Annotated in this window: 89 protein-coding genes, 1 pseudogene and 1 riboswitch (1 of these 91 running past the window's edge); of the genes and pseudogenes, 10 read left to right on the forward strand and 80 right to left on the reverse strand. The window is 28.8% G+C overall.

Going from position 1 to position 115,343, the window contains the following annotated elements; all coding sequences use genetic code 11:
- Nucleotides 1-367: 367 nt before the first annotated feature.
- Complete coding sequence (pdaA, locus tag IC214_RS03595; protein ID WP_227866232.1) at nucleotides 368-1,309, forward strand: delta-lactam-biosynthetic de-N-acetylase; 942 nt, start codon at nucleotides 368-370, stop codon at nucleotides 1,307-1,309.
- Nucleotides 1,310-1,542: 233 nt separating this feature from the next.
- On the opposite strand, the gene IC214_RS03600 is transcribed toward pdaA, so the two are convergent.
- The 7 genes from IC214_RS03600 to glyA all read right to left on the reverse strand — a co-directional run bounded on the left by IC214_RS03600 (nucleotide 1,543) and on the right by glyA (nucleotide 9,573).
- Nucleotides 1,543-2,916 (reverse strand): hypothetical protein, encoded by a 1,374-nt coding sequence (locus IC214_RS03600; RefSeq protein WP_227434519.1) that lies wholly within the window; start codon nucleotides 2,914-2,916, stop codon nucleotides 1,543-1,545.
- Nucleotides 2,917-3,028: 112 nt separating this feature from the next.
- Nucleotides 3,029-4,351, reverse strand: coding sequence for a sensor histidine kinase (locus IC214_RS03605; protein ID WP_227830813.1), 1,323 nt, complete (start codon nucleotides 4,349-4,351; stop codon nucleotides 3,029-3,031).
- Nucleotides 4,344-5,048, reverse strand: coding sequence for a response regulator transcription factor (locus IC214_RS03610; protein WP_227434517.1), 705 nt, complete (start codon nucleotides 5,046-5,048; stop codon nucleotides 4,344-4,346). Before IC214_RS03610 ends, IC214_RS03605 begins: the two co-directional genes overlap by 8 nt.
- A gap of 179 nt (nucleotides 5,049-5,227) precedes the next feature.
- Nucleotides 5,228-6,292 (reverse strand): lysylphosphatidylglycerol synthase transmembrane domain-containing protein, encoded by a 1,065-nt coding sequence (locus IC214_RS03615; protein ID WP_227434516.1) that lies wholly within the window; start codon nucleotides 6,290-6,292, stop codon nucleotides 5,228-5,230.
- Between the two features lie 2 nt (nucleotides 6,293-6,294).
- Entirely contained in the window at nucleotides 6,295-6,993 is a 699-nt protein-coding gene (locus tag IC214_RS03620) for a polysaccharide deacetylase family protein (RefSeq protein WP_227434515.1), read from the reverse strand.
- Nucleotides 6,984-8,081, reverse strand: a complete 1,098-nt coding sequence (locus IC214_RS03625) for an MGDG synthase family glycosyltransferase (protein ID WP_227434514.1) — start codon at nucleotides 8,079-8,081, stop codon at nucleotides 6,984-6,986. The genes IC214_RS03620 and IC214_RS03625 overlap by 10 nt, the downstream gene beginning before the upstream one ends.
- Before the next feature lie 247 nt (nucleotides 8,082-8,328).
- Nucleotides 8,329-9,573, reverse strand: a complete 1,245-nt coding sequence (gene glyA, locus IC214_RS03630; RefSeq protein WP_227434513.1) for a serine hydroxymethyltransferase — start codon at nucleotides 9,571-9,573, stop codon at nucleotides 8,329-8,331.
- A 317-nt stretch (nucleotides 9,574-9,890) separates the two neighbouring features.
- Between glyA and IC214_RS03635 the strand changes: the two genes are divergently transcribed.
- Both IC214_RS03635 and IC214_RS03640 read left to right on the forward strand, forming a co-directional pair.
- A complete protein-coding gene (locus IC214_RS03635; protein ID WP_227434512.1) occupies nucleotides 9,891-10,679 on the forward strand; it encodes a threonine/serine exporter family protein in 789 nt (262 codons plus the stop codon).
- The gene (locus tag IC214_RS03640; protein WP_227434511.1) at nucleotides 10,679-11,152 is read left to right on the forward strand and encodes a threonine/serine exporter family protein; all 474 of its coding nucleotides are present in this window, start codon (nucleotides 10,679-10,681) and stop codon (nucleotides 11,150-11,152) included. The genes IC214_RS03635 and IC214_RS03640 overlap by 1 nt, the downstream gene beginning before the upstream one ends.
- 88 nt (nucleotides 11,153-11,240) lie before the next feature.
- On the opposite strand, the gene IC214_RS03645 is transcribed toward IC214_RS03640, so the two are convergent.
- The 6 genes from IC214_RS03645 to IC214_RS03670 form a co-directional block, all read right to left on the reverse strand.
- Complete coding sequence (locus IC214_RS03645; protein ID WP_227434510.1) at nucleotides 11,241-11,681, reverse strand: SoxR reducing system RseC family protein; 441 nt, start codon at nucleotides 11,679-11,681, stop codon at nucleotides 11,241-11,243.
- Nucleotides 11,682-11,695: 14 nt separating this feature from the next.
- Nucleotides 11,696-11,989, reverse strand: a complete 294-nt coding sequence (locus tag IC214_RS03650) for a metal-sensitive transcriptional regulator (RefSeq protein ID WP_227434509.1) — start codon at nucleotides 11,987-11,989, stop codon at nucleotides 11,696-11,698.
- Nucleotides 11,990-12,031: 42 nt separating this feature from the next.
- The gene (locus IC214_RS03655; protein ID WP_227434508.1) at nucleotides 12,032-12,433 is read right to left on the reverse strand and encodes a hypothetical protein; all 402 of its coding nucleotides are present in this window, start codon (nucleotides 12,431-12,433) and stop codon (nucleotides 12,032-12,034) included.
- 373 nt (nucleotides 12,434-12,806) lie between these two features.
- A complete protein-coding gene (locus IC214_RS03660; RefSeq protein WP_227846077.1) occupies nucleotides 12,807-14,234 on the reverse strand; it encodes a cell wall-binding repeat-containing protein in 1,428 nt (475 codons plus the stop codon).
- A 109-nt stretch (nucleotides 14,235-14,343) separates the two neighbouring features.
- Nucleotides 14,344-15,279, reverse strand: coding sequence for a DUF1177 domain-containing protein (locus IC214_RS03665; RefSeq protein ID WP_227434506.1), 936 nt, complete (start codon nucleotides 15,277-15,279; stop codon nucleotides 14,344-14,346).
- 263 nt (nucleotides 15,280-15,542) lie between these two features.
- Nucleotides 15,543-16,604, reverse strand: a complete 1,062-nt coding sequence (locus IC214_RS03670) for a DUF917 family protein (protein WP_227855246.1) — start codon at nucleotides 16,602-16,604, stop codon at nucleotides 15,543-15,545.
- Nucleotides 16,605-16,775: 171 nt separating this feature from the next.
- Between IC214_RS03670 and IC214_RS03675 the strand changes: the two genes are divergently transcribed.
- Nucleotides 16,776-17,645, forward strand: coding sequence for a LysR family transcriptional regulator (locus tag IC214_RS03675; RefSeq protein ID WP_227482138.1), 870 nt, complete (start codon nucleotides 16,776-16,778; stop codon nucleotides 17,643-17,645).
- A gap of 121 nt (nucleotides 17,646-17,766) precedes the next feature.
- Here the strand turns inward: IC214_RS03675 and IC214_RS03680 are convergent, their stop codons facing one another.
- Nucleotides 17,767-18,573 (reverse strand): nitrilase-related carbon-nitrogen hydrolase, encoded by an 807-nt coding sequence (locus IC214_RS03680; RefSeq protein ID WP_227830818.1) that lies wholly within the window; start codon nucleotides 18,571-18,573, stop codon nucleotides 17,767-17,769.
- 13 nt (nucleotides 18,574-18,586) lie between these two features.
- Nucleotides 18,587-19,819: a cytosine permease gene (locus IC214_RS03685; protein ID WP_227434502.1), complete on the reverse strand. Its 1,233-nt coding sequence runs from the start codon at nucleotides 19,817-19,819 to the stop codon at nucleotides 18,587-18,589.
- 505 nt (nucleotides 19,820-20,324) lie between these two features.
- On the opposite strand from IC214_RS03685, the gene IC214_RS03690 reads away from it, so the two are divergent.
- The gene (locus IC214_RS03690; RefSeq protein ID WP_227482136.1) at nucleotides 20,325-20,522 is read left to right on the forward strand and encodes a hypothetical protein; all 198 of its coding nucleotides are present in this window, start codon (nucleotides 20,325-20,327) and stop codon (nucleotides 20,520-20,522) included.
- 6 nt (nucleotides 20,523-20,528) lie between these two features.
- Here the strand turns inward: IC214_RS03690 and IC214_RS03695 are convergent, their stop codons facing one another.
- The 20 genes from IC214_RS03695 to IC214_RS03790 form a co-directional block, all read right to left on the reverse strand.
- Entirely contained in the window at nucleotides 20,529-21,371 is an 843-nt protein-coding gene (locus tag IC214_RS03695; RefSeq protein WP_227434500.1) for a PTS system mannose/fructose/sorbose family transporter subunit IID, read from the reverse strand.
- A complete protein-coding gene (locus IC214_RS03700) occupies nucleotides 21,355-22,113 on the reverse strand; it encodes a PTS mannose/fructose/sorbose/N-acetylgalactosamine transporter subunit IIC (RefSeq protein ID WP_227434499.1) in 759 nt (252 codons plus the stop codon). The genes IC214_RS03695 and IC214_RS03700 overlap by 17 nt, the downstream gene beginning before the upstream one ends.
- Before the next feature lie 16 nt (nucleotides 22,114-22,129).
- Nucleotides 22,130-22,600: a PTS sugar transporter subunit IIB gene (locus IC214_RS03705; RefSeq protein WP_227434498.1), complete on the reverse strand. Its 471-nt coding sequence runs from the start codon at nucleotides 22,598-22,600 to the stop codon at nucleotides 22,130-22,132.
- On the reverse strand, nucleotides 22,600-23,343 hold the full coding sequence (locus IC214_RS03710) for a BtpA/SgcQ family protein (RefSeq protein WP_227434497.1): 744 nt from the start codon (nucleotides 23,341-23,343) through the stop codon (nucleotides 22,600-22,602). Before IC214_RS03710 ends, IC214_RS03705 begins: the two co-directional genes overlap by 1 nt.
- A gap of 3 nt (nucleotides 23,344-23,346) precedes the next feature.
- On the reverse strand, nucleotides 23,347-23,760 hold the full coding sequence (locus IC214_RS03715; RefSeq protein ID WP_227434496.1) for a PTS sugar transporter subunit IIA: 414 nt from the start codon (nucleotides 23,758-23,760) through the stop codon (nucleotides 23,347-23,349).
- Nucleotides 23,761-23,784: 24 nt separating this feature from the next.
- Nucleotides 23,785-24,537: a GntR family transcriptional regulator gene (locus IC214_RS03720; protein WP_227434495.1), complete on the reverse strand. Its 753-nt coding sequence runs from the start codon at nucleotides 24,535-24,537 to the stop codon at nucleotides 23,785-23,787.
- A 333-nt stretch (nucleotides 24,538-24,870) separates the two neighbouring features.
- The gene (aspS, locus tag IC214_RS03725) at nucleotides 24,871-26,658 is read right to left on the reverse strand and encodes an aspartate--tRNA ligase (RefSeq protein WP_227434494.1); all 1,788 of its coding nucleotides are present in this window, start codon (nucleotides 26,656-26,658) and stop codon (nucleotides 24,871-24,873) included.
- 73 nt (nucleotides 26,659-26,731) lie between these two features.
- Nucleotides 26,732-27,994: a histidine--tRNA ligase gene (gene hisS / locus IC214_RS03730; RefSeq protein WP_227434493.1), complete on the reverse strand. Its 1,263-nt coding sequence runs from the start codon at nucleotides 27,992-27,994 to the stop codon at nucleotides 26,732-26,734.
- A complete protein-coding gene (locus IC214_RS03735; RefSeq protein WP_227434492.1) occupies nucleotides 27,984-29,543 on the reverse strand; it encodes a coproporphyrinogen III oxidase in 1,560 nt (519 codons plus the stop codon). Before IC214_RS03735 ends, hisS begins: the two co-directional genes overlap by 11 nt.
- A 92-nt stretch (nucleotides 29,544-29,635) precedes the next feature.
- Nucleotides 29,636-30,250, reverse strand: a complete 615-nt coding sequence (locus IC214_RS03740; RefSeq protein ID WP_227434491.1) for an MBL fold metallo-hydrolase — start codon at nucleotides 30,248-30,250, stop codon at nucleotides 29,636-29,638.
- 14 nt (nucleotides 30,251-30,264) lie between these two features.
- Nucleotides 30,265-30,714 carry a D-aminoacyl-tRNA deacylase gene (dtd, locus tag IC214_RS03745; protein WP_227434490.1) on the reverse strand — a complete coding sequence of 150 codons (450 nt, stop codon included), beginning with the start codon at nucleotides 30,712-30,714 and terminating at the stop codon, nucleotides 30,265-30,267.
- 24 nt (nucleotides 30,715-30,738) lie between these two features.
- A complete protein-coding gene (locus tag IC214_RS03750) occupies nucleotides 30,739-32,946 on the reverse strand; it encodes a RelA/SpoT family protein (RefSeq protein ID WP_227866233.1) in 2,208 nt (735 codons plus the stop codon).
- A gap of 73 nt (nucleotides 32,947-33,019) precedes the next feature.
- On the reverse strand, nucleotides 33,020-33,532 hold the full coding sequence (locus IC214_RS03755) for an adenine phosphoribosyltransferase (protein ID WP_227434488.1): 513 nt from the start codon (nucleotides 33,530-33,532) through the stop codon (nucleotides 33,020-33,022).
- A 12-nt stretch (nucleotides 33,533-33,544) separates the two neighbouring features.
- A complete protein-coding gene (gene recJ, locus IC214_RS03760; RefSeq protein ID WP_227835272.1) occupies nucleotides 33,545-35,995 on the reverse strand; it encodes a single-stranded-DNA-specific exonuclease RecJ in 2,451 nt (816 codons plus the stop codon).
- Between the two features lie 12 nt (nucleotides 35,996-36,007).
- Nucleotides 36,008-37,672, reverse strand: a complete 1,665-nt coding sequence (locus tag IC214_RS03765; protein ID WP_227824276.1) for an ABC1 kinase family protein — start codon at nucleotides 37,670-37,672, stop codon at nucleotides 36,008-36,010.
- A gap of 301 nt (nucleotides 37,673-37,973) precedes the next feature.
- Nucleotides 37,974-38,468, reverse strand: coding sequence for a gamma carbonic anhydrase family protein (locus IC214_RS03770; RefSeq protein ID WP_227434485.1), 495 nt, complete (start codon nucleotides 38,466-38,468; stop codon nucleotides 37,974-37,976).
- Nucleotides 38,469-38,496: 28 nt separating this feature from the next.
- Nucleotides 38,497-39,876 carry a thioether cross-link-forming SCIFF peptide maturase gene (scfB, locus tag IC214_RS03775; RefSeq protein WP_227434484.1) on the reverse strand — a complete coding sequence of 460 codons (1,380 nt, stop codon included), beginning with the start codon at nucleotides 39,874-39,876 and terminating at the stop codon, nucleotides 38,497-38,499.
- Between the two features lie 356 nt (nucleotides 39,877-40,232).
- The gene (locus tag IC214_RS03780; protein ID WP_227434483.1) at nucleotides 40,233-40,379 is read right to left on the reverse strand and encodes a cyclic lactone autoinducer peptide; all 147 of its coding nucleotides are present in this window, start codon (nucleotides 40,377-40,379) and stop codon (nucleotides 40,233-40,235) included.
- A 3-nt stretch (nucleotides 40,380-40,382) separates the two neighbouring features.
- Nucleotides 40,383-40,991 (reverse strand): accessory gene regulator ArgB-like protein, encoded by a 609-nt coding sequence (locus tag IC214_RS03785; protein WP_227434482.1) that lies wholly within the window; start codon nucleotides 40,989-40,991, stop codon nucleotides 40,383-40,385.
- Nucleotides 40,992-41,296: 305 nt separating this feature from the next.
- Nucleotides 41,297-42,727: a DUF4116 domain-containing protein gene (locus IC214_RS03790; protein ID WP_227866234.1), complete on the reverse strand. Its 1,431-nt coding sequence runs from the start codon at nucleotides 42,725-42,727 to the stop codon at nucleotides 41,297-41,299.
- 343 nt (nucleotides 42,728-43,070) lie between these two features.
- Here IC214_RS03790 and IC214_RS03795 point away from each other — a divergent pair, with 343 nt between their 5' ends.
- A complete protein-coding gene (locus IC214_RS03795) occupies nucleotides 43,071-43,736 on the forward strand; it encodes a hypothetical protein (protein WP_227866235.1) in 666 nt (221 codons plus the stop codon).
- A 441-nt stretch (nucleotides 43,737-44,177) separates the two neighbouring features.
- Here the strand turns inward: IC214_RS03795 and IC214_RS03800 are convergent, their stop codons facing one another.
- From IC214_RS03800 to IC214_RS03850, 11 genes and pseudogenes are all read right to left on the reverse strand, one after another.
- A complete protein-coding gene (locus tag IC214_RS03800; RefSeq protein WP_227434479.1) occupies nucleotides 44,178-44,390 on the reverse strand; it encodes a hypothetical protein in 213 nt (70 codons plus the stop codon).
- Nucleotides 44,391-44,529: 139 nt separating this feature from the next.
- Nucleotides 44,530-45,610, reverse strand: a pseudogene (gene tnpB / locus IC214_RS03805) (IS200/IS605 family element RNA-guided endonuclease TnpB).
- Between the two features lie 7 nt (nucleotides 45,611-45,617).
- Complete coding sequence (gene tnpA / locus IC214_RS03810) at nucleotides 45,618-45,980, reverse strand: IS200/IS605 family transposase (RefSeq protein WP_227835271.1); 363 nt, start codon at nucleotides 45,978-45,980, stop codon at nucleotides 45,618-45,620.
- Nucleotides 45,981-46,451: 471 nt separating this feature from the next.
- Nucleotides 46,452-48,164: a phosphoenolpyruvate--protein phosphotransferase gene (ptsP, locus tag IC214_RS03815; protein ID WP_227866236.1), complete on the reverse strand. Its 1,713-nt coding sequence runs from the start codon at nucleotides 48,162-48,164 to the stop codon at nucleotides 46,452-46,454.
- A 261-nt stretch (nucleotides 48,165-48,425) separates the two neighbouring features.
- Nucleotides 48,426-48,686 (reverse strand): HPr family phosphocarrier protein, encoded by a 261-nt coding sequence (locus IC214_RS03820; RefSeq protein WP_003422895.1) that lies wholly within the window; start codon nucleotides 48,684-48,686, stop codon nucleotides 48,426-48,428.
- Between the two features lie 191 nt (nucleotides 48,687-48,877).
- Nucleotides 48,878-50,089 carry a patatin-like phospholipase family protein gene (locus tag IC214_RS03825; RefSeq protein ID WP_227434476.1) on the reverse strand — a complete coding sequence of 404 codons (1,212 nt, stop codon included), beginning with the start codon at nucleotides 50,087-50,089 and terminating at the stop codon, nucleotides 48,878-48,880.
- A 230-nt stretch (nucleotides 50,090-50,319) separates the two neighbouring features.
- On the reverse strand, nucleotides 50,320-52,053 hold the full coding sequence (locus IC214_RS03830; RefSeq protein WP_227434475.1) for an Eco57I restriction-modification methylase domain-containing protein: 1,734 nt from the start codon (nucleotides 52,051-52,053) through the stop codon (nucleotides 50,320-50,322).
- Nucleotides 52,054-52,092: 39 nt separating this feature from the next.
- Complete coding sequence (locus tag IC214_RS03835) at nucleotides 52,093-52,491, reverse strand: RrF2 family transcriptional regulator (protein WP_227434474.1); 399 nt, start codon at nucleotides 52,489-52,491, stop codon at nucleotides 52,093-52,095.
- On the reverse strand, nucleotides 52,491-54,041 hold the full coding sequence (locus IC214_RS03840) for a GGDEF domain-containing phosphodiesterase (RefSeq protein WP_227482128.1): 1,551 nt from the start codon (nucleotides 54,039-54,041) through the stop codon (nucleotides 52,491-52,493). The genes IC214_RS03835 and IC214_RS03840 overlap by 1 nt, the downstream gene beginning before the upstream one ends.
- Nucleotides 54,042-54,366: 325 nt before the next feature.
- The gene (locus IC214_RS03845) at nucleotides 54,367-55,191 is read right to left on the reverse strand and encodes an N-acetylmuramoyl-L-alanine amidase (protein ID WP_227434472.1); all 825 of its coding nucleotides are present in this window, start codon (nucleotides 55,189-55,191) and stop codon (nucleotides 54,367-54,369) included.
- Between the two features lie 123 nt (nucleotides 55,192-55,314).
- On the reverse strand, nucleotides 55,315-55,959 hold the full coding sequence (locus tag IC214_RS03850) for an undecaprenyl diphosphate synthase family protein (protein WP_227482127.1): 645 nt from the start codon (nucleotides 55,957-55,959) through the stop codon (nucleotides 55,315-55,317).
- Between the two features lie 138 nt (nucleotides 55,960-56,097).
- Between IC214_RS03850 and IC214_RS03855 the strand changes: the two genes are divergently transcribed.
- Nucleotides 56,098-56,568 (forward strand): DUF4358 domain-containing protein, encoded by a 471-nt coding sequence (locus tag IC214_RS03855; RefSeq protein WP_227434470.1) that lies wholly within the window; start codon nucleotides 56,098-56,100, stop codon nucleotides 56,566-56,568.
- Nucleotides 56,569-56,672: 104 nt separating this feature from the next.
- Here IC214_RS03855 and IC214_RS20790 read toward each other — a convergent pair whose 3' ends face one another.
- Both IC214_RS20790 and IC214_RS03860 read right to left on the reverse strand, forming a co-directional pair.
- A complete protein-coding gene (locus tag IC214_RS20790) occupies nucleotides 56,673-56,795 on the reverse strand; it encodes a hypothetical protein (RefSeq protein WP_255613120.1) in 123 nt (40 codons plus the stop codon).
- 135 nt (nucleotides 56,796-56,930) lie between these two features.
- Nucleotides 56,931-57,719, reverse strand: a complete 789-nt coding sequence (locus tag IC214_RS03860; RefSeq protein ID WP_227434469.1) for an HAD family hydrolase — start codon at nucleotides 57,717-57,719, stop codon at nucleotides 56,931-56,933.
- A gap of 368 nt (nucleotides 57,720-58,087) precedes the next feature.
- Here IC214_RS03860 and IC214_RS03865 point away from each other — a divergent pair, with 368 nt between their 5' ends.
- Both IC214_RS03865 and IC214_RS03870 read left to right on the forward strand, forming a co-directional pair.
- On the forward strand, nucleotides 58,088-59,044 hold the full coding sequence (locus IC214_RS03865) for an LCP family protein (protein ID WP_227434468.1): 957 nt from the start codon (nucleotides 58,088-58,090) through the stop codon (nucleotides 59,042-59,044).
- Nucleotides 59,045-59,379: 335 nt separating this feature from the next.
- Nucleotides 59,380-60,345 (forward strand): LCP family protein, encoded by a 966-nt coding sequence (locus IC214_RS03870; protein WP_227830829.1) that lies wholly within the window; start codon nucleotides 59,380-59,382, stop codon nucleotides 60,343-60,345.
- A 241-nt stretch (nucleotides 60,346-60,586) separates the two neighbouring features.
- Here the strand turns inward: IC214_RS03870 and IC214_RS03875 are convergent, their stop codons facing one another.
- The 21 genes from IC214_RS03875 to IC214_RS03975 all read right to left on the reverse strand — a co-directional run bounded on the left by IC214_RS03875 (nucleotide 60,587) and on the right by IC214_RS03975 (nucleotide 89,076).
- Nucleotides 60,587-62,701, reverse strand: a complete 2,115-nt coding sequence (locus tag IC214_RS03875) for a cell wall-binding glycosyl-hydrolase Cwp19 (protein ID WP_227482124.1) — start codon at nucleotides 62,699-62,701, stop codon at nucleotides 60,587-60,589.
- 299 nt (nucleotides 62,702-63,000) lie between these two features.
- Entirely contained in the window at nucleotides 63,001-63,708 is a 708-nt protein-coding gene (locus IC214_RS03880; protein ID WP_227482123.1) for an SH3 domain-containing C40 family peptidase, read from the reverse strand.
- A gap of 198 nt (nucleotides 63,709-63,906) precedes the next feature.
- Nucleotides 63,907-65,820, reverse strand: coding sequence for a nucleoside-diphosphate sugar epimerase/dehydratase (locus tag IC214_RS03885; protein ID WP_227866237.1), 1,914 nt, complete (start codon nucleotides 65,818-65,820; stop codon nucleotides 63,907-63,909).
- Nucleotides 65,821-65,904: 84 nt separating this feature from the next.
- On the reverse strand, nucleotides 65,905-66,996 hold the full coding sequence (locus tag IC214_RS03890; protein ID WP_227434463.1) for a glycosyltransferase family 4 protein: 1,092 nt from the start codon (nucleotides 66,994-66,996) through the stop codon (nucleotides 65,905-65,907).
- Nucleotides 66,997-67,001: 5 nt separating this feature from the next.
- Entirely contained in the window at nucleotides 67,002-68,369 is a 1,368-nt protein-coding gene (locus IC214_RS03895; protein ID WP_413926633.1) for a UDP-glucose dehydrogenase family protein, read from the reverse strand.
- On the reverse strand, nucleotides 68,323-69,075 hold the full coding sequence (locus tag IC214_RS03900; RefSeq protein WP_227482121.1) for a glycosyltransferase family 2 protein: 753 nt from the start codon (nucleotides 69,073-69,075) through the stop codon (nucleotides 68,323-68,325). The genes IC214_RS03895 and IC214_RS03900 overlap by 47 nt, the downstream gene beginning before the upstream one ends.
- Before the next feature lie 47 nt (nucleotides 69,076-69,122).
- On the reverse strand, nucleotides 69,123-70,031 hold the full coding sequence (locus tag IC214_RS03905) for a glycosyltransferase family A protein (protein ID WP_227830831.1): 909 nt from the start codon (nucleotides 70,029-70,031) through the stop codon (nucleotides 69,123-69,125).
- Between the two features lie 21 nt (nucleotides 70,032-70,052).
- Nucleotides 70,053-70,802 carry a glycosyltransferase family 2 protein gene (locus tag IC214_RS03910; RefSeq protein WP_227434459.1) on the reverse strand — a complete coding sequence of 250 codons (750 nt, stop codon included), beginning with the start codon at nucleotides 70,800-70,802 and terminating at the stop codon, nucleotides 70,053-70,055.
- A gap of 28 nt (nucleotides 70,803-70,830) precedes the next feature.
- Nucleotides 70,831-72,006, reverse strand: coding sequence for a CDP-glycerol glycerophosphotransferase family protein (locus IC214_RS03915; protein ID WP_227434458.1), 1,176 nt, complete (start codon nucleotides 72,004-72,006; stop codon nucleotides 70,831-70,833).
- A gap of 14 nt (nucleotides 72,007-72,020) precedes the next feature.
- Complete coding sequence (locus IC214_RS03920; protein WP_227830832.1) at nucleotides 72,021-72,860, reverse strand: glycosyltransferase family 2 protein; 840 nt, start codon at nucleotides 72,858-72,860, stop codon at nucleotides 72,021-72,023.
- Nucleotides 72,861-72,862: 2 nt separating this feature from the next.
- On the reverse strand, nucleotides 72,863-74,020 hold the full coding sequence (locus IC214_RS03925) for a polysaccharide polymerase (protein ID WP_227862992.1): 1,158 nt from the start codon (nucleotides 74,018-74,020) through the stop codon (nucleotides 72,863-72,865).
- A 15-nt stretch (nucleotides 74,021-74,035) separates the two neighbouring features.
- A complete protein-coding gene (locus IC214_RS03930) occupies nucleotides 74,036-74,758 on the reverse strand; it encodes a glycosyltransferase (RefSeq protein ID WP_227482118.1) in 723 nt (240 codons plus the stop codon).
- 11 nt (nucleotides 74,759-74,769) lie between these two features.
- Entirely contained in the window at nucleotides 74,770-75,843 is a 1,074-nt protein-coding gene (locus IC214_RS03935; protein ID WP_227434454.1) for a mannose-1-phosphate guanylyltransferase, read from the reverse strand.
- A gap of 21 nt (nucleotides 75,844-75,864) precedes the next feature.
- Complete coding sequence (locus IC214_RS03940) at nucleotides 75,865-77,571, reverse strand: phospho-sugar mutase (protein ID WP_227866238.1); 1,707 nt, start codon at nucleotides 77,569-77,571, stop codon at nucleotides 75,865-75,867.
- A 45-nt stretch (nucleotides 77,572-77,616) separates the two neighbouring features.
- A complete protein-coding gene (gene murJ / locus IC214_RS03945; RefSeq protein WP_227482116.1) occupies nucleotides 77,617-79,173 on the reverse strand; it encodes a murein biosynthesis integral membrane protein MurJ in 1,557 nt (518 codons plus the stop codon).
- Nucleotides 79,174-79,288: 115 nt separating this feature from the next.
- Nucleotides 79,289-80,344, reverse strand: a complete 1,056-nt coding sequence (locus IC214_RS03950) for a cell wall-binding repeat-containing protein (protein ID WP_227434451.1) — start codon at nucleotides 80,342-80,344, stop codon at nucleotides 79,289-79,291.
- 94 nt (nucleotides 80,345-80,438) lie between these two features.
- A complete protein-coding gene (locus IC214_RS03955) occupies nucleotides 80,439-81,125 on the reverse strand; it encodes a sugar transferase (protein ID WP_227434450.1) in 687 nt (228 codons plus the stop codon).
- Nucleotides 81,126-81,344: 219 nt separating this feature from the next.
- Nucleotides 81,345-83,369: an N-acetylmuramoyl-L-alanine amidase gene (locus IC214_RS03960; protein ID WP_227835265.1), complete on the reverse strand. Its 2,025-nt coding sequence runs from the start codon at nucleotides 83,367-83,369 to the stop codon at nucleotides 81,345-81,347.
- A 248-nt stretch (nucleotides 83,370-83,617) separates the two neighbouring features.
- A complete protein-coding gene (locus tag IC214_RS03965) occupies nucleotides 83,618-84,769 on the reverse strand; it encodes a DUF5009 domain-containing protein (RefSeq protein ID WP_227866239.1) in 1,152 nt (383 codons plus the stop codon).
- 108 nt (nucleotides 84,770-84,877) lie between these two features.
- Entirely contained in the window at nucleotides 84,878-86,455 is a 1,578-nt protein-coding gene (locus IC214_RS03970) for a cell wall-binding repeat-containing protein (RefSeq protein WP_227434447.1), read from the reverse strand.
- A gap of 209 nt (nucleotides 86,456-86,664) precedes the next feature.
- Nucleotides 86,665-89,076, reverse strand: coding sequence for a cell wall-binding repeat-containing protein (locus IC214_RS03975; protein WP_227866240.1), 2,412 nt, complete (start codon nucleotides 89,074-89,076; stop codon nucleotides 86,665-86,667).
- 228 nt (nucleotides 89,077-89,304) lie between these two features.
- Here IC214_RS03975 and IC214_RS03980 point away from each other — a divergent pair, with 228 nt between their 5' ends.
- On the forward strand, nucleotides 89,305-89,700 hold the full coding sequence (locus IC214_RS03980; RefSeq protein WP_227866241.1) for a GtrA family protein: 396 nt from the start codon (nucleotides 89,305-89,307) through the stop codon (nucleotides 89,698-89,700).
- A gap of 43 nt (nucleotides 89,701-89,743) precedes the next feature.
- Here the strand turns inward: IC214_RS03980 and IC214_RS03985 are convergent, their stop codons facing one another.
- The 11 genes from IC214_RS03985 to IC214_RS04035 all read right to left on the reverse strand — a co-directional run.
- Nucleotides 89,744-91,570, reverse strand: coding sequence for a cell wall-binding repeat-containing protein (locus IC214_RS03985; protein WP_227866242.1), 1,827 nt, complete (start codon nucleotides 91,568-91,570; stop codon nucleotides 89,744-89,746).
- A 32-nt stretch (nucleotides 91,571-91,602) separates the two neighbouring features.
- Nucleotides 91,603-92,310: a PIG-L family deacetylase gene (locus IC214_RS03990; protein ID WP_227866243.1), complete on the reverse strand. Its 708-nt coding sequence runs from the start codon at nucleotides 92,308-92,310 to the stop codon at nucleotides 91,603-91,605.
- A 104-nt stretch (nucleotides 92,311-92,414) separates the two neighbouring features.
- Nucleotides 92,415-94,286, reverse strand: coding sequence for a cell wall-binding repeat-containing protein (locus IC214_RS03995; protein WP_227866245.1), 1,872 nt, complete (start codon nucleotides 94,284-94,286; stop codon nucleotides 92,415-92,417).
- A 420-nt stretch (nucleotides 94,287-94,706) separates the two neighbouring features.
- Nucleotides 94,707-97,052 (reverse strand): preprotein translocase subunit SecA, encoded by a 2,346-nt coding sequence (gene secA / locus IC214_RS04000; protein ID WP_227866249.1) that lies wholly within the window; start codon nucleotides 97,050-97,052, stop codon nucleotides 94,707-94,709.
- Nucleotides 97,053-97,231: 179 nt separating this feature from the next.
- Complete coding sequence (gene slpA / locus IC214_RS04005) at nucleotides 97,232-99,559, reverse strand: S-layer protein SlpA (protein ID WP_227866250.1); 2,328 nt, start codon at nucleotides 99,557-99,559, stop codon at nucleotides 97,232-97,234.
- Between the two features lie 211 nt (nucleotides 99,560-99,770).
- The gene (locus tag IC214_RS04010; protein ID WP_227866251.1) at nucleotides 99,771-101,360 is read right to left on the reverse strand and encodes a cell wall-binding repeat-containing protein; all 1,590 of its coding nucleotides are present in this window, start codon (nucleotides 101,358-101,360) and stop codon (nucleotides 99,771-99,773) included.
- Nucleotides 101,361-101,579: 219 nt separating this feature from the next.
- On the reverse strand, nucleotides 101,580-103,181 hold the full coding sequence (locus IC214_RS04015) for a cell wall-binding repeat-containing protein (RefSeq protein ID WP_227866252.1): 1,602 nt from the start codon (nucleotides 103,179-103,181) through the stop codon (nucleotides 101,580-101,582).
- A 368-nt stretch (nucleotides 103,182-103,549) separates the two neighbouring features.
- Nucleotides 103,550-105,436, reverse strand: a complete 1,887-nt coding sequence (locus IC214_RS04020; RefSeq protein ID WP_227434438.1) for a cell wall-binding repeat-containing protein — start codon at nucleotides 105,434-105,436, stop codon at nucleotides 103,550-103,552.
- Between the two features lie 212 nt (nucleotides 105,437-105,648).
- A complete protein-coding gene (locus IC214_RS04025) occupies nucleotides 105,649-111,579 on the reverse strand; it encodes a M60 family metallopeptidase (RefSeq protein ID WP_227866253.1) in 5,931 nt (1,976 codons plus the stop codon).
- Between the two features lie 122 nt (nucleotides 111,580-111,701).
- Nucleotides 111,702-111,787, reverse strand: a riboswitch (cyclic di-GMP riboswitch).
- A gap of 203 nt (nucleotides 111,788-111,990) precedes the next feature.
- Nucleotides 111,991-113,394: a cell wall-binding protein Cwp9 gene (locus IC214_RS04030; protein WP_227866254.1), complete on the reverse strand. Its 1,404-nt coding sequence runs from the start codon at nucleotides 113,392-113,394 to the stop codon at nucleotides 111,991-111,993.
- Nucleotides 113,395-113,883: 489 nt separating this feature from the next.
- On the reverse strand, nucleotides 113,884-115,343 hold the 3' portion of the coding sequence (locus IC214_RS04035) for a cell wall-binding protein Cwp8 (protein WP_227866258.1). The gene runs 430 nt beyond the window's last position; 1,460 of the gene's 1,890 nt are visible here — the last part of the coding sequence; the start codon falls outside the window, past its right edge; it ends in the stop codon at nucleotides 113,884-113,886.

Consider the following 115,343-nt stretch of genomic DNA (forward strand, 5'->3'; position numbering starts at 1 on the left):
AGCCAGGATCAAACTCTCAAATAAAAGTTTATCAGGCTCAGATACTATTGTTATCTAAATATCTGGCTTTATGGTTTGTTTCTTGTTTTATAAATTAACCTACTGTTTAATTTTCAAAGTTCATTTTATTAAATAAATCATTTTGTACTCATTATTTTTTGGTTCCTTGTTGAGCACATTTATTATAATAACATCTTATTATAATATGGTCAACTACTTTTTTACATTTTTTCTTAAATTTATTAATTATTCATATTTTATAATACTATTGCGACTTTATTTTCAAATATGTAACTATTAATAATAACACTTTCAAACTATAATAATACTATATATAATTACAATTAATTTAGAAGGGAGCTAAAAAATGCTTAGAAAGATACTATACGTTTTGACAATACTTTCTATATCTATTTTTTTCGTTGTGGGATGTTCAAACTCACAAAAAAAACAAAACACAGAACAGAATAAAGAAATATCAACACAAGGAGATTCTCAAAATGCTGATGATAGTAAAAATACTTCCAATGTAACTGTTTCAGATGGAACAGACAGTCCATCAAATAAAAATACTGTGAACAATGATAATGAAAAGTTAGATGTGTCATCTTTGGATAATACTGCTCTTGATTGGTTTTATATACCAAATACTAAACATCAAACTCCAGAAGTAAATACTGACATCAAATTTAATTTTTCTGACTATAATGCTATATATAATGGACCCATCAAAGATAGTAAAAAAACATTATATCTTACATTTGATGAAGGTTATGAAAATGGATATACATCAAAGATACTATATGTTTTAAAAAAAAATAAAGTAAAGGCCATTTTTTTCGTTACCTCTCCATATATAAAGGAAAATGAAGATTTGATAAGAAGAATGGTTGCAGAAGGTCACATAGTTGGAAGTCATAGTAAAACTCATCCTTCTATGCCAACAAAAACAAGCAATCTAGAAAGCTTTAATGATGAATTTGAAGATGTTGAAAAACTTTATAAAGAATTAACTGGAAAAAACATAGTTAAGTTTTTCAGACCTCCTATGGGTAAATATTCAGAAAAAAGCTTAGCAATGACTAAAAACCTAGGTTATAAAACTATATTTTGGAGTTTCGCATATAGAGATTGGGATACTGAAAAACAACCATCACATGAGGAAGCTAAGAAGAAAATAATGGATAATTTACATGATGGTTCTATCTTATTACTACATGCTGTTTCTAAAACTAGTACAGAAATTCTAAGTGATTTTATATCAGATGCTAGAAAACTAGGATACAATTTTGAGCTTCTAAATTATTAACATTTAGAAATATATTTAAAAGCTATATTTTAAATGTAATATTCAGATATTAATTTACATAAACTATTTCAAATTAAATACTTCAAAAAAAAATAGATGTATAGTTTTTACATGATACAAAAGTCTTTTAGTAGATAATAACTGTACATCTATTTTTAATTTATATGATTTTTTATTTTTAATTTATATAAGCTTTGTTAATCTACAAGTAAAATAATATTAGCTTTTATTTTCTAAATAATGAATACTGCTACTATTGTTGTTACAATGAGACCTGTTATCACAGGAATAAAGTTCCTTTTTGCCAATTCAATAGGGCTAACTCCACAAATTGCTGCTGCTGAAATAAGCCCCCAAGGAACTAGACATCCTCCACCAACCCAAATACCACTAATTTGACCTAATGCAGCTAATGCACCAACACTTGCATTAATAGCAGTTCCAAATACAGATGCAAGTGAACCAACTAATGAGATTCCAGAGAACCCAGAACCATCAAGCCCAGTTATTGCTCCTACTACAGTTTCTATACCTGATACTGCAAATTTATTAAGTGGTATAGTTTGAGAAAGAGCTATCCCTATATCTGATAATAATCCTTGAGAACCAGGGGCTAATACCTTTCCAAATACACCAGTTAAAGGTGCAACTTCTCCCATGTAGAAAAACGCTGCTATTGGTATAATAGCTCCAAATATCTTTATACCAAACACAAAACCATCTATTATATTTTCACACACATTTTCAAGACTATTTTTACCGAAATTTATAGTGTTTATAATAATTATTAGAAACACTGCTGTTCCTCCTAAAAGAGCTGATGCATCTCCTCCTTTTAGGTCAAACATATACATAGCAATTATATCAGCAAGAAATCCTAAAGCTACTAAAATAGTTGCTATCTTAGATTTTCCATTAAATTCTTTTACTTCTTCACTTTCAAAATCTTTAAGCTCTTCTCTAAACATTCCTTTATTGATATCTCTTTTTAATGTATAAAACGCCATCGATATCGTTACAATTCCCATTACCCAAAATAAAATCATACCATCATTTATGACATATGATACTGCTACTCCTGCGGCACCAGCTGTTATACTTGGGGCTCCCTGAATAACAAAGTCTGTAGATAAGGCAAGACCATGACCAAATAAGTTTAATGCTACTGCAACACCAATCGCTGGTAATCCAGCTCTAATAGCAACAGGTAAAAATACAGCTCCGACTAAGGCAACAGCTGGAGTTGGCCAAAAAAACCAAGAAAGAATCAACATTACAAATCCAGTTACAAAAAATGCTGTGTTAGAATTTTTTATAACTTTGGAAAATGGTCTTACCATATACTGTATGGCATTATTTGCTTCTAGAGCTTTAGATAAAGCTACCATAATAGCTATGATTAAAATAATAGGTCCCAACTCATTTAAAGATATAATAAACGAGTTAAACACTGCTGTTATAGCTCCAAAGATATTTTTTTCAAAGAATAGCCCCATGAAAAAAACACCTAATATACATGGTACTATAGTATCTTTTTTCATAAGCATAGTAATTAAGATAATTACCATAAATACAATGTAAATATAATGCGCTCCTGTTAAAACCATATTATTATGTCCCCTTTTTTTAAGATAATAATATTATATGGTCTTACAAGTAAACTTGTTACTTGGTCATAGGCACATAACAATTGGCATGTGTAGTACTTAATTTAGACATTTATGATTCATTTACTGGAATAGATATTTCAATAGAAAACTCTTTGTCACCTGAGTTTACATTTATACTTCCATTGTGATATGCAATTATCTTTTCACAGTTTTTTATGCCAATTCCAAAACTTTCTACATCTTTATGAATGTTACTAACTTTGTTTTTTTGTATAATTAACAGCTTACCATCTTCAACTTTAATTAAAAATACTATTGGTCTATCCCTTCTTGCATACTTTATTATGTTGGAACATAGATTATCAAATATTCTTCTAAATTGTGTTACATCTACATAAATATGATATTGATTATAAAGTTCATTTTCTATTTTTATATGAAATCCCTTTTCTTCCAATGTATATGAACTATCTAAAAGCAGTTGAAATATAAATTCATTTGCATTAATCTTTTCATATTTTTTAGAAACTTCTTCTTCCGAATTAACAAAATGTGTAAAAAGGTCATCTGTCAAATCTTTTATCTGATATGCTTTTAATCTCACATTTTTTATATATTGCTCCAATTGCTCAGGGCTATTATACTTATGATCTTTAATTAAATCCAAATAACAAATTACTGATGTCAATGGAGTTCTGACATCATGTGATATTGAAGTTACTATATCCTTATTTTTATTCTTCATTTCTCTTTCTTTTATAATCTGATTATCAAGTGCCTGACTCATCTCATTAATACTAGATGCAAGTGATGATAATTCATCATTACCCTTAACAGGAATTCTATACTTTAAACTACCACTTTCTACTATCTTTATGCCCATCTCTATTTTTCTTAGATATTTAATCTTTCTACTCAACAGCAATAAAAATGTTACAATAAATGTAATTGCCATAAATGTGATAGAAACAGCTTCTATAAAGTTTTGAAATCGAAATCGAAACAGTGCTACTATAACTACACTAGCTTTAATATCAGAAAATTGTATCTCATAATGTCTAGCCATAGAGCTACTATAAAATTCATTTTCTTCACTCTTATCAGGTACTTCATCTGGATAGTACAGTGTATCATAAAAAAGCTCATTTCCTTTATATACTTTCATAGATACAAACCAATTGTCATTATTCCAATTTGATATATCTTCTCCATCATTTGAACTTAAATTTTTATCATTCACATAGATTTGAAAATCAGCCATTAACTGGTCTGCTTCTCTTTTAAAGTAGGTTCTACCTTCTGATACATCCTTTACTATTGACTCAACGGCAGAATAAAATGGTATATTTAAAATAAAAGCCACCCCAGCTGAGATTACTACATATATCAATAGTATGACACCCAACTTTGATGGCTTAATTTTGCTAATCAATATAGTACCCCTTTCCCCATGCAGTTTTTACATATTGTGGATTTTTCTGATCTTTCTCTAATTTTTTTCTTAAATTTCTAATATGTACCATTATAGTATTATTTGCTGTATAAAAATATTGCTCATCCCAAATACTTTCATATATATTTTCAGACGAGAAAACTTTTTTTCTATTTTTTAGCATAAGAACTAGTATGCTATATTCTATAGTTGTCAAAAATATAGTTTCTCCATCCAATATGACATCTTGAGTATCCAAATTTACACTTAAGCCTCTTGTTTTCAATATATTTTGCTCCTTATTCTTTTCCTTCCCCTGATATATATAATAACGTCTAAGTAGTGACTTAACTCTTGAAATTAACTCAGAATATGAAAAAGGCTTTGATAAATAGTCATCTCCTCCTGCTGAAAACCCAATAACCTTGTCGGAATCTTGAGTTTTCGCAGTTAGAAATAATATTGGAGCTGTTGTTTTTTCTCTAATCTCATTACATGCAACAAACCCTGTCTTTACTGGCATAACAACATCCAAAATAATCAAATCAATTGTACTGTCTACTAAATTTACGGCCTCTTCTCCGTTCGTCGCCATAACAACTTCATAACCTTCACCAGTTAAAAGTATTTCTACAATTTCCCTAATTTCTGGATTATCATCAGCTACTAAAATTTTTTTTTGAATCTCTTTATTCATCGCTAAGCTCCTTTTTTACTATATTTCTTAAATATTTCAAACTATATAAAATATTATACTTTATTAGTAAAAGCTTAGCAATGTCATACGTTTTAATACTTTCTACTATTGTAAGTATGCTCAAAGTTTAATCAAAACGTACACACATATCCTTGATGTAAAAAATAAACTATACAATACTATCTTACATAAACAACTTCTTTTACTGACTTAACTTTCTCAGAAGATTTAACATGTGCTACAATACATACTAAACCACTTATAGCAACGAATGCATAAAAACTTATTCCTCTGCTAAGTAACATCGCTGGCACTAATAAATGCCCTGGGAAAAATATCTTAAATAATGTCATAAAACTATTTTCAGATGCCCCAACAGCTCCTGGTAATGGTAAAGATGAAACAGCAATATTGAGTAATGATTGTATTGCTAATATTTCAAACACAGTATATGTTGATAGATGGAAAGCTTTGTATACAAAGAATGGTACTAAAAACATAGCTGTTATTTGCACAATAGTTATAAGTAAAATCTTAATTACTAACTTTGGATTTTGTTTTATATATTGAGCACCTTTAACATATTCTTCAATTTGAGAAGTTATCACTTTTCGTGAACCTTCAACATCTTTTATTATTCTTAATTTTCCTAATAAATTCGTTATGAATATTATGAAGTTATTTACTAATTTTTTTGAAAATATAACTGCAATTACTCCAACAACAAGAGCAACATTCGTTATTACACCATATATCAATAAAATACTCATTCCTCTTACATTGTTTAGTATAAATTCACGTTCCATAATGAACATTATTCCGCTATATGCCAATACAACAACTTGGTGAATGACAACAATAACTAATAGTATAAGTGAAGAATAAGATATGTTTATATCATCTTTCTTCATGTAATAAACTTGCGCTGGTTGACCTCCAGACGCTGAAGGTGTAATTGAACTAAAATAAAATCCAACAAACGCATATCCCATACATTTTAAAAATGTAGTTTTTTGATTTAAAGCCTTTATACCTAAATATATATTTATACCTTCACAAGCAACATATATAAACATCATTGCAAATCCAATTAATATAAACACAGGACTTGCACCTTTTAATGATTTTATTAACGATTCAATTGATTGACCTCTAAAAACAAAGTATCCAGTTATACCCATTAGTAAAACTAAGAAGGTTACACTACCTAGACACTTATTTTTCTTTTCAGTTTTACTTATCATAACTACATCCTTTCTGGTGTTACAAATTTAAAACCACTAGCTTTGAGTTTTGGAATAGCTATCTTTAATGCTTCGATAGTACGTTCAGGTGCGCCAACTGCTCCTCCTGAGTTTTCTCCTGCATCATGCAAACAAATTATAGAATTTTCTTTTGTTCTATCTATTAACTTATTTACTATAATCTCTACTGTACTATCTTTACTCCAATCTTCTGCCATTACATCCCATAAGGTCATCTTTAAGTTATATTTTTTAACAAATTGATATGAAAATATATTAGTATGACCCCATGGTGGACGATAGTAGTTTACATCTACACCTAAATTTTTCATTGTATTTGTACTTTCAATAAAATCTTTTTTAACATAATTATAACTATAAAGCCATGCATTCTTATGTTCTAGTGAATGTAAACCAACTATGTGATTTTCTCTTAACATTCTTTTTATAATTTCAGGCTCTTTTTCAGCATTCTTTGCCACTACGAAAAACATGGCCTTTATATTATTTTCTTTTAGTACATCCAACAATTTTTCTGTATATCTTTTGTCTGGTCCATCATCAAATGTAAGAGCAATTTCATTCTTCTCAGTCATATTTTTCAATACATCTTTATTTAATAATTTATTATAATATGTAGGTATAATTGAATGGATTAAAAAAATCAAAGCAACAACTATAATTAAACCTACTACATACATTCTCTACACACTCCTTGTCCATCAAATGAAAATAAAATATTTTCTAATGAATTATTATCAAATTGTTTTTTAAGTTTTTTCATATTCAAACTCATTTCTTTAAGTGTAACATCATCATAGATTAAGTCTTTTATCTCATCTACATAGTATTTTTTATTTTTATCAAGTATTCTTCCAATTCCATTATTTAGTATAAAATCAGCATTATTTATCTCTTGTTGCAAAAATGGATTGAATGCTAATATTGGAAGCTCTGAGTAAATTGTTTCAAATAATGTTATTCCACCTGGTTTAGAAATAATAAGGTCAGCACTCTCCATATAGTTGTATACTTCATTAGTATAGCCTACAACCTCAATATTTTCATATCTATTGTACAATTTATAGTACATTTTTTTATTATTACCAGTTATTACAGTAGTTTTTACTCCTTCTAAACTATTTAGTTCTCTATAAAATTGTTCTGACTTAGGCAATAAACCTAAGCCCCCACCCATTATGAGGATGTTTTTTTTATCTAAATGATTTATATGTTCTATTTTTTTAAATTCTTTTTTTACAGGTATCCCATTAACTTTTACTTTATCTTCATCTATTCCTTTTAAAATAAGTTCTTCTTTAGTAGATTCACTAGCCACTAAGTAACAATCTGTATTTTTACTAATCCATTCTGAATGACTACTTATATCTGTTATACATGTTATCAAAGGAAGATTTGAATTATACTTTTCTTTATATCTTGATACTACTTGAGAACAAAATGGAAAAGTTGAAATAACTACTGTTGGTTGTATTTCATTAAGTAACTTGTCTAATTTAGTTAAGAAATAATCTGAAAATGTAAATTTTATATCTTTTTTTCCATTTTCAGTGCATTTGTAAAATAAATTATAAAGACTACTTCCCCGATTTACAAGAATAGAAAAAGTTTTATACATTTTATCTGAGTAGTTAGGCATAATATATTCAAATATATCCTTAATTATTATTTCAGAATTATTAAATTTTGTTTTTATATCTTCACTTAAAGAGTTTGATGCTGAGTAATGACCCATACCAAATTTTCCTGTAAGAATTAATACTTTCATAAGATTCCCTCCTCATTAAAGCCTTTAAATACCTTTAATTACTATATTTATAAGTATAAACTTTAAATCTTTAGAAAAACCTAGTATAATTCTTAAGAAATCTTAAAGTTTTAATTAAAAAAGACAAAACCCAATTAATATTGGAAGCTATCTCCTAATTAATTGGGTTTTGTCTTTATAAACATACTTAAACATAAATACTATCATTTTAATTCTTTAGATATGTCTTATTTAATTATACTTTTAATTAATCCATAATATTATATTCTTCATATAGAGGATATTTTTCAGTTAAACCAACAACCAATGTTCTTGCCTTAGATTCTTCATCATAAGTTAAACATAGGTCTATAGCCTCAGCAATTACTGCCATATCTTCCTCTTTCATGCCTCTAGTAGTTACAGCTGGAGTACCAAGTCTTACTCCACTTGTAACAAGTGCGCCATTTGGATCAAATGGTATTGTATTTTTATTAGCAGTTATGTAAGCATCATCTAATCTTTTTTCTGCTGCTTTACCAGTTATATTTTTATTAGTTAAATCTAATAATATTAAGTGATTATCTGTTCCTCCAGAAATCAATTTAAAATCTCTCTTAATAAGTTCTTCAGCTAAAGCTTTTGCATTTTTAGCAACCTGTTGTTGGTATGTTTTAAATTCATCACTTAAAGCTTCTTTAAAACATACTGCTTTAGATGCAATTATATGCTCAAGAGGTCCGCCTTGAATTCCAGGGAATATTGCTTTGTCTATAGCTTTAGCATATTTTTCTTTACAAAGGATAACTCCTCCACGAGGTCCTCTTAAAGTTTTATGAGTTGTTGTTGTAACAAAATCAGCTACTTCACATGGATTTTGATGAAGACCAGCAGCTACAAGACCTGCTATATGAGCCATATCTACCATAAGTAATGCTCCAACCTCATCAGCTATTTCTCTAAATTTTTTAAAATCTATCTCTCTAGGATATGCACTTGCTCCTGCAACTATCATTTTAGGTTTTACTTCATGTGCTATTTTTCTAACATCATCAAAATCTATAAGTCCACTATCTCTATCTATTCCATATTCATAAAATTTATAATATTGACCAGAAATATTAACTGGAGCACCATGAGTTAAATGCCCACCTTGAGATAAATTCATTCCCATAACAACATCACCTGGTTTTAGCATAGCAAAATATACACCGATATTTGCATTTGCTCCAGAATGAGGTTGAACATTAGCATGTTCTGCCCCAAATATCTTTTTAATTCTATCTATTGCAAGAGTTTCAACTTCATCTATGTACTCACATCCACCATAATATCTTTTGCCTGAGTAACCTTCTGCATATTTATTAGTAAGATGACTTCCCATAGTTTCCATTACTGGAACTGATACTATATTTTCAGATGCTATCAACTCAATATTCCTTTGTTGTCTTTTTAACTCTCTTTTCATACTTTCATAAATCTCAGGGTCCGCTTTTTTCAAGTTCTCAAACATATTACTCCTCCTAGTTATTATTTAAATTTTACTTTTACAGACATTTCATAATTTTCGTTTTTATCAATATGATAATTTATTATTATAGTCTTTTATAAATTAATAGTCAAGTGTTTTACTACTTTTACATGTTTTCTTTCTGTATTTTAAGTTAAAATATAATAAATAATATTGTCTAATTCTTTTAATTGGATATAATTTAGATGTGACTATTTTTAAATAAAAAAAAGATAATATAATTTATATATATATAAGGAATATTACTTAAAAATTTGATATAATTTCAATATTATGTTTTTTAATTTGGAGGTGTATTTATGAATCAAAATGAGGAACTTGAATATAAAAAAAATATTCTAAAATTAGCTCTATTTGTAGGGGAACTTATGATAAAAAATGGAGCTGAAACATCTAGGGTTGAAGACAGTGTCCTTAGAATATGCAGGTCAAGAGGATTTTATCATGTAAATATTTTTACAACTCCTACAGTAATAATTATTTCAGATGAAAAATTTGACGGTTTTTCGTTTATGAAAACGATTCAATCAAGAGGTATAAACTTAAATAAGATTTCCTTATTAAACAGTTTTTCTCGAGAATTTGTAAATGATAAAGAATATGATATTGATACTGCTATTGCACGTCTTTATGAAATCCAAGAGGTAAAACCTTATCCTTTATGGTTGTTTTACTCTTGTACAGGAATTGCATCTGCTTGCTTTGCTTGCTTGCTTGGAGGGAATTATATATTAAATTTTATTCTTACATTTATAATAGCAATATTTGCTGCAATTACTTATGATAAAACCATGAAGATAAGTGCAATATCTGCATTTTCATGTTTAGTATCTTCTTTTTTAATAGCACTTTCAGGAGTTTTACTAGTTGAAATAGGTATTTTGAATGACCCTAAAATGCTTATAGTTGGAGCAATAATGCCACTACTCCCAGGAGTTGCTTTTATAAAAGCCATCAGAGATTTAATATCAGGTAATTTAATATCAGGAATTTCTCGTGCTTTCGATGCTGCTATGATTATTATTGCAATTGCTTCTGGAGTCGGTTTTGTCCTTGATACATGGTATAGAATTGGAGGTCCTTTCTAATGACTGATATGTCAATGATTTTACATTTTTTATTTTCAGGCATTGCAACTGCTGGATTTGCTGTTTTTTTTAATGCACCACTTTATCTACTTCTTCCAGCTGGAATAACTGGTGGAGTTGGTTGGATTGTGTATGTATATTTATTTAATTTCACTACAAACTCAATTTTTGCGGGTTTTATAGCTGCCGCTTTGGTTTCAGCATGTAGTGAGATATTGGCTAGAAAACTAAAGCAACCAGCTATTGTATTTGTAATTCCAGGTATTCTTCCTCTGATACCAGGAATTGGATTATACAATACAATGTTATCTTTAATTCAAAAAAATTATGATTTAGCTATGTCAAAAGGTACTGATGCACTATTTTTAAGTGCTGCAATATCGCTTGGTGTATTGGTTGTAACTTCTTTTGTAAGAACATTAAACCTTTTAAAAATACGAAAGAACTTTATTCCTCAAAGAAAATCAAAATAAAAATATAAAAATAGCAATGTACCCAAATCCTATAAATATACATTAAGTGTTTATAAGAGTACATTGCTATTTTTAAATTATAATCATTTTAAAGGTCAATTAAGATTCTTGTGATTACTGGTATAAATTCTCTACTATCTCTAAATTTTTTATCATTCTTCTTTAAATACAAATAACAAATTATTGTAAGACAAATCCCAACTAATCCACTTATCGCTTCAACGCCAGATGTCATGCCAATCGCTCCCAATATATAGTATGTTCCTATTGTTCCAACAAGAAGTGCTACAAGAGGTATTATATAAGCCATCACAGCTGCTTTTAATACATTCATGTTATCCATACTTACTTCTACATGGTCACCAACCTTCGCACCAATTGTATTGTCTACCTCTACTAATATCTCTTTTGACTCTGATGAGTCAGCAGTAGCACATTTTCCACAAGCAGCACAAGCTGAGTGTCTTTGCATTTTTAATTTTGCAGTTCTATCATCAACAATCTCCATAATAAATCCTTGTTGATTCATACCTAATCGCCCCCTTATTTTGTAAATTTATTTATGGTATCCATAAGTTCTTTTATCATCTCTTCAGTTTTTTCACTATCATCATGTTTGATACTTTCTGCTACACATCCTTTTATATGATTTTCCAAAATAATTGTACCCACTCTATTTATAGCAGACCTTATAGCAGATATTTGAACTAATATATCAACACAATAACGCTCCTCTTCTACCATCTTTTGTATCCCTTTAACTTGACCCTCTATTCTTTTTAATCTTTTTATAAGAGCTTCTCGCTCATTGTTTGGTGCTAATTTTCTTTCTTCCATAAACTCACCTCATACTCTTATGATGTTCTATACAATTATGATTTACTTACCAATTTGCTTAAAATATAATACAGTTATTACTATTATAAATGCTAAAATTGATATTGCTATAGACCTGCTCTGATGCTTAGTTTGCTCCATACTTAATTTACCATTCATCTTAAACCCTGCTAATGGAAATAAAAATATAACTAATGCGTCAATTCCAAGTACAATTTGGGCTGCAATAGTCCATTTGCTCAAAAAGCAAAATATTCCACCTACACCTAAAAGAACCTCCAATATATTTATAAACTTATAAGTAGGTTTTTTTATTATATATTCTTCAATTTTTTCCTTACATTCTGTACGGCATGGATATATATTGGTATTGTCATCGTATTTTATAGCCAATTTATTATTTGGTGACTTTATATCCCTATTACAGTAAAGACATTTTTTCATTTTATGTTCTCCTCATAGTATTTCTCTTAAGAAATTTTATCTAAATTATTATATGTTTCAATACTATTATACCAAATAGATACAAAAAACAAAAATAAAAGGACTCATTTTAGCTATTTCTTTTATATTACTACTTAATTTATAATAATAATTAGATAAAATTATTTATATTTAAATTATCTCATCATATTAATATGCAATTTTGGTATTAAGCATCGGATTTTAAGTATTTATATATTAATAATATCTACAATAATAACTTCTAAAGTTAGGTTATCAAAATATAAATCATTATTAAAATCTACATTTCATAACAATAAAGAGACTGTCATTAATATTAAGACAGTCTCTTTATTGTTTATTATCTATAAGTTTAGATAACTGGTGTATCAGATAGGTAATCATTACTTACATAACCATATCCACTATTGTATTTTATTTTTACCCATCCAGTAGCAAACATTTCTACAGTTTCTACCTTACTTCCATATGGAAGTTGTCCTATTTTTTCATCTTCCGTACTTGGTCCTTTTCTAACATTTAGACCATCTTTTTCTTTTACATATTTTATCTTAACATTCTCACTGCTGTTATTAGGTTTATTACTTGTTAGATAAGATCCACTGACATATCCAATATCGTCATTGTATTTTATCTTAACCCATCCCGTTTTTAGTACTTCTAAAACTTCTACTTCATCACCATTGTTTAGATAACCCACTACAGAAGCTTCTATTGTAGCATCACTTCTTACATTTACTTTATCTGTATTAGCTACATACATTACTTTCTTACCAGTACTACTCCCTTGTAAATCTTTTAGTTCTGCAAATGCATTTTCATTTCCACCACTACCAACTTGAGTTATAGCAGTCGCCTTTTTATTTGTAAATATACTCTTTTGAGTTGCACTCAATTTATCTCCTACTATAAGTACTGGAGAATTTTCTTTTGATGCCAATACACCTACTGCTAGAGCATCTATAAGTTGATTTTGTTTTTTCATTCCATCTTTAGCTACAAATACATTATCTAAGTCATTTGATGTATAAAATTTTTCTATTACCTTTCCATTTGTTTCATTTCTATCTGCTCCACCTATTCTTTCTGAATTTGGTAGACTTTGTTTTATTTTATCTGATACAGCATTAGTAGAGCCTATTATGTATGACTTACTTATATTTTTAGAAGCTATAAAATCCTTAAAACTAGACACTCCAGATGCATCAGAAACCGGAAGTATAACCATACCATTAGTAGCAGCTACAGAAGCTATACTAACTGCATCTGCAAGACCTGTATATCCATTTATCACAGCTATTTCTGATATGTCTTTTAAACCTTCTATCTTTTTAGCTATGTTTAAAGCTGTCTGATGTCTGTCACTACCACCAATTCTATCAACTGTTAAGTTATTAGATTCTAGTTGTTTTTCTACATTATCTGATACAGAACCAGATAGTCCAATTATATAGACTTTTTTAACACCTAATCTTTCTAATTCTTTCTTTGTTTGTAAATTTAAATTATTTTTTTCTGTAAGTAGTATTGGAGCGTTCTTTAATTTAGCAAATGGTGTAACAGATAATGCATCTACAATAGATTCACTATTCACTATTACAGCTTCATTTGCGCTACTCCAACCCTCTTTACTTACTTCAATAGCTGTTTGATATCTATCTTTACCTATTAAAGTATTTTCTGTTGCCGTTCTACCCACTTCATTTGCATATGATATTGATGATAAACTTAAAACTAGAGATAAACACAATACTGATGATATTGATTTTATTGATTTCATATTAACTCCCCCTAAAATTATTATATCTACAATTTTTATTTACTCTAAATATTATATCACAATAATTTAGCCTATATCATCCATTCTAAAACATCAATAAAAGACAACTTTATTCTTCTCCAAAAGTTTGAAACTTATCTAAGCTTCCATATCTATTCATTAAAATATTCCATTCATGTTCATCATAAAACTCACAATTTCCACCACAATAGTGTTTTGCTACTTCAACAACAAATCTTCCTGCACTCTCTAAATCAGAATAATTACTTGCTCCAGTTGCACATCCAGCAACTGTTGTCTCAGTTGTTATAGCAACTCCTACTACAGGTGCTTTTGTAGCTACAGCAGGCTGAAGAATACTATTTATATGGTATAAACCATTTCCATATGGAGTTATATCTTGTATTGACACTGGAAATACGTAAGGAAGTCTTCCTGTAGTAGTCTGCATTATGTCTAATAAATCATTACTTGTTTTTAGAATATACCCTTCTTTTATTGTGGGAGATATAGCAAAACCTCTTGTATTTATAACTCTATTCCCTTTAGTTGTATCTATTGATAATATAGCATCACAGCTTAAATCAACTTCATTTTCATTCATAGTTCTCATATCAATTGGAGAATCCATAAATGGAACTGGTTTATGTTCTTTAGTAGGTGCATCTGGACATATGTGAGTTGAAACTATTACATCTCCATCAATAAAATCTCCCTTATTCTGCATGTCCAATAATTTTGCTCCTACTGCTATTGCTACTAAAGCTCCATCAGCGTCAGAAACCATACCTATCATTTCTGGTCTTGCTCCAATTCCTCCTAGTCTTCCTAAAACACCTAATGTCTTAGCTGTTCCTCCTGATGATTTTCCATTTTTTCCTGGTATTGTAAGCTTTACTAAGTCAGTAGACCCTTTTTCCGTACCTAAAGTTTTTACTAATATATTCTTCCCACCATAGCTTTCCAAATATTTTTTTACACATTCTCCATCTACTTCTGCGCTATCAATAATATCATAAACTTCCAAAACTTGTTTTAACATCATATTTGCTCACCATCCAATTTTATTTCTTTTATTTATAGTTTTTGTTTAAATATTTTTACTTTTATTTTTATAAATATTACAGCATTTTTTATTTTATCTATATTTTTATAAACTTTTTCTTATTATCTTTCATATCTTATTTATTTTTTTATTTTTATAAACTTTTTCCTAAGTATTTGTTTTATTTATAGTTTTATAGGTATTATATTGCTCATTAAATTTAATCAATTTTAATTCTTCAATCAATCAAATTACTACATATCCTAATTAACTCCAATTATTTTTTTATTTAATATATCTTCTATATCTTTTAATAATTCTTCTTGTGTCATTGTTATTGAAAGTTTTAAATTTTCTTTAGAAGTTTTTATTAAAACTATCTCTTGCCCTTCTCTGATTTCTGCTGATGTAACAGGCATGCCTGTGTTTTTATCAAAAGTCATAATTAAGTCTGGAAATGTTGCTATTCTATTATTCTCTTTTTCTATTGTCATATATTCATTCCAAAAAGTTACCTCATAACCATTTACAATCAATTTACCTACATCAAATCCACCTGTAGTTTCTAACTCTAAAATTTCTATTGTTCCTTCTGAAACTACATCTCCATTCAAAAATTCGACAACGTTGTTTATTGCTTTATCTTTTGATATTTCTAAACCTAAGTAAAACTCTCTACCCAAATCTATTGCATGGCTTATACCTCCTATAGCAGCATTTTCTTTTACAACAGATGCTTTTACAGGATTTCTAGCTACAGCAACTAAACCTTCTGCTGCTACAGCACACTGTCTAACAAGTCCTGCTGTCTTATTTAAAGACCCCTCTACAAATCCCTCTATATGATTATCAAGTTCTGGATTTCCACCAGACACAGCTTGATAAGACTTATATGTTTTATCTCTATGTAATCCAAGGCTCCCCATCAGGCCTGTTGGATGGGCTCTACCATTGCAAGGTGCATCTATTAGTGGTATTTTAAGTACAGAAGACTGAAGCCATCCATTTATTGTTGCACATCCTCCATTTTCATTTGTAATAATACCTTGTATATCTAATCCTAGTTTATCAATAAATATCTTGACTGTATTTATATAATCATCATTATCAGCATACTTGAGTGGTGCTGCTGGAGCTCCTACTGCTGATACATTTAAGACAATTGCATCATCATGTAATTCATCTATACTTATTAGATTTGGAAATCCATGTTGTAAGGCATATTCCCCCATCTCTCTTCCACTTTCCTTTGCACCACCACCTCCTCCACCTAAAATTGTACCTCCTATTAAAGCATATTCTAATATTTCCTTAGTTAATTTCATATTAAATATCTCCTTTATTAGTTAGATTATGTAAATGTATTAGTAAATATTTACATAACTTTATGCCATATTATAGTTTATTATACAAGCTTTGTATTATAATGTATAATATATAATTAATTATCAAATTTATATAATTCAAGTTATATTAAAAGAGGTGTATTTTATATTATGGATTTATTGCATCTTAAGTATTTTCAAACTGTCGCTAGAATGGAACACATAACAAAAGCATCACAAAAACTAAATATAGCACAACCAGCTTTAAGTAAAACCATATCTTCTTTAGAAAAAGAACTTGGGGTTCAGTTGTTTGATAGAAAAGGAAGATATATTGTACTAAATGAATATGGTAGATTATTTCTAAAAAGGGTTGATAGTATTTTAGATTTAGTAGAAATGTCAAAAAAAGAATTACAAGATATTTCCTTAGAAAACTCTGGTGAAGTAAAAATATTAGCTACAGCAGCTGCTAATGTATTACCGCCACTTTTGAGCAACTTTAGAAAACTATATCCTAATATTACCTTTAATGTTTCACATACTCTACCATCGTCTTATAAGAAAAGTGATTTTGATTTGTATATATCTTCTTCATTTACAAAATTAAACTCAGAAAATAATATAACATTAACCTGCGAGGAAATATTATTAGGAGTTTCAATAAACCACTCTCTATCCTTAAAAGATGAGGTTTATCTAAATGAAGTTTCAGATGAAAATTTTATAGTTATAACTAAAGGTGAGAATTACAGAGAAATAATAGATATATTATGTGAATCAGCTAATTTCAAGCCCAAAATAGCCTTTGAATCCGATTCTCCATATACAATCTATGCTCTTATAAAATCACTTCAAGGAGTTGGATTTATATGTGGAAAATCATGGGGCTTATCTCGAGACCCTGAAATTAAACTATTACATATAAAAGATATTGAATTTAAAAGATATTTAAATCTTTCATGGTTTAGTGAGAATTATGCATCTAAAGCAGTCTTATTATTTAAAGACTTTCTTATAAACTATTTCAAAAACCTTTAAACCAAAGCTGGTATTATTAAAGAGGATATATCAAACAGAGTTAATAACTTTATCTTTAGCGTTTGACATATCCTCCTATTTTATTTTTTATCAAAATTGTACCTTAACATATAATGTAAAATTATATATTGTAACTATTTTTTCTGTCTTTTAAGTATGGAATATCGTTCCTATATTTTTCTATTTCATCTAGGTCAATCTCTGCTAATATATATTTTTCTCTATATGTATCTAATTGACTTATTATAGTTCCTCTAGGATTGCATATTTTACTCTTTCCAAACAGTATCAAATTAGGGTCATTACTTACTAAATTTACTCCTACTGTATACACAGTATTTTCTAAAGCTCTTTGAGATACGTTTAAATCCCACATATCTTCATCTTGTATTCTCCATGCAGAAGGTATAAATATTATTTCAGAGCCTTTTAATGTCAATTCTCTAGCCACTTCTGGGAATCCTGCATCATAGCATATCATTACACCAAATTTACCAAAATCAGCATCATATACATCTACTTTTTCCCCTGCTTTAAAGTATACTGCTTCTAATGACCATAGGTGATTTTTACAGTATTCTCCCATCATATTACCTTGTCTATCGAATATAACAGCTGAGTTGAAAACATGTGTAGAGTCCTTTTCTAAAGTTCCATATGGAGATATTAGGTATACATTATTTCTTTTAGCTGCTTCTGACATTGATTTTTCTATGTATTTGTTATGTTCTCTTATTAGGTCTAATGTTTTAATTCCACCTAAATATTCTAAGTTATATCCTGTAGCAAATAATTCTGGCAAACAAATAATATCTGCACCTTGATTTCCCAAATCATCTATCATCTCTACTGCTTTTTCTATATTTTTTTTAACATCTCCAAGTACACTATGCTGTTGAATTATACCTATTTTCACTTTACGACTCATACAATTTCCCCCTTTATTTATCCTTACTTCCAAAACATTTCATTAGTATATAATAAAGAATCATACTTACTACAATTCCATTTATTGGTGGTATTAAGAAACTTATTTTTGAAGTATAATATGATGCTGCAAAACCAATTAACCAACTTATTACTGCAATCCAATTTATTCCTTCTCTGTGTTTATAAGTTCTTCCTTGTATAAAATAATATTCACACCACATAATTCCTGCTATAGCTGGAACTGCTATTCCTAAGAAAGATAAGAACGATTGGAATTTGAATATTATACCAGTAGCTGCTATTGTTGTACCTATTAGACCTGCAACTAAAGTTAATACATTTCTCTTTACATTTGGAAAAATAGTTTTTAGTGCCAATCCACCAGAATAGGCATTTGATACATTGGTTGACCAAGATGCAAGTATTAAAATAACAAATGCTATCCATCCAAATCCTAAATTAGCCAATACTTCTGTTATATCCCAAGTAGGAGCACCCATAGACATTACACCTGCTGCAACTTGCTGGAACAATGAAATAATACCTAATCCTAAAAAACCAATTATCCAAATATCTTTTACTCCCCTTGTATATCTTAATTGGTCAGGTGATATAATCGCACCGACTATGATAAGACCAACAACCATATTTAATCCTTCAACCATGCTCATTGTTGTTTGAGGAGTGTAATTGTAGATAGCTTCAACTCCATAAGTAGAAAAAGCTTTAAAAACTCCCCAAGCCATTAATATTATAAGTGGTGGTATAACTAAGTAATTAAACTTAGCCATTGCCTTAAAACCATACAAAGCGAAAACTACCATTAATAATCCAAGTATAACTGTGACTAGAGTTAAGTTTACACTTGGAAATATTTTTTGTACTGATAATCCCGCAACTCCTGCTTGTACACCAAACCAACCAAAGCTAGTTATTCCAAGCAATAGAGATATTAGATATTTTCCACCTATCTCTCCAAATGCCCCCTTAGCTAATACATATGTATTTAACCCTTCTTTACAACCAATATAACCTTGTATCATAATAATTGCGACTAATATTAAGTTCCCTATAATTGATGTAATAATCATATTGGAAAGAGTCATTCCTAAAATTAAGGTTCCTCCAACCATTAATTCTGATATGGCTATATTAGAGCCAAGCATATTAAATAATGGAGCTAACCATCCAACTCTTTCCTCTTTTGGAACTGGATTTAAAACTAATTCTTCTCTCTCTTGCAAGATTATCCCTCCCTTTCTTTGTAAAAGAATCTTTTCTACTTTTTTCTACTTTTTTTTCACCCTTGATAGTTTTTTTTCTTTCTATAATTATAATTCTACTCTACAAAAAAGTATAATATATAGTTTATTATCAATTTGATATAATTTAAGTTATAGATAGATAAATAGTCTAAAATTATTATTTAAATTTAGACTATTCACACATATTTTAAATTTATTTCAGTTTTATTAGAATTATACTTATTTTATTAAAATTTTATAGTGTATAATTTATTCCCAAATATTTTTTATGAGGCTTATAAATACTTCAATTTTCACCTATTCTAACTTATTTTTAGTGAATTTATTACAACTTTACTAATCAAATTTAGTCTAAATTTTCTGATTATTATTATAAAAATAGTTTTTAAAACAAAATTTACTTAAAAACGAATTCATGATAAAATTTTAAAATACAGTATTTTTATTATATTGAATATGAATACAAAGGAGGATGTGTAAGATTATGGCTAGAAGACCAAAGATAAAGATAACTTTAATGGATAAAAAAGAAAAAGGTGCTTGCCACTATAGGCATAAAATTGGTGATTTATTTGAACTTAGTATTTACTTTTTATTCAAAAGGGGAATCGCCTATTTTTTAGTACGCCTCCCCTTTATATATTTCAATTGTAGAAAAGATTATCAAAAATCATATTCATAATTTTACTTATACTACCCCAATTGCAGCTAATATTATACAAATAATCATAACTGAAATTAATATCGTAGTTGTCTTGACTTTTTTTCCTAATAACCAATACATAATTCCAAATATCATAGCTGGAAGCATACATGGCATTATTTGGTCTAAGTAAGTTTGAATAGGCTCTGCCCATTCTCCACTCCCTACATTAACACTAAGTTTTAGTATTACATTAGAGGCGGTCATCCCTCCAATTACCATAAGTCCTAGCATTGATGCTGCTTCCATAACTTTTGAGACTATATTTGAACCACTTACATCTTTAAAAAATTGAGTTCCATACTTAAATCCTTTATCTAAACATATATAACGAATAATAAAGTGAGGAATATTTATTATTAGAAGGAATAAAATTGGACCCATTATATTCCCCTGAGAAGCTAAAGCTATACCAACTCCAGCTGCTATAAGCTTTAATGTTCCCCAGAAAAATGAATCTCCTATTCCAGAAACTGGACCCATTAAACTTGATTTAACAGCATTTATACTCTTTGCATCAAACTCTTCATTCTTTGCATTTTCTTCTTCCATAGCTCCAGATATACCAACTAAAAGAGTACTTATATGAGGTGTAACTGACATAAATTCAAGATGTCTTTTTAAAGCTTGAGATTTTTTTTCTTTATCATTTTTATATAATCTACGGATTATTGGTGCCATCGTATATGCATATGCTATATTTTGCATACGTTCATAGTTCCAAGATGAATCTAATGTTAAAGACCTTCTAAAACATTTCCAAAAGTCTTTTCTTGTTATTTTGCTATCTGGCGAAATTGTTTCTAATTTCTTAGAATTCGTTGTCATCTACTACTACCTCCTTTTCTCCTAAAAAGTTAACATATATTAAAGCTACTGCTAATCCAAATAATGCAACTCCTGTTACTGTTATTTTTAAATAAGCAACCATTATAAAACCTAATAATAAGAATGCTATCGTTTTCTTATTAAGCATCATTCTAGCTAACATGGCAAAACCTATTGCTGGTATCACGCCTGCTGCAACATCCATACCATGAATTACATATGATGGTATAAATGAAAGTATTTTTTCTATTACTGGAACACCTAATGAGAATCCTGTACCTACTATTATTGCTAGTATTAATTTATTGCCTATACCAAATAATAATTGTATACGTTCTACACCTTCAATGTTACCATCTTCTGCATAACGGTCAGCAAGATGAGCTCCCCATGTAAGTACTACTGTCATTAAGAAGTTGTCTATAAGTAATACTAAAGTTGCTATAGGAACTGCAAGTACAACTGCTGCTGATACATCTTGACCAGTTAATATTACAAATGCTGTAGCAATAATAGAACCAGATACAAAGTCAGGAGGATTACTTGCTCCAACTGGGAATGCACCCATAAATACTAGTTCTAATGTTGACCCTATTACTATACCTGTACGTAAATCTCCTAGTGCTAAACCAACAAGTGGTGCAACAACTATAGGTCTATTATGCATTGTAGAACCTACAAAACAATGCATATATGCAAAGAATGCAATTAGAGTTATTAGAATAACTTGTGTAAATTCCATTTTTATCCCCCTAAAATTATATTAGTTTCATTACATTTGTAGCATCATCATCAGGAACTAATTGTACGAATACATTTACACCTTCTGAATCTAATTCTTTAATCATGTTTATATCATCCTTTGATACATGAACTGCTTTAGATATATTTTCACGATTATCATCTGATTTTGTTCCACCAAGGTTTATTGATTTAATAGATTTAACTTCTTTAGATAGTCTATAAACATCTTCTACAGATTCACAAAGTATCAAAAGATTGTATTTGTCAGTTACACCTGAATTAAGTGCTTTTATAGAATCTGCTATACTTTTCATTACAAGTTTGACATTAGATGGCTTAGCCATTTTAAGCCCTGCCATTCTTAAATCATCCTTTAATAGTTCATCACTTGCTATTAATATACAATCTGTATTTAAAAACTTTGTCCATGTAAATGCTACTTGTCCATGTATAAGTCTGTGGTCTACCCTTACTAATTTAATCATTATAATTCCTCCCTAATTTTTTTTATTTCATCCATAAATGTTTTTACGTGTTCTGCACTAACATCTCCAAAGTCTTGGTAATTATCTTTGAAGTAACTTCCTATTATTGCCATATCCCCTATCTCAAGCTGCTTTTTTGCATTTTCTAATGTAACTCCAGCTGCAATAACTAAAGGGAAATCTCCTACATTTTTGCGGAATAATTCTATTTTTTCCATTGATGTTTCTTGCCCTGTAGCATTTTCTGTAACTGCTATAGCATCACATCTTGTCATTCCTATCTTTAAATCTTCTTCAACAGTATTTTCTGATAAAACTGGTTGATACTTAAAACGTACCCCTCCAATTAAATAAGCTTGACATTTTGAGCGGTGTAATTTGAAAAATTCTTCTAAAGTAGCCTCATCTCTAGGTTTGACATGACCTACTACAGAGTCAACTTGTACATAGCTTGCATTATATCTTGTTGCTAGTTCAAATCCCATAGTATCAACATTTAAGCAATTTACTCCATATGGTATTGACAAATTAGATTTAGATACATATTCAAGTATTCTTTCTAAATCATAGTAATTGCCATAGTAATTTTCTAACATTATTCCATCTACACCATTTGCTTCTAAGATACTAATTTCTTTTTTAGCTCTTTCAAAAATATCATCTGAAGTATCTCCCTTTAGGTGTATCATTGCTATAATTGGCTTTTTGTTTTTAAAAACTGATAATATTCCCTTATTGTCCATAAACTAAAATACCTCTTCTTCTTCATTTATTTGTAATGTTACATTTTGTATTCCCATTCTAGATTCTTTTGCTAACTGTTCTGCATCTTCAGTTGTTAATTTATCAGAAAATCTTGTAAGAAGCTCTAATACCATATTTAAATTCATTCCTGAAAATAGCTTAACATTATGTAACTTAGTTAACCTTAACATAGCAGTACATACACTTGCTCCGTATAAATCAGATAAAATTATATATTCACATTCTTTATCTTCTACTATTGTTTTTTCTAACTCTAAAGCAAAATCTGAAGCGCTTTGTCCAGGATATAAACTGTATGAATTAACGCAATTTGCTAAATCTCCTACTATCATTTTTACTGAATCTAAAAGCCCTTTTGAAAAGTCTCCATGAGACGCTAATATTATTTTTCTCATATTTATTCCTCTCCTAAGTGTAAATTATATTTCTGCTGATACTGCATATTTATACTTATCACTTCTTATAAATTGTTCATTGTAATATAAAACATCATTATTCTCTGTATATACTAATTGTCTTACTTTTAATAATGCCATATTGCTTGCACATTTAAGGTGGTCAGAATATTCTTTGTTTGAGTGTTTTACTTCAAATATATTTTCCACACGATTAGGTAGTGTACTTATATTATTAGATATAACTTCCATTAAAGACTTATCTTCCAGCTCTTCTTTTAATAAAAACATGTAATCTATTCTAAAGTAATCAACTTCAAAAATAACAGGTACTTCATCTATTAATCGAAGTCTTTTAATACATATTATCTTCTCTTCTAGTTCAATATTTAAAGCTTCAGCCACCTGCTTATCAGCTTTTTTTATCAAAATAGAGATTATCTTAGTACTTGGTTTTGCATTAATACGATGACAAGAATTAGTAAAACTATTTCCTGCACATGTTGCTTCTATTCTCTCTGGAATAGTTACATAAGTTCCTTTTCCACGCTTTTTACATAATATATCTTCTTTTACAAGTTCATTAAGCGCATTTCTCACAGTTATACGACTTATATTAAACTCCTTACATAGGTCTACTTCAGATGGAAGTTTATCTCCTGGCTTATATATACCAGCTGCTATTTGTTTTTTTATGTTGTCATATAGTTGTTGGTACAAAGGAATAAATGAATTTACCTCTAAGTCCATTTCTTTTTTTTGCTTTTTTTCATCCATTTTACTCACCCCCTCATGTAGTATTTTTATAACATTATATAACAAGTTCTTTATTACATATTATAACAACTCGAAATCGTTGTCAATTTATTTTTAAATAATTTTTAATTTGGTAATTTTTTAATTTTTTTGTCTAATATAGTATTTTATTGTTTGTAGTATCAGGTAGGAATAGTTTGGATTATTAATCTAACAGAATTCTTTTTTAGAATTGTGTAAATAATAATTAATGTTACTTTTAATTGACAATTATTACTATTAAATAGTACAAAAAAAAGACGTCACCCTATTTTTAGTGCGACAGTCTTTTATATATTATTTCTTATTCATATATTATTCTTTATCTTTTATATCAACTTTTATACTTAATTCATCCAATTGCTCATCATCTGCTACTGTAGGAGCATTTGTCATAGGACAAACAGCATTTTGATTTTTAGGGAATGCAATAACTTCTCTTATATTTTCAGCTCCTGCAAGCAACATAACAAGTCTATCAAGCCCAAAAGCTAGACCAGCATGAGGAGGAGTTCCATATTTGAATGCTTCTAATAAGTAACCAAACTTCTCATTAGCTCTTTCTTCTGTAAACCCAAGTGCCTTAAACATTCTTGATTGAACATCTGAATTTGATATTCTAACACTTCCTCCACCTATTTCATATCCATTTAATACAATGTCATAAGCTTTAGCTCTTAAAGATGCTTTATCTCCATCTTCTAGTTTATCTAAATCTTCATCCATAGGTGATGTAAATGGGTGATGCATTGCTGCAAACTTACCTGTTTCTTCATCTTCTTCAAAAACAGGGAATTCAGTTACCCATAATAAATTATATACATTCTTATCTAATATATTAAGTCTATTTGCCACTTCAAGTCTAACTTGTCCTAAAGCATCAAATACTACTGAGTTTTTATCAGCTACAAATAAAAGTAAATCTCCTGCTTCTGCATTCATTCTTGTAAGTATAGCATTCATTTCATCTTCGCTAAAGAATTTTGCTATTGGAGAAGTTACTCCATCTTGACCTACTTTCATCCAAGCAAGCCCTTTTGCTCTATATGTTTTAGCATGTTCTTCTAATGATGATATTTGTTTTCTAGTAAAATCGTCAGCTTTTCCTTTTACATTTATACCTCTAACGCTTTTTCCTGGTTGTGTAGCATCAGCAAACACCTTAAATCCACAATTACAAACGACATCAGATATATCTGTTAGTTCATAACCAAATCTAGTGTCTGGTTTGTCTGAACCATATCTAGCCATAGCTTCTGCATAAGTCATTTTAGGAAGTGGAAGTGTCAATTCTACATTTAAAACTTCTTTAAATATAACTTCAAGTAATCCTTCAATCATACTCATAACATCTTCTTGTTCAACAAAAGACATTTCACAGTCTATTTGTGTAAATTCTGGTTGTCTATCAGCTCTTAGGTCTTCATCTCTAAAACACTTAACAATTTGGAAATATCTATCCATACCACTTACCATTAATAATTGTTTGTATAATTGTGGTGATTGTGGTAATGCATAAAATTTACCTGGATTAACTCTACTTGGTACAAGATAATCCCTTGCTCCTTCTGGTGTTGGAGCAATTAAAAATGGTGTTTCTATTTCACAAAATCTATTATTTGATAAGTAATTTCTTGTAATATTCATTACTTTATGTCTTAACTTTAAATTTCTTTGCATAGATGATTTTCTCAAGTCTAAGTATCTATATTTTAGTCTTAGTGCTTCTGAAACATCATCATCATCTTTTATATAAATAGGTGGAGTTTCTGATTTATTTAAAAGTCTAAGTTCAGTTGCAAATATCTCTATGTCCCCAGTTGGCATGTTAGGGTTTTTAGACTGTCTTTCGCATACTTTTCCTTTTACTGCTATTACAAACTCAGCACCTAATTTTTCAGCTTTTTCAAAAGCTTCTTTATCTACATCTGTATCAAAAACTATTTGGCATAATCCACTTGTATCTCTTAAATCAACAAATACAAGTCCTCCTAAGTTTCTTTTTTTCTGTACCCATCCCATAAGTACAACTTCTTCATTTATGTTTTTTTCTCTCAACTCTCCACAGTAGTGAGTTCTCTTTAAACCCTTTAAAGTTTCCAAGATACTACCTCCATTTTATTTAATTTTAATGCTATATATTTATCTAATACACAAAACATCATACTTTCTTATTTTACAGCTTTTGCTTTAATTCTTCAACTAATGTACTTAATTTTACAGTAGTTTGCTCTGATGTTTTCATATTTTTTAATGTTGCAGTGTCATTTTTTAGCTCGTCATCACCAATTACTATTGTAAATTTTGAATTTATTTTATCTGAATACTTAAATTGTGCTTTTACACTTCTTTCTATATGGTCTTTATCCGCACTTATATGATTTTGTCTTAAATCTTTCAACAATTTAAAGCTTCTTGTATTTGCTTCTTCACCTATAGTTACTATAAATATGTCTGTAGATTGAGGGTTTTCTATTTCAATTCCATTACCTTCAAGTGTAAGTAAAAGTCTTTCAATCCCTAGTCCAAATCCAATTCCACTTATACCTTTTGGACCACCTAGTTGTTCAACAAGACCATCATATCTGCCTCCACCACATACAGTACTTTGAGCACCTATATCATTAGATATAATTTCAAAAGCAGTTTTTCTATAGTAATCTAACCCTCTAACTATTGTTTTATCAATTACAAAGTTTATATTCATTTCCTTTAAGTATTCTTGAAGTTTATCAAAGTGAACTTTACAATCATCACACAAATGGTCTGCAATAAATGGTATATCTTTGATATTTTCTTTACATGTAGGGTTTTTACAGTCTATAACCCTCATTGGATTTTTTTCTCTTCTCTCATTACAAGTTTCACATAATATATCTGCTTTTGAATCAAGATATTCTTTTAATAAAGCATTGTACTCTTTTCTACAAACTGGACAACCCACTGAATTTATACTCACTACCAAATCATTTAATCCAACTTCATTAAAAAATTGAACAGCTAGTGCTATTATTTCAGCATCCATTGAAGGAGTATCACTTCCAAGTGCTTCTATACCAAATTGATGAAATTGTCTCTGTCTACCAGCTTGTGGTCTTTCGTATCTAAAACAAGGTGTAACATAAAATAATTTTGTTGGTTGAGTATCTGCATATAATTTATTCTCTATAAATGCTCTTACTACACCAGCTGTACCTTCTGGCTTTAGAGTAATTTCTCTATCCCCTTTATCTTTAAAAGAATACATTTCTTTTTGAACTATATCTGTAGTATCTCCAACACTTCTCTTAAAAAGTTCTGTATGTTCAAATATAGGAGTTACCATTTCCTCATACCCATATAAAGCACATATTTCTCTAAATTTATTTTCTACATAACGCCATTTATAAGCCTCTTTTGGAGTTATGTCTTTAGTTCCTCTAGGAGCTTTAGTCAACATTTTTATATACCTCTTCTTTCTTCCTTTTTATCATTTCATCTACTCTATCAATGTATTGTTCAACATTCTTTACATTTTCTACTCTTTCAATTCTATCTTCATCTACATAGACAAATTTTGATATAGCACCTGCACCCAAGGCATAGTTGCTTTGTTTTTCCTCCATAATTTGTATATTGTAAATACACTCATATCCTTCTTTAGCATAACCTATATTTTCTAAGTTACCTAGCATATGTTTTTGTCTGTACATATAATATGGATTAAGTCCCATATCCTTGGCATATTTCATTGATAAATCTATCATTTTTATCATTTCTTCATACTGAGTTAAATGTTCTTTGTACTTATCCATATTTATATTTAGGTTAGAAGCTCTTTTTATAGCTAATGTATGAACTGTAAGACTTTCAGGAGAAAGCTTTTTTATTTCCTCTAATGTATTTCTTACCATGTCTAAGTCTTCATCTATAAGACCTAAAATTATATCCATATTTATATTGTCAAATCCCATATTTCGAGCCATATTAAAACATTCTACTAAATCAGAAACTTTATGTTCTCTTCCAATTTTAACTAAAGTATCATCATTCATAGTTTGAGGATTTATACTAATTCTACTTACATTGTGTTTTTTTAATACACTTAATTTTTCTTTGGTAATAGTATCTGGTCTACCTGCTTCTACCGTAAATTCTTTAATTTTGCTTAAGTCCAATTCTCTAAAGAGAGCATTTATAAGTAAATCCAATTCTTCCTCATCCAATGTAGTAGGAGTTCCACCACCGATATATAGAGTTTCAATTTCTTTATTAGTATCCTCAATAACTTTGGCAAACCCTTTAATTTCTTCAATCAATTTATAGACATATTCTCTTTTTAAATGGCCAAATTGCTTTAACGAGTTTGAAGGAAATGAACAGTATACACATCTAGTTGGGCAGAATGGAATACTTACATAAAGAGAAATTTTATTTTTGTCTATCGGATACATAAATAAGCGTTCTCTTTTAGCTATTTCAAGAGCTAAATCTATTTTCTCATCCATTATAAAATAGTTCTCTTTTAGAATAGTTCTTATACTATCATCATCTAGTTTTTCATCCATCAGATTGTGGACAATTTTGACTGGTCTGATACCAGTCAAAATGCCCCATGGAACATAAGAATTAAATATTTGTTTAAGTACTATAAACATACTTTTTTTAATACTTTCTTTGCATAATTTTCTAATCTTTCTCTTACTTTCACTGTCTAGTCTATCTAAAAACTCTTCAATCGTATTATTATTACAAAATCCATTTAAAAACTCCGTATTTATATCTTTGATATTTTGTATTGATTCATACTTTAAGTTACCACCTTCATAATATTCAGTAATTGAAAGTAAAGTATCATTTTCACAAATCAATCTATTTATTAAATATCTTGACTCTATACTATTGCTACAATCAGCAAAGTCATTAAATTTAAATTCACTAGTAAACAATTTTATAAGTTCTGCTACTTCATACTTATAATCATGTCCTTTTAAAAAAACATCCAACATCAACTTAACTCCTTCTATTTAAACACTAGAAGAACCCCATCACTGATACATTTATTAAATATTTGATACTATTTTTAAATATTAATATAAAATTACATGTAAGGATTTGTCTTCTTTTCAACACCTAAAGTACTAGTTGGCCCATGACCAGGATATACTCTAACAGCATCTTCATATTTACATAATTTTTTAAGTGATTTCTCCATTTGGTGGAAATCTCCACTATATAAATCAGTTCTACCAATACTTCCAGCAAACAAAGTATCTCCTGTGAACATGTCATCTTCAACTCTTATACACATACATCCTTGTGTATGACCTGGTGTATGCAAGAAAGTCATTTTTAATTCACCAAGTTCCATTTTATCTTTATCATTTACATATATATCTGCATCAAATTCTTGTGCGCCACATCTCATTGTGTAACTTAAGTTTTTATTTTTATCATTTAATAATTCTTTTTCATCAGTATGTGCAACTACCTTAGCACCAGTCTTATCTTTAATATCTTTAACATACCCTATATGGTCACCATGTCCATGAGTAAGAATTATATATTCAACATTCAATCCATTTTCTTTGACAAAGCTTAATGTATCTACTAAACTTCCTCCTGGGTCTATAACTGCACATTTTTTAGTTTTTTCATCACCTAACACATAAGTGTTTACTCCAAAATAACTGTCTACAAATTTTTTTATAACCATTAAAGTTTTCCCCCTTAAAAAGATTTACTTGAGTCTAATAGTATTGTTACTGGTCCATCATTAGTTAATTCTACCATCATATGAGCTGCAAATTGACCTGTACCTACTGTTACACCTTTATCTTTGGCTTTTTTTACAAATTCTTCATACAAATCATTTGCAAGTTCTGGTCTAGCTGCGTTACTAAATCCAGGTCTTCTTCCTTTTCTACAGTCTCCATATAAAGTAAATTGAGATACTACTAAAAGTTCTCCACCTATGTCCATTAGAGATAAATTCATCTTATCATTTTCATCTTCAAAAATTCTTAGGTTTAATATTTTATCAATCATGTAGTCTACATCACTTGATTTATCATCATGAGTCACTCCCAACAGTACTAGCAACCCCTTATTTACTTGACCTATAATGTTTTCATCTACTGTAACTTTAGATGAAGATACTCTTTGTACTACTGCTCTCATATTTTCCTCCCTATTATTTTAACTCTAATTTGTCATTCTATAAATACTTTCTACACCAGGAATTGCTTTTAATTTTTTCATTAGAATTTTCAATTCCTCAGTGTCATTAACTTCTACAAGTAGATTTATACTTACAATACTATCTTTTCCTTTTCTTGCATTTATTCCATTTAAGCTAAGTTTATCCATTGCAACAATATGAGTTATTTCATTAACAATTCCTCTTCTGTCGACAGCCTTTATTTGAATCTCTGCTTCAAACTTGCCTTTACCTGCTGAACTCCATGACACTTCCACTAATCTATTTTGGAAGAAGTCTCCATTGTTATTTGCATTTGGACAATCTGCTCTGTGTATAGCTACACCTCTACCTTTAGTGATATATCCTACAATCTCATCTCCTGGAAGTGGATTACAACATTTAGCAAACCTTACTAAGATATTATCAAGTCCTTTTACTATAATACCTTGTGATGAATTTTTCTTTCTCTTTTTGCTGTATTCTGTTTCGCTCATATTGTGTTTATTTAAATCTTCTTCTTGCATCTGTTGTTCTTTTTTTACTTTTTTAATTTCTTTTAAATACAAATCTTTTACTTTAGATACAACTTGAGATGACATTATACCACCATAACCTACAGTGGCAACTAAGTCTTCAACACTTGGCTGATTAAACTTCTTGGCAACTAATGCCATGTATTTTTCAACAAGAGGGTCTTTCTGTGGTATATCATGTTTCTTAAACTCTCTTTCTAATATGGTATTCCCGCGGTCAACATTTTCTTCTCTTCTTTCTTTCTTGAAAAATTGTCTAATTCTACTTTTTGCATTTGGTGTTTTTACTATGTTAAGCCAGTCTCTACTTGGACCATTAGAATTAGATGATGTAAGTACTTCAACAATATTACCATTTTGAAGCTTATAATCAATAGGTACTATTCTTCCATCAATTTTTGCTCCAACACATTTATTTCCTACATTTGTATGGACTCTATAGGCAAAATCTATTGGAGTTGATTCTGCTGGTAATTCAATTACATCTCCTCGTGGAGTAAATACATAAACCTGACTATTAAATACATCTTCTTTAAGTGCATCCATAAATTCTTGTGGGTCTTTTAAATCTTTTTCCCACTCCATCATTTGTCTTAACCACTGAAGTTTCTCTTCAACTTTTACTTCTTTGCCAGAAATACCTTCTTTGTATTTCCAGTGTGCTGCAATACCATTTTCTGCTATATTATGCATTTCATGAGTCCTTATTTGTATCTCTAAAGGCTCTCCATCAGGCCCTACAACAGTAGTGTGTAATGATTGGTACATATTTGGCTTTGGCATTGCTATATAGTCTTTAAATCTGCCTGGAATAGGTCTCCATAATGTATGAACTATACCAAGTACAGCATAACAGTCTTTTACATTATCTACCAGTATTCTTACAGCCGTTAAATCAAAAATTTCTTCAAAAGTCTTGTGTTTTTTCTGCATCTTTCTATAAATACTGTAAAAATGCTTTGGTCTACCATATACATCACATGGTATACTTAAATCTTTAAACTTATCTTTAAGAAGCTCAACAATCCCTTGTATATAGTCTTCTCTTTGACTTCTCTTCATTGACACTCTATCAACTAATTCATAGTACCCTTCTGGGTCCATAAACCTTAATGCTCTGTCTTCTAGTTCCCACTTTATCTTAGATATACCTAATCTGTGGGCTATACCTCCATAAATCTCTAAAGTTTCTTTTGCTTTATACTTTGCTTTTTCTGGAGGCATGTATTTTAACGTTCTCATATTATGCAATCTATCAGCAAGCTTTATAAGTATAACCCTTATATCTTTTGCCATTGCTAGAAACATTTTTCTTAAATTTTCAGATTGAGTTTCTTCTTTTGAACGATATTTTATCTGACCAAGTTTTGTTACTCCATCAACTAAATCCGCTACTTCTTTTCCAAATTCTTTTGTTATGTCTTCATAGGTATATTCTGTATCTTCTACAACATCGTGAAGCAAACCTGCTGTTATAGTTTCAATATCTAATTCCATCTCTATTAAAATATTTGCCACTGCCAATGGATGAATAAAGTATGGTTCCCCAGATTTTCTATATTGTCCATCATGCGCTTTTTTTGCAAGATTGTAGGCTTTTTCAACCTTTTCAAAATTTGCATTAGGTGCATAAACTTTTATCTTTTCAATTATTTCTTGTAATTCTTTATCATGCATATAACCACCTATTTTGTATAAAATTTTAATATATATGAAAATAGTTGGTGCTATACCAACTATTGTAAAAGTACTAGTATTTTATAAGAGAATTAACATCATAGTTAGATAACTTTTCTCTCCCATTTAAGAATTCTAGCTCAATTAAAAATTGCATAGAAACTACTTCTCCACCTAATTTTTCTACAAGCTTAGCAGCAGCTTCCATAGTTCCACCAGTAGCCAATAAATCGTCTACTATTGCCACTTTTTGACCTTTTTTAATTGCATCTTTATGTATTTCTAAAGTATCCGTACCATACTCTAATCCATACTCATAACTCTCAACTTCTCCTGGTAACTTTCCAGGTTTTCTAATTGGAACAAATCCTACTCCTAGTGCATATGCTACAGGTGTACCCATCAAAAATCCTCTTGCTTCTGGACCTACTACTAAATCCACACCCTTGCTTTTCAATTCTTCAGCCATAGAATCTACTGCATATTTAAATGCCTCGCCGTCTTTAAATAGAGTTGTAACATCTTTAAAATCTATACCTGGCTTTGGGAAATCATCAATATTCCTTATAAAGTTTTTTAAATCCATGGGAAACGCCTCCTAATAACTGCTATTGTATTGTTTTTCTAATTTTTTTAGATTATTGAGTATTAAACTCTCATTTAAGTCTAATTTTTTCTGTGGTTTTGGCAATATTCTTATGAGTACAGAATTTTTTTCATAATTTAAATTAAAGTCAAGTAAATTTAATTCTCTAAACACATTCAATATCGTAAAAAACTTTAATGGAATTACATTAAAAGTTCCCTTTATATTTACCATATCCAAATCAATTTCTTTTTTTATAAGTGCTTGTTTATAAATTGTTATAAATTCATCTCTTGATGGAACTATATTACTAACTACATTCTTTAAATATAATAGGTCTGTTTTATTATAATATTTTATAATTTCACTTTCTTCTCTTTTATTCTCATATATATACGAATATTCGCCTTTATTGTATAAATAATCATAAAGAATAATATTATTATATCTTTTTAAGTCTATTTTATCAATATTAGGAGAAAATATAAGCTCTAATTTATCAGTATTTTTGTTAATATCTTCAATAATATTGTAATTTATGTTAAAATCCAAATCTATAAGTGATACATCTGATATTGCTCTATAGAATCCATTTATAGAATTAGATATTATCAATGTCTCTTTTTCAAAATAATCAAATATATTTATATCTGTATTTCCATCAAATAATTCAAAACCAGACTCAGATATATTATACAAGCTTTGTGAATCTTTTGGTATTATTTTTGACATTAATTTTAGCGAAAGTTTGTCATTACTTGCACTTTTAGGTCGAGCTAATCTAATATCTTTAAGTAGAAACTGCACTTTCCTATTTCCCATATAGTTGTTCTCATCTAGTTGGAACAATACATCTACTTTATCTCCTACTTTGAATAATGATTTTAAATGACTCATGTTAAATCCTATACATTCATAGCACTTTTCATTTTCTATGCTTAATTTCAAATGTTGTTGATTTTTACCTATGATTTTTAAGTCTTTTAGAATATAGTTCCTAACTATAAATCTAGGATTAGGATTATTTAATCCAAATGGTTCTAACTTATGTAATTCCTCCACAAGATTTAAACTTATTACATTTTCTTGTAGTTCAAATTCAACATTTACATTTTCTATCATATCATCTTCAGTCAAATTATAATCTGCAAACTTATTTATTTCATTAGCCAAAGCTTCCACATTTTCTGAATTTAAAGACAATCCAGCTGCTTGCTCATGTCCACCAAACCTAGTCATTAAGTCTTTGCACTTTACAAGAGCCTCAAATATATTAAATCCTTTTATTGACCTTGCTGAGCCAGTAGCTTCTCCACCTTCTACACCTAAAAGAATCGTTGGTTTATAGTATTTTTCAGTCAACTTAGATGCTACAATTCCTATTATCCCATGTTGCCAACCTTCTTTAGCTAAAACCAATACTTTATCTTCATTATATCTACTATTGGACTTTAATATTTCCTCAGCTTCATGATACATCTGAGCCTCAATCATCTGTCTTTCATTATTTTTTTCTTCCAATATATTAGCTATTTCAACAGCTTCATCTTTAGATTGAGTAGTAAATAACTCAACACCCAAATAAGAATATCCTAAACGTCCTGATGCATTTATTCTAGGCCCAATTGCAAAGCCTATATGAGAAGAACCTATTTTTTCACTTTCTACACCACAAACTTTTATAAGCTCTCTTAATCCAATATTTTTGCCTTCTTTCATTAATTTTAAACCATTTTTTACAATTATTCTATTTTCATCCACAAGTGGAACAATATCACAAATAGTTGCCAATGTTACTATTTCTAAATAATCATACATGCTAGTCTTAAAATCTTCTTTTGGAGTAAGTGCTTGTATCATTTTAAATGCTACACCACATCCACATAATGCATCAAATGGATAGTTACAATCTTCTTGCTTTGGATTTATTACTGCAAAAGCTGAGGGAATTTCATTTTGGCATTCATGATGGTCTGTTATTATAACATCTATACCCAAATTATTTGCTAGGTTAACCTCAGATACTGATGTAATTCCACAATCAACACTTATAATCAAGTCACATCCCCTAGAGCTTATAAGCTTTATAGCCTCTTCATTTATACCATAGCCTTCTTCTAGTCTATTTGGAATATAGTAATCCACATGATATCCTATACTATTAAAATATAAGCATAAAATAGAAGTAGAAGATACACCATCAACATCATAATCTCCATAAATCCAAATTTTTTCTTTTTTATCAATAGCTGACTTTATTCTATCTACAGCCTTTTGCATATCTTTCATTAATAAAGGGTCTCTTAAATAGTCTAAAGATGGATTCATGAATATTTCTGAATCTTTTTCAGTATATATACCTCTATTTTTTAAAATTTGGCAGATTTCCGGGGAAATATTAAGTTTTTTGCTAAATTCACTTTCCTCTATCTTCCCTTTATATTTCAGTGTCCATTTTTTCAAATTTAATTCCCCCTAATCTTTTTTGTATTTTGACCTAATACTTCTTATAACTAAGCATAGCCCTATTATAAAAGAAATAAAGAACCCTGCTATAGCAGTAAATTTTATCCATATATTATTTTCTATATTTGGTGATGCAATTATAAGTGAAGAACCTACTATGATGGATGCTAATACTAAACTTAATGACATTTGAGAAGTTAATTCTGTTATACAAATTTCTAATTTTGTCATTTTAACATCTTCAATTTGCATTTTTATATTATTTCTTTCTACATTTCTTAAGATTGCTTTTAACTGTTTTGGAATAGTTTTTACGTCAAGCAATATCTCTTCCACATTTTGTCTTGAATTTAAAACTACATTCTTAGGATTGAATTTACTTTTATAATGATGCTTCATAAACTCTTTTCCCATAGAGCCAAGAGAAAAATCTGTATTCAAGGTTCTACTTGTACCCTCTAATGTTATAATAGTCTTTGCAAGTGTTACAAACTGTGCAGGCATAATTATCTTATACTGTCTAAAAAATCTAAACAATTCATTTAATATATCTGTCACATTTATCTTTTCTATAGAGATATCATAGTAGTAATGTATTAGATACAGTAAATCCTGTCTAAGACCTTTAACATCAGCTTCTCCATTTAATGCATCCATTTCTATTAATAAGTAAATTATTTTATCAACATTTTTTTCTACACCTGCTAATGCAATTTCATTTAATTGGTTCAAAGTTCTATTATCAATAATTCCAATCATTCCAAAGTCTATATATGCTATCTTGTTTCTGCCAACTATAAATATATTACCTGGATGTGGGTCTGCATGAAAAAAACCATGTGACAATACCTGTATAAAAAAAGACCTAACACCTATTTCGACAATAGTTTTTGTATTGTAGCCTAATTTTCTTATTTTTTCTACATCACTTAACTTTGTGCCATTAACTTTCTCCATTACTAAAATTCTCTTACTGTTATATTCTGAATATACTTTTGGTATATATACTTCATCACTATTTTTAAATATCCTAGAAAATTTAGTTGCATTTATAGATTCAAAATTGTAGTCAAGTTCTCTCATTAATTGAGTTTGAAATTCTTCTATCATTTGCTCTAAATCTAAATTAAAATCTTTTTTTAAGTCTTTTAATGTATGTGCAATAGTTCTAAGAATCTCCAAGTCAGATTTTATTATCTTCTCTATATTTGGCCTTTGAATTTTTACAATCACTTCTTCTCCTGTTTTAAGTATTCCTTCATAAACTTGACCAATTGAAGCTGCTGCTATTGGTTCTTCTTTAAATTCTGAGAATACTTCTTCTATGCTTAAGCCTACTTCTTCTTTAAATATTTCAATGGCTATATTTGAATCAAATTTTTCTACATCATCTCTAAGCTTTGATATTTCATCAATTATATCTTGGTCTAACAAGTCTTTTCTTGTACTCAATATTTGACCTATTTTTACATATGTAGGTCCTAGTTCTTCTAAGACTCTTTTCATTCTCTCACCAGTTGTCATATTTTTTATTTCTTCTGGTGGGTCAAATAGTGGTATTTTATATGCTATGCCCTCTATATTTAATCTTTCTACAATAAAACTAAAACCATACTTTATCAAAATATATCCAATTTCTCTATATCTCTTTAAATTCCTATAACTTATTCTCAAATTTTTTCACTCCTAGAATAGGTATACCCAAAAACTTACACCTTAATTTATCTCTGTCTACGACATTATTTTACTAATTGATACTCTAATATCTTATATCCTCTTTAATATTTAATTTTATCACATATACTAGTAATTTTATTAAATTTCTTTAACTCAGTTAATTTTTATTTTTGACATTTCATACCTATTCTAAACAACTGCTTTCTCAAAATTAAAATACCAACTAACCTAATAAAATAAATTAGTGGTTGCCTCAAAACAAATTTAAGCATGTTTTGAAACAACCACTCTTTAATTGTTATTTTTGATTTTGTGCTGCTTCTAAATACCATTGATATGACTCATCAATATATTTTTTATCTTCTTCAGTAAGTTCTCTAACTACTTTTCCGGGAGAGCCCATTATTAAAACTCCTGGTGGGAACTTTTTATTGGATGTAATTAATGTACCTGCTCCAATTAAAGTGTATTCTCCTATTTCAGCATTATCTAGTATTATTGAACCCATTCCAATTAAAACATTGTCACTAATTTTGCAACCGTGAACTATTGACCTATGCCCTACTGTTACATTATTCCCAATTACAGTATTTTCATCTCCATGTACTATTGAACAGTCTTGTATATTAGTATTTTCTCCAATAGTTATTGGTCCTTCATCTCCTCTAACTACTGCATTGTACCATACACTTGAATCTTTACCGATTTTAACATTTCCAATTATATCTGCTGATTTTGCTACAAAGACACTTTCATCAATTAAAGGTTTATCTTCTAAATACTCTCTAATCATATATAAACAACTCCTTTAAGATATAAATTTAATTATTTGCTCCTTCTAACATTAATTTTGCTTGTATCATAATAGAACATTCTGTACGCTTTCTTTGCATTTCACAGCCCAACTCATATGGTTTTGATATATCATTGTTGAAGTTTATTGCATTTGCATGACATCCACCTGAACAATAGAACTTATTCCAACATTTTTTACACTCTTCCTTAGTATATACATGAGCTTCTCTAAATGTATTTTTTAACTTTTCTGGAAGTACAATTTCTTTATCCAATATATTTGCCATTTTAAATTCTTCATTTCCAACAAATTGATGACATGGGTATATGTCTCCACTTGGTGTTACAGAAAGATACTCATTTCCAGCACCACATCCAGTTATTCTCTTTATTACGCATGGTCCTTGATTTAAATCTATCATAAAATGGAAAAATTTAAATCCATCTCCTTGTAACTGTCTATCTGCATACTCCACCGCAAATTTTTCATATTCATCAAATATTTTTGGTAAATCTTCCTCTCTAAGTGCATATGGATTACTTTCATCTCCAACAACTGGCTCTACAGATGTTAATTTAAACCCTAAATCTGCAAAATGCATAACATCTTTAGAAAAATCTAAGTTATCTCTTGTGAATGTACCTCTTATATAGTAATACTTATCTTTTGCTCTTCCTTCTACAAGTTTTTTAAATCTTGGCAATGTAATATCATAACTACCTTTGTCATTTAAAGTTGGTCTCATATTATCATTGACTTCTTTTCTTCCATCTAAACTTAAAACTACATTATGCATATTTTCATTTATATAATCTATAATTTCATCATTTAACAGCACACCATTTGTAGTTATTGTAAATCTTATATTTTTATTATAATCCTTTTCAATACTTTTTCCATATTCAACTAATTGCTTTACAACTTCAAAGTTCATTAGAGGCTCTCCACCAAAGAAATCTATCTCTAAGTTTTTTCTACTTCCAGAATTGGCAATCAAATAATCTATTGCTGCTTTACCGACTTCAAAACTCATAAGTTCTTTTTCTCCACCAAAATCCCCTTGAGCTGCAAAGCAATACTTACATTTCAAATTACAATCATGTGCTACATTTAAACATAATGCTTTTACTACAGGCTCTCTATGTACAAAGCTTGGATGATATTGATATGTATCTTCTGTATATAAAAGACCTTCTTTTTCTAAATTTAATATTTCTTCATATGCTTCATTTATTTTTTCTTCTTGATATTTAGATTTTAATATATCTAGTACTTCTTCTTTACTTTTTTCTTTATAAAAATCTAATAAATCGTATGCAACATCATCTAATACATGAACAGCTCCTCCATTCACATCTAAAACGATATTATATCCATTCATAGAAAATTTATGTATTATACTCATAACCTACCTCCTAAACTACTATCTATACTAAAGTTTTTTACTGTTTTAATTAAACTTTACCCTTCATTATATCATACAGTTTGCTTAAAATACATACAATACAAAAATGACTTACTACTCGTAAGTCATTTCAATGGATACACTATATCCCCCTAAATTAGCACACTTATACATTACAAAATAAAGTATATTATGTACTCATAAAATAAAATTTTTGTATCTAATTACTTATTTTATATTTATTAAAAGTATAATAAGTTCTTTTTATAATAATTCTATATAAATAATTTGCTTATTTTGTATTTATTAAACCATAATATTTCTTATAATTATTTCATATAAATAATTGCTTGTTTTTAATTTATCTTTTTTAAATTCTTAATTTCTTTTGGTACCTTGGGTTGATGTATAATCCATGGACAAGTGCTATTTGCTGACAAAATTGCAGTACTCAGTGCTAATGAACTAGCACACTTCATAATTTTCACAATAAACTTTTTCATAATTTAATTCTCCCTCGTACACATTTTACTTATATTCTTTTTAGATTTTAATTTACCTAATACTAGCATTATACAAATCCAAAACATTGCAAAAGCACTATATATAAAGTAATCCATAAATACATTTGATGAAAAACTTGAAACTGTCATTAACAAGACTACTGTAGACATAGATATAGCAATTTTTTTATAAGTTAACTTTTCTATCTCACTTATAGGATTACTTTTATGCTCTACTGGACACATGATGCAAATTCCAATCCAACTAATACTAGCAATAATCATAATAATATTTTTAAATAAATATACATTTAGATTTTCTATAATAAATATTGTAGATAAGATTATAAAAATAAAGGTTAATAGACATCTAAAATAGTTATTTGCATGATACCCTCCAGAAAATTGTCTTATTGGACAGTAACATATTAAAAAAAATAATATATATGTAAATTTCCCAAATAAAAAACCTAAGAGTAGTATGGTCGTTATATTAACTATAAAAGCAATTAATATTTCAAATCCATAAGAATACACCCTAGATTCATGGTTATCTATCATGTTGTTATAAATTAAAACAGATGTCATTTTATCAGCATATCTCTTAAACATTATTACCTCCAGAAAAAAATTTTACATATATAGAATAGCGTCTTTTTTGAGAAAATTCAATATATTTTTCAAAACTAGTTATTGAAATTGTAAAACTGGTCAAAAAAAGACCTATATAATCATTTTGTTATTTTTTATATAATAAAAAAGTTATAATAAAAGAGTTTTATTAAGCTTTATATGCATAAAAGCACATAACTTATAGCATATAAGTTATGTGCTTTTATTTTTATTATAAATCCTTAATTTTATATTTATTTTTATGATATACCTTAGTTTTGCTTTTATTTTCGTAATATATATGTTTAACTTTGTTTTTGCTTTACATATTGAAGTGCTTTTCTATTCTGTTTTACTGCCTCTAAACAAACTTTTTCTGTTTGATTTTCTACATATTCCAAAGCTCTATAATTCTGTTTTACTGCTTCTAAACATATCTTTTCTGTTTGATTTTTAACATATTTTATCATTCTATAATCTTGTCTTACTGCCCTTAAACAAATATCCTCTGTTTGTTCTTTTACATATTTAAGTGCCTCAAAACTTTGATTTACTGCTTCCAAACAAACCTTTTCTGTTTGCTCTTTTACATATTGTATAGCACTGTAATTTTCTTTTACCGCCTCTATACACATTGATTCTGTTTGTTCTTCTATATATTTAAGAATATTTCCATTTTGCTTTACTGCCTCTAAACATACTTTTTCTGTTAGTATCTTTATATAGGTCAATATTTCTTTTATTTCAAAATCTTTAAATGAGCCCCTTATAGCTTCTATACATATTTCTTCTGTCTGTTTATTTACATATTGTAATACTTTCCCATTTTGTCTTACTGCCTCTAAACAAATATTCTCTGTCTGCTCTTTTACATATTGTAGTGCTCTTCCATCATTTCTTACTGCCTCTAAACAGATTTCTTCCGTCTGCTTATTTACATATTGAAGAGCCATATAACTTCGTCTTACTGCTTCTATACATATTTTTTCTGTCTGTTCATTTACATAATACAAGGCAAAATCATTTTGCTTTACTGCTTCTATACATATTTCTTCTGTCTGTTCTTCTACACAAGGCAATGCACTGTAGTTTTCCTTTACTGCTTCTAAACATATACTATTATTTTGTTCCTTAACATAAGCTAAAGACTTTCCATCTTTTTTTACTGCTTCTAAGCATATTGTTGGAGTCTGTTCTTTTATATCCTTTAATATTTCTGCCACATCATTTTTTGATGCCCTTTCTATTAATTCTAAGCATACCTCTTCTGTCTGCTCTTCAACAAATCTAAAAACTTCCATAACATCATGAGTTGATGCACTTCTTATAGCTTCAATTAATATATTTTCTGTCTTGTCGTTTACGTAATATAATGCTCTATAATTCTGTTTTACGGCCTCTATACATATAGCTTCGGTTTGATTTGTTATGTATTTGAGAGCTTTATAAGTCTGCTTTACTGCCTCCATGCACACCCTATCAGTCTTATCTTTTACAAATTCTATTATTGTACCATCTTGCCTTACTGCTAGTAAACACATTTCTTCAGTTTGATTTTCTATGTCTTTTAATTCTCTATAGTCATATTTCACTCTGCTTAAGTCATTTAAATGTACATTATTATCTTCTTCTGAATTATCCTCATTAATTTTTATATCATCCTCAAATTCTTCATCATCTAAATAGTCATCTTTATCTGGCAAAAACATAGATTTAATTTTATTTTTTATATCCATAAAATTAACCTCCTTTAATACGATTTTATCATTAAAGTAAATCATTTTTAAGTATTTATTTAATTAATTTTATATTAAGTTCTTTTAAAAGTCCATTCATTGTCGATAGATTCTATTTTATATTAATAATTTAATTATAAACATGCGGGGTAATAAAGTTAATAGTGGACATTTTTCATCCCATTAGTATATACTATTTATATTTAATACTCATTTATAGTTATTTTTTTCAATTTTTTCATCATTTACTATATCATATTCATTTAATTTATGATATTATTTAAGTATAATATAAGTTTTATAAAGTATATTAAATATATTATAAGATGGAGGTCGAGTAATTTTGAAAGGAAACATAGTACAATATAATTTTGCAGATATAGAGGAAGAAGTATATTCATTGGATTATGCTATAGCATGGAATATAGACGAGGAAAACGTAAACATTATACCATTTACAAATAAATTCTGTAAAGAATCTATAGAATCTTTTTGTTTAGGTAAAATTGACAACTTTGTTGAAATATTAAATGAAGGCTTTGTTGAAAATCATCATTATGTACATTTGGATAAGATGGTAAGTGTTCCTAAGAAAAAAGTTAATTTAGTATATCAACAAGACACATATGGTTCTCTTTTAAGAGATAGCAATAGTAATCTTATTCCTGTAAAAATAACTTCAGAACAATCTAAGTCTATATCAAATAAGGTTGATTTATTTTGTGCTGGTGAAGAAAAATGTTTAATTAATATATTACTAAAGGCTGACCCATCATATGTTTTGGATGTAGATAGCATAAAAGATAAAAACATCTTAAATTTAGGTTATGAATCTATTGATAGATACAAAGAATACAACTTTGATGATGATAAGATTTTAATATTTTTTATAAATAAAAAGCGTTATTCTGTAATTATGAAAAAAACAAATAATTCTAATGGAGATTTAGCTACTAGAAACAATATTATTAAGGAGTTATTTGCTAATAAAGCAGGAAATATCAACTAATCTTAGGATTTTAATGTGATAATTTTTGATTAAATAATAATATACAAAGTGGGAGTAGAAAAATCTACTCCCACTTATTTATAATAAACAAATAAATCCCTGAATCTATTGAGTGATTATAATTTTTAGATTGTACTAGCTTACATTTTTAAATTTACATTTTAAAATTTAAGGTGCACTTTCTACTCTAAACTTTAATCTCTACATCAATATCATCAACTGTAACACTTACAATTAAATCTTTAATAATCAAACCTTAGACCATATATATTAAAACTCAAATTAAATTCAGGATTTATCTGGATATCACATTAGAATTATACATTCATATTCAATATCTTAAGTTCTTAATTTATTTTACCCTTAATTCTATTATTAAATACTTTTAATTATTTTTCAATACAATATCAAATTTTAACATTAATAATTTTAAGTTTAAATTTATTTCGTAAATCCAGATACTTTCCACACTCCACCATCATTTATAACATCAATATTAATATCAGAAAAACCTAACTTCCCACCAGCTTTTTCTACCCCATCATTGGCAAATATTACATTATAACTTCTTTTATCTTTTTCTTCTTCTTCTCCTAAATCCATTTTTTCTATATATACAATTGTATCGCTATTAATATAATCTGGTAAATTCATTTCAAATCTAGTATCAGTGAACTACCATCCACTTAACTACCTACGGTAATGTTTGAAGTGGTGGCTTCTTGGTCAAGATAACTATTGTTATCAGTATCTCCAAGCTATTGGGCTAGTTCCTAACCCTTATGATTACCATTTATATGGCTAAGTTTAGTAGATTGATACTTGCATTGATATCTCTATCGTGGAATGCTCCACACTCTGGACATTCCCATTCTCTTAGTCCTAAGTTCTTCACTAATGGATTTTTATATCCACATTTAGAACATAATTGACTAGATGCGAAATTCTTATCTGCTACTATTATTTCTCTACCATACCAATTAGCTTTATATTCTAACATTCTTCTGAACTCCGACCAACTTGCTTCGCTTATAGCTTTCGCTAACTTATGATTTTTCACCATATTCTTTACCTTCAAGTCCTCAATAACTATAACTTGGTTTTCGTGTATTAGTTTAGTTGATAACTTATTTAGGAAATCTGCTCTTTGGTCTGATATCTTTTGATGCAACCTTCAATCTTGCTTTATATCTATTATTGCTTCCTTTTTGTTTTCTTGATAAGTCCTTTTGTAGTTTAGTTAATCTTTTCTCTGATTTTCTAAAGTGTTTAGGATTATCTACTCTAAATCCATCGCTACATATTGCAAATTCTTTCAATCCAACATCTACACCTATTTTCTTATCAATAGTTTTTAGTTTCTCTATTTCAGTTTCTGCTAATATAGAAATATAATATCTATTACCTGGTGTTCTCGATATAGTACAACTCTTTATTTCTCCATCAAACATTCTATGTTGTTTTATCCTAACCATCGATTTTAGTTTAGGTAATTTTATATATCCATTTTCAATCCTTACAGTACCTTTTTGGTTGTTAGTAGTATAACTATGATAGTTTATTTTCTTAGATTTGAATTTAGGAAAACCTACTGATTTATCTCTAAAAAAGTTTTTATAGGCTTTATCTAAATTCATTTGTTCATTTGCTAGTGCTAAACTATCAACTTCTTTTAGGAACTCATATTCCTTTTTGTAATGTGCAGGTGTAGGATATTTTATTTTTTTAATATCTAAGTCCTTGTTTTCCTCATATGCTTTAATCCTATCGGATAACATAAGATTATATATAAGTCTGCTACATCCAAAAGTTTTAGCAAAATATTCTTTTTGTTCGCTATTTGGATATAATCTATATTTATATGCTCTTAGCATATTATCCCTACTTTCCTTGATTTTCTATGTATTGTTTTACAACATCCAATGGAGCTCCACCAGTTGTTACTAGACAATAACTTTTGCTCCAAAAGTATTCTTTCCATAAGGACTTACGAATACTTGGAAATTCATTCTTTATTCTTCTACTTGATGCTGATTTATAAGCATTTAGGAGTTTAGATATCTCTGTATTTGGTTTTGCTTTGAATAACAAGTGCACATGGTCAATATCATGATTCCATTCTAGCAACTCCACTCCATAATTTGGGGAGATATCTACAAATATATCTTTTAGTCTATCTGATATAGAGTTATCTATTACTTTTCTTCTATATTTTATACACATAACTAAGTGATAGTGTAACAAAAATACTTAATGATTATTACTATCTAATTTCATTGTAGTTACTTCCTTTCAGTTTTTACTACTGATTTTATAATACAATACATTTTTTGAAAATCAAGTAAAATAAATAACCTATCGGTTAGGCTTACATCCTCCATCTCCTATGACGAGGAAGAGGAATTTCGCCATAGGAGGTTAAATATATACTCTTTAAACCATTCACCCTTAATATATATTACCATATTTCAAAAGTACATCCACATAACATTAATACATATTCAGGTGCAATTACCTAAAAAATAAGTCTACAAAAAACACAAACTATAATTAAAGTATTATAAATTTTAATTTATAATAATAAAAAAGCCATAGCGTATAAAATAAACTATGGCTTTTCTTTACTTATTGAGTTATTCATATTATTTATAACATATCTACATGGATATTTTATATAATATAAGTTTGTAAATTACATATTATATATTTTATAAATTACATGTTAAAAGTTGTTTCAATATATCTTTTTATTTCTTCCGCAGTACCCATATTAAGTACTTCATCAGCTAATTTTTTCATATCCGCTTCTTTAACTGAAGTTATTAATTTTCTAGCAGGAAGTATTGATATTGGAGACATAGAAAACTCGTCTAATCCCATACCTAAAAGTATTGGTATCATTTTTTGGTCTCCAGCAGATTCTCCACACATACCTGCCCATTTACCTTCTTTATGTGCATTATCTATAACTGTCTTTACAAGTCTTAAAACAGCTGGATTAAATTGATTGTAAAGATAGCTTATCTTTTGATTCATTCTATCAACTGCACAAGTATATTGTATTAAATCATTAGTTCCTATTGAGAAGAAATCTACATGTTTAGCAAGTATATCAGATATTACAGCAGCAGATGGCACTTCTATCATCATACCGATTTCTACATCTTTAGCATAAGCTATACCTTCAGAATCAAGTTCTGCTAAAACTTCTTTTACAACTTCTTTAGCTTGTAATAATTCTTCTAAAGATGAAATCATAGGGAACATTATTCTCAATCTTCCATGAACACTTGCTCTATATAAAGCTCTTAATTGAGTCTTAAATATATCTGTTCTATCTAAACAAAGTCTTATTGCTCTGTAACCTAAAAATGGATTCATTTCAGGTTCCATAGTCAAGTAACTTAACTCTTTATCTCCACCTATATCTAATGTTCTTATAACTATAGGTTTACCTTCCATTCCTTCTAATACAGCTTTATAAGCTTCATATTGTATTTCCTCAGTTGGGAAAGAATCTCTATCCATATATAAAAATTCTGTTCTATAAAGACCAACACCTTCAGCATCATTCTTTATTAGACCTTCTATATCATTAGGAGTTCCTATATTACCAGCTAATTCAACGTGTTTCCCATCAAGAGTTACTGATTGCTTTCCTTTTAATAATTGTAATGCTTTTCTTTCCTCTTCATACTTAGCTTTTAACTCAGTGTATTTGCTTATAGTTTCTTCATCTGGATTAACGATTACTTCACCAGTATCTCCATTGAAAACTACAAAATCTCCATCTTTAACATTTGAAGTTATATCACTTAGTCCAACGATTGCAGCGATTTCTAAAGTTCTAGACATTATAGCTGTATGAGAAGTTCTTCCACCTATGTCAGTTAAAAATCCTAAAACCATTTTTTTGTTCATAGTTGCTGTATCTGATGGAGTTAAATCATGTGCTATTAATACTACTTCTTCACTTAAAGCAGATAAATCAACAACTTTGATTCCTAGTATATGTCTAAGTATTCTATTTGTAACGTCCTTTATGTCTGCTGCTCTTTCTTTCATATATTCATTGTCCATAGACTCAAACATACTAACAAACATTTCTTTTATTTCATTTAAAGCATATTCTGCATTTACATTTTCAGTTTTGATTTTATCAATTGCAGAACCAATTAACTCTGGGTCTTCTAAAACTAATAAATGTGCTTCAAATATTTCTGCCTCTTCTTCTCCTAATTCTTGAGAAGCTTTTTCCTTAACTTTTATTAATTCTTCTTTAGAAACTACAACTGCATTTTCTAATTTAGCAACTTCCGCTTCAACATTATCTATAGTTTTTTTCTCAATTACTAACTCACTATGCTCAACTACTAACGCTTTCCCTAAAGCAATACCAGGAGAAGCTCCTATTCCTTTGTAAGCCATAACCCTACCTCCTAAAAATATCTTCTGTATTTTGATTCCAAATTTATAATTAAAAATATCTTACTTATTTCATCATTTAAAATATTTATATTTTCATACCCAATTAATAATAATCTTAATCTTCTGATTAAATAAACATGAAAGTAACAAAGAAACTAAATATTTACAAACTTTTGTCTGTATATTTTTAATGTTTCTCTGTTACTTTTACTCTAAGCAATGATTAGATTATAAATACCAAATTTTTAGAAATTATTATATCTACTCTCCAAATCCACTTTCAACTAATTCAACCATTGCTGCTAAAGCTACTTCTTCATCTTCTCCATTTACAACTAATTTTAATTCTTCTCCTTGAGCTAAACCTAAACTCATTATTCCCATGATTGATTTTGCATTTACAGTTTTGTCTTTTGCCACAACTTCTACTGTTGATTTAAACTCAGCAGCCTTCTTAACAAACATTCCTGCTGGTCTAGCATGTAATCCACTTGCATTTTTGATACTAACTACTTTTTCCATTTTTTAAATCCTCCTATAAACCTAACATTTTATATTTTTTAAAATTGTTTTCCTATTTTTTACTTTAATGGCACTTAGTGGTACTTTTTTGTCCTATGGTCATTTTTTGTTCCCACTAGTGCTACAAAAATATTATACTACTAATATACACTTTTTTCGAGTATAATTACAAATTTTTTTTTGTTTTTTATTTAACTTTGACTTTTTAAGTCTTTTATAATACAATTTGTCAATAATTTTGTGTTTTTGTTCTTTTTAATACTGATTTTAGGTCTAATTTCAAAATTTGATGCTAAATTCTTATTAGAATCAATATTTGTATTTACAACATCTATAACCTTATTAAAATCATATAATTTTACCCTATTTATACTATTTTCTTCAAGTTTTTTCTCATATACACAGTAAAATAAATCTTTATATGAAAAATTTTTGGGTAAACCAAGTGTCTCACCAAGCTTTGGTATTACATTTTCCATAACAGTTCTAAGCGAAACATCTCTTTTTATATTCAATAAGTTACAAATACATTGTATTGTTTCATTACTCATTCTTCTAAATCTATCAAAACAATACTCTTCATCATACTTATACTCTACATCAAAGTAATACTTAATACCATCGCATCTTTCATAAGCTTTCATGGTATCTAAATATCCTAATCGAATATTTTTTTCTACATTATCTCTATCTTTATTAAGAGAACCGCCTAAATATTCTGATGGTATTATGGTTTTTATATTTATATTTTGATGTTTATTTAGGTTCATTTTTCCAAGAAAATCATCAATTAACCTAATTACAACAACATCTTCATATCCTTTATCTTCTAAAAGCCCTATTGGCATATTATCACAAAACATTCCATCCAAATACAATTTATCATCCATTACATTTGTTTGGAAAATAGGCAAACTAGAACTAGCAATTAAATAATCAACCAATCTACCTTGTGGCATATCTTCTATATACAATGGATGAGGATTAATTTTTTTATCCCACCAAACCGTAACAAGTCCAAAGTCTTTTTTTGATTTTCTTATTATATCTTCATTTAATGTAGTTTCCATCAAGTGTCTTAATGGGCTTATATCTATACCTTCATTTTTTCTGGCTTTATTTATAAGTTCAAAAACTGCATTGATATTTTTCGTAGTAAAATCTACATTTTTAAATCTCTCATAGCTTTCTTTGTCAATATTCATAAAATGAGTATAATCATAGTTTAGCCATATATCTTCCATTACCTCAATATCGTTTTGAATTATATATGCTCCATTCAAAGCCCCAATTGATGTTCCTGTTACTCCTTGAAATTCTATACCAAGTTCTCTTAAAGCTTTATACGCACCTATTTGATAAGCTCCTTTTGTTCCTCCACCTTCTAAAACTAATCCTTTCATATTATCACCTACTATTTAAAGCGTTCCTAATTTATATTCCTCAGCAAATATTAATTCAAAAAACTACTTTTAGCTATTGGAGAAAAATAAAATTGTACAAATTTATTTTTATTTTATCAAAAAAATATTCAAAAGTATATATTTTTAATATTTTTTATATGGTTAACTTTTTCTTTATCAATTTAGATAAATTATTAACATTCAACATATTTTTTCATATCCATACTTATTTATATTCCCAAAGAATCTATTACTAATTTATCTATTTTTATCTGCAATTTTTCTACTCTGTCTTTGTCTATTGTTTCATTTAATAAAATTGATATTATTTGTTTTGATAAATCCTCTATTGCTTCATAATTATTATCTCTAAAAATTCTTATCTTCATAACCTTATTAGGATAATAATCATATATATTTTTACTCATTTTTTTAGCTGTTATTTTAAAGTATTTATCATATACACTAGAATTTAAAATTCCAACTAAATATTCATATGAAAATTTATCTAAATACTCATCTTTTATGAAAAAAGAATATACATCTGCACTTGAAAAATTATTATCATAATCTATAGCAAACCTATTTTCTTTGGATTTATATGGATACATTATCTTTTTTCTTTCGAAAAAAAGCTTTTCTCTACCCCATTGAAGCTCATACCACTTTCTTATTCCACTTTTACATTCTCTTCTGTTTTCTAATTTAGTCTTATACACACCTATAATTTCATCAAGTATTTTTTTGTTTTTAACCTCGTCATCTATATCATTTGAGTATATTAACTTATATTTACTTTTCTCTACTACATACTTGTTTATATTTTTGCTTTTTATCCAATCTTTTAAAAGCTTCTCATCTACAAAATTTAATTTTAAATCCCCTTCACTTAAAATAAAAGCCTTATCACATCCTGTAATTATGCCTTGAAAGCTTACAGCTATGTCTTCTAGGCTATATTTACCTTTTTCTTGTATTTTATTATAAAAAGATTCATTATCCTTATTTACAATTATCCATTCATCAGAAAGCAAGTTTTGATTTATATTAAAATATTCAAATTTACTACTATTTAAAAGTTCTTCTAGTGTTTCAAATTTATTTATAGATACATCTTCATTCTTTATTCTAAATATATCTATAGGCGTATCATTCAATTTTTTTTTATTAAAAGTAAGAATACAACTAGAAACACCTATATTTTTAAATATATTTGCACCCAAAAAATCTACTATTTCTTTAATATTAACATTTGACTTAATATAATCTCTCAAATCTTTTCCTGACAAACTTTCTAAGAAATATCTCGGCGTTATAACACTTCCAGTTCCTCCACATTTTAAGATATCTATAATCTTTTTATAAAAACAAAAATATAAGTCAGCTTTATCTTTATAAACTTCACTGTACTTTTCTAAAAGAAATTTTTTATATTTTTTTTCAAGTTTTTTATGTCCAATATACGGAGGATTACCAACTATGTAATCAAACTTATATCGCCAGTTTTTCTTTAGACTATCACAACAAAATAGGTTGATTTTAATACCTTCATCTTCTAAATCATTCGTTGTCTTTTTGTTTTTTAAGCTATCCTTTAGTATATTTATAGCATTTTCATCGATATCAGCACCATATATACAATAGTTCAATATATGATTGTGTATATTATCAATCTGCCAATAATTTTCATCATATTTATTTTTTAATTCATAAATATTTTTTTCAAATAAGTCATATAAAATATCATATACTTCTAAAAGAAAGTTCCCACATCCACAAGATATGTCAAGAATTCTCGGATATGGATTTTTAATTATATCGTGATTTCTCAAGGTTTTTTTAACAATATAATCGACAATGATTTTAGGTGTATAGTATATTCCACCTGCTTTTTTAGTATCTACATCTAAACTATTCTCATACTCTTTAGATAATAGAAAATTATCTTGAGATATATCATCCATAACTGAAAACCTCCAACTATTAGCTAAGCTAAAAATTTATTATTCTAATATCTGTCTTATAGATTTTCTTGATAAAAGTTTATAGATTTCTTTTTCTATCTCTAGTAATTCCTGATTTACCTTGCAACCTTTTAAACAATTACTACAATTAGATACATATCTAGTACATTTATTTATATATATTTTCCCATCAATTATTTCTACAATTGTTCTCAAACTTATTGTATCCAATGATACATTTAACATGTATTTCTTTCCATCTTCTTTATTAAAAGTAAGTAAATTATTTGCACAAAGTTTTCTAAGTAGTTTATATAGTGTTAATATTGGTATATCTTCATTCTTTAATATTGTTTTGACATCTATTGGATTATTTTCTCCATTATTAAATATAGCTCTTACAATTCTTATTGCATAATCTACGTCTTCTGAAATCATTATTCCACCTCCTCAACTGCCATATATTCTTTCAAAAGACTCTCTTCTAAACTTATATTACTTCTTCCAGTAAGAAGTTCCTTGTAACTACATTCATCTATTGGCTTAGAAAATACATAACCTTGTATAAAATTACATCCCATATTATTTAAAACTTTAACTTGTTCCATATCCTCTACACCTTCACATATAACAGCTAGATTTAAATCGTGCGAAAGATTAACAATGGCTTTTATCATAACCTTTGTTTTTGAGTTGGTTACTATATCTAATATAAGTGACCTATCAATTTTTATAACATCTACTGGTATCCCCTTAAGATTGATAAAATTTGAGTTCCCTATGCCAAAGTCATCCAATGATATATTCATACCTAAAGATTTAATTTCATAAAGTCTCTCACTAATAAATTTTACATCATTTAAAGCTGTTGTTTCTGTTATTTCTATTTCTACAAGTTTTCTAGGAACATTATATGTATCAAACATCGACTTAAAAAAATCTACTAAATCATTCTTATAAAGTTCTACTCTAGATAAATTTATTGAAACTGGTAAAACATTTATCCCTTCTGAAATCCATTTATCAATAGTAATAAAAACTTCTTCAATCACCCATCTACCAATATTATTTATCAAACCACTTTTCTCAGCTATAGGTATAAAATTATTTGGAGCAACCATACCTAAGGTTGGATGAATCCATCTTATTAATGCTTCTGAACCTATAATTTTATTTGTACTTGAATCAAATTTAGGTTGGTAGTGAATTATGAACTCTTTGTTTTTAATAGCTAAAAATAAATCTTGTTCTATTTTCATAAGTGATTTTATTTCTTTTTCCATAGCATCATCAAATTCAACATATTCTATATGCTTTAATCCTTTTGATTTAATTCTTGCCATATCAGCATTATCTATGGCTTTTTTTATGTCAATTTCATCATTATTAAATTTATAAATACCAATAGAAGCTTCAATGTTTATATTCATTTTAAAACTATCTATCTGACTCAAGGTCACAATTTTATTTTTAATAAGGTTTGCCAAATTAGGAATCTTTTCATCTCTATCTTCAAGTTTTATTATTAATAAAAAGACATCGCTTTTTAACTTTCCATAAATAGCTTCATTTCCAAAATAATTTTTTAAGTTGTTTGAGATATTGTCTAATGCTTCATCCCCTAGCTTATAACCATATATCTCATTTATAAGTTTAAGTCTGCATAAATCAAAGCATGCTAACACACAATTTTCTCTCTTATTAGCAAATATATAACTTTGAATATGTTGTAAAAAGTCATCATCCTTAGTGATGTTTATAAGTTTATCCAAATTACTTTTAATATCTAAATTAATTTCGTCTTCATATGCCTTAACCTTAAGGTATGAAATAAACATACTTATGCTAAATAAGATTAATAAAAGCAAAATTTGACTCTTAATGTCTATTCCAATATGCTTCGTAAGTAAAACTATTCCCAAAACACCAATTATAATAAAAACTATTTTATTTAACCAACAAATTTTCATTATACTTTTTTTATTCATATAAATTCCCCTATATTATTTTTTAAATTATTTTACAATCAAACTTTTTTTATATTATATATTAATTATAAGGCACAATTGCTAGTAAATCAATCTAACTTAAAATCACATATAAATAACTCCATTTCTACGATTTTATTTCTCTATTTTTTTCAAATACCAACTAATTTTGACAAAAAAAACTATGAAGACAGACATACATAAAACAGTCTGTAGTTTCATAGTTCTTGAATCTAAATAATCTTTTCAGTATGAAATCATACTTTTAATATAATTCACACCTTTGCATTTTTAATTTAACTTTTACATTTAGATAATAATTAAATTATTTGTTTCCCTTAGAATCCAAATATGAAAGTATACCTTGAACAATTCCCTCTGTAAGTTGCTCTTGATATTTCGCATTTATTATTTTTTGCTCTTCTGAAGGCGTTGTTAAAAAACCACACTCTATTAATATAGCTGGCATATTTGATTCTCTAAGTACTTCAAAATTATTTTCAATTATTCCCCTATCCCTTACTTTAACATAAGATGCTATTGTACTTTGAACTGTTTGTGCAAATTCTTTTGAGCCATCTGTAGCTTTATTTCTATACCATGTTTCTATACCCGTTGCTGTATTTCCATTTTTTTCTGCATTTAAGTGTATAGAAACAAGTACATCAGCAGAGCTATTTTTTGCTAAGTTTACTCTATCCATTAATGATACATATGTATCATCAGTTCTAGATACAACTACTTGAATGTCCTTTTGCTTAGCTAATTTATTTGCTAATTTCTTTGAAATTTGTAAAGTGAGGTCTTTTTCATATCTGTTACTAGTTTTACTTTGAGTTCCTTTATCATTTCCTCCATGACCTGGGTCTATAAATACAGTATATTTTTTGTTTTTATTTTCGTTTTCATCACCAAGGTCAAATTGTTCTGAGTCAACTTTTTGTTGTTGATTTGCTTTATTATTTTTATCCATCCCTTTGACCAAAGCTACTACACCTTGAGTAGCCTTAAATGCAATAAATAAAAATAACGCTGTAAAGCAAATCAGTACTACTAACTTTTTTTTATTTATTTTTCTTTTTTTTCTATTTAGATAGCTGGTATTTTTAGATTTGTTTCTTGAATTATTGTTATTATTGCTTTTCGACATTTCTTCACCCTTCTTGGTATAGATTTTTACATTTTTTCATATTATTAGTGTTATTTTACCACCAAGAAGTTTTTTTTTCAATAATTTAAAATACTCTACAATCTAAAAACTGAAATTTCTTAATTATCCGCCTAAAGTGACATCTTGTGTATCATACCAACTAAAGGCATCTTTTATATCATCACCTTTGAAATCTGGCCAATAATTATCTATAACATAAAAGTCTGCATAAATTGATTGCACAGGCAAGAAACCGCTTAATCTGCGTCTTCCTCCCCATCTAATTATCAAATCCAGTCTTGACACATCAAATGACTGTATGTAATCCTGTATGTTATTCTTATTTACATTTTCTACTCCTGATATATTATTTAAATCCCAATACCACCCATAATTTACCAGTAAATTTGCTCTTATCTGTCCATCTTTAGCTTGAATTCGATTTGTATATGGTAATAATTCTTCTGGGAACATTGGAGATTTTGTGTTTCCAACAACTAGTAAAGCTGCACCTTCTTCTATCAATATATTTGCTGCATCAATACATGCTTTTGTAAACGCTTTTGTCTGGACTGATGGACGTCTTGTATTATCAGTTGTAAATCCATAAAAAGTTACTTCTTCACAACCTAAATCTCTACATAATCTATAAGATTCTAGTCCAGGATTTATTCCACTTTCATATCCTCTATCCTTTGTCATTCCATTTTGACTTGCCCATCTTCTGTTTCCATCTGGGATAATTCCTACATGTTTTGGTACTCTCATTTTTAATCACCTCTTAATAGGTATTATTATCAAATTCTTACATTATTAATCAAAACTGTAACATTAAATACATTTATTTTTATATAATTATGTAGTAAACTAAATTAAGATAGAGTTAAAAAAACTTGGAGGTTTCTCATGAAAAAAATTTTAATGTTGTTTTTTTCAATAATCTTATCCTTTGGAATGGTTAGTTGTTCTTCAAGTAGCGATTATAAAAACGTTTCTACATCAAAAATTGAAAAAGCATTAAAGTCTTCTGATTTGCTTATAAAAGAATCAAAATTTTTTGATGCAAAAGAATTTAATTATTTTAACGATGTAGAAGAAGACATTACACAAGGTTTTGTAATCAATTCTTCTGAAAAATTATATCTAGAAGATATCATTGTCATAAAAACTGACGATGTAAATAAAATCTATAAAACTCTAGAAAATTATAAAAGAGACATGATTCAAGCACCTTTTGGAGAAGGACATGGAGAAAAAAACAATTCTGAAATAGCAAACAGTACTATTGTTGAAAAAGCAGGTAAATATGTTTATTTGATTTCCGCAGAAAATGTATCTCAAATAGAGGACAAAATACTGAGTATCATAAAAAAATAAATATCTTTATTGATGTTTATTAAATATCAATGTAATTTTTATATAAATAAATTTATTTTATCAAAAATTACATTGATATTTTTTATTTATTCAATTAGTATCATTTAACTCTCTTTGATATTTATATTTTTCTTTTTTCCTAAAACTAAACTTATTAATATCAAATCGACCATAATTACAGTCAATACTAAGTATGTCATCCATGCTAATGTATATCCACCAGACATATCATATAGTTAGTTAGTTTCTATTTCTGCAATTTCTCCCAATACTTCTTCAAGCTGTAATTTATATGCTTCCTTTAACTTATCATTTATACCAGCCAAAATAATCTTTTTCATTTAGACCACCATCATAGATGGCTATCCAATTTTTATGACTTCTTTTATCTTATCTACAACACCATTTTCAGTATTTCTTTTTGCTCTAAATCTAGCAATTTCTTTCAAATACTCATTTGCATTCTCCATGGCATAGCTATGATAAGCACTCTTCATCATTTCCACATCATTCAATTGGTCACCAAATACCATAGTTTCTTCATATTTTATATCTAACATTCTTTGTACTTTTTTTATGGCACTTCCTTTATTCGCACCTTTTGCAGTTAAGTCAAGCCACTCTACCCCAGAAATACATACTTGAGCTCTATCAGAAAACTTATCAAAGTAGATACTATTGTTATGTTCTGCACCTTTGAAATCATGTATAGCTATCTTTAATATATCACCTTCTACTTCAGTCAAGTCATCTACAATTTTAAACTTTGCATAGTAAGTATTAACTTCTTCTATAAAAGCTTCATCTTTGCTCTCTATATAGGCGTATTTTTTACCACTCATTACAATTTTTTTCCCTTTTATACTTCTTGTTGTCTCTATGATTTCATTTACTAACTCTTTATCCAAAGGATTTGATAATATTTCTTCTCCTTTATATACTACTAATGTTCCATTCTCTGAGATAAACATCATATCATCTTTTATATCTTCAAATTTTTTTATAAGATTTTGATACTGCCTGCCACTTGCAGCAGAAAACATTATTCCCCTCTCTCTTAATTTTTTAAATACTTTATAAAATTCTGGATTTATTTCGCTCTTTTCATCTAACAAAGTTCCATCTAAGTCTGTTGCTATTAATTTTATCATACATTTCCTCCCCCAAATTATATAATTTATGATTATTTTTTATTAATTTTTATCAGTTTAAATTTTCAATTCCTATTATACACCAAAAATTCTAAATTACAATTTACACCTTTTGTAAGATGATATAACTACAATCAGGAAAATATTTTTTCCAATATATACAGTAATTTATAAAAATTTAAATCTTCATATAATTATATTCCAAGAAAATTAATAATAACTACACACTTCCTTCTATAAAATATTATAAAAATAATTATATTATGACAAACTTATGCTAATTTATTGTGTTTTTTATTGCTTATGTAACAATTTTTTAATATAATTAACTATGTGTAATTAAAAAATTTAGAAAGTAGGGGATATTATTGTCAGGACTCAAAAAATTTGTTATATTTCTAGCCCTTTTAGTCATAGCATTTCCTGTCAGTGTATACGGATATGTTTTTACTAAATTAAAAACTATCCAAGATGATAGTATAAATACAGAGGCTCTTAGCAGTAATGACTATAAAAATGAAGAAGATATTACAAATATATTATTATTAGGTACAGATGCAAGACCAGGAGAAGAAGTTTCTCGTTCTGATGCCATGATGATATTAACTATTGATAATAAAAATAAAAGTCTTAAATTAACATCATTAAATAGAGATACGTACGTTAATATACCAGGACATGGAGAGCAAAAATTAACACATGCTTATGTATATGGTCAAGCTAATTTATTAATAGAAACTATAGAAGAAAATTTCCAACTCGATATACAGAATTATGCTGTAGTTGACTTTTTCTCTTTTATGGATATAGTTGATGCTCTAGGAGGGGTTACTGTTACAGTTGATAAGAGTGAAATAAGAGAATTAAACAAATTTATACCTGAAACTTATAAATGGCATAAAAATTCTGACAAAGGCTCTCTTGAGTATATAAGAAGTTCAGGTGAGCAAAAACTAAATGGATATCAAACACTTGCATTTTCTCGTATAAGAAAAAATGATAGTACAGATGAGAGAGATAGAAGACAAAGAAGTGTTATACAAAGTTTAATAAATGGTGTTAAGGATTTACCAGTTACCAAATATCCTAATCTAGTTAATACTATACTTCCATATGTTAAAACTAATATGAGTCCTAATGAAATAATTTCTCTAGGAACAAAACTTTTAAGTATTGGAAACTTAGACTTAAAATCAATGGAATTCCCTCTTTCTACTGAAAATGGTAGAAAAATTGGTAGTGCAGGCTATGTAATTCCTTTTGAAGAATATGAATTAGATGCAATGCACGACTTCATATTTGAAGATATTATGGTTGAAGAGTAAAATATTTATTTATATTAATAAAAAGTTATATACAGAATTTGACAGTAAGTGCATGCCTTTCAAGAAGCAAATTATTTTGTAATTGATAGGTGTGTACTTATTTTTATTGTAAAAAAACATATAAATCTTATTTTTCTTTAAAAATTTAATTAATTTTTTAAAGAGTATACTACACATACTTTTAATTATATATAAATTGACAAATTTTCTTATAAATTATGCCATTGTCTTTTTTTTGTAACTGAAACAAGTATTGAATATATCTCAATACTTTAATATAATTAAGTGTATGCTATTAAAAAATATACAGGAAAAAGAAGAAAGAAGGGGTACTTTTGTCAAAATTAAAGAAATTTGTTATACTACTGGCTTTCTTGGTAGTAATATTCCCTATAAGCGTCTATGGATATTTTTATTATAAATTATCTACTATTCATGACTCAAGCATAAATAGTGATTTATTAGATAATAATGACCATAAAAATGAAAATGGGATAACTAACATACTACTTATGGGAACAGATGCTAGACCAAATGAAGATTCTTCAAGGTCAGATGCTATGATGATATTAACTATTGATAACAAACATAATGATATCAAACTTACATCATTAGCTCGTGATAGCTATGTAGACATCCCTGGTCATGGTAAACAAAAACTTACTCATGCCTATGCTTATGGACAAGCTGATTTATTAATACAAACAATTGAAGAGAACTTTAATGTTGATATTCAAAATTATGCTTGTGTTAATTTCGAATCATTTATGTATATAATTGATGCTATTGGTGGCGTTGAAGTTACAATTGAAAAAGGAGAAATAAGTGAATTAAATAAATTTATTCCTGAAACTTATGGTTGGAATAAAAGTGATGATAAAGGTAGCATACAATATATTAGAAAATCTGGAGCACAAACTTTAAATGGATATCAAGCATTATCTTTTGCACGTATCAGACATAATGATACAGCTTTTGCAAGAGATGGAAGACAAAGAGAGATTATACAAGCTATAATCAAGAAAACAGAAACCTTACCTGTTACTAAATATCCAGGTTTATTAGATGCTGTTCTTCCATATGTTAAAACTAATATGAAGCCTAATGCAATACTTTCTCTAGGAGCTCAAGTTTTAAAAATGGGCGACTTAAATGTTAAACAATTTGAATTCCCTATTGATGATGAAATTCATAGTACAGGTGGTATATATGGAAAGGCTGGTTGGGTTCTTAGATTTGACCCAGATACTTTAGATATATTACATGATTTTATATTTAATGATATAGAATTTAAACAATAATAACACTAAAAAACATTTAATACAAATATTATTATAAAATATAAGATTAAATATAGAAAAAGAACTATATTACATAATTATTTTCAAGTTGTTATCCATGCTTGATTATAAAATGTATATAGTTCCTTTTTTAATTTCTACTTTTATTTAATACTTTTTAATTTAACATTTTCCAATTTGATACTTTTATTTTAATTTGCCTTTATAGAATTTATAATATAGCATCTTTATTAAATTCTTACTACTGAACTAAGTTTAATAAACTGTTTAATGCAGTTTGATTTATGCCATCTCCAGCTTCATATACTAGACTTGTCTTTTTAGGCTCTAGAGCAGTTTTCTGAGCAGATGTTACACTATTTCCAAGCATAACTACTGGTGATTTTAATTTTGCTGCTAAAGGTCCTGATGTTAATGCATCTACTAACTGATTACTCTTACTTACAAATATTGATGAATATTCAACATTTGGATAGAATTTCTGTATTACTTTTCCATTTGTTTCTTCTCTATTTTCTCCAGCTATTCTATTTTTAGATACATCATTAGTAATAACTTTATCTAATTTACTTATTACTGAATCAGATATACTTAAATTACCACCTATAAAGTATGCATCTTTTACATTTAAGTCTGATACCCAGTTATAGATTTCATCACTTACATTATCTTTTGATACTAATACGATTGGCTGTTTTTCTTCTCCTGCTTTTGAAGCTATAGAAAGAGAATCTGCTTCACCTGTACCACTTGTTATATATAGTTTGTCTACTGGATTAGTCTTAGCTAATTCTTTTGCTATTAAAAGAGATGTGCTATATCTATCTGAGCCACCCACTCTGTTTATTGATACATTTGATAATGTATCTTTTATCTCACTTTCAACTTTATCTCCAATAGAATTATTTCCTCCTATTAAGATAACTTTACTTGGATTAAGTCTTTTTATTTCATTTTTGGTAGATGTTGGTATGTCACCCTTATTTACTAATAATATAGGTGCATCATTTGCAGTAGCAAGTGGAGTTGATGTTATACCATCTACTATAGAATATCCATTTACTAATACTACTGTATCTGAATTTGTAGCCCATCCTTTTTTACTTATTGCAACTGCTGTATCATATCTTTCAGCACCTCTTAATTTTTCCACCTTGACATTAGATGGTGGAGTCACTGGCTGTTCATTGCTGTCAGAGTACAAACTCTTTAAATCATTTTGTATAGATGTACTATTTGCTATATCTTTAGCTGAAAAATACATACTACCCTTTATTTCACTATATTTTCTATTTAATGTTACTTGCTTAACTATTTCTTTTGCTATGTTTTGCCCATTATAACTTGATTGCCCTTGCTTATATATACCTTGTCCTATGTATAAATCTACATTTGTTCCTTTTACTTCATTTGCCCACCATGCTACTAATTTAGAGTAATCTGCAGCTTTAAGACCAATTGGCCAGTAAAGTTGTGGAACTACGTAATCAACTAATCCTTGTTTTATCCATGCTCTTGTATCTGCATATGTACCTACATAACTTTCATTACCTGATGTATCTGAACCTGTTGGGTCACTACTCTTATTTCTCCATATTCCAGCTGGACTCACACCAAACACAACTTCAGGCTTTATACTCTTTATAGATGCCTTTACATCTCTAAGTAGAGTATTTACATTTTCTCTTCTCCAATTGTCTTTGTTTTGTCCTTGTCCATATTTTTGATATGTAGCAGTATCATTGAAGCTTACTCCTGGATAGAAATAATCATCGAAATGAACACCATCTATATCATAATTTTGAACTACCTCTGCTATACTATCAACTATGTACTTTCTAACTTCTGGTAGACCTGGGTCATAGTAATACTTATTTCCATGTTTAACTACCCAGCTTGGGTTTTTCTTTGCTGGATGGTTTGCTGGCAACTTATCTATGCTCTCATCTGCCATAGTTATTCTGTATGGATTAAACCATGCGTGAAATTCCATTCCTCTTTTGTGTGCTTCTTCTATTAAAAATGGTAATGGGTCATATCCAGGGTCTTTACCTTGAGTACCTGTAAGATATTCAGACCATGGATTTATATTTGATTTATATAAAGCATCTGATTTTGGTCTTACTTGAACCACTGCTGTGTTTATCCCTGAACTTTTTAATTTGTCTAATAGGTCTGTGTATTCCTTTTTTTGCTTGGCTTCATTATTTTTAGTCTTAGGCCAATCTAAGTTATAAACTGTAGATATCCAAGCTGCTCTCATTTCCTTATCATTTGACGAATCAGCAAATGAACTTACACTACACATTGTAAGTGTCATTACCAACGATAATAGTAATATACTTATCTTTTTCATTTCATCCCCCTTAATTTCTTAAATTTATTTTTTTCTACAATATACTCCTTACTAAGTATATCTAAAATTCATATTATCTGTCAAATATTGAATAATATAGTTAATATTTATATTTAATATTTGATTATAATATGAAATAATTTATTATAAAAAAAACAGCAAAGAAATTTATCTTCTTTGCTGTTTTTATAACGTTCATCACTATTTTAATATTAATTAATACTTCACTCTCTATGTAAAACATTAAACATAACTGTATTTAATGTTAATATTCAATCCTATGTAAATTAAATCTATTATTATTGTAAAACACGTGTAGCAGTTATAAGTCTTCTAGCATAATTAGTTCCTGGAGCCATACTAGTAACTTTTACTACATCTCCTGTTTGTGGTGAATGTATAAATTTAGAATCTCCTATATACAACCCAACATGATTTATTGAACCACCTGAACCAAAGAAAACTAAATCTCCTGCTTTTAATTCTGCTCTAGATACTTTCTTTCCTACTGTTGCTTGTGATCTTGATACTCTTGGCAAATTAACTCCTGCTCCATTTTTGTAAACATAAGAAGTGAACCCAGAACAATCAAAAGAGTTTGGTCCAGTTGCTCCCCATCTATATGGTTTACCTTGTTGCTTAAATGCTAAGTTTAAAACATTTTGTACCTTTGCGTCTACATTTCCACCTTCAATAGTTAAATAATCTCCATTTACCCATCCTGTAACATTGTCAACTGTTTTTATTTTTATCCATCCATTTGAATGTAATTCTAAAACTTCAACTTTGTCACCTGTGTTTATCTTTCCTACTATTGCATCATTTGCACTAGCTCCACTTCTCATGTTTAAGAAGTCACATTGATCTACTGTCGCAGTCATAGGTGAATTAGATAACTCTGCTGCACTAGCTGTTATTGCTCCCGCCTCCACTGTAACAACTCCTGCTATTAACACCATCGCTATAAATTTTTTCAATATATGTTTTTTATTTTTAATATTCATCATAATCTCAAATACCTAATCCTTTCGAAAATTTAACATTTTGTTCCTTCGTTTCCAATTCCTAATTAACATTCTAACTTACATCAAAATAAATTGCAACCTTTTTTGTAATCTTTTTGTAATCTTTTTGTAATCTTTTGTTTCTTTTTAGTCTCTATTTGTTTCTTTTTGCTCCCCCTGGTTACAAATTAGAAATATATTCTACTTATCTCGAGTTATTGCAATTTCCTTGATATTAGCATCTTCTGGTTTAATGTAAGTTGGTACTAATTTTCTCATTACACTATCTATTTTTTCAGTTTCTTCATTGTTTGTAATTTCTTTTAAAAGTTTTAAGTATTTTGTTATTTCTTCTCTATCAACATCTATTGGCCTACCAATAAAAATCTTTTTATGCTCTGTATCTAACAGACCTTCTTCTGACATAAGAAGTTCTTCATACAATTTTTCTCCTGGTCTAAGACCAGAAAATTCAATTTTTATATCAACATCTGGTTCAAACCCACTAAATTTTATTAAATTTTTTGCTAAATCCAATATTTTTACAGGCTCTCCCATATCAAGCACAAATACTTCTCCACCTTTAGCCATAGCTCCAGCCTGTATAACAAGTCCTACAGCCTCTGGTATCGTCATAAAATATCTAATGATATCTGGATGTGTAACAGTTACTGGTCCTCCATCTTCAATTTGCTTCTTAAAAAGTGGAATTACACTTCCATTACTTCCAAGTACATTTCCAAATCTAACTGCAACAAACTCAGTCTGACTTTCATCATTCATTGTCTGTATAATCATCTCAGCAGCTCTTTTAGTAGCTCCCATTATATTTGTAGGATTTACAGCTTTATCTGTAGATATAAGGACAAACTTCTTAGCTTTATATTTTGAAGATAAACCTGCTATATTTAAAGTTCCAAATATATTATTCTTTATAGCTTCACCAGGGCTTGACTCCATAAGAGGAACATGTTTATGAGCTGCTGCATGGAACACTACTTCTGGCTTATATTTATTAAATATTTCATCCATTCTTTTTTCTTCTCTTATTGAAGCTATTATTGCTTTTAAATCCAGCTTATTTTTATATTTTCTAAGCAATTCTTGTTGTATTGCATAAGCATTATTCTCATAATTATCAACTATAATAAGTTCTTTAGGATTAAATCCTGCAATCTGTCTGCAAAGCTCTGAACCAATTGAGCCTCCTCCTCCAGTTACAAGGATTACTTTTCCTTCAATGTAGTTACTTATCTCTTTTAAATTTGTTCTTATAGGCTCTCTACCCAATAAATCTTCTATTTCTACCTCTCTAATCTGTTTTATGTCAACTTTTCCATCTATAATTTCATAAATCCCTGGTATTGTCTTTATTTTACAATTAGTATTTTTACACATATCAATAATTTCTTTTTTTCTGCGTTTTTCTATGTTGGCAATAGAAAAAATTATTTCATCTACTTTATATTCTTCAACTATATCATTTATCTTTGAAGTTGTTCCTACAATCTTTACATTATGAATTATTCTTCCGATTTTATTTTTATCATCATCGATTATAGCTACTGCGACTTTTTTAAGTTCTGGATTTCGCTTTAATTCTTGTATAACCATCTCTCCAGCATCTCCTGCTCCAATTATAAGAATGTTAGAAACCTTCCCTCTAGAATAGGTTTTATTCATGACTATTCTTATAGCTCTGTACCCTATTCTCACTCCACTTGTAAACATTATAATGAATATCGTATTTAATACATAAAGCATTATAGGATAATCGAGTCCCAATATTCTATTTATCACATAAGCTGGAATTAGATAAGCTAAAGTTGCAATAAAAATCGAAATAATTTCTTCTTCTCCTGCATATCTCCACAATGTGTTGTAACACTTAAACAATCTAAATGATACTATATGGAGTACAATATATATACAAACTGAAATTATTACATTATTAACATTTAATACATCTAAATTTCCTGTCAAACTCAAAGACATTCGAAATGCTACTAGCACGCTACAAATATCTAGAATTAATAATGTTAGTTGTCTAAATTTATATTTTTTAAAAAGCTTATTAAAAAAGCTTTCTTTCTCTAAATCTATACTTTCTCGCATAACTAGAAGCCCTCCATTAAACAGCAAAAGCTACGCACCTAAGCATAGCCAACAACATCTATCTTTTGCTGTATTTTTCAATTCTTATTTTTTATATTTATCTAATATAGAGTCGTATATTTTTGCTATATCATTAAAGTTTAAATTAACTTCATAATTTTCTCTAACAAACTGACGCCCTTTTTTACCCATATTAAGTCTAAGTTCATCATTTTCCATTAGCTTTATTATAGCATTTTTTATTTCTTCTGGTTGCTTTGGCTCTACAATTAGCCCAGTTTCATTTTTCAATACAGATTCTGGATGTCCACCTACATTTGTAACAATGACAGGAACTTCACAAGACTCTGATTCTATTGCAGCTACACCAAAACCCTCTCTCAAAGAAGGAAATACAGTTACATCAAAAGAATTAAAAGTCTTGCTTACATCCTCTGGAGATATTCTACCTAAAAATTGAACATCTTCTTCTAGTCCTAATTCCTTAGTCAAATTCACTAAGTTATCCATTTGACTTCCAGAACCACCTATTTTTAAAATTATTTTCTTTTCTTTATATTCATCTTTCAACATCTTAAATGCTTGTACTAAATATTCAATTCCATATTTTTTTTCCAAACTCTTTATAATTCCTATTACAAAAGCATCTTCTTTTTCTACTTCCATAGGTTTAAATCTATCCATATCTACTCCGAAAAAGGTTACATCTACATGCTTAGTTGTATATTTATTAGCTTCTTTAGCCATGTCTCTACTATTTGAAAATATATAATCTGCTTTTCTAAAGTTATGTTTTATAATTTGTTTTTGTATAAAACCATTGTTTGGGAAATCGTAAATATCAGTACCCCAAACAGAAATAATATATGGATGATACCCAAGTAAACTCCCTATAAATCCATAGCTACTTGCATATTGTGCATGAAGTATATCTGGCTTTATTTCATTTACTAGTTTCTTTATTTGTTTTATTGAACCTAAGTATCCTGTTTTTTTAGAAATATTTTCATTTTTCAGTTCTTCTACGTTAGAACCAAAATCATATATTTTAATTCCTTCCATGTGACCTCCATTTAAAGAGATTACATGAATGTCATATCCTTTATTTTTAAAAAAACTACACCATTTCAAAGTATGAGGATTTGACCCATCAGCCAAATAACAAACAGTCTTCATAATATTTACCTTCCTATCGAATAATACTCAATACCTAGTTCTTTCATATCTTCAAGCTTGTAGCAATTTCTTCCATCTAGAACTAAAGGATTTTTCATCTTTTCCTTATACTTATGTATATCATAATTTAAGACATCTTTCCACTCTGTCATTATAAAACATATCTCTGCATCTTCTATTGTATCATCTATAGATTTAGCATAAAGTATAGAATCTCCAAATATTTTCTTAGTATTTTCAACTCCTATTGGGTCAAATGCAGTAACTTTTGCTCCTCTTTCAAGCAAATATTTTATATTTGGGATAGATGGAGCTTCTCTTATATCATCAGTATCTGGCTTAAATGTTAGTCCTAAAACAGCAACTTTCATATCTTGAAAACTCTCTACTAGTTTAGATGCTTTTCTAACTAATTTAAGTTTTTGGCTTTCATTCACTTCTATAGCAGCTTTTACTGTTTTTAACTCATATCCATTATGTTCAGACAACCAGTGAAGAGCTTTTGTATCTTTAGGGAAACAAGAACCTCCATAACCTATACCTGCTTTTAAGAATTTACTTCCTATTCTATCATCATAACTCATTCCTAAGGCAACATCTTCCACATTAGCTCCTGCTATCTCACAAAGATTTGCAATATCATTCATAAAAGATATCTTAAGTGCTAAAAAATTATTTGATGCATATTTTATCATTTCAGCACTATTTCTATTAGTTACTATTATAGGTTGATTAAAAGGTTTATAGATTTCTTCCAGTATTTCTCTTGCCCACTCACTTTCCACTCCTATAACGATTCTTGAAGCATGTAAAGTATCTCTTACTGCGCTACCTTGTGATAAAAACTCTGGATTAGATGCAAGTTCAACTTTCACATCATTTTTTAAGTTTCTATTTATATAATCTTCTATTTCTTCATTTGTTCCAATTGGTACTGTAGATTTTATTACTACTAAAGTATCTTTTGTTACAGTTTCAGCTATTTGCTTTGCAACTGCCTTTATATAATCTAAATTAGCTGAACCATCACTTCTTTCAGGAGTTCCCACAGCTATTAGTATTATATCTACATCTTCATAAGCTTTTTTATAATCTGTAGTATAATTTATTCTTCCTTTTTTATAATTTCTAACCATAAGTTCTTCTAGGCCTTCTTCATATATAGGTGCTATCCCAAGTTGCATCGATTTAACTTTGTGTTCATCTATATCAACACAAATTACATTTTCATTGCCTACCTCTGCTAGACAAACACCTGTTACTAGCCCTACATATCCAGTCCCAGCTATAGCTATTTTCATTTTTTTACCTCCAAGTATATAAAACTTATACTCTTTTTTTAATGGCATTAAAAACATAGAAACAAAATACATATAGACTTTTTGGTAAACTTAAATTTTCAACATTTCTATAAGTATTCCAAGTTCGTTTTAATGCTTTTATCTTATTGCTTGATATAGAATTCCCAACTAGCCTATAATTCACTAAATCTTCTTGAATTCCATATGCATATTTTTCCTTTTTAAGTAATTGTAACCAAGTTGCAGTATCTTGTCCTCTTCTTACTAAAGGCATACTAAATTCACCTATGACATCCTTATCGATGACTACAGTAGAACACCCTATTATAGTATTTCTAAGTAATCCTTCATAGTCAATCTTTTTAGGTGCTCTTGCAACTTTACTCGTTTTTGTTCCATCTTGTCTCATATATCTATAAGATGTAAAAGAAAACCCGATATTTTCTTTTAACATATATCCTATCTGAATTTCTAACTTTTTACTCTCCCATAAATCATCACTATCTACAAATGCAATAAATCTACCTTCCGCATTTTCAATACCAACATTCCTAGATACTGCAGCTCCAGAATTTTTTTCAAGCTTTATATATTTTATTCTAGCATCTTCTTTTTGAAAACTTTTTATAATTTCACTTGAATTGTCCTTAGAACAATCATCCACTAATAAAAGCTGCCAATTTTTATAAGTTTGATTTTGGATTGACTTTATTGTCTCTGATAAAAACTCTTCTGAATTATATACAGGAGTAATTATCGATACTAAAGGCTCATTCATATTTTTACTCTCCTTATATAGCAACTAGCAGTACTATACCAACAAGTTTACTTAGATACTAACTTTTTTTGTCCAATATATTTGTAATATCCTAATGGGAACAACACTAAATACAATAATTTATCAGATATTTTTTTGATTTCGCCAAAATAATGACTGTCAGATAACAATGAGTATCTAGCTAAATTTATGTAATTCTTTATCCACATATATGGATATCTACCTAAAGGATATGTATTTTGATTTATTAAATATAAAAACTCTAATGCTCTACCTTTTAATGCATTTTTATTTAATATATTCTTAGTCAAACCATCATCCAAATAATCTCTTATTATCATAGGTTTGTTTACACATTTAACTTTATAGTATTTAGACATTTCATTCCATACTACACTTTCTGGTAAAAATCTCACTTCTTTTCTTTCTGGAAAAGGAAATTTTATAAGCTCATCAGTTACAAATACTATGCTTTTATCTCCCTTAACACCATATTTAAAATATAGGTCTGCAAAGTGACATATTTTTTTATCCTCAGGCATTTCTGTGCCTATTAAATCTCCACTTGGGTATACACAAAGTCCAACAACCCCACTAAATCCTTCTTTATTTTCTACAGAATTCCATTCATCATTAGCAATTTCAAGAGAATCTTTAATTAAACCATCATCACTATCTACAATGAAAAATAGTTCTCCATCTGCATTTTTTACACCTAGATTTATTGCAGTATGCTTTCCTCCATTTTCTTTGTATATATATCTTATATTTAATTTATCTTCTGATATAAATTTTTCAACTAATTCTTTAGTACCGTCACTACTTCCATCATCAACAATCAACCATTCAAAGTCGTTGAAATCATATGTTTGAGCTTTTAAATCATTATACAAATTTTCAAGTAAATGTGCTCTATTATATGTTGGAGTAAATACAGTAAATTTATATTTATACATTAATTAAATCTTCCTCTCTATCTAACTTTTTTTAATTCCATTTATTCCATAATTAATAAAGTAGTATATAGCTTTGTATAGAGGTATTTTTTCTATATTTCTATATATATTCCAAGTCCACATAGCAGCCTTTATCTTATTACCACTAAGGGAGTTACTAGATTTTCTATATAATGCTAAAACTTCATTTATTCCATGAGCGATATGTCCTCTTTTCAATATAGATAACCACAAGACATAATCTTCATGTCTTACACCACTCATTTTAATTTCAAAATCCAATTTAGACTTATCAATTACAACAGTAAGACATCCCAAAATATTTCCCTTTAATAACCTTCTATAATCTACATTAGGTGGCACTTTTATTACTTTATTTAACTTTTTATCATTTTCGTCCATCAGTTCATATGAAGTAAATGAGATTACATAGTCATTTTCTAACATAAAGTTTACTTGTTTTTCTAACTTACTACTATTCCACTGGTCATCACTATCTAAAAAAGCTATAAATTGTCCTGTCGCATTACTTAATGCTAGATTTCTAGCATTAGAGACACCCTTATTAGTCTCAGTCTTTATGCATTTTATTCTACTATCTTGTTGCATATAAGATTTGACTATACTAGGACTATTATCTGTTGAGCAATCATCAATAATTAACATTTCCCATTCTTGATAAGTTTGGTTTAATACTGATTTTATGGTTGCTTCAATAAATTTTTCAGAATTATACATGGGAGTAATTATAGATACTAAATTCTTCTTCATATTACCTTCCTCATCATTTATAAAATATTTATTTAATTTTACTTAATACACAATCATATATCCTCTTGCAGTTCTTATTGTCATTATATCTGAAAAACTTATTTCTTTCATTTTTTTGGTTACCCATAACCTCAAAATTATTTTCAATAATATCAATAAGTTTATTCACAGCTTCATCATTATTATAAGCCAAAGACCCAAACATTTCGCTTTTTAAATCTATATACGAGTCAACTTTTTCCATATATTCATCTAAATCAAATTGATAAAATAAAATAGGTCTGTTCATATAGAGAAAATCTATGGCAACACTTGAATAATCAGTTATGTTTGCAGCTGATTTTCTTATTTCATTTGCTAGAGTTACCCCTTTATCTAAAAATACAATTCGTTTACCAGTTATGTTTTCTTTTATGTCATCTATAAACTCATGCATAAGATGATGCATATAAATTTTTACATTTATATCTTTCTCATCTAATATTTTATTTAATTTATCATCATTCAAGAAATTCATTATATTTTTAAAATAATCTGTATCTGTAAATTTCCCTGAACTAAATTTTATCCAGTCTCTCCATGTAGGAGTATATAATATATCTCGTGTTTGTGCAACTTCATTTGTTGGTAAATTGTCATATCTTGCATTTCCAATTATATAAACTGAGTCATCTAACATTCCCCAATCATTTACCATAACATCTCTTTCAAACTCAGAACTTGCTGTAACTATATTATAACTTTTATATAGGTTATCTATAATATTTTTAAACTTTTTATTCATTGGCTTTCTCTTTTTAAAACTTATCGTTCCATGATTTAAGAACACTTTTATCGTCTTTTTATGGAAATAATTAAGAACAGGTACAGCAAAGTTATAAGGTGCTATATCTGCTGATGGCGCATGTGAAAATACTATAGCTTTTGAATTGTAATAATATAGATAGTTTTCTACACTTCCTCTTATTAATTTCTTGCCTGGAATTTTATTGAATACTTTACTGTCTTTATTTACTACCCAATAAGTTTCTACATCATTATGTTCTTTCAACATATACTCATAAAAGAACTTGGCATTATCATTGTATATATCTCCTGAATGTCCACCTATAAGCCAAATATTTCTACCATTAAACTTATGCTTACTAAATGGATACATAAAAAAAGCCAAAAGCATATTTATTAAAAATTTAACCTTGTCCATAAACACCATCCTCATTATAACTTATACTGTCTAAATCCATTAATTCTTCCTTTTATAGTGGCACTATGATAATCTTTGTTGGAACTCAATATAAGACCGCCTATATTTCTTACAAGCTTTGATGCCATAACCTTTACAAACTTATAATTCTTTCTATAGACTATTTCTTTTTTGCAAATGGCTCCAAAACCTCTTCCATAGTTATAATCTTTTTGATACTTTTCTTTAGATTTAGAATGTTTTTTTGCAGGATGGTAAATTATATCATTCCCAAAGTATTTTCCTTTAAATCCTAAACTCAACAGGTTTAAAACATAATCTATCTCTTCACCAGCACCAAAATCTCCACCAACACCTAATTTTTCGTCAAATCGTGTATATTCTTTTTCTCCAAAATCAACAAAAAAAGTTATGGATGTTATAGTATTTAAAACGTTGGAACTTGTGATATCACAAGTTCCATCATACATTTTCTTAAATGCATCAATTTTATTTGCATCCATAGTTTTACAACTGTATATTTTATAAGCTTTATTTTTATTAAAGAAGTTTGTAACTTTTTCTAATGTATCATTTTCGTAGACACAGTCATCATCAGGAAAACCTATAATTTGCCCTTTAGCATTATCTATGCCTACATTTCTGTTATAACTTAATCCTAGCTTATCGCTTTTTATATACTTTATATCTAACTTATCAACGTATTTATCAACTATCTCCTTAACTTTGTTATTATCATTTTGATCTATTACTATAAGTTCAAAGTTTTTGTAAGTTTGATTTTCTAAGCTATCCATAAGTAAGTATATATCATCATATCTATTTAATGTTGGCATTATTAATGATATTAACATTACTACCTCCTACTTTTCATTTTCCACAAATCTACCTCTCTTTTATCGTTTAATATTACTTCTTTTATTAGTAATACTATTGTGAAACTAAATGAAGCTTCTAATAATAAATTTTCTGCAAAAGAATATAGTAAAAATATGAATAAAGCTACTAAATACTCTTTTTTATCTTTTTCTATAAAGCTTTGTATACCTTTATACATCAAAAACATAAATAAGATGCAAGCAATTACTCCTAGTACACTAATTATATATATATAAGAACTGTCTAATGGATTAGTTGCTTTTATAGCAGCACTATATGAATTTCCAAAAGGTTTCATAAAATTTCCCTCTTGAGCTAAGTATACATTCCAGAACTTAGGTCTACTTGCTAATAATCTATTTAGTACACTACTTTTAGAAAACATCATACCAATAATTACACTAAATAAAGTAAGTATTATCGGTGATGTCTTTATAAGCATTGGTAGTACTTTTATTTTTTTTAGGTCTATCACTCTTATTATCTCTACAAATATTAATCCTGCTAATATAGTAAAAAAGCCAGTTCTACTATATGTAGTTTGATAAACAAAGAATGCAGATCCAAATAAAATTATTCTATCCCATTTATTATAGTTTTTATATCTTAAGAATATATATGCTGCATATATAGTAACCATATAATAAAATACTCCATTTGGATTACCAAGTCCAAAATCCATTCTTGTAACAAGCGTATCTAATTTTCCTATATATCTATAGTGGACTTCCTGATTAAATACTAATGAAGGAAATAAATTAAATAATAATATAGCTCCTATTAAAAAACATACAGATATTATTAAATAACTTTTAACTATACATTTATCATCTATTTGTTTAGCTGATACAGCTAACAAAACAATTAATAATATAGCTCCTTCTCTATTTAATATATAAAGTAATACACAAGCTCCAACTAGCACCATTTCTGTTATACTTTTTCTCTTATCAAATAAAAAAAGTAGCATTAGTATTCCTATTGAAGAATAAAATAACGCTGATTTAATCATCCCTATACTCATATCTGGGTCAATAAATGATATCATATACTTTCTAAGTACTATGATAAACAAAACAAATATATAAAGATATTTTTTAATCATAATATTTCTATCATCGTTTAAAGTCTTCATTTCACTTTCTCCCTTTTAGCTTCTTAAAGTATTACTTGCAAATATTTTACAACACTTCCATATCTTATTTACACCTGTTAAGTGCTTACTTTCTAAGAAATAATTTCTTTTCTTAGCCCAACTTTTTCCCCACCAATGTATTCCATAAGTATTTTCTGTAATACATTCTGGTGTAAAGTCTTCTTTAAATCCAAAAGGATAAAAATATTCTTTATCGTAGACACGGATGCCTTCTTCATAGTTATTTTGGTCAATCTTTTTATAATTTTTTTCCATAAGATAAGTCATAACTTTTGGTATTGTAAACAATGAAGAAGTAAGCACCTCTTTTTCGTAGTACTCTAATAAATCTTTAAAGAAAGGATGTCCTTTTTCTACACCTACTATGGCTGCATTCATGTATTCTCCATCATCTTCATATCCACATATAAGCCTATTATTTTCTAAAAGAGGAGTTATATCCTTTAATATCTGCATATCTGTATCCATATAAACTCCACCTTGTTCATAAAGTACTCTTACTCTTGTATAATCTGATATGAACGCCCAAAGCTTTCTTTTATAACATTCTTCCAAAAACTTATTTCCTTTTATTTCTTTCTCTATATCAAAGTTTTTTTCATTCCACTCTACTATCTCATATTCTGGAAGTTTTTCTTTCCAGGAATTTATACATATATTTTCTATATTTCCTTTTGGACCACCAAACCATACATAATGTATTTTTTTAGGAATCAAATGAACACCTCCTACATATATTCTTGTCTATCTTCTTCTTTTAATTGCTCTACTATCTTTTTGACATCTTGAGCTTTATCTTTTCTACAAACCATAACTGCATCATTCGTAGATACTACTATCAAATCACTAATACCTATTGTCGATATTAATTTGTCATCTGAATATATAATTGAGTTTTTAGTATCTATAGTAATATTTTCACCTCTTTTGATGTTACCTTCATCATCAGTTGGATATATCGCACCTAGGGAGTCCCAAGAACCAACGTCATTCCAACCAAAATCACCAGGAACTACTATAACATCATTACTTCTTTCCATAATACCATAATCTATAGAGATTGATTGTATTGTTGGATAGATTTCTTTTATTTTTTCTATTTCTTCTTCTGTTCCTAAGTAATTACTGATTTCCTCTAATTTTTCATATACTTTTGGTAAGTATCTCTTAAAATCTTCCAATATCTTGGATACCTTCCATACAAACATCCCACTATTCCACACATATTTCTTAGAATTTACATACTCTTTAGCAATTTCATAGTTTGGCTTTTCTACAAACTCCACTACTTCATATGCAACATTTTCTATTGTATTTTCTCTACTAAAGTTTATGTATCCATATCCTGTTGATGGGAATGTAGGATTTATCCCAATAGTTACTAGTTTATCATTATTTTCTGCTATATAAATAGCTTTTTCTAAAATAGCTTTAAATTCTTTTTCATCTTTTATATAATGGTCAGCTGGATATACACACATAACACCATCACCATATTTTTTCATTATGTTAAAGGCTGCAAAACCTATAGCTGCTGCCGTATTTCTGGCACATGGTTCTGGTAAGATATTGCTGTATAAACATTTATCTTTCACTGTATCTTTTAAAGCGTCCATTTGCTTCTCATTAGTTACTATAAATAAATCCTCTTTGTTTGCTAGAGAATCTATTCTGTTTATAGTTTCATTTATTAAAGCATCTTCTCCACTTAAATTTATAAGCTGCTTAGGTACTTCTTGTCTACTAAGTGGCCAGAAACGAGTTCCGCCTCCTCCAGCCATTATGACATTATATACTTTCATCGTTTATCTCCCCTTAGCTCTTTATATAGAATCCACCACATTTAATATATAAGATATTAAATTATTCAACTTAGATTCTACATCTTCTTGGTTATCTGAATTTGCTCCAAAGTAAAATTTAATTTTAGGTTCTGTACCTGAAGGTCTTATAGCTATCCAAGAACCATCTTCAAGTAAAAATTTAAGTACATCTGATTTAGGTAAATCATCTACTCCATCTTTATAATCTAAAATCTTATCTACTTTTACATCAGCCACATTATCTATTTTAACACTTCTAAAGTAAAGCATCATCTCTTTTATTTTTTTTATTCCTTCTATGCCTTTTAAAGTCACTGACTTTAATTCCTCTTTGTAGTACCCAAATTTATTATATGTATCCATCAAGGCTTCATACAAGTTCATACCTTTTGAAAAATAGTATGCTGCCATTTCACATATCATAAGCGAAGATACAACACCATCTTTATCTCTAGCATGAGTTCCAATTAAGTAACCATAGCTTTCCTCATATCCCATTATAAAGCTTCTATCATTACTTTCTTCAAACGCTTTTATTTTTTCTCCTATAAATTTGAACCCTGTTAAAGTATTTAAACAATCTACATTATAAGCCTTTGCTATTTTTGCACCTAGTTCTGATGTAACTATAGTTTTTATTATTGTAGGATTGTTTTTAGGAAGTTTATTTTCTTCAACTAAACTCTCTACTATATATCTAACTAAAAGTGAGCCAACTTGGTTTCCATTTAAGACTACATACTCACCACTAGAATCTTTTACAACAACACCTACTCTGTCACAATCAGGGTCTGTCCCTATTATCAAATCAGTACCATTACTCTTTGCCATTTCAATAGCTATATTAAATACTGACTTTTCTTCAGGATTAGGATACTTAACTGTTGAAAAATTAGAATCTGGCAATTCTTGCTCCTTAACCACCATTACATTTTCAAAGCCACATTCATTTAAGACTCTTCTTACTGGTTTATTTCCGGTTCCATGAATAGGTGTATATATTATTTTTAATTTTTTTCCATATTCATCTATCGTGCTTTGTCTTAAAACTTGCTTCTTAACAGCCTTTATAAACTCATCATCTATTTCATTATCTAATATAGTTATTAAATTTTTAGATAAAGCTTCTTCAAAATCTACACTTTTAATGATACTGTAATCATCAATCTTATTAACTTCTGCAATTATATCATTGGCCATATCTATACAGATTTGACCTCCATCTGAGTCATATACCTTATATCCATTGTACTCTTTAGGATTATGACTTGCTGTTATTACTATTCCCATAGCACACCTCAAATGTCTAACAGCAAAAGAAAGTTCTGGTGTAGGCTTTAACTCTTCAAAAATATAAGCCTTTACACCATATGCACTTAAAGTTTTAGCTACTTCTATACAAAACTCTCTTGACATGTATCTACTATCATGTGCTATAACAATTCCTTTTTGCTTTCCTTCTTCACCTTGCGTCTTCATAATATAATTTGAAATTCCAAGTGTTGCACGTCTAACAGTATAAATATTGATTCTATTAGTTCCCGCTCCTATTATACCCCTTAGACCACCTGTCCCAAATTCTAAATTTTTATAGAATCTATCTTGTATTTCTTTGTCATCATACTTTATACTTAATAGCTCTTCTTTGGTTTGTTCATCAAAATAAGGAGAATTTAACCACATCTCATAATTATTTTTATAATCCATATTTTCATCCTTTCTGACTCTATTTTAATTTTTTAAGGTAAATGTCTATCTTTTAAGTAGTTTTTGCTTTCCTTTTTTTAAAAATTCAAAAGCTAAGTCCATCTCTTCTACCTTAAATAAAACTATCAATATCGTATATACAGAAGCCCCACCTAATACTCCAGTTCCAACTGCTATAATTTCTTTAATTGTTCCTGCACCTATAAATGCATATAGATTGTTATATATCAATAAAGTGACTACTGCCATCACACCTGATGCTACCAAACTTTTAAGACCAGTCTTTATGATTTTATCTCCTCCAAAATATCCAGTTTTCTTTTTAAGAGATATAAACAATAATATAACTGTAATTATATTAGACGTACTAGTTGATATAGCAATACCTGCATGACCAAGTGGTCTTATCAATATTAAATTAAGAACTATATTTATTATTAGCGCAATACTTCCATTTATCATTGGTGTCTTTGTATCTGAAAGAGAATAGAATGCTCTATATAAAACATCTCTTACCCCACAAGCCAATAAACCTAACGAATATAATCTAAGAGCTATAGATGTAAGGTCTGTTGATAATGCATCAAACTTACCCCTTTGGAATAGTATTCTAACTAGAGGTTCTGCTAATATAATAGCTCCTATGGATATTGGAAGCACTACCAATATAATACAATTTGATGACTTTACAATAGTACTTATAAAGCCTTCTTTATTATCTTTACCCGACATTTTTGCCAACTTAGGATATATAACTGTTATTATAGATGTAACAAATAATGCCATAACAAACTCATTTAGTCTATTTGCATAGTTAAGGGCAGACAACTTTCCATCCCCCAAAGTAGTTGCCAATAACCTGTCAACAAATATATTTAACTGTCCAACAGCTACACCTATTAACATAGGCAAGACTAGATTCACTAATTCTTTTATGGACTCATCCTTTAAATTTATATATGGTTTATACTTGTAGGACTTCTTAAATGCAAATGGGAGTTGAAACAATAACTGACTTGCCATGGCAATCAATGCTCCTGCTGGTAGTATCCATACATTTTTACCTGCACTTAGTGCTATTGCTGCTATTATTATGATATTATATGGAATTCCTATAAGACCTGGAATTACAAAACTGTCATTCACCTGTAAAAATGAACTAAATATTTTACTTCCACTCAAGAACAAAACTCCTGAAATCATTATTTTAGTAAATAGTATTGCTGCTTGAAACTTAGCAGGGTCACTTCTAAATCCTGCTGCAAATACTGTAACAAATTGCTCTGTAAATAAAAGCCCAAAAATAGCTATTATTATAGCCATTATATAGCATATATTTAAAACATTGTTAGTAAATTTTAAGGCACCTTCATCTCCGAGTCTTTTCTTTGTCTCAAAGTACATAGGTATATAAGTTGTAGCAATTGCAGAACCTATGACTGCTATGATTAAACCAGGTATATTTAATGTTAATACAAATACGTCTGCATACATACCTGTTCCATAGAAATTTGCAAGTACAAGTTCTCTAAGGAAACCTAATACTTTTGAAAACATAGTGGCCGCCATAATCCACAATGCTGCTTTAGCTGTTTTTGACATTTTCTTTCTCCTTCTCTAATTTAAACTCTAAAAGTAGAACTTTTAAAACTGCTTATAAACATTATTCTGATTAAGTAAATTTAACCTATGAAAAGCTTCCTTAATAAATTAAAGACTATCTTGACTCATATCTAAGCGCTCTAAATACAATCAATAGTAATAATAGTATTAATATTATACAAGATAAGGATGTTAAATTAAGTATACTCTTTAACAGACTATAATTACCTACTGTATATCCAACTTCAATTACATCACTTATGTTGTTATCTTTCAAGAATTTATCTTGTGCATGACTTAAATTATCACTACAAATCAGTATTGGCATATTTTCTTTGGCCGATACTACTCCCAAAGAAATATATTCGTTTACATCAGATCTACTTCCAAAATCTAATTTAGCAGTATAGATTTTCTTTATATCTTTTTCATCATAAAACTTCTTTATTAAATCGACATTTGTGCTTGACTTATTTATTTGCTTTATACCTTCTATATTCTTTAAGCTAGAATCAATGTCTGCAATAAACTCTTTTGAATCACCTAATGCATATATTTTTTCAAGGTTTTTACTTTTTAAGAAGTCAATTTGTTCTTCAAAACCTTCATCTTGAGCCCATATTATTGGCATTCCATTTTTAGCTGCATAAGAATATACAGATATGGCATTCTCTAATCCTGTAGTTGAGCTAAGTAAAAATGCCTTATCGAATCCTACTGTTCTGTACATTTCTCTAGCTATCTTTAAAGATGTATCATATCTGTCTTTTCCTCTTATTCTTTCTACTTTAATTCCCATTTTCTCTATATTACGTTCAGCATCTTTAGATACTGCCTTTAAACCACCTATTATCGTAACCTTCTCTGGACCTAGCTCTTTTAGATAATTTCTTGTTACTCTACCGACATTTTTACTCTTAGTTACAACTATCGGAGCATTTTTTACATATGCCAAAGGTGTTGCACTTATACTATCTACAATTGACTCTTCATTTACAAGAATTACTTCTTTAGAATTCTTGAATACTCTTTTATTTAATTCTGTTGAAATCTCTGGTATACTACCTTCTATCAACTCTTTTTTAGGACTTACATCTGCAAATACCCCCACTGTACTAGAAATAGAGATTAGCAAAACTAACGATAATATAGTAGAAATTTTTTTAATCATAAGTTCTCATTCCTTTTCTTTTTGTATTTTTTGACAATAAAAAAGCTCTTTTTTAAAGAGCTTTTTCATTGATTAATAATCTAATATTTTAAAATTATCTAGCTCCGTCTCCTGTCAATACTACTTTAACAGTTTTAAAGAGTATCTTAAAGTCAAGTAATATACTCCTATTTTTTATATAGTAAATATCTTCTTTAAGTTTTTCTTCAGGAGTGATTTCGTATCCACCATTTACTTGTGCCCAACCTGTAAGTCCAGGTTTTATAGCAAGCCTGTTGATAAATCCAGGTATTTCCTCATTAAATTGAACAGTAAAGTTTGGTCTCTCTGGTCTAGGACCTATTAAGCCCATGTCCCCCTTTAATATATTAAACAGCTGTGGAATCTCATCAATTCTAGTTTTCCTAATAAACTTTCCAACCTTAGTTATTCTAGGATCATCTTTTTCAGCCCATTGTGCGCCAAATTTTTCTGCGTCTGTTCTCATAGATCTCAATTTATATATATAGAATCTTCTCCCGCATTTTCCTAGTCTTTCTTGCTTATAAGTTATTGGTCCTTTGTCCTCTATTTTAATAAGAATTCCAAATATTGCTATTAAAGGTAAACCTACTACAAGTCCTAATATAGATAAAACTAAATCCACAACTCTTTGGTACAAGTCAAACAACACTGTGCCTTTTACTATGCTATAGTCAATCTCACTTGCAATTTCTTTATCTGCCCCTGGATAGCTTGTAACTTTAGGTATTTCACATTCATCATTAGTATATCCAGACATAGTTACCTCCATATTGGAATAAAAAATTTTTAAATTCTTAATTTCAACGTATTTCTATCTTATTTTTGACTTATTTCTATATTATACTCAATAATGAGAAGTTTATCAATACAATAAACGTCATTGTAAACAATTTGATTCTTTGCAAAAATATATCATCTCTTGCTATATTTTACATTATAACAGGAGATGATATATTTTGCTTTAATATTTTTTATTTTATTTTACTGTATCTTCTATTCCTATTCCAATTTGAGTTCCCATTGTCTTTACTTTTTCTGCTGTATTTAACTTATCCATGTCGCTCTTATTGTCTATAAATGCGCATTCTACAAGTATTGCAGGATATTTATTGTTTCTTAATACATATAGGTAATCATTTCCATTAGCAAGTGTTCTTGTCTTGATTCCTCTATTTTGCATATTAAATTTCTCTAATATTCTTTTTAATATATTTGATGCAGCAGTCTTAGTTGTTCCACCATTTTTATCTTTTACTTTGTAAAAAATTTCCACACCATTACCAGCTCCATTAGATGCATTGTAATGTATACTTGTAAATAAATCTGGCTTTATAGTGTTTGATAATGTCGTTCTTTCTCCTAAAGCCATTGTTTTATCTGTATCTCTAGTCATAACAACATTTATACCTTTTGAACGTAAATATTCAGTAGTTGCTAGTGCTGTATTAAGAGTATATTTCTTTTCTTGAGCTCCACCATTTAATCCACTTGTTGCTCCTGAGTCAGAACCCCCATGACCTGGGTCTATCACTACAGTTTTTCCTGCTGCTGAACCTGGATTTTCTGGTTCTGTTGGTGCATTGTGTTTTGATAAACTAGATGCTATAGAATTTATAACACTATCCTTCATTCCATCACCAATTTGATATACTGTTCCTGCTGTTTTTTCTGATAAATTTGTACTATGGTATGCAGAAACGTAAGTTTTTGGAGTTATAAGTATTGGAGATTTCAACTTAGCTGCTAAAGGTCCTGCTGTTATTGAGTCAACTATTATGTCAGATTTTGCAACTAACATTGCACTCAATTCTTTATCTGGATAGAAAGTCTTAATTACCTTCGCATTAGTTTCATGTCTATCAGCTCCAGATACTCTGTTTTTTGAAGTCCCATTTTTTGCTATCTTAGATATTTTATCTATAAGTTTTGATGATAGACTTTGGTCTCCACCTATGTAATAAGCTTCTTCTAAACCTTGTGAAGATAGCCAATTATATGTACTTTCTGGTACAGAATCTTTATTAGCTAATATTATAGGTTGTTGGTCTTCACCTGCTTTTGATGAAATATTAAGAGCATCGTACTCACCAGCATATCCATTTGCTATATATATCTTATTAACATCATGATACTTATCGATTTCTTTTGCTATAAGTAAAGATGTTTCATGTCTATCAACTCCACCAATACGAGTTACATTTACATCTACAGCAGATTTTATTTGAGATACTGCCTTTTGTGAAACTGAACCATCATCACCTATGATTATTACATCACTTGGGTTTAGACGTTTTAATTCAGCCTTTGTACTTTCTGGTATATCATCTTTATTTGCAAGTAATATTGGTGCATCATATGTAGAAGCAAGTGGAGTAGCTGTGATTCCATCTGCTGCTAGTTCTCCATTAACTATTACAACCTTACTAGCTCCATCTTTCCATCCTTGTTTACTTATCTCAACTGCTGTCTCAAATCTAGTAGCTCCTGCAAGTTTTTTTACTGGTGCAGAAGTTTTTCTCATATATTCATTCACTGCTTTTGTTGAGTTAGCATCACTTATTATAAACTCTTGTGTAACATCATAATCTTTAAGATTTAACCCCATAGATTCTAAATCTTCTTTATTTAAAACCTTCTGTCCATCTTTACCATTTACTTTTATGCTTTGAAGTTCCCATACATTTAAGTATTCTGGGTCTTTGTTATAGTTTATTACACCTTCATATGTATCTGTTTTTTCATTGTAATTTAAAGTAGCTTCAAGTGGCATATCATAACACATAAAGTTTAATGTTATTGAATCAGCATTTAATTTTTCTTTAAACTTTACACTTGCATTCGATTTACTTCCTAACACAACACTTTTTCTTTGTAAATTTATATTAATATCTGAATTAGATTCTGTATTTGCAGTAGTATTTTCCGCTGCTAAAGCCACGTTTGGTGCCACCATTGCTATAGACAACATTCCTGTTGCTAATAATTTTGTTCTCTTTCTCATCGTATCCCCCCTAGATTTTTAGATCTTTAAATCTTATTTAATTCTTCTTGAACTTGTTTTATATTACATAAATTCAATATTATGTAAATCTTTTTTCATTATAGCACAAAAGATTACAAATTGTAATCTTTTTGTAATCTTTTATGGCATGTTTTTTTAATTTTCGCTAGGGAAAAACTGGATTATTACTGAGAATTTCTGCATATTTAAACAAATTGAATAAATATTTTTTTAAACAAAACACTACATTAAATTTTAATAAATATTTTCTTTTTATACATAAACGACATTATTATAACCCAAAACAATACATACAAGAGAGAAAATACAAGAGAATCCCATGTTGTACCTGCCCAAGGTGTTATAAATTCATATGTAGTCCATTCCACCAAAGTAGTAGGATAATCTACTTTATCAGTAAGTTTTGGTAAATTCCAAAACACATGGCTCAATATTTCAAGACACATATATGTAAAAATAGGGCTACTTCCAAGTGCTATTATTGGAGTAAATATTTTGCTTTTATTTTTGATGTCACATATAAAGTAAAATATCGCCAATAAAATACCATAACTTCCAGCCATTAAAAGTACGAATGAACTTGACCATAATCTCTTATTAAATGGAAAATATTGATTAAAAGCAAAAGCACATATAAGTAAAATGATACTCATAATTAATATTTTAAAGAATTTTTTATACTGTCCTATATTTTCTTTTAGAAGTACACACCCCATAGTACAGCCTAACATACCTGAAGAAATTGCTACTATACTCGTTAAAAATCCATCTGGTTCAAACTCTGGCTTGTACAAATGTCCTTTGAAAAAATGGAAATCCACTAATTGTGCAAGAGAACCTTCTAGCTCAAATCCATATGGTTTTGCCACTATATAATATCCCACTATGATAAATGCAGATATACATAAGAAAGTAATTATAGTTGCAGTGCTTCCTACATTCAGTTTTTTTAGTAGTAAATACACTAGACTAGTTACAAGGTATACTAATCCCATACGTTGAAGCACCCCAAGTATTCTTACAGTACTTAAGTCATGATTTCCTAGGTAATTTAAGAAAAATCCAAACAACATTAGTAAAATACTTCTCTTAAATATACTTAGTATTATTCGTATTGTAGATTTATTATTCTTTAGTTTACTGTTTATTGATATTGGAATTGTAACACCTAAGGATATAACAAAGAAAGGAAATGCAAAATCTGCAAGTGTTACACCATGCCATATAGCATGTCTAAGTTGTGGATACATTCTCATCCAAGTCCCAGGATTATTGCAAACTATCATGAGGGCTATTGATAGCCCTCTTATTATATCAATTGATTTAACTCTATTTTTCATAATTTTTGTATCTAATTTACCTTCAAATCCACTCTCCATATTACCTCCCCAAGATTTAATTGTATATTTATCTTTAGCTATGAATCAATCTAACTATATATTTTCAAATATAAATATAAAATATAGCTTTCTTAAATATACATCTTTTTAGTTAAGAAATTTCTTTAGAAATCCAAGTTTATCTAATATATCTTGTATCTTATTAATTTTCTGGCTTATAGAATCTATAGCTTTTTCAATTGAATCAACCTTAGCTTCTAAATCTTCAACCTGATTTACTTTTTTGTCTATAGTACCATGATTAGTGATGTCACTATTAGATGAGTTATCTATAAGCTTTCCTATATAACCATCATTAATCAATTTTGTATCATTAGCAGATGCCAATATCATCATTGTTTCTATATCTGAATTTCTAGTATTTTCTATAACTCTACCATTTTTGTCACGAACTGACAATATAGTTATTGTATCATGATTGTTAAATCCACCTTCTCCAATATTTCTCACTATAACATTTACTAAAGTAGCATAGTTATTTACCTCACCATTAGGCATATCAATAGTGATAGTCTTTGAACAATCACCTTTTATATTCACAGTTATTGGCTTATTTGTTATCATTCTAAAAGCTTCATTTACAGTATCCTCTTTTGGATTAAAGTTAATAATGTCATTAGGACTTGCAATATTTATCATATTAGTTAATTCCTCAACGGTTTTAGCTTCAAAGATAGTTTTATCTTGTAAAGTCTTAATTTCATTAAAAGCTTCTTCATTTCCATTTCCACCAACTTGTGTTACAGTACTTAATTTTTTAGTACTAAGTATATCCCTTTGCTTTGTATTTAGTTTATCACCGACCAAAACAACAGGTGATTCATTCTTTGCTGCCAATACTCCAACTGCCAATGAATCAATAAGTTGATTTTCATTTTTACTTCCATCTTTAGTTACATATAGATTGTTTAAATCTACATCAGAATAAAACTTTTCTATAACCTTGGCATTAGTTTCATTTCTATCCTTTCCACTCAATCTTTCTGCATTAGGGAGGCTTTTTTCTACAGCTCTTGAAACAGAATTTGTACCTCCAATTACATATGCCTTTATAACTTTCTCATCTTTTATAAATTTCTCAAATGCTTCTACTCCATTCTTTGGACTAGATAATACTACAGGCATATTATTTTGAGCAGAAGGTGCCCCAACACTTACAGCATCACTTAGCCCTTTTTCGCCATTTACAACAGCTACTTCCTTAACATCTTTAATATCTTTTAGTTTATTTGCTAAAAGTAATGAAGTTTCATATCTATCATTACCACTAATTCTTTCTACATTTAATCCATCACTTTTTAATTGATTCTCTATATCCTTGTTTAACACGGCAGTCCCACCAATTAAATAAATATCCTTAGCTCCCAAACGCTTTAGCTCTGTTTTGGTTCTATCATCCAGTTTATTACTTTCTGTCAAAAGTATTGGAGCTCCTTTAGATTTTGCAAATGGTGTAGCTGAAAGAGCATCAGCCAAAGAGCTATCATTGACTAATACAGCATTATTACTAGAACTATATGCTTTTTGGCTTATCTTTACAGCAGTTTCATATCTCCCTTCACCTATTAATTTTTCCTCTGTAAGTGCGTATGATGAAGTTATAGAAATCCCACTTAAAGTAAGCGCTATTGTCAATATTGTTAAAATAGTTTTTGGTGCTTTCATTTTATTACCCCCTTATTTCGTTTAAAATCTTACTATATTATATTATAGAATATCTTTACACTATTTTACAGTTTAAAATTATTACATTTTTATCTATAAAAATTTCTCAAGAAATAAGCCCCAACCATATTAACGGTTAGGGCTTATTTCCTTTATATATTTTTAAAGCAATATTAAATATTTTTTAAACTATAAAACATTTAACATTATTATTTTCCTAGAAGACTATTTAATTCATTAAAAGCACTTTCATTTCCATTTCCACCAACTCTAATTGGAGTTTCTATTTTCTTAGATTTAAGTACAGTTTTTTGACTTTCATCTAATTTATTTCCAACTAGAACTACTGGTGAATCAGTTTTAGCACCTAAAGCTCCTACTGCTAGTCCATCTATTAAGTCACCTTGACTTTTTGAACCATCTTTAACAACAAAAGCATATTTTAAATCTGAATTAGTATAGAACTTATCTATTATCTTAGCATTAGTTTCATTTCTATTATTTCCTGCAAGTCTTGTTGGATTTGAAAGCTTACTTTCTAAGCTTGATGATAAAGTAGCTGTACCACCAATTATATAAGACTTAGTTATTTTTGATGAATTTAAAAACTCATCAGCCCCTTGTAACTCACTCTTTTCATTAGTAAGTATTATTGGCATATTGTTGTCAGCAGCTGCTGCACCAACACTTATTGCATCTGCAAGTCCATTGACACCATTTGCTACTGCAACTTGTGAAACAGATTTTATACTGTTTAGTTTTTGAGCTAGAGATATACTAGTCTTGTATCTATCACTACCACTAATTCTCTCTATTGATATACCCATATTGCTAAGTTGAGTTTGTATATTCTTACTTAGAGAATTTTCTCCACCTATTAGATAAACTTTTTTAGTTCCTAATCTTTGTAACTCTGCCTTAGTTTTTGAATCTAAGTTATCTTTTCCTGTTAAAAGGATTGGAGAATCAATTGCTGCTGTAAATGGTGTAGCTGTTAAAGCATCCACTATTGCATTACCATTTACTAGTACTGCATTTTGTGAAGAAGTCCACCCTTTTTGACTAACTTTAACTGCTGTTTCATATCTGTCAGCTCCAGTTAAAGATTCTCCTGAAGTAGCCTGTCCAGAAGATGTCTTTGTTATAGCTTTTATAACAAAGTTACAAGGAGAGAACTCACTGTATGTATTTATATCTTCAAATTTATTGTTTTGAAGTATGTAACTTTCACCTAAGTTTGCTTTAGCTTCATATAGATAGTATCCATCTATGTTAGTTTCATATGCTAAAGTTGATTTTTCTTTATTAGGATTTGCTGTGTTGTCTATAACTACTACTATTGCACCTTTCCCTTTTGGAAGGTTATAAGAGTTAGTAGGTACATTTATGTATCCAGAGTATGATACTGTTCCATTTGCAAGTTTTGTCATTGAGTTATTTTGAGGAACTCCATTTACTACTGGTGCATAATATACTTCATATTTTGCTCCTACAGAGTCTGTTTCAAACATAACTGAGTCAAGTTTTTCAGAATCTCTGCTGAAATCAAATACATTTGCTGCTGTTATCTTATTTGACATTATTTTACTAAGGCCAGCATATTCAAGTTGGTACATTTTTTTGTCACTATCTGGTTTTGATATTGATTTCATTGCATAGTTATCTGTGTCTGTAAGTAAAGTTTTATCTTCATAAGAAATCCAGAAGAATCCTTTCATCGAATTGAATTCTCCCCAACTACTTTTTACTAACCATGCTCCATTTGATTCTGGCTTAGCATCAGAAGCAAAGTTATCTTTTGAATAATTATCATCCCATCCTACTATGGCTACTGAGTGATTTAAAGGCATACTTCTATTATTACAATTGTAAGCAGTTTCATCGTCATTAAGATATCTTGAATAATGTGCATAGCCAGATGTTACTGCACCATACTGCATTATTGCATTTTTTACAGTATTTTTATCTTTATTAAGACGAACAACATCTGTAACATTAAATTGTGTAGATGCAGTGTCCATATTTGAAGGTCTAGTTGCACCTTGAGATTCAGATTTAAGATTATATGGTATATCTTTTTCTAATTTAGGACCTGCCCATGCAGTCAAATATCCTATAGCTGTTACATTTGAACTACCTGACATATCGTCTAAGTTCCATCCATATGTTCCACCAGTTGACCACCATCTAAAGTGTTCTTCTGAAAGATCATAAGTTCCATAACCTTTTAACTTTAAATATGATTCTAAAGTTGACATACTAGAAAATGCCCAGCATGTATTAAGGTCACCCTGATTTTTTGCTGGTGTAGTCAATCCTAAATTTATTGGATTGTATGATACACTCGATTTGTATGATGATGGAAGAGTGCTTCTTCCCTTATTTTGAAGTATTGTACCTTCCATTTCATGTGGAACTGGTATTACTCCATTATATTTTGCTGTGTCTTCATTTTTGACATCTTCTAGATATTGAAGATACGCTTTAGAGTATTCTGCAGTTTCTACTCCATCTAGTGTTCTATTGTTTTCTGCTGATACTGGTACTGTTGACACTATTAAAAAGCAAACTGTCAACAATGCCAGTAGCTTTGACAATTTTTTTGATTTGTACTTTCTCATATTTACCCCCTTGTATGTATTTAATTTTTATTATATCAGATTTCTAAATCAAGGTCATATTTTATTTTGATAAAATATGAATTATAAGTGCATATTAATTATATAATCTTATAGTTTTGTTTTTATAGTATTTTAAAATATATTGATTTATTAATGAATATGTTATACTAAAATATGTTAGTTTTTATTTAAATATAGTTATATTCAATTAATTTGGGAGGATTACATTTGATTTTGAAAAAGCATAAGGAGACAATATTATATTTATTTTTTGGAGCATTTACTACCTTTGTAAATATAGTATCATATTTATTTTTTACTAGAGTTTTATCATTTAACTTTATAATCGCAAATACTTTGTCTTGGATAAATGCTGTTTTATTTGCTTATGTTACTAATAAGTTTTTTGTGTTTGAAAATAGAAGGGTTGAGTTAAAGTTCTTGTTTAAGGAATTTTTATCTTTTGTTAGTTTTAGATTGATTTCTGGTATTATAGAAATGGTTATTATGTATATAATGGTTGATTTGCTTTTTGTAAATGATGTTATAGTAAAGATTTTTACTAATATAGTTGTTATAGTTTTAAATTATTTATTTAGTAAGATGATAATTTTTAGAAAATAAAAAGCAGACAATGAAAAACAGTTGTCTGCTTAAAATAATTTATCTAAAATCCATCATCAGTTACATTAGATCTTCCCCATCTAGATATCTCATTTGTTGAATTTTTAACTTCTACAACTTCTATATATGATCCATTTTTTACTCTTTTAGTAAACTTACTTCCATATACAGGAACAATTTCCCAATCACTTGTATTGATTTGCTGTCCTACATATCTTGCAGAAGGTTTATAATCAACGACTCTATAGTAAAGTTCATACTTAGAACTTGTTGGATTACTTAATATTGTTATATCTACATAATTTTTCCTTGATACACTACAAGCTTCCGATTTAACATTTAATCCTCTTGCTAATTTTTCCTCTTCTTCAGTGTCATTAATATTTGGCTTTTTACCACTTATAGCGGGTTGTTCACTTCCAGATACAATATCAATTTTACCTGAATTTCTAACTATAACATCATTACAATTATTAAGTATCTTTGTTATATTTCCTTCATTTATTATATATACATTCTTTGCATCCTTCAATATAGTTACAAGTGAAATTTCACCAGAACTTTCATTTTCTATTCTACATCCATTTTCATCATAAACATCTAAATCATCTATAGTACCCTTATTTATCAGAGTACCATTTTTTATGTCTTTTATTTCTAGAGTATTTTTTATTTTACCAATATTCTTTATTTCAGAATTTGGCATATTTATAGTAATTGACTGATTATATATACCTTCAAAGTTAATAGATATTGCCTTACTGGTTTCTATATCAATAGAATCACTTATTTCCTTTTTAGGTATAAAGTCTATAACATCATTAGCATCAGCTTTTTTTATAGCTACATAAAGCTCATCCATAGTTTCCACAGTGTATTTAGTTTTTTCTTGCATATCAACTATAGTTTTTACGGAATCTTCATTTCCTAATCCTCCAACCTGAATAACTCTGTCTATAGTCTTAGTATTTAGTACATCTTTTTGAGTTGCATCTAATTGATTAGATACTAAAATCACTGGCGAATTATTCTTTGCTGCTAATACTCCTACTGCTAAAGAATCTATTAAATCATTCTTATTTTTTGTACCATCCTTTGTAACATAAATATTTTTTATGTTAGTAGACTCATAAAATTCTTCTATAATCTTTGCGTTTGTCTCACTTCTACTATTTCCAGCTATTCTTGTAGTATTTGGTAAATTATTTTCAATAGAATTAGAAATCGAATATGTACCACCAACTACATATGATTTTTCTATATTTTTACTATCTATAAAATTATCTGCTACTTCAGTTCCACTATTTGGTTCAGAAAGTATTATTGGCATATTTTCTTGAGCAGCTATTGCTCCAATACTTACTGCATCCGCAAGCCCCTTCTCTCCATTTACTACAACTATTTTAGAAATAGACTTTTCTTTATCTAGCCTTTCAGCTAATTTTAAAGAAGTCTCATACCTACAATTACCAGATATTCTTTCAAAATTTATATTTTCTTCATCTAACTGCTTTTCAACATTTAAGCCTAATGAAATTAAGCCACCAATCAAATATACATTTTTTACACCAAGTCTTTTTAATTCTGCTTTTGTTCTACTATCTAATTCATTGCTTTTAGTTAATAATATTGGTGCATCTTTTGCTTTTGCAAATGGGGTAGCTGATAAAGCATCTGCTATTGAATTATCATTTACTAATATAGCACTATCAGATTTTGTCCATCCAGCTTGACTTATTTTTATTGCAGTTTCCCATCTTCCAGAACCTATTAGTGTATCTTTTGTAGACGCATTAGATGTATTCCCATATAATGTGAAAGATAAAAATGTTATAGCTAATAATGACACTATCTGTTTTGATATTTTCATTAATTCTTGCCTCCTAATTCTTTAATAATATTTTATGGAGCATGCACATACTGTATTTTACTTATAGCTAGTTCATCAAAGTGAGATTTTACTGAATGATACCCTATAGCATAGTGCCCACTTTCTGGATTCCATTTCTTATATAAATTCATTGCACTTAATAACTTCTCTTCTTGGCTAGGTAATACCTCCCATACTTCTACATTTGGATTAACTTTTTTAAAATCATTGTAGTCATATGGTTCTACATAAAATCTTAAGTCTTTTATTTTACCTTCTTTATATAATTCTAAAGCCGCTTCGCCCAATGCTCTATGGTCTTCATGTATTCCACTAGCTTTAAATGGAGTCACTGTTTTTACTTTCGCATCTGGATATTCCTTTAGATACTTAAGTATTATTTCCTTTGCTTTTTCCTTACTTAATTCTCCATCATGAGCCCTATTATCTTCTATATGTATATTGCTTTCTTTTACACCCATTGCTTCACAACTATCTTTAAATTCTTCATCTCTATTTTTTGAAAATTCACTTTCTGATAGAGAATACTTATGCACATCTTTAATATGATAGGAACATGTACCTCCATCATCTAAAACTTTTCTTATTATTGATTTACTACCATCTGTACACAATATTACATGTGTATCACTTTTTTCAACATGCTCAATTATGGCACTGCCCATACTTAAAGTTTCATCATCTTGATGTGGTGTAAAAAATAAAGTTGCATCTACCACTACTATATCCTCCTATTTCATAAAATGTTATAATCTACAATAAATAACTAAACTGTAGAAAAAGATTCCTATATATTAAGGAATCTTCTCCACAGTATAGATTATTACCAACCTAGTATTTTAGCTATCTTTTGTATTACTGTCAATTCAACCCCATTACCTATTTGAGTTACTTCTGCACCAAGATTCAATTTTTTGTTAAGAGCACTTTTTTGTGAATCTGTTATGTCATTTTTCGCTAGAAGTATTGGACCTTTTCCTGCTGCTAAAGGACCTGCTGCTAAAGCATCTACTAGCATACTATTATTTCCATATCCATCTTTTGCTATATATAATTTATCTAATTTATCATAATATGTCTCTATAACTTTGGCATTAGTATCGTGTCTTGTTTCTCCTTCAACTCTTTGAACTTTTCTATCTTTATCAATATCAATAAGTTGATTTTCAATTTGACTAGATACATTGTTAGAACCACCAACTATGCCAATCTCTTTTCCATCCATCAATTGGATAGCTTCTGCTGAGAGATCATTCCAACCATTTACTATTATAGGAGCCTTAAGTTCAGCAGCTTTAGCAGCTATACTCATAGCATCAGCTTCACCTTTCGCACCTACTACAAATGCATCTTTAAAAGAACCCATAGCTTTTGCTACTGCTACAGAAGTTGTATGCCTATCATCTCCAGCTAGTCTTTCAACATTTTTAGTTACTGATTCTAATTGCTTTTTAGCTATATTTGATACTGCTGATTCTCCTCCAACTATATAGATTTTAGCTGATGGACTTTTCTTAATTATATCTTTTATATAGTCTAAAGTTACTTTTGGTATTTCATTATCAGATGCTAATAATATAGGAGCCTTTTTAGATTGAGATAGTGGTGTAGCTGCTAATCCATCAACTAGTTTATTTGAATTAACTATAACTACATTGTCAGTATATTTTGTTTGTTTTGCTATAGCTACAGCAGTTGCATATCTATCATCTCCAGCTATCAATTTAACTTTTGAATTTCCTTCTAATGCAGCTTTAGCATCTTTTAAATCCTTCTCATTATCACTTTCCACAGTAAGCTCTATAGCTTTTCCAGATGCATCAGTATACTTAACAGTAAATTTATATTTTCCTGTTTCTGAATCTTTTGCTGAAATATCACTAATTGATTTTGATATACCATTTACTACCATATTACCTTGAACAGTTAATCTATATCCATCATATAAATCTTGTGGTGAAACTGTATTTAGGTCACTATTTTTTATAGTTATTTCAGCTAATTTAACATCAGCTATGTCTTTAGTTCCTGCTAAACCTAACTTATTTATTTTATTTACTTTAAATCCTTCTACAGATGGGTCTAAGTTTGTTCCAGTTGAGTCAACTGGATTTGCTATTAAATCAATCTTTTCATCACCAATGCCTATTTCTATAGTTTTAGAAGTTATTGTTTCTTCTTTATCTCTTAAAGTTATGACTAATTTATCTTTAGCACTATCATATGAAGCTTTTACATCTGCAACTTTATAAATTCCATTATTTTCAGTTTTAGCTTTTTCTGTTATAGAATTAGCTTCAGCTGAAAGGTCTGCTGAGTTTTCATATTTTTCAATTGCTTCAGCAACTACTTCATTAGCACTGTTTGTTATATGTCCTTTGTCTGTTATAGTTACTAGAAGTTCTTTATTTTCTCCCAAAGCATTTACTAATTTTTCTAATTCATCTATATTAGTTATTATTTTTAACTGTGATGAAGTTTCACCAACTTTTATTTCATATATTGGTTGTCCAACTTGAGAACCCCCAGTGTACTTTTGAGACATTAAGTCTCTAACTTTTGAAACTAATTCTGTAGCTTCTTTTTTAGTTATTGTTTCTTTTTTTACCTGTGTAGTTTCTGCAGCAAAAATTGGAGCTACTGATGTACTCATCATTGCAGCTGCCATAACTATAGAAAGATTTTTTCTATTCATAGTATTTTCCCCCTAAAAAATTCAATTTTTCATCATTTTTCCTTATTTACCAATTATAATATATATTTGATATTATTTCAATAAACTAGTTTCATTGTAATAATTAACTCTTTCCCACAAACACTCTTACAAAATATGCACTTTATTTATATATGTATACAAAAAAGTAACAAAACTGTAATTTTTTTTTATAATCCAGTTTATAACTAATAGACTTTTTATTATCTTTATAGTATAATATTAAATGGAAGAAAGAAATTTCAAGCATCTCTTTTTTCCGTATTTCTCACACAGAAAAAGAAGCTGATTACCAGCTTCTTTTTCATTTGTATAAAATCAATTTTTTTATTTTTAATTTATAAAAAACATATTAGTTTATTTTGCATCTTATTTCAATATAAGATAAATGTAACCTATTTTCTAATTAAATTTATATAAATACTGTATAGTTGATTCTCTTATATTTTTATTTAAAACTTCAAACATATCATAACCTTCTAAAGCATATTCCTTAAATGGATCTTTTTGTGCATAAGATTTTAATCCTATGTATTGTCTTAACTGTTCCATAGCATCTATGTGATCTATCCAATATTGATCAACAACTTTTAAGAGAACAATTTTCTCCATTTCAATAACTTTCTCTATACCAATCATCATCTTTTTTAAATCATAAACTCTTTTTGAAATTTCATATGTGCTATTAACTATTTCATCAACACTTTTCTGATAAATACCAGGAATTAAAAGCGTATCATTAGGCATAAATGTACTATATAAGTATTTAAAGTAACCATAATAATCTCTTTTTCTTTTTATCAAATAGGTATCTGCTGCAACTTGTATAATATCTCTAACCATTTTTTGAATATCTTCTTGTATATCCTCGCCATTTAATACCTTATTTCTTTCACTATATATAACTTTTCTTTGTTCATTAATTGTATCATCATATTTAAGAACATTTTTTCTTATCTCAAAGTTTTTACCTTCTACTCCTTTTTGTGCTCTTTCAATAGCTCTTGTAAGACTTTTACTTTCAATAGCTCTATTTTCTTGTGAAGTTGTTCTTTTCATAAGCTTTTCTATTGTTTTACCACCATAAAGTTTTATTACATCATCTTCTAAACTTACAAAAAATCTTGATGTACCAGGGTCTCCTTGTCGACCAGAACGCCCTCTAAGTTGATTGTCAATTCTTCTAGACTCATGTCTTTCTGTCCCTATGACATAAAGCCCACCTAAATTCTTAACCTCTGATTCTTCTTCCTTATCTCCTGCTCCTAGAGAAATATCAGTTCCTCTTCCTGCCATGTTGGTTGCAATTGTTATAGAATCTAGTTTACCTGCTTTAGATATTATTTCAGCTTCTTTATCATGCTGTTTGGCATTCAGTACTTGATGTTTTACATTTTTTTTCTTAAGCATCTTAGATAATTTCTCAGATTTTTCAACAGAAACTGTACCCACAAGTATTGGTTGTCTAGTTTTATGAATCCTTATTATCTCTTCTACAACAGCTTCATACTTTTCTTTCTCTGTTTTAAATACTTTGTCATGTAAGTCACCTCTAATAACTGGTTTGTTAGTAGGTATTTGCACAACATTAAGTTTATAAATAGACTCAAACTCTCCTTCTTCAGTTTTGGCTGTACCTGTCATTCCAGATAGCTTTTTATACAATCTAAAGAAATTTTGGAAAGTAACAGTAGCCATAGTTTTAGACTCATTTTTTATCTCTACGCCTTCTTTTGCCTCTATAGCTTGATGAAGACCATCTGTATATCTTCTTCCATCCATTACTCTTCCCGTAAATTCGTCAACTATCATTACTTCACCTTTAGAAATAACATAATCAACATCTTTTTCCATTAATTTATAAGCTCTTAAAGCCTGGTTTATATGATGATAAAGTTCTATATTTTTTATATCTGTAAGATTTTTTATTCCAAAAAATAATTCAGCCTTACTTATACCACTTTCCGTCAAAGCTATAGTTTTGTCTTTTCTGTCCATTTCGAAATCTTCTTCTTTTATTGTCTTTATAAAACTATTAGCCACTTCATAAAGTTTTAAATCCTCATCTCCATTACCTGCAATAATAAGAGGAGTTCTAGCCTCATCTATTAATATTGAATCTACTTCATCTACTATTGCAAAGTTTAAGCTTCTTTGTACTTTATTGAATAAATCGGTAACCATATTATCTCTTAAGTAATCAAATCCAAATTCACTATTTGTACCATAAGTAATATCACATTTATATTGCTCTTTTCTTATTCTTGGATCTTGATTAGCTATAATTACCCCAACACTCATTCCAAGAAATTCATAAATTGGACGCATAAGTTCTTTATCACGTTCAGCTAAATAGTCATTCACTGTAATTACATGCACTCCATTACCTGTAAGTGCATTTAGATATACTGGTGCTACTTCAACTAAGGTTTTACCTTCTCCTGTCTTCATCTCTGCAATTTTCCCTTGATGAATTACTATTCCTCCAATCAATTGCACTCTGTATTGTCGCATACCTAATGTTCTTTTTGATGCTTCCCTTACAACTGCAAATGATTCAACTAGTAAATCATCTAATGTTTCCCCATTGTTTAATCTATTTTTAAATATATTAGTCATATCTCTTAATTCTTCATCTGATAGAGACTTCATTTTATCTTCTAATAATTCAATTTTATCCACAATAAGGTTTAATTTTTTTATTTCCTTCTCATCTGCTTTATCAAGTATTGAGTCTAATACTGACATATACTATACCTCCTTTTTTATCATACAACTAATATTATACATTAATTTTGAATAATAGTAGAGGTTTATTTTTATATTGAAATTTAATGGAATTTTTATTTAAATTAAATGCCAAATGTATAATAAAAAAAGAATGGATATATATCCATTCTTTTTATATAAATAATAATTTTTTACTATTACATTCCTAATAAGTCTTTTAATTTATTAACTACTGAATCAGCTATTCCTCCACCAACTTTTACTATCTTGTTAGAAGCATCATCATTTACTACTTTACTTATTTCAACGTGTTGTTTAGAAGATAAGTTATCAGTAGCTAAAACTATTGGAGCTGGAGAAACATTAGCTAAATTACCATTAACGCTTCCAAAGTTACCTGCAACTGCTGCTGAAGCTAATGCATCTACTAATTGATCTTCTTTAGTTGAACCATCTTTAGCTAAGAAGAAGTTCTTAACTGTTTTGTTTTCTTTTTTGAAGTACTCATTTATAACTTGAGCATTAGTGTCTTGTCTATCATCACCACTAACTCTAGTTGGAGCTTTATCTATAGTATCTTTTATAGAATCTTTAACTTTATCAGATACAGAGTTCACTCCACCTATTATATCTACTTTAGAAGCTCCATCTAAGAAATCAGCTGCATCAGTAGATAATTTATCAGCCTTTCCATCAACAACAACTATTGGAGTAGCATCTTTACCAGAATCTAATTGAGAAGCTACTGGAGCTATACTCATAGCATCTGCAAGACCTGTTCCACCAACTACAAATGCTTTATCATTATCTATTCCAACTTCATCAGCTATTTTTAAAGAAGTAGAATATCTATCATCACCAGATAATCTTTCAACTTTTACACCCATATCAGATATTGCTTTTTCAACATCTTTAGATATAGAATTTTCTCCTCCTACTAAATAAACTTTCTTTTTAGAATTTATAGAAGAAGTGCTAGATAATCCTAATACTCTCTTTATTTCTGATTTAACACTAGAATCTAAATTTTCTTTTGAAGTTAATAGTAATGGTCCTTCTTTCTCAGCTGCTAAAGGAGATGCAACTAATCCATCAACTATAGCTTGTGAACCAACTAATACAACATTATTAACCTCGTCTTTATAAAGAGCATCTTTATCTGTGCTATTATAATAAGTTTTACTTAATTCAATTGCAGTTTCTATTCTATCATTTCCTGCTACAGAAATAACGTCAGTATAACTATTGTTTAAGTCTTTTAAATCTTCTATTCCATCTACAAAATCTTCTTCATCATCAGATTCTATAACTAATTTATAAACAGCATCACCAACAGCTATTCCACCTTGAGCTTCATCTTTAGTGAAGTTCTTTCCATAGCTTGAAAATCCTTGCAATCTTTTTCCAGTAGCATAGAATACAGCTTTATAAGTACCATCTATATCATATGCACTACCATCAAGTTTATCTTCTTTATTTAACTCATCAACTTCTTTATATACAGCAGCTATATTGTCGCTATCAAAATCATATTTTTGTACTATAGCTTTTATACCATCATAATCAGTTGCTTTAATATTAGATTGTTTTGCATTTATAACTCTTACATCATAAGATTTTCCTGCTGTTACATCACCATCAACTGGCGCTGCGTCTGCAAATCCTTTGAATTCACCATTTTCAATTAAAGGTTTACTAAAGTCTAATCTCTTACTTGTATTTGTTAATTCTATTGTTCCTTTACCAGTCGCTGCAGCTAATTTATCTGTTACAACAGCACTTAAAGTAGTACCTGATGGCACTTTGCTAAGAACTACTCCAGAACCTGTTGGTTCCGTAAAAGTTATAGTAACTTTATTAACTGTTGAAGTAACTTTAAAGTAAGTAGCTAAAGTTGCAGCAGTTGGATCTACTGTATCACCACTAACAGCATCACCTGCTATTTGGCTGTTTATTCCTCCATCAGTTAATGTAGCAACTGGAGTTGTAGCTATTTTATCAGTTATTGCTTTACCACCTGTTGCTGCTAAATCAGCTAATTCTTCAGTTGTATATGTTGTAGTACTTTCACCTTTAGTTCCTTTAAGTTGTATTGAGAAATCAGCATATTGATCTGAATCTAAATTTTTCAATTTATCTTCAACATATTTTTTGTCTGCAACTGTTCCTGTTCTTACAGTAGTTTCAGGAACTTTAGTTGTATCGTCTGAATCATCATTTGCATCTCCATCAACTTCATGTACTGTCATCTTAATCACATTAACAGCCTTAGCACTAACTAATTCTGACCAAATTGTATCAGCCTCTTTTGATGCATTAGTAGGATCTTCTTTATACTTGGCAATTATATCATCATTTTCTTTAACTAATTTTTCAATTTCATCATAAATATCTTTATACTTATCCTTTACCACCGTATATCTGTTAGCATTACTTTCACTTGGTTTAGCATCAGCAAATATAGGAGCAGCCGAACCAACTACTGTTAATGCTGACATAGCTATTGCTACATTTTTCTTATTCATTTCTTAAATTCCTCCCAACATTATATTAAAATTACATCTCTTATTATGTACATAGAATAATCATCCATATATTCCTAATATTTCTCACATCTCTATAATAATCCATTTTAATTCTTTTTGCAAGGCATTTTTTTGAAATTATTATTTTTCCCAAGCATATGAGTTTTTATACCCTTAAGTTTCAATATTTAATAACTAAAAAAATTTAATTTTACTTATTTAGAAATTCTTGAGTAGCATACACTTCTCCATTAGACAATATATATAATCCAAATCCAGTATCTATAAAATCACTATTTAACATATTTTCATTATATTTATCTGACTTTTTCCAAACTGTAAATATTACATTTGCCACTTCTCTAGCATCCTTTGTTGTATAAATATTCTTAGTAACAAGAGGTACAAAAGCTATATTTTCTTCACTTCTCATTCCATATCCAGTGAATACTTCAACAGACTTTTTACCATCTATTACATGTGAAAACTGACCTTTATCTGCCATATATTTAGACCAAGAGTTAGAAAGCCCTTCTAAGTTTTTAGAAACTTGTAGTGCTTCTTTTCCTTTTTCTTTTCTATAAGAATTTACCAAACTATACATTTCACTAGAAACCATTCTTTTAAATTCAGTACTATTCATATCATTAGTTTTGTATTCAAGTACATTTACTTCTACATTTACTGATGTAGTCTTTCCACCAATATCAGTAGCTTTTATAGTCACTTTGTATTTACCAACCTTATCAGTATTAATATTGCCTATAATCTCTGGTGTTAAATCGTTACCATTACTATCCTTTGCAACTATATTCAGTTTTTTTATATCAAACTTATCTCCTTGATATACATTTAAATTCCCAATAGTTATTGTTGGTGCACTTGCATCCAATGCTGATGCACTTAAACATTGTTCTAGTGTCTTTTCATCTATTCCTCCTAGTGCTGTGATTTTATCAGCACTTCTAATTACAGACTTATCACTACTTCCATCAACCAATACAATAGGTGCATTTTTTGCTATAGAAGAACCAGCAACTGCATCCGCTAATTGGAATCCTTTAGAAAGATAGAATTCTTTTGATGAGCTATAAAAGTGTTTTATGACTTTTTTATTGGTCTCAAATCTATCCTCTCCTGCTAATCTAACTGCATCAGTTTTTTTAACCAAATCATTGCTTATTATCTCCTCTGAACCAAGAGCATAACATTGTATGCCTTCTTTTGTATCAAATGGTACACTTTTCCCGTCAGTTAAAATTATAGGAACCCCATCTCTTGATGCTACTGATGATGCAGACATTGCATCAGCCTCACCTGTGTATCCATTAGTTATAAAAAATTTACTTACAGGCTTTATTGAAGCTATTTCTTTTGCTATAAGATAACTAGTTTCAATTCTATCATTACCACCTATTCTTTTAACTTCTATTCCTTTTTGTTTTAATTTATTCTCAACTGATTTTCCTATTGATTCTTCAGTTCCTATTATGTAAACTTTTTTTACACCTTTTAACATTTTTTCTGTATCTGATGGTATGCTATTTTTTTGTGATAATAATATAGGTGCTTTAACCGCTCCTGCTAATCCACTTGCACTAAGTCCATCTGCTAAAGTATTGTCTGTATTTACTAGTACTACATTTTCATATGTTTGCTTCTGTGCAATTTTGGCAGCTGTCTCATATCTATCCTTCCCTTGTATCTTTTCTATACTTGAAAGTGCATTGATATTTACTGCCCCTGCCATTATTAATGATACTGTCAATCCTATTGATAATATTCTCTTATCTACCTTCATAAAACTCCTCCTACCAATCTTTTAATAATTCAACTCATTATAAATTACATCCTCAGTAGTTATTCCCTTAAAATTTATAAATATCTAAAATAAAAAACATCTAAAATACCATAACCTGTAAAGCAAATAACAAAACAGATTACAAAAAGTACTTTAGATGTGATTTTAAATTTTATGATATCAGTAAATTAATAAAAAAACAAGATTTATGGTAGTTTTTTACAAACTACCTTCATTACCATTTAAAAATTCTTGAGTAGCATGCACTTGTCCATCTGACAATATATAAAGTCCAAATCCAGTACTAGAAAAATCATCACTAAGCATATTTGCGTTGTATTCAGGAGACTTCTTCCACACTTCAAATATAGTCTTTGCCATATCTTTAGCATCTTGAGTCGTTTGAACACTCTTAGAATTAATATAAATATAAGCTATATTCTCTTCACTTCTCATTCCAAATTCAGAAAATACTTGTGGGGCATTCTTACCATCTATATAATGCGCAAAAACTTTTTTATCCATCATATACTTAGACCATGCATTTGCCATTCCTTCTAGCCTACTAGATACTACTAAAGAATCTTTCCCTTTTTCTTTTCTATAAGAATTAATTAGGTTATACATTTCAGTAGACACCATCTTTTTAAACTCTGGGCTATTGTAGTCATGAGTTTTATCGTCTAGCACTTTTATTTCTACCCTTTTTTCTGTGCTTTTCCCCCATTCATCTGTAGCCTTTAATGTTAATATATATGTACCTACTCTATTTGTATCTATAAATCCATCAATTTCTATTGGTAAAACCTTCCCAGTATTATCTTTAGCTACTATATTCAACTTACTACTATCAAACTTTTCCCCTTTATATAGCTCTGTAGTTCCTATTGTGATTGTTGGAGATTGCCCATTTGACTTTGATGCGCTTACACATTGTTCTATCACCTTGTCACTTAACTCACCTATAGAAGTTATATGCTTAGCTCCTTCTAACACAACTTTACTACTACCATCATTAACTAATACCATTGGAAAATCTTTAGTTAATGGTGCAGCTGCTATAGCATCTACTAATTGATAGCCATCTGATACATAGAACCTATCTACATTTTTATAAAAATAGTCAATTACCTTCTCATTGGTTTCAAATCGGTCAGTTCCTTCTATTCTTACTGAGTTTGTATTTTTAACTAGAGCATTACTCATTATTTCTTCTGAGCCTATACAATATGATTGTATACTTTTAACATCAAAAGGTAAGCTCTTCCCATCTGTAAGTATTATTGGAACTCCATCTCTAGTAGCTACTGATGATACACTCATAGCATCTGCTTCTCCACTGTAGGCATTAGTTAATAGTACCTTATCCACCTTTTTTATAGTTGCTATTTCTTTAGCTATTAGATAACTTGTTTTTAGCCTATCTTCTCCACCAATTCTCTTTACTTCTATATGTTTAGAATCTAGTTCTTTTTCTACTGATTTACTTATAGTATCTTCTGTACCTATTATGTATGCTTTTTTGATATTTTTTAGACATTTATTTGTCTCTGTTGGTATCTTATTTTTTTGTGTAAATAATATTGGTGCTTTTGTTGCACCTGACAACCCACTTGCACTTAATCCATCTGCAAGAGATTTTTCTGTATTTACTAAAATAACTGTTTCATAAGTTTGTTTGTCAGCTATCTTTGCTGCTGTTTCATATCTATCTTTGCCATATATTTTTTCTACTACTGATGATGCATTTACACTTTTGAAGTTTACCAAGATTAATGATACTGCTAGACCTAATGATAATATTTTTTTATTCATTTTCATATCCCCCTGATGATTTTTATGTTTTATATTTATATGGTTTTTACTTTTTTTTATTATTTTGTTATTTTTTGTATATTATAAAGTATATCTTATATAAATATATTACGTCTATATATTAATATTTTATTTAATTAAAAATTCAAAAACTATCTCTAGTTATATTTTAAATATTTGTAAGATATATTTCATTATTAAAAATAATTTACATCACTTTACAAATTAAATTTAATTCTACTTAAATTTTCACATATATTCCAGCATAATATTATTAAGATAATATAAATAAAAATAAGAATGCACTTAGACATATGATTTATATCTAAATACATTCTTATTTTAAGCTTACTTACTTATATTTACTTTGATATTTATTTTGATTCAATTAAACTCTTAATCTTATCTACTACAGATGAAGCTATTCCTCCACCCACTTCAAACAACTTAGATGAATTTTTATTTTTTAATGATGATTCTTGTGATTTATCTAACGTATTTGTGGCAAGTACAACTGGTGAATTATTTTTAGCTGCCAATGGACCAACTGCCAAAGCATCTATAAGTTTATCTTGATTAGCAACTACAACCCCATCCAATTTGGAATGAGAATAGAATTTATCTATTACTTTAGCATTTGTCTCTTGTCTATTTTGACCTGCAACTCTATTTTTTGATACATCTTTATTTGTTATTTTTCCAACTTGCTCAATAGCCTTGTTAGATATTTTTTCTACTCCACCAATAAAGTATACATTTGACACTTTGTTTGATTTAATAAATTGTTCTGCTTCATTATCTACACCATCTTTTTGTGTAAGTACTATTGGAGTTTTTTCCTTTCCAGCTAATGATGCTATTGATAATGAATCTGCTTCTCCATTTCCTGCTCCTATATACAACTTGCTTACATTATTTGTCTTATCAATTTCTTTTGCTATATTAATAGAAGTTTGATATCTTGTTTCTCCACCTATTCTTTGTACTGATATCTTTGAATTTATGCCTTTAATAGCTTCAACAACTGAATTTGGCATTGAGTTATTTCCACCTACTACAATTACTTTTGATGGATTTAATCTTTTTAGCTCTTCTATAGTTTTTTGAGGAAGTTTATCATTTGAAGATAAAAGAATTGGTGAATTTTTTACACTAGCAAGTGGTGTAGCAGTAAGCCCATCCACCATACTTCTGTCTTCTCCATTTACTATCACAACTGTATCTGACTTTGTCCATCCACTTTGAGATATTTTAACAGCAGTTTCAAATCTATCTGCACCTTTTAATTTTTTTACTGTAACATTAGATGTAGAGTCGCTTGAACTTCCTCCACTAGAAGAACTACTACCTCCAGATGAACCACCTGAATTATTATTTCCACCATTATTATTGTCATCAGAATTGTCTGGTGGTAATTCATCTGGTTTAGCTAACTCATTATCAACTACATACTCTAAACTTTTTGGAAGTGTAACTTCAACATACTTACTTATTGTAGCTTTTCTTCCTTTACTTGATTTTTGTGATAATCCAAGCTTTAATATTATATTTGAACCACTTTCTTCGGTTTCTTTACTAACAACAGAATAGTTTATTCTAATATTATTTAATAAATATTCAAGTGATTCACTTTTCTCAACCTTATATTTTTCAGGATCGTTTTTACTAGTTCCAGTTCCTCCTATTGGTTTTACTTCATTCTCATTGATAAGAGTAAAGTTTAAACTTTCACTAGAATCTATACTTTCATAATCAACGGTTTTATTGTTGTAAGTTACAATTTTTAAAGCTGGTTTGGAATTTTCCCCATTACCCAATATTTTATACTTAGCACTTGAATTACTTCCAGATTTTTTTACTGATATTCTTCCTATATTTAATGTATTTCCATCTAACAAATCTTCATTTGATGTAACATATATATCTAATGTTGTTGTATTACTTGCTTTATCATATGTTGAAACACAATTGGCATTTGCATTTCCACTTTTTATCTGAGCTTCTATATTATCAGACCACTTAATCTTTTGGCCTGGCTCATTATCTAGTACTTCAACCTCACCTTGTACTTTTATACTAGCTTGAAATGAATATACTATATTTTCTACTGAATCCACAGATATATCTATAGTATTTACTTTTTCATATGTCTTTGTTCCTTGTAACACTGGAGCAGCATATGCACATGTAGCACTACCAGTTACAGCTACTGTCATAGTTGACACTGCAATAGTTCTTATAAGAAATTTTCTTTTACTCATTAACACCCGTCCTTATCTACCATCAGCCAGATAGATAAAATCCTTTATCTATCTGGCTTTTATATTTAATTTATAAATTACCCTAAACTTATAGTTACATTATATATACTTCACTTTTAACATCTTACTCTTTTAAAACTTTTCTAGTACCTAATCATACTAAATATCCACTATTTGCACTAGCATGTTTATTTTTTTTAGATTTCTATTACTTATTTATCTCTGACAATATTACCTTTTACTTTATTATTTATAGATATAACCTTCTTATTGCTAACATCAATAGTATTCTTTGTAGCTTTTCTCGCTTTACTATTACTATCAGTAAGACTTATCGTCTTTAACTCATCATAAGTTTTAGCTTCCACAGGAACATACATTGTATCACTTACAAATCTTTGACCTATTGGAGTATCTCCTTGAAGGTCATTATATCTATATAATTCTGCCTTAACTTTATCACTTAAAGAATCAAAGCTTTCTTTTGGCATATAGTAAACCCATGTACCTTTGCTTATTTCACCTAATTCACCTTTTTCTGGTACCTCTGCAAATAAAAGTGCTTCCCCAGAGATAGTTTTATTATTTTTATCTATAAGTAATGGTAAATTAAATGCTGGATTTCCACTGTATTCACCTGTAATTACTATTGAACCTGCTGGAATCTTAGCTGTTTCATCTTCACTCGTATTAGTGTCATCCTTTTGATATACATAGTCTTCTGCTAATTTTCCAATTCCATTAGTGCGAGTTTGGTCTACACTATTTACTGTTCCAATCTCTATATTGTCACCTGGAGGTCCTATTACATCAAGCTCTGCAACCTCTATATTAGACTTATTGTTTGATATTAGTTTTACATATCTAGCTTGGTATGTCCAAAGCTTACCATCTTTATTAAATGTAACTCTAGCTTCATTATCTTGGTCTTTTCCTCCACCAACTAAGTCTTGTCCGTATTCAAAAGTTCCTTGGCTAACATCTTCCCAATTCTTTTTATCATTACTTACTTGTATTTTATAATTAGTTAAAGGATTGTATGTTGTACTAGTATCCTTTCTAAGGTTGAATAATCCTTTTAATGAGAACTTTCTAGCTTCAGTTTTTGGCTTTGTATATTTTAACCCTACTATAGGTAATGTCTCTTTCATATCTACTATTATATATGGATTTTCTTCTACATTTATATCTGGGTCTTTTTGTGGGTCTTTGTTCCACTCAGCTTTACTAATTCTCTTTCCTTTATATGTAGTACTTGCATCATTATCCTTGATGTTATTAATCTCTGGATTTTGTAGTGGTCCATGTGAGTCATTTTCAGTTCTAACATCACCATCAGAAACAGTGTTTGTTATAAATGACCATGCTGACTTATTAATTTTCCCTTCATCTGATAATTTTACAGTACCAATTTCAAACTCATCTGTTGGATTTAGATGATAATCGTATGCAACTACTTTATATGTAAATGCTCTATTATTAAGAGGAGATATATTATCAGTAAATTTAGCTTGACTATTTCCTTTTGCATCTACAAACCCTACTGTTCTATATTTTACTTGAGTTCCATTTTCACCATCTAAGTAGTTTCCATCACTTCTTATTATCTCGTATCCCAATATCTTGTCTTTGTCTTTGTCAACATCTAGGTCTATAGATATTTTATTAGATTTAACTAGAGAACCACTTTGTACTCCATCAGCAAAACCAGCACTTACTTTAGTATCTTCTGCCATACTAGATATATTTTCATTTAAAATCTTTCTTCTAGCTTCATCATTTATATATTGTATCTTTCTAGACTCTTTTTCGTACTTTTTACCATCCATTATACTGTTTAACTCTGGTGTAATTTCTACTCCCCATGCTTTAAAGTAATCTCTTAAATCTTTTTCAACAACACTTGATGCCATTGCTACTAACATTTGGTCTTTTGGTAAATTATTTATTGGGTCATCACTTGAAAGTGCTCTATATTTTCTTGAAATCTTAGCATAGAATGTGTCATTGCTTAAATCAGCATCTGAGTTATTCTTTAGCATTGAACCAGTAAAATCATTATCATAAGCTAAATGTAGTTGCCACAACATTCCAAGTCTCTCAAATACATTACTTGGTATACCTACACTGTTTGAAGTTACATGTTCATATATCTTGTCCATTGTTGAACCTTCAAGTCTTGAATGTGTCTTATCATCAAATGTTTGAGCAAGTAAAGCAAGTACATTGTTACTAGTTTCGCTATATGTCATCTTCCCAATGTCTGTAACATGTCCTATCTCATGACCTATTCCCCATCCAAACAAACTTCCTCCTGTAGCTTTTCCAGTAGCATCTATTTGGAAAGGTACTCCATTCATAAGTCCTGGAACTGAACCGTATTCTACTCCTACATGTAAACCAGAAGCATACATAAATGCTCCAATAAACATTCTTTGATATTTTATATTCATACGAGATTTAGGAGCCATATCATTTTTAGTTATGTCAAATTCATTATCATCTACAGTTCCATTTCCATCTAAATCTTGTGTCTTAAATACTCCTCTTTCTGAGTATATTAAGTCCATTATTTGTTCCCATGCAAGCATACTATTGTATAATCTATCTACTTGTGTATTTAAATCAGAATTTCCACTTGATATTCCTTGGTATACAGCTGTTGCAGGAACATTTAACGTAACTTTATCACTTTCAATATCTGTAGTGTTTAATACACCCGTTGTTTCTGAATATCCATATGAATTGCCAATATTCGTTCCTGGATAATATGGCTCTCCCTTTATATCATTCTTATATTTAGCTAATTCTTCTATATAGGTTCTTATCTTTTTCTTAGATGCAGAAACTCCTTCAGGGCTCTTATCATTTATCATTCCATTTAAGTTAAGATGTGGTATCTTAGTAGCTCCTGCTACACGTACTTTTATATCTCCACCACTTGGAGCATCATAAGGGTATCTTATATACAAGCTTCCTCCACGTTCTACATCTAGACTATGAAGCTTACTTAACTGAATTACATTTTTACCAGTGTTAAGATTTATTTCTCCACTCTTATATGCACCCGACTCTCCATAGTATTGTGTATATATTAACTTAGGAGTTCTACCACTTTTACTTCCAACATATACTGTGATTTCATCTCCAGCTCTAGCAGCTACACCCAATGCTTGCCAGTCATTTCCCATACCTAGATTATTAGACTTAACAGTATAGTTTCCACTCTTATCTTTATACTTTCCTGAAACATTTATATCTTGATTTACAGTTGTTACATCAGCAAGTGTAGCTCTATCATTATATAAGTCTTGAGCTAATTTTAATTCTCTATCAATAATTGTCTTGTATGGATGATATTCCCCACTCACTTTATCAGGAGTACTAATTCTATCTTTTAATTCTGTTATTTTTTCTTGAGTTACATCTTCTTTTAATTCAACTTGTAAGTCATCTACAAATAGATTTCTTACATCTTTTTCTATACTGTCATATTCATAGAATTTAAGTTCTGATATATTAGACTTATATGAATAAGAAGAACAAACACTTACTTGTATCTTAGTAGCATTTATTGGTTCCTTTAATCTTACCATTACATATATATTATTATTTACAGGGTCTGTTTTTGTTTCAAAGGGTACATCTCCTAAATTATGTACTTGACCATTTTCATCCCAGTATTTTATTTCAAAGTCATTGATTGTCTTATCAGAAACATCAAAACGAGGGGTAGCCATAAAAGTATCCATCGTATAAGCTTTATCAAAAGTTATGATTGGACCTCTATTCGTTCCCTCAGCAGCATTATATTTTGGGAATGTCCAATGTGTTGTAAAATCTCCATCTACTATATTAAATTTATTAAATGGATTTTTGTCACTATATTCACTTTTGTCATATCCAGCTGGATAACTAACATCTACTATATGATTTGTTGGTATCCCAAAACCTGCATCTAACTTAGGAGTATTAATTAGTCTATAGTTAGGTGTTGTTGGAGCATCAACACTTTCAGTTGTTCCTATATATGTTTTAGACATTCCACTCGTACCTAAATGGTTCGTAGCTGTCATTCTAACTTCATATGTTGTATTATCCTTAAGCCCCTCTATTTTTAAACTTGTTCCACGAATAAGTTTGTCATTATATTTTATCCAAGAGCCATTAGAACTTTTTTCTCTATAATATAAATCAAAGTCTTTAGCTTGCTTATGATTTTTCCAGCTTACATCAAGAGCCTTAAATCTACCTTTGACATTTATACCTTCTGGTGGTTCTGGTTTTGTATCTGGAACAACTTGAAATTCTATTATACTGTCTGGACTAAATTGTATAGGCTTATAGTTTGAGTCTACATTTTCTGGGACTCCATCTAAGTTTTCTGCTGTTGCCTCTTTATATCCACTAGCCCAATCTCCATTTAAAGACTGTATGCTCACTCTATATAATCCATATGCTTGTATATCTCTTACATCTATAGTGTTTTTACTAGTTTGTAATTTTTTAGTCGATAGTACTTTTCCTTTACTGTCAATCGTATCTAATATAAGTTCATATGCAGATACATTTACTTCATTATTCCAATAAAAAGATACTTTTTCGTTTCCAACAGCAGTACTAGTCGATATTTTATTGATTTTAGGTATATTCATATCTGGTTTTGGTATTTCTTTATAAACATTATTTAAAAATTCAACTTTAGATATTTCTGCAAGATTTCTATCATTTGCTGTTGTAGCTGTTATTTTTATTGTTATCTTTTTTACTGCTACTTGTTTACCAAGATTTATTACTATATCACTATTTTGAACTTCTGCATATGTTTCTACTGCTGACCTACCATATGTAGATGTTGTAGAATTATCATCTTTGCTGATATTGTCTTCTTGTTTTGATGTATCTTTGTCTGAATCAGACTTATCTGTTGATGAATTTTCTTTATCGTTGTTTTCTTTATCAGTTGTATTTGAATCTTCTTTATCATTTTTTTCTTCTTGATTATTGTCTAAATTATTATCAGACTGCTCTATATTTTCATCTTTATTATTTGTTTCTTCTTGCTCATTATTTACTTCCTCTTGCTTCTGCTCTTCTTTTAAAGTTTCTACATATTCTTTATTTTCATAAGGAATCTGTTGAACATTACCATCTTTATCTGTAACTTCAACTATTCCTTTTGCTGGAGCATTCCCTTCAGGTGCTTTTATATTTATGACTTCCATATCAAGTGCTTCTGATAAAGCTATATCCATTACTGCTGGTTTTTCTTCTGATATCTTATCATCTGCATTTGCTGGAGATATTTTAACTCCACTATTCTCTCCACTGAATAAATCCTCTACAGTACCTTGAATATTTGTATCACTGTTTTTTTCTAATGTTACTTTATTTGTATCTACTATAGGATTGGTAGATACTATACTCTCTAGGCTTTTTTCATCTTCACTTTGCCCTAAATTTTTCTGAACATAGTCTAGGTCAGCAATATCTACCTTTCCATCTCTATTTAAATCATATTCACTTTTATTTGAGTTTATATTTTTCAATACATCCTCATAATCCTTCTTATCAACTTTGCCATCATTATTCACATCGCCCATCAAGAATAGTTCATAGTTTAGAGGTTTATTTTTATCATCAACACTTGCTCTATTACTTAACAAAACTCTTTGTGAATAACTTGATATATCAATGTCCTTAATTTCCTTACTCTTGAATCCTCCTCCAGAGACTTCTACATTGTATTTTCCAACAGGTAAATTATTAAATACAATATTATAATATGATATATTTTCATCTTTATTTTTTATTTCACTTCTACTTGCAGATAGTTTTTTTATAGTATATTCTATGTTATCTGCCCCAATATTTAATGTTCCTGAATCTCTTTCTCCAAGCTTTATTATTCCACTGTTATTACTATCATCTTTTAATTCCAATTGTGTATTAGTTATACTTTCTGATTCATTATTTTTTATTGGAAGTGAAAAATTTAAATCTACTTCAAGATTCCCCTTTAACTTCTCTGTAACTGATTTTTCAACTGCCCTTAACTTCCCCTCTAAGATAGGTTCTGCAAAAACGTTTAGTGGTGCACTACACATTGATACTGCTAGTACACAAGATATTGCTTTTTTCATGAAACAACAATCCTCCCTCAATAAATTTCTAATTTCTCATGAATTTAAATACTATAGTTTCAGACAATAAAAAAAGACACTCAAAGAGAATCTTAATTATAAAATAAAAAGACTTTACTCTTTTTAGCAACTGGCTGATATGGCTTTAAAAGCTTTAACCCCTATAGTTTTGCGTCATTAGGTTTCCCTAATTTTGCCATTTAATTTTCACTACTTTCTTACCCATTTTATACCATATTTAAACTTTTTGATACAATTTTTTTCACTAAATTTAAAAAAATAACATTTATACTATTGTATTAATATAAATGTTATTTTCCATTATAATTTTATTATTTATATATTATTTTCTCACAGCTATCATTTTGTGTGTAGTTACATTCCGTAAGATACCTAAATTATAACAAATATTTATTCTTTATATCTTCCATAAAACTCATGTGTTGCATATATAGTCTTATCTCCCGTTATGGCTATTCCAAATCCCATTATTTCATATCCTTTATGTAGCATATTGGTACCTTCTTCAGGATTTGTCTTCCACTCATTGAAAATAAAATTTCCTATATCATCTGCATCTCTATTTGTATAAACAGGTTTATCTGGAATTTTATATTTAATTATATTTTCACCTTGAACTGCAACATATCCAGGCTTAATCTCACTCCAATCTAAGTACTTTAGAAAAGTAGAGTATGAATTTTTGCCATTTATTGTGTGAGATAAAGTCTTCTTATTTGCCATTAAGTTAGACCAATCATTTGCTAATCCCTCTAATCTACTTGCTACAGATAACTCTTTTACTCCGTTTTCTTTTCTATATTGTCTTATATGAGCATATACTTTTCCCTTTATTCTGTCCTTAAATGCTCTATCATTTGGATTATAATATAGTCCTTGTTGATTTGGAGAAGCTTGATTTATACACTGTTTGATTACATTCTGATTTATTCCTCCAAGTACTGTAAGTTTATCTGCTCCACTTAAAATACTCTTATTGCTACCATTTTCTACTAATACTACAGGAGCATTTTTTGCTATTGTAGAAGCAACTAATGCATCCGTTAATTGTAGACCCTTGCTTAAGTAAAACTCTTTACTGTTTTTATAAAACTCTTGTATAACTCTCTTATTGGTGTCAAACCTATCTGTTCCACCTAACCTAACAGAATTTGTACTTTTGACCAATTCATCACTTATTATTTCACTAGTCCCAAGTGCATAACTCTTTAATCCTGTAGTATCAAACCCTACACTATTTCCATCTGTAAGTATTATAGGTACTCCATCTCTTGCCGCTACTGGTGATGCACTTATCGCATCTGCTTCTCCTGTGACTCCATTAGCTATAATTACCTTATCAATAGGTTTGATTTCTTTAATTTTCTCAGCTATTTTTACGCTCGTATCAAATCTATTTTCACCAAATATTCTTTGTACAACCTTCTTTTTAGAAAGTAATTGATTTTCAATATTTTTACTTATTGTCGATTCTGAACCTATTATATATACAGTGTTTGCTTTGTTCAGTCTTTCCATAGTAGTACTTGGAATTTGATTTTGTTTTGTCATTAAAATAGGCGCATTTAAAGCTCCAGCTAAACCACTTGCACTAAGACCATCTGCCAAGCTATTATCTGAATTAATTAGTATTGCTGTATTATAGCTTTGTTTATCTGCTATTTTTGCCGCTGTTTCATACCTGTCATTACCTTTTATTTGTTCAACGGATGTCAACGCATTTACTATAGGAGTATTTACCATTACTAAAGATAGTGTAAGTCCTATAGCTAATATCTTTTTACTATTCTTCATATTATTATTTACCCCCAATATATTTTTCGTATTTTTTATCAATAATTTTATCCATTCTCAATAAAAAGTTACAGTTTTGTTACCATATTTTATATATAATACCATAGTTATCCATATAACTCAAATACTATAATTAAAGTCTTTATTCTCCGTAAATTCAAAACATTATAACTTATTTTATTTAATTAAGTAATAAATTCAAAATAATATATGTTAATAAGATGTTTAATCATTATAAACAATATCATTTATAATAATTTTTTTATAATATGAATTTTACAGTATTATAATCAAAAAATAAAAAAATAAGATATCTCAAATTAAATCTAAATGAGATACCTTATTGTTATTCTTTTTATTTCATTATTTATATATATTTTATATTGTAGACATCATATCTTATCTAAGCATCTTGTATAAATGTACATTATAGACATTCTATATTATCTAAACAAACTTATAATATCAATTTTTATATACTATTAGTTCTTATTTAAATAAGTTTATTTTTTCTGCTATTTTCTCAATAGCATTTTTAGCTATTCCTTCACCTATTTGTACTAACTTAGTAGCATTTTTAAGTCTTAACTCAACTACTTCTTCCTGTGACTTAGAAAGTTCTTCTGTAGTTAATACTATTGGTGCTTTTGAACTAGCTGCAAGTGGTGCTGCTGTAAGTGCATCAACTAATTGTCCATTTCCACCTACATAACCGTCTTTTGCAACATATGCTTTAGTTGCTCCTGCATAGTACTTGTTGATTACTTTAGCATTAGTATCTTTTCTGTTTTCTCCAGCTAGTCTTTCAACTTTGTTGTTTAAATCTATTTCCACTAATTTATCTTCAACTTCTTTTGATACAGAATTCTCTCCACCAACAATTTCTAATTCTTTTCCTTTTAATAATTTTTCAGCACTTGCATCTAACTCGTTACCTGTAACTATTATTGGAGCTCCAAATTGAGCAGCTCTAGCAGATATACTCATAGCATCTGCTTCTCCATTTCCACCTACTACAAATGCAGTTTTAAATGTATCTTTTAATTGTTTTGCTATTTCTAAAGAAGTTTCAAATCTATCATCTCCAGAAACTCTCTCAACTTTACTTACACCCAATTTAGAAAGTTTTTCTTCAGTTTCTTTTGATATTTTAGATTCTCCACCTACTATATATATTTTCTTAGAAGATAAGTTACTTCCAAGTACTCTTAATATCTCAGCTTCTATTTCTGATGGTAATGAATCTTTTTTAGATAATAATATTGGTGCATTTTTTTGAGATGCAAGTGGTGCTGATGCTAATCCATCCACTATAGCATCTTCTCCAACTAAAATTATTGAATCTGCTTCTCCATCTTTGAATCTTTCCTTACTAACTTCTACTGCTGTTGTAAATCTTGAATCTCCAGATAAAACTTCTACTTTTAATTCTTTTCCGTCTTTTACATCAGTTAGTACTTTGTGTAAATCTCTAACTAATTTATGGTTTTTACTTGATACACTTATTGTTTCTGGCTTTTCATTTGTCTTACTTAAAACCATATCAAAGCTTGACTTTTCTGGCTTATCTTTGTCATCACTATTTTCTTGTTCTTGAGTAAGTATTGCTTCATTCTCAAATGTTAAAGTATATCCATTTTTAACTTTATTAACTATTTCTCTACCTAATGTAGTTAATCTAACTCCATCAAATAAATCTTCTGCTGATATGTCTTGTAAATCTGCATTTTTAACTGTTATTGTATGTAATTCTTTTGATTCTATATCGCTGTAACGCTTTTCATAGCCTTCAAAAGTACCTTCTTCTGATGTTAATGGTTTTGCAAAGTCTAAATGTTGGTCTCCTACATTTACTGTAATTGTATTTTTTGAATCTTTCGCTCTTTTTACTTCAACTGTGCTAGTAGACTTTATAGTTGCTGTTAACTTGCTATCAGAATCTTCTGCTA

Origin of the sequence: Clostridioides sp. ES-S-0190-01, from assembly GCF_020658275.1 — a bacterium.
Lineage (GTDB): Bacteria > Bacillota > Clostridia > Peptostreptococcales > Peptostreptococcaceae > Clostridioides.

Bases quoted from the DNA above. Each gene is read 5' to 3' on its own strand.
- pdaA (WP_227866232.1), top strand. From the start codon at position 368: ATGCTTAGAAAGATACTATACGTTTTGACAATACTTTCTATATCTATT.
- IC214_RS03600 (WP_227434519.1), bottom strand. From the start codon at position 2,916: ATGGTTTTAACAGGAGCGCATTATATTTACATTGTATTTATGGTAATT.
- IC214_RS03610 (WP_227434517.1), bottom strand. From the start codon at position 5,048: ATGAATAAAGAGATTCAAAAAAAAATTTTAGTAGCTGATGATAATCCA.
- IC214_RS03615 (WP_227434516.1), bottom strand. From the start codon at position 6,292: ATGATAAGTAAAACTGAAAAGAAAAATAAGTGTCTAGGTAGTGTAACC.
- IC214_RS03620 (WP_227434515.1), bottom strand. From the start codon at position 6,993: ATGTATGTAGTAGGTTTAATTATAGTTGTTGCTTTGATTTTTTTAATC.
- IC214_RS03625 (WP_227434514.1), bottom strand. From the start codon at position 8,081: ATGAAAGTATTAATTCTTACAGGAAAATTTGGTATGGGTCATTACTCA.
- glyA (WP_227434513.1), bottom strand. From the start codon at position 9,573: ATGTTTGAGAACTTGAAAAAAGCGGACCCTGAGATTTATGAAAGTATG.
- IC214_RS03635 (WP_227434512.1), top strand. From the start codon at position 9,891: ATGAATCAAAATGAGGAACTTGAATATAAAAAAAATATTCTAAAATTA.
- IC214_RS03640 (WP_227434511.1), top strand. From the start codon at position 10,679: ATGACTGATATGTCAATGATTTTACATTTTTTATTTTCAGGCATTGCA.
- IC214_RS03645 (WP_227434510.1), bottom strand. From the start codon at position 11,681: ATGAATCAACAAGGATTTATTATGGAGATTGTTGATGATAGAACTGCA.
- IC214_RS03650 (WP_227434509.1), bottom strand. From the start codon at position 11,989: ATGGAAGAAAGAAAATTAGCACCAAACAATGAGCGAGAAGCTCTTATA.
- IC214_RS03655 (WP_227434508.1), bottom strand. From the start codon at position 12,433: ATGAAAAAATGTCTTTACTGTAATAGGGATATAAAGTCACCAAATAAT.
- IC214_RS03660 (WP_227846077.1), bottom strand. From the start codon at position 14,234: ATGAAATCAATAAAATCAATATCATCAGTATTGTGTTTATCTCTAGTT.
- IC214_RS03665 (WP_227434506.1), bottom strand. From the start codon at position 15,279: ATGATGTTAAAACAAGTTTTGGAAGTTTATGATATTATTGATAGCGCA.
- IC214_RS03670 (WP_227855246.1), bottom strand. From the start codon at position 16,604: ATGAAATTAACTAAGGAAATATTAGAATATGCTTTAATAGGAGGTACA.
- IC214_RS03675 (WP_227482138.1), top strand. From the start codon at position 16,776: ATGGATTTATTGCATCTTAAGTATTTTCAAACTGTCGCTAGAATGGAA.
- IC214_RS03680 (WP_227830818.1), bottom strand. From the start codon at position 18,573: ATGAGTCGTAAAGTGAAAATAGGTATAATTCAACAGCATAGTGTACTT.
- IC214_RS03690 (WP_227482136.1), top strand. From the start codon at position 20,325: ATGGCTAGAAGACCAAAGATAAAGATAACTTTAATGGATAAAAAAGAA.
- IC214_RS03695 (WP_227434500.1), bottom strand. From the start codon at position 21,371: ATGACAACGAATTCTAAGAAATTAGAAACAATTTCGCCAGATAGCAAA.
- IC214_RS03700 (WP_227434499.1), bottom strand. From the start codon at position 22,113: ATGGAATTTACACAAGTTATTCTAATAACTCTAATTGCATTCTTTGCA.
- IC214_RS03705 (WP_227434498.1), bottom strand. From the start codon at position 22,600: ATGATTAAATTAGTAAGGGTAGACCACAGACTTATACATGGACAAGTA.
- IC214_RS03710 (WP_227434497.1), bottom strand. From the start codon at position 23,343: ATGGACAATAAGGGAATATTATCAGTTTTTAAAAACAAAAAGCCAATT.
- IC214_RS03715 (WP_227434496.1), bottom strand. From the start codon at position 23,760: ATGAGAAAAATAATATTAGCGTCTCATGGAGACTTTTCAAAAGGGCTT.
- IC214_RS03720 (WP_227434495.1), bottom strand. From the start codon at position 24,537: ATGGATGAAAAAAAGCAAAAAAAAGAAATGGACTTAGAGGTAAATTCA.
- hisS (WP_227434493.1), bottom strand. From the start codon at position 27,994: ATGTTGACTAAAGCTCCTAGAGGAACTAAAGACATAACTCCAAAAGAG.
- IC214_RS03735 (WP_227434492.1), bottom strand. From the start codon at position 29,543: ATGTTGGATGTTTTTTTAAAAGGACATGATTATAAGTATGAAGTAGCA.
- IC214_RS03740 (WP_227434491.1), bottom strand. From the start codon at position 30,250: ATGGTTATAAAAAAATTTGTAGACAGTTATTTTGGAGTAAACACTTAT.
- dtd (WP_227434490.1), bottom strand. From the start codon at position 30,714: ATGAGAGCAGTAGTACAAAGAGTATCTTCATCTAAAGTTACAGTAGAT.
- IC214_RS03750 (WP_227866233.1), bottom strand. From the start codon at position 32,946: ATGCATGATAAAGAATTACAAGAAATAATTGAAAAGATAAAAGTTTAT.
- IC214_RS03755 (WP_227434488.1), bottom strand. From the start codon at position 33,532: ATGGATTTAAAAAACTTTATAAGGAATATTGATGATTTCCCAAAGCCA.
- IC214_RS03770 (WP_227434485.1), bottom strand. From the start codon at position 38,468: ATGATTAGAGAGTATTTAGAAGATAAACCTTTAATTGATGAAAGTGTC.
- scfB (WP_227434484.1), bottom strand. From the start codon at position 39,876: ATGAGTATAATACATAAATTTTCTATGAATGGATATAATATCGTTTTA.
- IC214_RS03780 (WP_227434483.1), bottom strand. From the start codon at position 40,379: ATGAAAAAGTTTATTGTGAAAATTATGAAGTGTGCTAGTTCATTAGCA.
- IC214_RS03785 (WP_227434482.1), bottom strand. From the start codon at position 40,991: ATGTTTAAGAGATATGCTGATAAAATGACATCTGTTTTAATTTATAAC.
- IC214_RS03790 (WP_227866234.1), bottom strand. From the start codon at position 42,727: ATGGATATAAAAAATAAAATTAAATCTATGTTTTTGCCAGATAAAGAT.
- IC214_RS03800 (WP_227434479.1), bottom strand. From the start codon at position 44,390: ATGAATTTACCAGATTATATTAATAGCGATACAATTGTATATATAGAA.
- ptsP (WP_227866236.1), bottom strand. From the start codon at position 48,164: ATGGCTTACAAAGGAATAGGAGCTTCTCCTGGTATTGCTTTAGGGAAA.
- IC214_RS03820 (WP_003422895.1), bottom strand. From the start codon at position 48,686: ATGGAAAAAGTAGTTAGTATCAAAAATGCAAGTGGATTACATGCTAGA.
- IC214_RS03825 (WP_227434476.1), bottom strand. From the start codon at position 50,089: ATGAAAGGATTAGTTTTAGAAGGTGGAGGAACAAAAGGAGCTTATCAA.
- IC214_RS03830 (WP_227434475.1), bottom strand. From the start codon at position 52,053: ATGGATGATATATCTCAAGATAATTTTCTATTATCTAAAGAGTATGAG.
- IC214_RS03835 (WP_227434474.1), bottom strand. From the start codon at position 52,491: ATGATTTCAGAAGACGTAGATTATGCAATAAGAATTGTAAGAGCTATA.
- IC214_RS03840 (WP_227482128.1), bottom strand. From the start codon at position 54,041: ATGAATAAAAAAAGTATAATGAAAATTTGTTGGTTAAATAAAATAGTT.
- IC214_RS03845 (WP_227434472.1), bottom strand. From the start codon at position 55,191: ATGTCGAAAAGCAATAATAACAATAATTCAAGAAACAAATCTAAAAAT.
- IC214_RS03850 (WP_227482127.1), bottom strand. From the start codon at position 55,959: ATGAGAGTACCAAAACATGTAGGAATTATCCCAGATGGAAACAGAAGA.
- IC214_RS03855 (WP_227434470.1), top strand. From the start codon at position 56,098: ATGAAAAAAATTTTAATGTTGTTTTTTTCAATAATCTTATCCTTTGGA.
- IC214_RS20790 (WP_255613120.1), bottom strand. From the start codon at position 56,795: ATGTCTGGTGGATATACATTAGCATGGATGACATACTTAGTATTGACT.
- IC214_RS03860 (WP_227434469.1), bottom strand. From the start codon at position 57,719: ATGATAAAATTAATAGCAACAGACTTAGATGGAACTTTGTTAGATGAA.
- IC214_RS03875 (WP_227482124.1), bottom strand. From the start codon at position 62,701: ATGAAAAAGATAAGTATATTACTATTATCGTTGGTAATGACACTTACA.
- IC214_RS03880 (WP_227482123.1), bottom strand. From the start codon at position 63,708: ATGATGAATATTAAAAATAAAAAACATATATTGAAAAAATTTATAGCG.
- IC214_RS03885 (WP_227866237.1), bottom strand. From the start codon at position 65,820: ATGCGAGAAAGTATAGATTTAGAGAAAGAAAGCTTTTTTAATAAGCTT.
- IC214_RS03890 (WP_227434463.1), bottom strand. From the start codon at position 66,996: ATGAAGACTGTTTGTTATTTGGCTGATGGGTCAAATCCTCATACTTTG.
- IC214_RS03895 (WP_413926633.1), bottom strand. From the start codon at position 68,369: ATGTATTTTGTTTCTATGTTTTTAATGCCATTAAAAAAAGAGTATAAG.
- IC214_RS03900 (WP_227482121.1), bottom strand. From the start codon at position 69,075: ATGAATGAGCCTTTAGTATCGATAATTACTCCTGTATATAATTCAGAA.
- IC214_RS03905 (WP_227830831.1), bottom strand. From the start codon at position 70,031: ATGTATAAATATAAATTTACTGTATTTACTCCAACATATAATAGAGCA.
- IC214_RS03910 (WP_227434459.1), bottom strand. From the start codon at position 70,802: ATGAAGAAGAATTTAGTATCTATAATTACTCCCATGTATAATTCTGAA.
- IC214_RS03915 (WP_227434458.1), bottom strand. From the start codon at position 72,006: ATGGACAAGGTTAAATTTTTAATAAATATGCTTTTGGCTTTTTTTATG.
- IC214_RS03920 (WP_227830832.1), bottom strand. From the start codon at position 72,860: ATGTTAATATCATTAATAATGCCAACATTAAATAGATATGATGATATA.
- IC214_RS03925 (WP_227862992.1), bottom strand. From the start codon at position 74,020: ATGAAGACTTTAAACGATGATAGAAATATTATGATTAAAAAATATCTT.
- IC214_RS03935 (WP_227434454.1), bottom strand. From the start codon at position 75,843: ATGAAAGTATATAATGTCATAATGGCTGGAGGAGGCGGAACTCGTTTC.
- IC214_RS03940 (WP_227866238.1), bottom strand. From the start codon at position 77,571: ATGGATTATAAAAATAATTATGAGATGTGGTTAAATTCTCCTTATTTT.
- murJ (WP_227482116.1), bottom strand. From the start codon at position 79,173: ATGTCAAAAACAGCTAAAGCAGCATTGTGGATTATGGCGGCCACTATG.
- IC214_RS03950 (WP_227434451.1), bottom strand. From the start codon at position 80,344: ATGATTAAAAAAATTTCTACTATATTATCGTTAGTTTTGCTAATCTCT.
- IC214_RS03955 (WP_227434450.1), bottom strand. From the start codon at position 81,125: ATGTCTGGATATACTAATGATGAATGTGAAATACCTAAAGTTACAAGC.
- IC214_RS03960 (WP_227835265.1), bottom strand. From the start codon at position 83,369: ATGAGAAAGAGAACAAAATTATTAGCAACAGGAATGTTGTCTATAGCA.
- IC214_RS03965 (WP_227866239.1), bottom strand. From the start codon at position 84,769: ATGGAGAGTGGATTTGAAGGTAAATTAGATACAAAAATTATGAAAAAT.
- IC214_RS03970 (WP_227434447.1), bottom strand. From the start codon at position 86,455: ATGAAAGCACCAAAAACTATTTTAACAATATTGACAATAGCGCTTACT.
- IC214_RS03975 (WP_227866240.1), bottom strand. From the start codon at position 89,076: ATGAGAAAGTACAAATCAAAAAAATTGTCAAAGCTACTGGCATTGTTG.
- IC214_RS03985 (WP_227866242.1), bottom strand. From the start codon at position 91,570: ATGAAAATATCAAAACAGATAGTGTCATTATTAGCTATAACATTTTTA.
- IC214_RS03995 (WP_227866245.1), bottom strand. From the start codon at position 94,286: ATGAATAGAAAAAATCTTTCTATAGTTATGGCAGCTGCAATGATGAGT.
- secA (WP_227866249.1), bottom strand. From the start codon at position 97,052: ATGTCAGTATTAGACTCAATACTTGATAAAGCAGATGAGAAGGAAATA.
- slpA (WP_227866250.1), bottom strand. From the start codon at position 99,559: ATGAATAAGAAAAATGTAGCAATAGCTATGTCAGCATTAACAGTAGTT.
- IC214_RS04010 (WP_227866251.1), bottom strand. From the start codon at position 101,360: ATGAAGGTAGATAAGAGAATATTATCAATAGGATTGACAGTATCATTA.
- IC214_RS04015 (WP_227866252.1), bottom strand. From the start codon at position 103,181: ATGAAAATGAATAAAAAAATATTATCATTAGGTCTAGCAGTATCATTA.
- IC214_RS04020 (WP_227434438.1), bottom strand. From the start codon at position 105,436: ATGAGTAAAAGAAAATTTCTTATAAGAACTATTGCAGTGTCAACTATG.
- IC214_RS04025 (WP_227866253.1), bottom strand. From the start codon at position 111,579: ATGAAAAAAGCAATATCTTGTGTACTAGCAGTATCAATGTGTAGTGCA.
- IC214_RS04030 (WP_227866254.1), bottom strand. From the start codon at position 113,394: ATGAAGAATAGTAAAAAGATATTAGCTATAGGACTTACACTATCTTTA.